87 protein-coding genes, 1 other RNA gene and 1 other annotated feature (2 of these 89 only partly in view) are annotated in these 115,343 nt (G+C 53.4%); of the genes, 38 read left to right on the top strand and 50 right to left on the bottom strand.

Going from position 1 to position 115,343, the window contains the following annotated elements; all coding sequences use genetic code 11:
* The 5 genes from sfmF to fimA all read right to left on the bottom strand — a co-directional run.
* Nucleotides 1–364, bottom strand: the 5' portion of a protein-coding gene (sfmF, locus tag G434_RS03325) for a fimbria assembly protein (protein WP_001309313.1). The gene continues 152 nt to the left of window position 1, outside the view; only the first 364 of its 516 coding nucleotides appear in the window; it begins with the start codon at nucleotides 362–364; its stop codon lies beyond the left edge, outside the window.
* Between the two features lie 10 nt (nucleotides 365–374).
* Nucleotides 375–1,382, bottom strand: coding sequence for a type 1 fimbria D-mannose specific adhesin FimH (gene fimH / locus G434_RS03330; protein WP_000691065.1), 1,008 nt, complete (start codon nucleotides 1,380–1,382; stop codon nucleotides 375–377).
* Between the two features lie 12 nt (nucleotides 1,383–1,394).
* A complete protein-coding gene (locus G434_RS03335) occupies nucleotides 1,395–4,004 on the bottom strand; it encodes a fimbrial biogenesis usher protein (protein WP_001309312.1) in 2,610 nt (869 codons plus the stop codon).
* A 30-nt stretch (nucleotides 4,005–4,034) separates the two neighbouring features.
* The gene (gene fimC / locus G434_RS03340; protein WP_000988368.1) at nucleotides 4,035–4,727 is read right to left on the bottom strand and encodes a type 1 fimbria chaperone FimC; all 693 of its coding nucleotides are present in this window, start codon (nucleotides 4,725–4,727) and stop codon (nucleotides 4,035–4,037) included.
* A gap of 219 nt (nucleotides 4,728–4,946) precedes the next feature.
* A complete protein-coding gene (gene fimA / locus G434_RS03345; RefSeq protein WP_000776555.1) occupies nucleotides 4,947–5,489 on the bottom strand; it encodes a type 1 fimbrial major subunit FimA in 543 nt (180 codons plus the stop codon).
* Between the two features lie 470 nt (nucleotides 5,490–5,959).
* On the opposite strand from fimA, the gene folD reads away from it, so the two are divergent.
* The 3 genes from folD to G434_RS03360 all read left to right on the top strand — a co-directional run bounded on the left by folD (nucleotide 5,960) and on the right by G434_RS03360 (nucleotide 7,669).
* Nucleotides 5,960–6,826 (top strand): bifunctional methylenetetrahydrofolate dehydrogenase/methenyltetrahydrofolate cyclohydrolase FolD, encoded by an 867-nt coding sequence (folD, locus tag G434_RS03350; RefSeq protein ID WP_000729161.1) that lies wholly within the window; start codon nucleotides 5,960–5,962, stop codon nucleotides 6,824–6,826.
* Nucleotide 6,827: 1 nt separating this feature from the next.
* Nucleotides 6,828–7,040 carry a ribosome-associated protein YbcJ gene (gene ybcJ, locus G434_RS03355; RefSeq protein WP_000190288.1) on the top strand — a complete coding sequence of 71 codons (213 nt, stop codon included), beginning with the start codon at nucleotides 6,828–6,830 and terminating at the stop codon, nucleotides 7,038–7,040.
* A 107-nt stretch (nucleotides 7,041–7,147) separates the two neighbouring features.
* On the top strand, nucleotides 7,148–7,669 hold the full coding sequence (locus G434_RS03360; RefSeq protein ID WP_001143546.1) for a metal-dependent hydrolase: 522 nt from the start codon (nucleotides 7,148–7,150) through the stop codon (nucleotides 7,667–7,669).
* Nucleotides 7,670–7,704: 35 nt separating this feature from the next.
* Here the strand turns inward: G434_RS03360 and cysS are convergent, their stop codons facing one another.
* Nucleotides 7,705–9,090, bottom strand: a complete 1,386-nt coding sequence (gene cysS, locus G434_RS03365) for a cysteine--tRNA ligase (protein ID WP_000912355.1) — start codon at nucleotides 9,088–9,090, stop codon at nucleotides 7,705–7,707.
* 173 nt (nucleotides 9,091–9,263) lie between these two features.
* Here cysS and ppiB point away from each other — a divergent pair, with 173 nt between their 5' ends.
* From ppiB to purK, 4 genes are all read left to right on the top strand, one after another.
* Complete coding sequence (gene ppiB, locus G434_RS03370; protein ID WP_000256002.1) at nucleotides 9,264–9,758, top strand: peptidylprolyl isomerase B; 495 nt, start codon at nucleotides 9,264–9,266, stop codon at nucleotides 9,756–9,758.
* A 2-nt stretch (nucleotides 9,759–9,760) separates the two neighbouring features.
* Nucleotides 9,761–10,483 (top strand): UDP-2,3-diacylglucosamine diphosphatase, encoded by a 723-nt coding sequence (gene lpxH / locus G434_RS03375; protein ID WP_000212237.1) that lies wholly within the window; start codon nucleotides 9,761–9,763, stop codon nucleotides 10,481–10,483.
* A 117-nt stretch (nucleotides 10,484–10,600) separates the two neighbouring features.
* Nucleotides 10,601–11,110 carry a 5-(carboxyamino)imidazole ribonucleotide mutase gene (purE, locus tag G434_RS03380; protein WP_001295318.1) on the top strand — a complete coding sequence of 170 codons (510 nt, stop codon included), beginning with the start codon at nucleotides 10,601–10,603 and terminating at the stop codon, nucleotides 11,108–11,110.
* Nucleotides 11,107–12,174 carry a 5-(carboxyamino)imidazole ribonucleotide synthase gene (gene purK, locus G434_RS03385; protein ID WP_000815527.1) on the top strand — a complete coding sequence of 356 codons (1,068 nt, stop codon included), beginning with the start codon at nucleotides 11,107–11,109 and terminating at the stop codon, nucleotides 12,172–12,174. The genes purE and purK overlap by 4 nt, the downstream gene beginning before the upstream one ends.
* 126 nt (nucleotides 12,175–12,300) lie before the next feature.
* On the opposite strand, the gene G434_RS03390 is transcribed toward purK, so the two are convergent.
* The 4 genes from G434_RS03390 to G434_RS03405 are packed head-to-tail and all read right to left on the bottom strand — an operon-like array spanning nucleotide 12,301 to nucleotide 16,953.
* Nucleotides 12,301–13,194, bottom strand: a complete 894-nt coding sequence (locus tag G434_RS03390; RefSeq protein ID WP_000855391.1) for a carbamate kinase — start codon at nucleotides 13,192–13,194, stop codon at nucleotides 12,301–12,303.
* A complete protein-coding gene (locus G434_RS03395) occupies nucleotides 13,191–14,006 on the bottom strand; it encodes an oxamate carbamoyltransferase subunit AllH family protein (protein WP_001305526.1) in 816 nt (271 codons plus the stop codon). The genes G434_RS03390 and G434_RS03395 overlap by 4 nt, the downstream gene beginning before the upstream one ends.
* Before the next feature lie 10 nt (nucleotides 14,007–14,016).
* Nucleotides 14,017–15,276 (bottom strand): YlbE family protein, encoded by a 1,260-nt coding sequence (locus tag G434_RS03400; RefSeq protein WP_000495356.1) that lies wholly within the window; start codon nucleotides 15,274–15,276, stop codon nucleotides 14,017–14,019.
* 9 nt (nucleotides 15,277–15,285) lie between these two features.
* Nucleotides 15,286–16,953 carry an acyl-CoA synthetase FdrA gene (locus tag G434_RS03405; RefSeq protein ID WP_000580842.1) on the bottom strand — a complete coding sequence of 556 codons (1,668 nt, stop codon included), beginning with the start codon at nucleotides 16,951–16,953 and terminating at the stop codon, nucleotides 15,286–15,288.
* A 316-nt stretch (nucleotides 16,954–17,269) separates the two neighbouring features.
* Here G434_RS03405 and allD point away from each other — a divergent pair, with 316 nt between their 5' ends.
* From allD to allE, 3 genes are read left to right on the top strand one after another with little or no spacing between them, the layout of a single operon-like run.
* Nucleotides 17,270–18,319, top strand: coding sequence for an ureidoglycolate dehydrogenase (allD, locus tag G434_RS03410; RefSeq protein ID WP_000703947.1), 1,050 nt, complete (start codon nucleotides 17,270–17,272; stop codon nucleotides 18,317–18,319).
* Nucleotides 18,320–18,340: 21 nt separating this feature from the next.
* Complete coding sequence (gene allC / locus G434_RS03415) at nucleotides 18,341–19,576, top strand: allantoate deiminase (RefSeq protein ID WP_001314542.1); 1,236 nt, start codon at nucleotides 18,341–18,343, stop codon at nucleotides 19,574–19,576.
* A gap of 10 nt (nucleotides 19,577–19,586) precedes the next feature.
* Nucleotides 19,587–20,372, top strand: coding sequence for a (S)-ureidoglycine aminohydrolase (gene allE / locus G434_RS03420; RefSeq protein WP_000540946.1), 786 nt, complete (start codon nucleotides 19,587–19,589; stop codon nucleotides 20,370–20,372).
* 129 nt (nucleotides 20,373–20,501) lie between these two features.
* On the opposite strand, the gene glxK is transcribed toward allE, so the two are convergent.
* The 9 genes from glxK to allA form a co-directional block, all read right to left on the bottom strand.
* Nucleotides 20,502–21,647, bottom strand: coding sequence for a glycerate 3-kinase (gene glxK / locus G434_RS03425; RefSeq protein ID WP_001309311.1), 1,146 nt, complete (start codon nucleotides 21,645–21,647; stop codon nucleotides 20,502–20,504).
* Between the two features lie 21 nt (nucleotides 21,648–21,668).
* Nucleotides 21,669–22,970 (bottom strand): uracil/xanthine transporter, encoded by a 1,302-nt coding sequence (locus G434_RS03430; RefSeq protein WP_001302767.1) that lies wholly within the window; start codon nucleotides 22,968–22,970, stop codon nucleotides 21,669–21,671.
* Nucleotides 22,971–23,026: 56 nt separating this feature from the next.
* Nucleotides 23,027–24,388 carry an allantoinase AllB gene (gene allB, locus G434_RS03435; RefSeq protein WP_000006892.1) on the bottom strand — a complete coding sequence of 454 codons (1,362 nt, stop codon included), beginning with the start codon at nucleotides 24,386–24,388 and terminating at the stop codon, nucleotides 23,027–23,029.
* 59 nt (nucleotides 24,389–24,447) lie between these two features.
* Entirely contained in the window at nucleotides 24,448–25,902 is a 1,455-nt protein-coding gene (locus G434_RS03440) for an allantoin transporter (protein WP_000401139.1), read from the bottom strand.
* Between the two features lie 169 nt (nucleotides 25,903–26,071).
* Nucleotides 26,072–26,950, bottom strand: coding sequence for a 2-hydroxy-3-oxopropionate reductase (glxR, locus tag G434_RS03445; RefSeq protein ID WP_000765839.1), 879 nt, complete (start codon nucleotides 26,948–26,950; stop codon nucleotides 26,072–26,074).
* 99 nt (nucleotides 26,951–27,049) lie between these two features.
* Nucleotides 27,050–27,826, bottom strand: a complete 777-nt coding sequence (gene hyi, locus G434_RS03450) for a hydroxypyruvate isomerase (RefSeq protein ID WP_000943556.1) — start codon at nucleotides 27,824–27,826, stop codon at nucleotides 27,050–27,052.
* A gap of 12 nt (nucleotides 27,827–27,838) precedes the next feature.
* Entirely contained in the window at nucleotides 27,839–29,620 is a 1,782-nt protein-coding gene (gene gcl, locus G434_RS03455) for a glyoxylate carboligase (RefSeq protein ID WP_001309310.1), read from the bottom strand.
* Nucleotides 29,621–29,709: 89 nt separating this feature from the next.
* Entirely contained in the window at nucleotides 29,710–30,525 is an 816-nt protein-coding gene (gene allR, locus G434_RS03460; RefSeq protein ID WP_000141277.1) for an HTH-type transcriptional repressor AllR, read from the bottom strand.
* A 77-nt stretch (nucleotides 30,526–30,602) separates the two neighbouring features.
* Nucleotides 30,603–31,085, bottom strand: coding sequence for an ureidoglycolate lyase (allA, locus tag G434_RS03465; RefSeq protein ID WP_000776372.1), 483 nt, complete (start codon nucleotides 31,083–31,085; stop codon nucleotides 30,603–30,605).
* Between the two features lie 229 nt (nucleotides 31,086–31,314).
* Between allA and allS the strand changes: the two genes are divergently transcribed.
* From allS to dinQ, 3 genes are all read left to right on the top strand, one after another.
* Nucleotides 31,315–32,241: an HTH-type transcriptional activator AllS gene (allS, locus tag G434_RS03470; RefSeq protein WP_000460155.1), complete on the top strand. Its 927-nt coding sequence runs from the start codon at nucleotides 31,315–31,317 to the stop codon at nucleotides 32,239–32,241.
* Nucleotides 32,242–32,309: 68 nt separating this feature from the next.
* Nucleotides 32,310–33,404 carry a tRNA 2-selenouridine(34) synthase MnmH gene (mnmH, locus tag G434_RS03475; RefSeq protein WP_001157973.1) on the top strand — a complete coding sequence of 365 codons (1,095 nt, stop codon included), beginning with the start codon at nucleotides 32,310–32,312 and terminating at the stop codon, nucleotides 33,402–33,404.
* A gap of 309 nt (nucleotides 33,405–33,713) precedes the next feature.
* Entirely contained in the window at nucleotides 33,714–33,791 is a 78-nt protein-coding gene (gene dinQ, locus G434_RS31135; RefSeq protein WP_349809132.1) for a damage-inducible type I toxin DinQ, read from the top strand.
* Nucleotides 33,792–34,008: 217 nt separating this feature from the next.
* Here the strand turns inward: dinQ and ybbP are convergent, their stop codons facing one another.
* Together ybbP and ybbA are read right to left on the bottom strand one after the other, a co-directional pair.
* Complete coding sequence (gene ybbP, locus G434_RS03480) at nucleotides 34,009–36,423, bottom strand: putative ABC transporter permease subunit YbbP (RefSeq protein ID WP_000561883.1); 2,415 nt, start codon at nucleotides 36,421–36,423, stop codon at nucleotides 34,009–34,011.
* On the bottom strand, nucleotides 36,420–37,106 hold the full coding sequence (gene ybbA, locus G434_RS03485) for a putative ABC transporter ATP-binding protein YbbA (protein ID WP_001110573.1): 687 nt from the start codon (nucleotides 37,104–37,106) through the stop codon (nucleotides 36,420–36,422). The genes ybbP and ybbA overlap by 4 nt, the downstream gene beginning before the upstream one ends.
* Here ybbA and tesA point away from each other — a divergent pair.
* Genes tesA through cnoX form a run of 3 tightly spaced genes read left to right on the top strand, consistent with a single transcriptional unit; the run spans nucleotide 37,077 to nucleotide 39,414 of the window.
* The gene (tesA, locus tag G434_RS03490) at nucleotides 37,077–37,700 is read left to right on the top strand and encodes a multifunctional acyl-CoA thioesterase I/protease I/lysophospholipase L1 (RefSeq protein ID WP_001314539.1); all 624 of its coding nucleotides are present in this window, start codon (nucleotides 37,077–37,079) and stop codon (nucleotides 37,698–37,700) included. The genes ybbA and tesA overlap by 30 nt on opposite strands.
* Nucleotides 37,690–38,499 (top strand): NADP(+)-dependent aldehyde reductase, encoded by an 810-nt coding sequence (ybbO, locus tag G434_RS03495; RefSeq protein WP_000148961.1) that lies wholly within the window; start codon nucleotides 37,690–37,692, stop codon nucleotides 38,497–38,499. Before tesA ends, ybbO begins: the two co-directional genes overlap by 11 nt.
* 60 nt (nucleotides 38,500–38,559) lie before the next feature.
* Nucleotides 38,560–39,414 carry a chaperedoxin gene (cnoX, locus tag G434_RS03500; protein WP_001295322.1) on the top strand — a complete coding sequence of 285 codons (855 nt, stop codon included), beginning with the start codon at nucleotides 38,560–38,562 and terminating at the stop codon, nucleotides 39,412–39,414.
* Nucleotides 39,415–39,476: 62 nt separating this feature from the next.
* Here the strand turns inward: cnoX and fetB are convergent, their stop codons facing one another.
* Both fetB and fetA read right to left on the bottom strand, forming a co-directional pair.
* Nucleotides 39,477–40,256 carry an iron efflux ABC transporter permease subunit FetB gene (gene fetB / locus G434_RS03505; RefSeq protein ID WP_001295323.1) on the bottom strand — a complete coding sequence of 260 codons (780 nt, stop codon included), beginning with the start codon at nucleotides 40,254–40,256 and terminating at the stop codon, nucleotides 39,477–39,479.
* Nucleotides 40,243–40,920 (bottom strand): iron efflux ABC transporter ATP-binding subunit FetA, encoded by a 678-nt coding sequence (fetA, locus tag G434_RS03510; protein WP_001157535.1) that lies wholly within the window; start codon nucleotides 40,918–40,920, stop codon nucleotides 40,243–40,245. Before fetA ends, fetB begins: the two co-directional genes overlap by 14 nt.
* A 145-nt stretch (nucleotides 40,921–41,065) precedes the next feature.
* On the opposite strand from fetA, the gene G434_RS03515 reads away from it, so the two are divergent.
* Nucleotides 41,066–41,983 carry an SPFH domain-containing protein gene (locus tag G434_RS03515; RefSeq protein ID WP_000904502.1) on the top strand — a complete coding sequence of 306 codons (918 nt, stop codon included), beginning with the start codon at nucleotides 41,066–41,068 and terminating at the stop codon, nucleotides 41,981–41,983.
* Nucleotides 41,980–42,438 carry an NfeD family protein gene (locus tag G434_RS03520; RefSeq protein ID WP_000970331.1) on the top strand — a complete coding sequence of 153 codons (459 nt, stop codon included), beginning with the start codon at nucleotides 41,980–41,982 and terminating at the stop codon, nucleotides 42,436–42,438. The genes G434_RS03515 and G434_RS03520 overlap by 4 nt, the downstream gene beginning before the upstream one ends.
* 184 nt (nucleotides 42,439–42,622) lie before the next feature.
* On the opposite strand, the gene G434_RS03525 is transcribed toward G434_RS03520, so the two are convergent.
* Entirely contained in the window at nucleotides 42,623–42,985 is a 363-nt protein-coding gene (locus tag G434_RS03525) for a hypothetical protein (RefSeq protein WP_001001643.1), read from the bottom strand.
* Between the two features lie 1,101 nt (nucleotides 42,986–44,086).
* Between G434_RS03525 and G434_RS30840 the strand changes: the two genes are divergently transcribed.
* The 3 genes from G434_RS30840 to G434_RS03540 are packed head-to-tail and all read left to right on the top strand — an operon-like array spanning nucleotide 44,087 to nucleotide 45,812.
* A complete protein-coding gene (locus G434_RS30840) occupies nucleotides 44,087–45,136 on the top strand; it encodes a YadA-like family protein (RefSeq protein WP_032336817.1) in 1,050 nt (349 codons plus the stop codon).
* Nucleotides 45,137–45,189: 53 nt separating this feature from the next.
* Nucleotides 45,190–45,612, top strand: coding sequence for a hypothetical protein (locus G434_RS03535; RefSeq protein ID WP_001309306.1), 423 nt, complete (start codon nucleotides 45,190–45,192; stop codon nucleotides 45,610–45,612).
* A complete protein-coding gene (locus G434_RS03540; RefSeq protein WP_000664216.1) occupies nucleotides 45,609–45,812 on the top strand; it encodes a hypothetical protein in 204 nt (67 codons plus the stop codon). Before G434_RS03535 ends, G434_RS03540 begins: the two co-directional genes overlap by 4 nt.
* 3 nt (nucleotides 45,813–45,815) lie before the next feature.
* On the opposite strand, the gene cueR is transcribed toward G434_RS03540, so the two are convergent.
* The 7 genes from cueR to glsA form a co-directional block, all read right to left on the bottom strand.
* Complete coding sequence (gene cueR, locus G434_RS03545; RefSeq protein WP_001026752.1) at nucleotides 45,816–46,223, bottom strand: Cu(I)-responsive transcriptional regulator; 408 nt, start codon at nucleotides 46,221–46,223, stop codon at nucleotides 45,816–45,818.
* On the bottom strand, nucleotides 46,220–47,395 hold the full coding sequence (locus G434_RS03550) for an HlyD family type I secretion periplasmic adaptor subunit (protein ID WP_001014327.1): 1,176 nt from the start codon (nucleotides 47,393–47,395) through the stop codon (nucleotides 46,220–46,222). The genes cueR and G434_RS03550 overlap by 4 nt, the downstream gene beginning before the upstream one ends.
* Entirely contained in the window at nucleotides 47,392–49,554 is a 2,163-nt protein-coding gene (locus tag G434_RS03555) for a type I secretion system permease/ATPase (protein WP_000739071.1), read from the bottom strand. The genes G434_RS03550 and G434_RS03555 overlap by 4 nt, the downstream gene beginning before the upstream one ends.
* A 3-nt stretch (nucleotides 49,555–49,557) precedes the next feature.
* Nucleotides 49,558–70,335, bottom strand: coding sequence for a BapA-related adhesin SiiEA (gene siiEA, locus G434_RS03560; protein ID WP_000052484.1), 20,778 nt, complete (start codon nucleotides 70,333–70,335; stop codon nucleotides 49,558–49,560).
* 108 nt (nucleotides 70,336–70,443) lie between these two features.
* Nucleotides 70,444–71,799: a TolC family outer membrane protein gene (locus tag G434_RS03565; protein ID WP_000090505.1), complete on the bottom strand. Its 1,356-nt coding sequence runs from the start codon at nucleotides 71,797–71,799 to the stop codon at nucleotides 70,444–70,446.
* A 337-nt stretch (nucleotides 71,800–72,136) separates the two neighbouring features.
* Nucleotides 72,137–73,429 (bottom strand): APC family permease, encoded by a 1,293-nt coding sequence (locus tag G434_RS03570; RefSeq protein ID WP_000982170.1) that lies wholly within the window; start codon nucleotides 73,427–73,429, stop codon nucleotides 72,137–72,139.
* Between the two features lie 2 nt (nucleotides 73,430–73,431).
* On the bottom strand, nucleotides 73,432–74,364 hold the full coding sequence (glsA, locus tag G434_RS03575; RefSeq protein ID WP_000883024.1) for a glutaminase A: 933 nt from the start codon (nucleotides 74,362–74,364) through the stop codon (nucleotides 73,432–73,434).
* 262 nt (nucleotides 74,365–74,626) lie between these two features.
* On the opposite strand from glsA, the gene copA reads away from it, so the two are divergent.
* From copA to ybaK, 3 genes are all read left to right on the top strand, one after another.
* Nucleotides 74,627–77,131: a copper-exporting P-type ATPase CopA gene (gene copA, locus G434_RS03580; protein ID WP_000083993.1), complete on the top strand. Its 2,505-nt coding sequence runs from the start codon at nucleotides 74,627–74,629 to the stop codon at nucleotides 77,129–77,131.
* 171 nt (nucleotides 77,132–77,302) lie between these two features.
* A complete protein-coding gene (locus G434_RS03585; RefSeq protein ID WP_000365154.1) occupies nucleotides 77,303–78,097 on the top strand; it encodes a TraB/GumN family protein in 795 nt (264 codons plus the stop codon).
* A gap of 203 nt (nucleotides 78,098–78,300) precedes the next feature.
* Nucleotides 78,301–78,780, top strand: a complete 480-nt coding sequence (gene ybaK, locus G434_RS03590; protein WP_000186631.1) for a Cys-tRNA(Pro)/Cys-tRNA(Cys) deacylase YbaK — start codon at nucleotides 78,301–78,303, stop codon at nucleotides 78,778–78,780.
* 36 nt (nucleotides 78,781–78,816) lie between these two features.
* Here ybaK and ushA read toward each other — a convergent pair whose 3' ends face one another.
* Nucleotides 78,817–80,469 carry a bifunctional UDP-sugar hydrolase/5'-nucleotidase gene (ushA, locus tag G434_RS03595; protein ID WP_000771722.1) on the bottom strand — a complete coding sequence of 551 codons (1,653 nt, stop codon included), beginning with the start codon at nucleotides 80,467–80,469 and terminating at the stop codon, nucleotides 78,817–78,819.
* Between the two features lie 217 nt (nucleotides 80,470–80,686).
* Here ushA and fsr point away from each other — a divergent pair, with 217 nt between their 5' ends.
* A complete protein-coding gene (gene fsr / locus G434_RS03600) occupies nucleotides 80,687–81,907 on the top strand; it encodes a fosmidomycin MFS transporter (RefSeq protein ID WP_001251634.1) in 1,221 nt (406 codons plus the stop codon).
* Nucleotides 81,908–82,144: 237 nt separating this feature from the next.
* Nucleotides 82,145–83,821 (top strand): YbaL family putative K(+) efflux transporter, encoded by a 1,677-nt coding sequence (gene ybaL / locus G434_RS03605; RefSeq protein WP_000546224.1) that lies wholly within the window; start codon nucleotides 82,145–82,147, stop codon nucleotides 83,819–83,821.
* Nucleotides 83,822–83,950: 129 nt separating this feature from the next.
* Here ybaL and gsk read toward each other — a convergent pair whose 3' ends face one another.
* A complete protein-coding gene (gene gsk / locus G434_RS03610) occupies nucleotides 83,951–85,255 on the bottom strand; it encodes an inosine/guanosine kinase (protein WP_000671574.1) in 1,305 nt (434 codons plus the stop codon).
* Between the two features lie 151 nt (nucleotides 85,256–85,406).
* Between gsk and aes the strand changes: the two genes are divergently transcribed.
* Complete coding sequence (gene aes, locus G434_RS03615) at nucleotides 85,407–86,366, top strand: acetyl esterase (RefSeq protein WP_000801694.1); 960 nt, start codon at nucleotides 85,407–85,409, stop codon at nucleotides 86,364–86,366.
* Here aes and hemH read toward each other — a convergent pair.
* The 8 genes from hemH to G434_RS03655 all read right to left on the bottom strand — a co-directional run bounded on the left by hemH (nucleotide 86,363) and on the right by G434_RS03655 (nucleotide 94,394).
* On the bottom strand, nucleotides 86,363–87,325 hold the full coding sequence (gene hemH, locus G434_RS03620; RefSeq protein ID WP_001250117.1) for a ferrochelatase: 963 nt from the start codon (nucleotides 87,323–87,325) through the stop codon (nucleotides 86,363–86,365). The genes aes and hemH overlap by 4 nt on opposite strands.
* 131 nt (nucleotides 87,326–87,456) lie before the next feature.
* On the bottom strand, nucleotides 87,457–88,101 hold the full coding sequence (adk, locus tag G434_RS03625) for an adenylate kinase (protein WP_001220233.1): 645 nt from the start codon (nucleotides 88,099–88,101) through the stop codon (nucleotides 87,457–87,459).
* 180 nt (nucleotides 88,102–88,281) lie between these two features.
* Nucleotides 88,282–90,156 carry a molecular chaperone HtpG gene (htpG, locus tag G434_RS03630; RefSeq protein WP_000678201.1) on the bottom strand — a complete coding sequence of 625 codons (1,875 nt, stop codon included), beginning with the start codon at nucleotides 90,154–90,156 and terminating at the stop codon, nucleotides 88,282–88,284.
* A gap of 109 nt (nucleotides 90,157–90,265) precedes the next feature.
* Entirely contained in the window at nucleotides 90,266–90,871 is a 606-nt protein-coding gene (gene recR, locus G434_RS03635; RefSeq protein ID WP_001195026.1) for a recombination mediator RecR, read from the bottom strand.
* The gene (locus G434_RS03640; protein ID WP_000467098.1) at nucleotides 90,871–91,200 is read right to left on the bottom strand and encodes a YbaB/EbfC family nucleoid-associated protein; all 330 of its coding nucleotides are present in this window, start codon (nucleotides 91,198–91,200) and stop codon (nucleotides 90,871–90,873) included. Before G434_RS03640 ends, recR begins: the two co-directional genes overlap by 1 nt.
* Nucleotides 91,201–91,252: 52 nt before the next feature.
* Entirely contained in the window at nucleotides 91,253–93,184 is a 1,932-nt protein-coding gene (gene dnaX / locus G434_RS03645) for a DNA polymerase III subunit gamma/tau (protein WP_000121995.1), read from the bottom strand.
* Nucleotides 91,856–91,920 (bottom strand) — a sequence feature (DnaX frameshifting element). It overlaps the preceding gene by 65 nt.
* 128 nt (nucleotides 93,185–93,312) lie before the next feature.
* Complete coding sequence (gene apt, locus G434_RS03650) at nucleotides 93,313–93,864, bottom strand: adenine phosphoribosyltransferase (protein ID WP_000127356.1); 552 nt, start codon at nucleotides 93,862–93,864, stop codon at nucleotides 93,313–93,315.
* A gap of 152 nt (nucleotides 93,865–94,016) precedes the next feature.
* Complete coding sequence (locus G434_RS03655; protein WP_001188905.1) at nucleotides 94,017–94,394, bottom strand: DUF454 family protein; 378 nt, start codon at nucleotides 94,392–94,394, stop codon at nucleotides 94,017–94,019.
* Nucleotides 94,395–94,463: 69 nt separating this feature from the next.
* Here G434_RS03655 and priC point away from each other — a divergent pair, with 69 nt between their 5' ends.
* Nucleotides 94,464–94,991 carry a primosomal replication protein N'' gene (gene priC / locus G434_RS03660; protein WP_000844858.1) on the top strand — a complete coding sequence of 176 codons (528 nt, stop codon included), beginning with the start codon at nucleotides 94,464–94,466 and terminating at the stop codon, nucleotides 94,989–94,991.
* Between the two features lie 13 nt (nucleotides 94,992–95,004).
* On the top strand, nucleotides 95,005–95,169 hold the full coding sequence (rsmS, locus tag G434_RS03665; protein ID WP_000051143.1) for a pleiotropic regulatory protein RsmS: 165 nt from the start codon (nucleotides 95,005–95,007) through the stop codon (nucleotides 95,167–95,169).
* Between the two features lie 38 nt (nucleotides 95,170–95,207).
* Here rsmS and mscK read toward each other — a convergent pair whose 3' ends face one another.
* Entirely contained in the window at nucleotides 95,208–98,570 is a 3,363-nt protein-coding gene (mscK, locus tag G434_RS03670; protein ID WP_000177746.1) for a mechanosensitive channel MscK, read from the bottom strand.
* Between the two features lie 127 nt (nucleotides 98,571–98,697).
* Nucleotides 98,698–99,345, bottom strand: coding sequence for a multidrug efflux transporter transcriptional repressor AcrR (gene acrR, locus G434_RS03675; RefSeq protein WP_000101736.1), 648 nt, complete (start codon nucleotides 99,343–99,345; stop codon nucleotides 98,698–98,700).
* Between the two features lie 141 nt (nucleotides 99,346–99,486).
* On the opposite strand from acrR, the gene acrA reads away from it, so the two are divergent.
* From acrA to pdeB, 7 genes are all read left to right on the top strand, one after another.
* Nucleotides 99,487–100,680, top strand: coding sequence for a multidrug efflux RND transporter periplasmic adaptor subunit AcrA (gene acrA / locus G434_RS03680; RefSeq protein ID WP_001295833.1), 1,194 nt, complete (start codon nucleotides 99,487–99,489; stop codon nucleotides 100,678–100,680).
* 22 nt (nucleotides 100,681–100,702) lie between these two features.
* On the top strand, nucleotides 100,703–103,852 hold the full coding sequence (acrB, locus tag G434_RS03685; protein ID WP_001132480.1) for an efflux RND transporter permease AcrB: 3,150 nt from the start codon (nucleotides 100,703–100,705) through the stop codon (nucleotides 103,850–103,852).
* A gap of 545 nt (nucleotides 103,853–104,397) precedes the next feature.
* Nucleotides 104,398–104,772 carry an Hha toxicity modulator TomB gene (gene tomB, locus G434_RS03690; protein ID WP_000344800.1) on the top strand — a complete coding sequence of 125 codons (375 nt, stop codon included), beginning with the start codon at nucleotides 104,398–104,400 and terminating at the stop codon, nucleotides 104,770–104,772.
* Between the two features lie 25 nt (nucleotides 104,773–104,797).
* A complete protein-coding gene (locus tag G434_RS03695; RefSeq protein ID WP_001291435.1) occupies nucleotides 104,798–105,016 on the top strand; it encodes an HHA domain-containing protein in 219 nt (72 codons plus the stop codon).
* A 171-nt stretch (nucleotides 105,017–105,187) separates the two neighbouring features.
* Nucleotides 105,188–105,739, top strand: a complete 552-nt coding sequence (maa, locus tag G434_RS03700) for a maltose O-acetyltransferase (RefSeq protein WP_000102559.1) — start codon at nucleotides 105,188–105,190, stop codon at nucleotides 105,737–105,739.
* A gap of 115 nt (nucleotides 105,740–105,854) precedes the next feature.
* A complete protein-coding gene (locus tag G434_RS03705; protein ID WP_000136192.1) occupies nucleotides 105,855–106,325 on the top strand; it encodes a YlaC family protein in 471 nt (156 codons plus the stop codon).
* 163 nt (nucleotides 106,326–106,488) lie between these two features.
* Nucleotides 106,489–108,039, top strand: a complete 1,551-nt coding sequence (pdeB, locus tag G434_RS03710; protein ID WP_001389864.1) for a cyclic-guanylate-specific phosphodiesterase PdeB — start codon at nucleotides 106,489–106,491, stop codon at nucleotides 108,037–108,039.
* Between the two features lie 41 nt (nucleotides 108,040–108,080).
* Here the strand turns inward: pdeB and G434_RS03715 are convergent, their stop codons facing one another.
* Both G434_RS03715 and ffs read right to left on the bottom strand, forming a co-directional pair.
* The gene (locus tag G434_RS03715) at nucleotides 108,081–108,434 is read right to left on the bottom strand and encodes a DUF1428 domain-containing protein (protein WP_000878140.1); all 354 of its coding nucleotides are present in this window, start codon (nucleotides 108,432–108,434) and stop codon (nucleotides 108,081–108,083) included.
* Nucleotides 108,435–108,553: 119 nt separating this feature from the next.
* Nucleotides 108,554–108,650, bottom strand: an RNA gene (gene ffs, locus G434_RS28480) — signal recognition particle sRNA small type.
* Between the two features lie 162 nt (nucleotides 108,651–108,812).
* Here ffs and G434_RS03720 point away from each other — a divergent pair.
* Complete coding sequence (locus G434_RS03720) at nucleotides 108,813–109,124, top strand: MGMT family protein (RefSeq protein WP_000409911.1); 312 nt, start codon at nucleotides 108,813–108,815, stop codon at nucleotides 109,122–109,124.
* A gap of 30 nt (nucleotides 109,125–109,154) precedes the next feature.
* On the opposite strand, the gene G434_RS03725 is transcribed toward G434_RS03720, so the two are convergent.
* Nucleotides 109,155–109,727 (bottom strand): YbaY family lipoprotein, encoded by a 573-nt coding sequence (locus G434_RS03725; protein WP_000779826.1) that lies wholly within the window; start codon nucleotides 109,725–109,727, stop codon nucleotides 109,155–109,157.
* 217 nt (nucleotides 109,728–109,944) lie between these two features.
* On the opposite strand from G434_RS03725, the gene tesB reads away from it, so the two are divergent.
* Nucleotides 109,945–110,805 carry an acyl-CoA thioesterase II gene (gene tesB, locus G434_RS03730; RefSeq protein ID WP_000075876.1) on the top strand — a complete coding sequence of 287 codons (861 nt, stop codon included), beginning with the start codon at nucleotides 109,945–109,947 and terminating at the stop codon, nucleotides 110,803–110,805.
* Nucleotides 110,806–110,853: 48 nt separating this feature from the next.
* Here the strand turns inward: tesB and amtB are convergent, their stop codons facing one another.
* From amtB to G434_RS03750, 4 genes are all read right to left on the bottom strand, one after another.
* Nucleotides 110,854–112,140 carry an ammonium transporter AmtB gene (amtB, locus tag G434_RS03735; RefSeq protein ID WP_000685029.1) on the bottom strand — a complete coding sequence of 429 codons (1,287 nt, stop codon included), beginning with the start codon at nucleotides 112,138–112,140 and terminating at the stop codon, nucleotides 110,854–110,856.
* 29 nt (nucleotides 112,141–112,169) lie between these two features.
* Nucleotides 112,170–112,508, bottom strand: coding sequence for a P-II family nitrogen regulator (gene glnK, locus G434_RS03740; protein ID WP_000780338.1), 339 nt, complete (start codon nucleotides 112,506–112,508; stop codon nucleotides 112,170–112,172).
* Nucleotides 112,509–112,688: 180 nt separating this feature from the next.
* Nucleotides 112,689–114,470: a SmdB family multidrug efflux ABC transporter permease/ATP-binding protein gene (locus G434_RS03745; RefSeq protein WP_001256201.1), complete on the bottom strand. Its 1,782-nt coding sequence runs from the start codon at nucleotides 114,468–114,470 to the stop codon at nucleotides 112,689–112,691.
* Nucleotides 114,463–115,343, bottom strand: partial view of a SmdA family multidrug ABC transporter permease/ATP-binding protein gene (locus G434_RS03750; protein ID WP_001235623.1) — the 3' portion only. It continues 892 nt past the right edge of the window; 881 of the gene's 1,773 nt are visible here — the last part of the coding sequence; its start codon lies beyond the right edge, outside the window; it ends in the stop codon at nucleotides 114,463–114,465. Before G434_RS03750 ends, G434_RS03745 begins: the two co-directional genes overlap by 8 nt.

The following is a 115,343-nucleotide window of genomic DNA, read 5'->3' as shown; positions in this document are numbered from 1 at the left end:
GGGAGCGATCGCTATTACGTAATTCGATGGCGACGGTTTGTGCCATTGCGGGATCATCCAGAGCCAGCAGATTGGTATCGGATGCCGGCGTTCCCGTAAATAAAATCGCGACTGAACCCGGAGGACATCCCTCCAGCCGCAGGCTAAAAGGGACGAGTGCCGTGGTATCGCCAGCGGTCAGTAGTTGTGTCGTAGGCCATCTGCCTAAATCTACCGTCTTATCAATATCCGCTGTGTTTACGGTACAGGAGAAATCAACAACGTTACCGTGCAAATTGATATTAATCGTTCCTAAAGGGTCAACTGCCCATCCACTGGAACTCCACAGTAGCCCGCAGAAACAGCTAAAGAGCACTCTTCTCATTCTCCGTACCTCATTGATAATCGACGCGTAAATACCCCAGCGCGCTAAACGGCCCTTCGGTCGGTTTTTGACCGGTAATACTGATAGGCCAGGCGCGAAGTGTGACATTGGCTGCCGCAGCTGCATCCAGACGGAAAGGAATAACGCTATTGAGATCGTTAGGCGTGATCGGCGTATCGTTCTGATCGGCCACAATAAAACCTAAATCCTGATTGTCCGACACCATCGCCTGACCAGAAACGGCACTGGCTTCCAGACGCATTGTTAAATAAGCCTGCGCAGCAACATTCGTACATTTGATCGCAATGCTCTTGGTTTGCGGCATGACACCAGCTGGTCGATTCCCCGGCCCTGCCGCACTAAATAACGATGCGCCGATATCACCAAAATCAAATTCAACAATTTGCCCGGCATTTAATTCGCAGTTTTGCGGTACTTCAACCCGGCCACCAAAACTAATGGTATAAACAGGTGTAACCAACGGATCGTTAGGCGTTGATGTCACATACACGGTAAACATCACCTGTCTGGGGATCTCCACCATGTTAATAAAGGGACGAATAACCTTTAAACGAAATATCAAACGAGAATCCATCACCCCGAACGGAAGGTTTTGCGAAACGTTAGGATCTGTTCCCATACGAATATAATTTTGCGGAGGGAATTGAATATCCATCACGCTATCAACCAGACTCATCGCACCTAATAGATAATCATTTAATTGCATATATTTATAATTATCGATAGTTTCCTGAACAATAAAGTTAGTGACATAACTACGGTATGTATAATTCACCAGCGTGCCGGGTGGACAAATTGCTGACACACCTACCCAGCCGGATTTTTCCGGTAAAACAACAATCTGGCCTGGCTGGTTATTGGTGCTATTAAAGACATTTGAGAGATCATAGTGTTCATCTTCTGCTACGCCAGTACTATTTGCACAAACAGTAGCCCAGGATATGTTTGCCAGACACAAACATGCCATTGCCAATAATAATCTGCAGATTATCTTCATTGATAATTTCCTTTATGAGCCAGGATGTGTGCAAACTGCCGAAATAACAGTGACGGCTTGCTGTAAGCTTTGCTTCGGCAATACATAGTGCGCAATGCAGCGTGAGTTTGCACCGTCTCCCCACTGAACCAGTAATTCACCAGACAATGGCGCACCGCTTAAATAAACTTGCCCGTCATCACCCACCATACTGGTTATTCCGGTACTGTTTTCCCGTACCAGTGATCCAAACGGCACCGGTTTTCCGCCCTGGGTAACGGTAATGAGCGCCCGCACGCCTATGCGGGTATCAAAATTGGCACGAACCAACGCGCCTTGCGTCGGCACAACGCTGCTAATATTTTTTTCAACATCGATGGAATTCCCCATCGTATTGGTATCAAGCGCGATACGGTTATACCGATAAACCGTGGCATACGGCATCACCGCATAGCCGCGCCAGTCGGTTAAAATGCCAGTTTGATTTTCAATGCGTACACCGCCTGCGCCAGGCGCTTTAATCAAAACATTGGTATCCCCTAAAGGCTGGCTCAGCGTTATACCATTTTCATGCCCGACCACACCGCCAGACAGCTGCCAGTTAACGTCATGTTGATCGCGGTCGTAGTTATACCCGACCCCCAGCGTACCGTAAGTGGCCTGCCAGTTTGCCGTAGCGCTACCCGTATACCCATTATTCGAGGTATCGCCCTGGCTTACGTGATAACTCAGGTTGTGGCCTTCCAGTAAGGTCCCACCTACACCTGCCAGCCAGCTATTTTGCCCGTTGCTGTTACGGTTGGCGTTAAAGGAGGCATAAGCGCGGTCGAGCGCATTTTCCCGGGTGTAGCGACGTTTGGTCAAAACATTGAAAGGCACTGAAACATTAAGTCCGACAATACGTTCGTTATCGGGAATCCCTACAGATTCATTCCACGAAAATGAGAGCGAATAACTGATGCCAACCCAGCTGCTGGTATACCCCACCTGATACCACGTATCTGAATCCGAAGTATTCCAGTATTTTTGATGGGTACCAGAAATATAAAGCGAGCCAAAGTCATTAAGTGATTGTGAAATATTTAACTGCAAACGGTCTTTACGGCTAAAGCGTAAATTGTGGTAATTCACGATTATCGGTTCATCGCGATGCTCACCGTCATAATCGTAATCATATTCGTACCCCTCCATTCGACGATACGCAACATCATCAAGGGTATAAAAACCTTGTGTCGAATAGCGGTAACCCATTAACTGAAAATTGGTGCCGAAAGTGTTCATTGATTTCGCATAGAGGAAGCGAATGGAATCCCCCTCATGACGACTGTCGTCGGCTAACTGACTGCGCGCATGCGTTACATCCAGCGACACTGCGCCCCAGTTCCCGAGGTTGCGCCCCAACCCTAACAAAAAGGCGGTGTAATTTGCAGATAATTGCGTCCCGCCGTAGGCAGTAAATTCCTGTGGTAAACCGCCGAGTGCCGTACCCTGAAAAAAGAAAGGCGATGATTGCTGACTATTACCGCTACGAAAATCGCCCGCCGTCAGGTCAAATTTGAAACGCCCTTCGCGTTGTAAAATCGGCACTGTTGAATACGGAATTGTATAATTCTGCTGATTGCCATCGCGCTCGTCGATGGTGACATCCAGATCGCCATTTGAAGATGTCGGGTGCAAATCTGTAATTTCAAAAGCGCCGGGGGAAACATAGCTTTGATAGATAATAAAACCATTTTGCCGAATCGTTAGCTGGGCCGCCGTACGGGCAATCCCACGTACCGTTGGGGCAAACCCTTGCTGGCTATCAGGATACATATTATCGGAAGAATAAAGCCGTACACCACGAAATCCAACGCCATCGAAAATATCACTTCCTGTATTGCCGTCTCCCATTACCAGTTCACTTTTCAGCGGAATAATGGCGCGCTGTACCCAGGTGCCAATATTATTCCACTGTTCTGAATGATATCCATTTCCGCGAAAATAGTTCCAGGAACCATTGTTGCGTAAACGCCACGGGCCAATATTAATCCCGCTGAGCTCACTAAAAAAATAGCTATCGTTACCATTACCTCTGTTACCGGTGAAATTATAATTCAGGAGTAAAGCAGGAATACCTTCATCCCACTCTTCAGGCGGAATGTAACCGTGAGCGCTACTCAACAACGCTATCTGAGGAATAGTGATGTTCAGGCGCATCGCTGCAAAATCAAAGTTAATTGTGGCATCAGGTACAGCTTTCAGTAAATTAATGCATTTATTATTTTGCTGCTGGGCTAACTCGGGGAATGCACTGCTATTAAGGCCAATTCGTTCAAGGAGTGCCTGATTAAAACAAGGCATTAACCCACCTGATTTATCACCTGTATTTACTGTCGTCGATTCAAATACGATATCCTGTGAACCAATGAACTCATCATTACGCCAGAGATCCACCCGATACACGCCCGCAGGTTGATGATTACCTCTCTCAAAGCGCGATAAATCAGCAACGGATGTGCCATTCTCTAATAAAAATGCCGGGTTGAAATAACTTTCCGCATAGCTTAAAAAGGAGGGTAAAATGGCAAGAGATGAATAACAAATTCCGGCCAGACACCAGGTATACCTCTGCGGAATATCCGTAGTAGTGGGTATTTTCATAATTAGCTCTGATATTGTCAGATGATTCGGTTAGTTTAAGTTCACTTCTCTGACCGGGGTTACTGAACCATAATCATTAACGGTCTGAAATTTCAGCTTTCCCTGCACTCCTGAGGGTAAGGGAATTTGTGAATTAACTCTGGGTGCAGCCATAGCATTCCCCAGTTTTTGGCTGCCCACTTGCAAGTTAACCAGGGTGACATAAAAAGGTGATGGATTATGAACATTGATATAGTTACCGGATCGCGAAAACTTGAGTGTGTACGGCGCTTCTGCGGGTAATTCTTGTAATTGAATTGGACGGAGAAATAATTTCATGCGCGATAAAATCGCCAGTTGCAAAACATTCCTGCCGTTCAATGCATTTTTATCTACCGAAGGGATCGTCTTAACATTCATCCAGAACAGAGACTCACGATCTGCCGCCAGCGGTGGACCGGTGTAAATAATACGCAAAGTATTTTCGCTTTTGGGTTCACTAACAAACAGTGGCGGTGTAATGATGAATGACTTTTCTTTTACACCGCTGCTGTTTTCAATCCATGAATTGACCAGAAAGCGCTCATTGGTATGGCTATTTCTAATCCATACCGCAGTCTGTTTAGCATCAGCGGGATAAATAATACGCGTGGCACCTAATGCGATCCCTCCGGCAGCATGAGCGCTGGCCGAAATGATTAAATAAAATATAATGAGCATCAATAACTTTATTTTAGTCATCATAGTTAATACGCCTTGTGTATTCCTGACGGCAAAAATAAGAAATATAAAGAAATGATTGCTTTGGTTTCTTACAACACATCATTCCCTTTTCATTTAATAAAGCGGCATGATACAAAGTGAATATGATTTCGATTTACATTGCCACCATACCGCTTCAGACAACCGGTACATTACTTTGTTATAAGACGTGATATATAATTCAAAACAACGTGGTTTTGATTATTCGTATCTCATAATAAAAGTCGCGTCAGCATTTGCTTGCCCTGCTGATGCACTTGTACCGGTGCCTTTATAACGTGCAGAAAAATGAAGAACGTTGGTCCCGGGGATCAAGTTCTGGTTGGTTGAGAAGCTATTCCCATCAGGTTTGAGAATTGCGGATGTATTATCAAGTATTTCAATACCGACACCCGTTGCTGTTGTTGTATTAGTACTGGATGCAATGGCCAATAAATTATCATTGATTGCATCCGCCTGACCAGAAAATGCAACGGCAGCATTAGCGGCAACGACAGGATCGCAGTCGTTCAACTGTATAGTGAATGGAATTAATGCAGAGGTATTACCAACAGCATTGAAAATATCGGTACGATATTGACCGAGTGTGACAACCTGGTCTGCCGAGTCAGTATTCACTGAACAGGCAGCATTCACCAGTTCGCCTTCAAAGTGAATTGTACCGCCATCTACAACGGCAGCATAACTACCCGTAGCGGCGAATAGTGCGGCGGCCAGCGCAGACGAAATAAATCTTAATTTCATATATATTCCTTCAATCTCATTTATCGACTCCACATCCGTATATAACCGATTACTTTATTTAAGACACTGATAGTAGTAAATTCCTTTTTATCCTCTAAGAATGTCTTAATTGAAAATATGCACTCTATTCTAAAAAATAGAGAGCCCCGTTAGATGAATACTTCCGCGCAAAATATATTCAACACAAATATAGACCTGAAGCGGTAAATTACCAGGCCGAAAATTCTTTTTATATTGTCAGGTATTTCTTAAATTATCTTAATCCTTTGACAAGGAAATAAGTCAGTTCCAGATTTACAACGCCATCATGGACGAAAAATGAAGCTTTCAATCTCAGCGACAGTGCGCCTCACCTTCGCACGAGGTCGCTTCACGCGATAAATCTGAAACGAAACCTGACAGCGCGCCCCGCTTCTGACAAAATAGGCGCATCCCCTTCGACCTACGTAACAGATGGAATCCTCTCTCTGATGGCAGCAAAGATTATTGACGGTAAAACGATTGCGCAGCAGGTGCGCTCTGAAGTTGCTCAAAAAGTTCAGGCGCGTATTGCAGCCGGACTGCGGGCACCAGGACTGGCCGTTGTGCTGGTGGGTAGTAACCCTGCATCGCAAATTTATGTCGCAAGCAAACGCAAGGCTTGTGAAGAAGTCGGGTTCGTCTCCCGCTCTTACGACCTCCCGGAAACCACCAGCGAAGCGGAGCTGCTGGAGCTTATCGATACGCTGAATGCCGACAACACCATCGATGGCATTCTGGTTCAACTGCCGTTACCGGCGGGTATTGATAACGTCAAAGTGCTGGAACGAATTCACCCGGACAAAGACGTAGACGGTTTCCATCCTTATAACGTCGGTCGCCTGTGCCAGCGCGCGCCGCGTCTGCGTCCCTGCACCCCGCGCGGTATTGTCACGCTGCTTGAGCGTTACAACATTGATACCTTCGGCCTCAACGCCGTGGTGATTGGCGCATCGAATATCGTTGGCCGCCCGATGAGCATGGAACTGCTACTGGCAGGTTGCACCACCACCGTGACTCACCGTTTCACTAAAAATCTGCGTCACCACGTAGAAAATGCCGATCTATTGATCGTTGCCGTCGGTAAGCCAGGCTTTATTCCCGGTGACTGGATCAAAGAAGGCGCAATTGTGATTGATGTCGGCATCAACCGTCTGGAAAATGGCAAAGTTGTGGGCGACGTCGTGTTTGAAGACGCGGCTAAACGCGCCTCATACATTACGCCTGTTCCCGGCGGCGTTGGCCCGATGACGGTTGCCACGCTGATTGAAAACACGCTACAGGCGTGCGTTGAATATCATGATCCACAGGGTGAGTAACATGGCGACATTTTCTTTAGGTAAACATCCGCACGTTGAGCTGTGCGACTTGCTGAAACTGGAAGGCTGGAGCGAAAGCGGCGCGCAGGCGAAAATCGCGATTGCCGAAGGCCAGGTAAAAGTCGACGGTGCGGTTGAAACGCGCAAACGCTGCAAAATCGTCGCCGGTCAGACAGTGAGTTTTGCCGGTCACAGCGTACAGGTTGTTGCCTGATCCCTTCCCCGGCCTGTATCAACAGGCCGGTTCTCTTTTCAGACTTTTGCCCTCTACGCCCCGTTCATCCATGCTGATAGCATCGACATTTTGCCGAAGGGACCATCATGCCAACCGTTATTACGCACGCCGCCGTTCCCCTTTGCATTGGTTTAGGGTTGGGTTCGAAAGTCATCCCTCCGCGCCTGTTATTTGCCGGAATCATCCTGGCGATGCTGCCCGATGCCGACGTCTTGTCGTTTAAATTTGGCGTTGCTTACGGCAATGTTTTTGGTCATCGCGGGTTTACCCATTCGCTGGTGTTTGCGTTTGTTGTCCCGCTGTTATGTGTGCTGATTGGACGCCGATGGTTCAGGGCTGGGCTGATTCGCTGCTGGCTGTTTTTAACCGTCTCGTTGCTATCGCACAGCTTGCTGGATTCGGTAACCACTGGCGGTAAAGGGGTTGGCTGGCTGTGGCCGTGGTCAGATGAACGCTTTTTCGCTCCCTGGCAGGTGATTAAAGTCGCGCCGTTTGCATTGTCTCGTTACAGCACACCGTACGGGCATCAGGTGATTATTTCTGAATTGATGTGGGTGTGGTTGCCGGGGATGCTACTGATGGGAATGTTGTGGTGGCGCAGACGATAACCGGATGCGAAAACTCGCATCCGGCAATAGCGCAATTACTTACGACGCCAGGTGGTCCCTTGCGGGCCATCTTCCAGCACGATCCCCATCTCGTTAAGACGGTCACGCGCCGCATCTGCCGCCGCCCAGTCTTTCGCTTTACGGGCATCCAGACGCTGTTGAATTAACGCTTCAATCTCAGCCACTTCGCTGTCGTCTGCCTGCGCGCCGCTTTGCAGGAACGCTTCCGGTTCTTGCTCCAGCAGGCCCAATACGGAGGAAAGTTTACGCAGATGAGACGCCATCGCGTTTGCCGCTGCCATATCTTCTGCTTTCAGACGGTTTACTTCACGCGCCATATCAAACAGCACGGAATAGGCTTCCGGGGTGTTGAAATCGTCGTCCATCGCTTCAATAAAGCGCGCTTCAAACGCTTCGCCACCCGCAGGCGCAACGGTTTTATCGGTGCCGCGCAGCGCAGTGTAGAGACGCTCCAGCGCCGCACGCGCCTGCTTCAGGTTCTCTTCGCTGTAGTTCAGCTGGCTGCGATAGTGGCCCGACATCAGGAAGTAACGCACGGTTTCGGCATCGTAGTATTTCAGCACATCGCGCACGGTGAAGAAGTTACCCAGCGATTTGGACATCTTCTCGCGGTCAACCATTACCATCCCGGAGTGCATCCAGTAGTTCACATACTGACCATCATGCGCACAGGTGGACTGAGCGATTTCGTTTTCGTGGTGTGGGAACATCAGGTCAGAACCGCCGCCGTGGATATCAAAGTGGTTCCCCAGCTGCTTGCAGTTCATTGCCGAACATTCAATGTGCCAGCCTGGACGGCCCGGGCCCCACGGCGACGGCCAGCTCGGTTCGCCCTCTTTCGACATCTTCCACAGAACGAAATCCATCGGGTTGCGTTTGTCGTCGACCACGTCAACGCGCGCGCCTGCCTGCAGCTGGTCGAGATCCTGACGCGACAGCACGCCATATGTCGGATCGGTCGGTACGTCAAACATCACGTCGCCGTTGTCCGCCACATAAGCGTGACCTTTGGCGATCAGTTGTTCAGTGAGTTCAATAATTTCTGCGATATGGTGCGTCGCGCGCGGCTCCATATCCGGGCGCAGAATGTTCAAAGCATCAAAATCTTTGTGCATTTCGGCGATCATGCGATCCACCAGCGCCACAAAGCTTTCGCCATTTTCATTGGCGCGTTTGATGATTTTGTCGTCGATATCAGTAATGTTGCGCACATACTTCAGCTTATAGCCGAGGAAACGCAGATAGCGCGCAACCACGTCAAAGGCAACAAAGGTACGCCCGTGACCGATATGACAGAGATCGTAAACGGTGATTCCACACACGTACATGCCGACTTCCCCGGCGTGAATAGGCTTAAATTCCTCTTTTTGGCGTGTCAGAGTATTGAAGATTTTTAGCATCGAAGATTCCGTTTAGACATGTGTGGGTAATTGAGTTGCGTATAATACCCATATTTCCCGCGCGAATCAGCATACATTGCGTGATGATCCGATCGTGCGGTTATGCTATAACACCACCCTATATATGACCCGAACCGGGTTGAAGCACCAATCAAACGGAACAGGATGCAAAAATGGTTACTTTCCACACCAATCACGGCGATATTGTCATCAAAACTTTTGACGATAAAGCACCTGAAACAGTTAAAAACTTCCTGGACTACTGCCGCGAAGGTTTTTACAACAACACCATTTTCCACCGTGTTATCAACGGCTTTATGATTCAGGGCGGCGGTTTTGAACCGGGTATGAAACAAAAAGCCACCAAAGAACCGATCAAAAACGAAGCCAACAACGGTCTGAAAAATACCCGTGGTACGCTGGCAATGGCCCGTACTCAGGCACCGCACTCTGCAACTGCACAGTTCTTCATCAACGTGGTTGATAACGACTTCCTGAACTTCTCTGGCGAAAGCCTGCAAGGTTGGGGCTACTGCGTGTTTGCTGAAGTGGTTGAAGGCATGGACGTGGTAGACAAAATCAAAGGTGTTGCAACCGGTCGTAGCGGTATGCACCAGGACGTGCCAAAAGAAGACGTTATCATTGAAAGCGTGACCGTTAGCGAGTAATCGTGGCGACACTCTTTATTGCAGATCTTCATCTCTGCGCGGAAGAACCGGCGATCACCGCCGGTTTTCTGCGTTTTTTAGCGGGGGAAGCCCGCAAGGCCGACGCGCTGTATATTCTTGGCGATCTGTTTGAAGCGTGGATTGGCGACGACGATCCCAACCCACTCCATCGCCAGATGGCGGCAGCGATCAAAGCGGTGTCCGATTCCGGTGTTCCCTGTTATTTCATTCATGGCAACCGTGATTTTCTGCTCGGCAAACGCTTTGCCCGTGAAAGCGGCATGACGTTATTGCCGGAAGAAAAGGTGCTCGAACTGTATGGTCGCCGGGTATTGATTATGCATGGCGACACGCTGTGCACCGATGACGCCGGTTATCAGGCTTTTCGCGCCAAAGTCCACAAACCCTGGCTGCAAACGCTATTCCTCGCCCTGCCGTTGTTTGTGCGCAAACGCATTGCCGCGCGAATGCGAGCGAACAGCAAAGAAGCCAACAGCAGTAAATCGCTGGCGATCATGGACGTTAACCAAAACGCGGTAGTCAGTGCGATGGAAAAACATCAGGTGCAATGGCTGATTCACGGGCATACCCATCGCCCGGCAGTACATGAACTTATCGCCAATCAGCAACCTGCTTTCCGCGTCGTGCTGGGAGCCTGGCATACTGAAGGTTCAATGGTGAAAGTCACGGCGGATGACGTTGAGCTGATTCATTTTCCGTTTTAAAAAACCCGCAACTTTGCTGATTTCACAGCCACGCAACCGTTTTCCTTGCTCTCTTTCCGTGCTATTCTCTGTGCCCTCTAAAGCCGAGAGTTGTGCACCACAGGAGTTTTAAGACGCATGTCTTCCCGCAATAATCCGGCGCGTGTCGCCATCGTGATGGGGTCCAAAAGCGACTGGGCTACCATGCAGTTCGCCGCCGAAATCTTCGAAATCCTGAATGTCCCGCACCACGTTGAAGTGGTTTCTGCTCACCGCACCCCCGATAAACTGTTCAGCTTCGCCGAAAGCGCCGAAGAGAACGGTTATCAGGTGATTATTGCGGGCGCAGGCGGCGCAGCGCACCTGCCAGGTATGATTGCCGCCAAAACGCTGGTGCCGGTGCTGGGCGTGCCAGTACAGAGCGCCGCACTGAGCGGTGTCGATAGCCTCTACTCCATCGTACAAATGCCACGCGGCATTCCGGTGGGTACGCTGGCGATTGGTAAAGCTGGCGCGGCAAACGCGGCATTACTGGCAGCACAAATTCTTGCGACTCATGATAAAGAACTGCACCAGCGTCTGAATGACTGGCGCAAAGCACAAACTGATGAAGTGCTGGAAAACCCGGACCCGCGAGGTGCGGCATGAAACAGGTTTGCGTCCTCGGTAACGGGCAGTTAGGCCGTATGCTGCGTCAGGCAGGCGAACCGTTAGGCATTGCTGTCTGGCCGGTCGGACTGGACGCTGAACCGGCGGCGGTGCCTTTTCAACAAAGCGTGATTACCGCTGAGATCGAACGCTGGCCGGAAACCGCATTAACCCGCGAACTGGCGCGCCATCCGGCCTTTGTGAACCGCGATGTGTTCCCGATTATTGCCGACCGTCTGACTCAGAAACAGCTTTTCGATAAGCTCCACCTGCCGACCGCACCGTGGCAGTTACTTGCCGATCGCAGCGAGTGGCCTGCGGTGTTTGATCGTTTAGGTGAGCTGGCGATTGTTAAGCGTCGCACTGGTGGCTATGACGGTCGCGGTCAATGGCGTTTACGTGCCGATGAAACCGAACAGTTACCGGCAGAGTGTTACGGCGAATGTATTGTCGAGCAGGGCATTAACTTCTCTGGCGAAGTGTCGCTGGTTGGCGCGCGCGGCTTTGATGGTAGCACCGTGTTTTATCCGCTGACGCATAACCTGCATCAGGACGGTATTTTGCGTACCAGCGTCGCTTTCCCGCAGGCCAATGCGCAGCAGCAAGCGCAAGCCGAAGAGATGCTGTCGGCGATTATGCAGGAGCTGGGCTATGTGGGCGTGATGGCGATGGAGTGTTTTGTCACCCCGCAAGGTCTGCTGATCAACGAACTGGCTCCGCGTGTGCATAACAGCGGTCACTGGACACAAAACGGTGCCAGCATCAGCCAGTTTGAGCTGCATCTGCGGGCGATTACCGATCTGCCGTTACCGCAACCGGTAGTGAATAGTCCGTCGGTGATGATCAACCTGATTGGTAGCGATGTGAATTATGACTGGCTGAAATTGCCGCTGGTGCATCTGCACTGGTACGACAAAGAAGTCCGTCCGGGCCGTAAAGTGGGGCATCTGAATTTGACCGACAGCGACACATCGCGTCTGACCGCGACGCTGGAAGCCTTAATCCCGCTGCTGCCGCCAGAGTATGCCAGCGGCGTGATTTGGGCGCAGAGTAAGTTCAGTTAACCTGGTGCACATATTCTTACCGGATTCGGCGTGAACGCCTTATCCGGCTTAACGCTCCGGTACCCATTGTAGGCCTGATAAGACGCGTCAAGCGTCGCATCAGGCACAAATGTCTAATGCCTACGACTACAGCGAAATACAGGTCCCCGCTTCGCCCGCCAGCGTCTCTTCAATCCGCGATAACGCCCCAATCCACGCAGGTTTGCCACGGCTTCTGACATAGCCACTCACCGCCGTTACCTTCGGCCCCATCGAACCATCGGCTTTGGCAAATGGCGCTAACTCATCCGGTGTGGCACGGCGAATGGCGCGTTGCTGCGGCGTTCCCCAGTTTTCATAAACCGCGTCAGCATCGGTGAGGATCACCAGCCCATCGGCGTTAATCTGCTCGGCGAGCAACGCAGCGGCGAGATCTTTATCAATCACTGCTTCGCTCCCTGCTCCGTCGTCCGTCACAGGCACACCGCCACCACCACTGCAAATCACCACATGCCCCTCTTTGAGCAACAACTCGATGGCTTCGCTGTCGAGAATTTTACGCGGTTGCGGAGACGCCACCACCCGGCGCAAGTATTTACCATCACGTTTCATCTGCCAGCCGTAAGCCGCTTCCAGTGCCTTTTGTTCTTCTGGCTGATAAACCGGACCGATAAACTTCTCTGGCTGTAAAAATGCCGGATCATCAGGCGAAACTTCAATGCGCGTCAGCACCGTCGTGACAGGCGGCATCTGCGGCTGTGCGCTCAAGCTCTGCGCCAGCATATAGCCAATCATCCCCTGGCTTTCCGCCACCAGCACATCCAGCGGATACGGTTCCACTTCTTTCCACGCCAGATTCTGCAATGCCAGCAGCCCCACCTGCGGCCCGTTGCCGTGAACAATCGCCAGCCGATAAGAACGGGCCAGGCGTGCCAGCGCGGGTACAGCACTGGCGATATTGCGATATTGATTTTCCGCCGTCAGCGCCTCACCGCGCTGGAGTAAGGCGTTGCCCCCAAGAGCCACAACCAGTGTTTTCATGGTTTTCCTTGTAATAATTGTTGACCAAGCCAGAACCCCAGCAGCGTATCTGCCCCTGACGTATGCCCCAGCGCCAGCAGCGAATCAATCGCAACAGCGGTACGTTTCGGGCAACTCAGAGCATGGACAAAGTGCAGGAGTGGCGAGGCGAAATATCCTTGCGCGGCATAACGTAAATAACTGACGCTCACCGCTGTGGTAACGAGTTGAAGATTGTCGGAACAGGCAAAAAACTGGCGACCGGAGCGCGTATCTAAAGCGCCATAATACCAGGCCGCCAGCAGCATTCCGCTCAGCGTGTCATCATGACTCGGCGTTAATCCCGGACCTTTGCCCAGCCAGTGCCGCCAGTCGGTCTTCACGCCATTGAGCGCGGCCTGAAAACAGTGGCGAAACTGGCGTAATTCAGCAGGAAGCGGATCGCCTGCCGCCAACGCCAGTGGCCCGAAAAGCCCGGTTTCCTCCGCGCGTTGCATCCATGCAGCTGCAAGCGGTTGAGGATGCGCAGGCGGCGTAATACGCAGCAAACAATAACGCTGTGGCTGTTTAACCGTGAAACGTCCGAGGCGAATCCCTTGTGCCACAACCTGCGGTTGTTCATTGCCGCATAATCCACCGCATAACGCATCGAATTGCGCGCGGCGAAGCACCCATCCTCCGGGGCCGAAACCACTACCCTGACGATGCAGTGTTAACAATTCACCGCTTTCCGTCATCAGGTTAATCGCCCGCCGCCACACGCCCGCTAACCGCCAGGACTGGCGATAATTCGGTGCACTACGGCTGGCAAGCAGAGGATGGATGATCGTCATTGTGCGTTCCTCAACCAATCCCCATGCTTTCAGCCAGTGCTTCCAGCGCCTGTTCAAAGCACGCCAGCGGTGCCCGCACAGTGCCTGCGCCAATCTGCCCGATCCCCGCCTCTTTATGGGCGATACCGGTATTGATGAGTGGCGTAATGCCGGTTTCTACCACGCGACGAATATCCAGCCCCAGGCACGCGCCCTGAAAATCCCAGCCGGGGATCTGCAACTGCATATTGCGTTCAAGGAAGATTTCCGCCATCTCTTCAGATACCGCTCTGGCCGCTTCCATGCCACCCGCACCGACAAAGCGCGTTACGCCAGGCGCTGCGATCATCGCCGCTCCGCCAATACCAAAGGTTTCGGTAATTGCGCTATCGCCCATATCCGGGTTCGCCTGCTCCTGCGAGAAACCGGTGAAAAACAGACCTTGGGGAGTGTTTACAGGCGCAGTAAACCAGCGTTCGCCCAGCCCGCTGACCCGAATCCCGAACATATTGCCGTTGCGGGTCATAGCCGTGACGATGCTGCCTGAGCGGATCATCGCGCCAGCATCCATCGCCGCCTTGCAGTAGGCCATCGCGAGGTTGAGGAAGAACTGATCGGTCACGCTGAGGAAATCCATCACTTCCGCAATGTGCTGTTTATCATGATCGAGGCGAGCAATTTGTGGGGCCAGCGTACGCATTAACAGTGCTGAGGAAGCAATATTGCGTTGATGGAACTCATCGCCCATGGTAATGCCCTGCGCCATCATCGCGGTGAGATCGATACCGCGCTCCATGCGCCCCAGCGCCGCGCTTAATACTGGCATTAACACATCGCGCATCCAGCGATGGCGAGTCAGGACATCTTCGCCGTAAGCGCCAAAACGCATCACTTTGCCGATACCTTCGTTGAGGTTGCAGTACGCCCGGTTGCCGTCGGTCACGTTCTCGACCACCAGCATCGGCATACTGGCAGAAGTAATGCCGCCCATTGGCCCGACGGCATTCACATGGTGACAAGGAATGAAGTTCACTTCCCCCTGATCCAGCATTGCCAGCGCCTGCGCTTCATCTTTCGCCCAGCCTTCAAACAGACATGCGCCCACACATGCCCCTTTCATGGGTCCGGTCATCTCCTGCCAGCACATTGGCGGCCCGGCGTGAAGCAGTGTTTTGCCCTCGTTTAGTTCGCTGATAAGTGAAGAAGCCGGTTGCACATCCAGCCAGTGTGGACGAGCACGACGAATTTGTTCGATAACCGCAGCATTGGCTTGCGCCACTGATGTAAACATGGGAACCCCTTATTGCAAACGTTCTAATAAACGAGCCAGTTTTTTATTGCCGCCGGCGACTGGCGACCATTGGTAATGCACAACCGGTTTGCTGGCGCTTTGTAGCGCCAGCGCAAAGCTGCGTAATCCGATGTTAATCACGGCGACGTTTTCCAGTAATGACGGTGTGTGTTGCTGTGTGGCAGGCGAGAGCGGATGAATTAACGCTGCCGCCAGCAAGGTGGCTTCCGGCAGCGAACTCACGACCGCGATCCCCGCATCTTCCAGCGTGGCGATTTGTTGCGAGCGGCATTGCGGGTCACGTTCGGTGCCTGTCACCGTGGCAATGGCATACAGTGGTTGATTGTCTGGACGCGCGGCACAGGCTTTTTGCCAGGCGCTCACCAGCGAGGCGGCAGGATCGGCAGTCGCACCGAAGCCAATCACGACATCAAGCAGCAACACGCGCACTTGCGGTTTAGCGCCGAGATCGGCAATTAACAGGTTGCGTAAGGTCGGGTCGATCATCGGATGGGGACGCCCGACGGTGTAAAAATCATCGCCCAGGTCGAGGATCTGATGTCCGTCGGCGTCGAGCATCATGCCATGTTGATGGGTATCGTCGGCTTCCACGCCAAGGTGTCCGGCAAGTAATCCCGCCGCTTCAGCAGCCAGCGTACCGCCGGTATACAAACCGCAAATAAATCCGCTGCTGACAGGTGCTATTGCGTTACGTCGCGCCGTGACGCGTGAAAGCAGGCAAGCCAGGCGTGCGGCCTCATCAAGCGAGGAGGCAAACCAGACATTCTCGTCGCGGGCCACCGCCGGGGTATAACCTAAAAACAGCGCCACCGTCGGTTTGCCGGTTGCTTTCATGGCATTAACAATTTTCAGACGCACAGCTTCGGCAGGTGGTTTTGAAACAAATGCCAGCACTTCGCTTTTCGCGTCGGCGCTTAACATTTCCAGCGCCGTTAGCGCACTGATGCCGCCCACTTCACGGCTGAGGTCGCGCCCGCCAAGACCAATCGCGTGGGTAATTCCCTCACCTGCCAGCGCAATCTGCGAACACAGCTCCTGAATCCCGGTACCGGAAGCGCCAATGACGCCAATATTGCCTTCCGGCATCACGTTAGCAAAAGCCAGCGGCGTGGCGGCAATCATCGACGTACCGCAGTCCGGCCCCATCACCAGCAAGCCTTTATCGCGTGCGCGGGTTTTGAGCTGGATTTCATCTTCCAGCGTGACGTTATCGGAGAACATCATCACGTTGAGGTTGCGATCCAGCGCCTGATTAGCCAGCTCCGCCGCATACTCGCCAGCCACTGAAATCAGCGCCAGACTGGCATCGGGTAATTTCTGACAGGCACTGTCCCAGCGACGCACCTGCGTCAACGCCTGGCTGCTGCCTGAACCCTGCGCCAGTTGTTTTAGCGCCTCTTCAAGCTGTTGCATAATCGCCTGCGCGATCCCCGCATCCGCCGCTTCGCTACGAATTGCCACGCAAATATCGTTCGGCGTGGCGTTATTAAAATCGTCATGCCAGAAACCTGTGGTATCTAATAACGCTTTATTGGCGGGCGTACCCATCATTACGGAAACATCATCAACATTTTCTGATTCGCTGAGTTTTCGTGAAATAATCATTAAACTGACAGAATCCTGAAAACACCCTTTTTTAATAAAGGCGTGGATCATAACAACTCCTTAAAAATTGCACCCATGGCAATTGCACGAGCAGTGTTAATGTGGCGATTACGGTATCGATGAGAACGGGAAAATAAGGTGATGAATATCACACAGGGATTATTAACAAAAGAATTCAAATAACCGCCATGCTATTACGTGTTATTTTTTAATAAGCGTGGTTGTTTTAAAAACCAGGTTAAAAGCGAGCGGATTATCAAATAAATTCTAACTATATTTTTTTGCCTGTCTGGATCACATAATCCAGATATTTTCCCTGTATGTTAATTGCAGTCATGCTTCACACCGTCGTTAAAAAGGAAGACAGATGAAAATCAGTCGGGAAACACTCCGCCAGCTAATCGAGAATAAACTCTGCCAGGCTGGGTTAAAACGTGAGCACGCTGCAACCGTGGCTGAAGTATTGGTTTACGCCGATGCCAGAGGGATCCACTCTCATGGCGCGGTGCGCGTGGAATACTACGCGGAACGCATTTCAAAAGGCGGCACCAACCGTGAACCGGAATTTCGTCTTGAAGAAACCGGGCCGTGTTCGGCAATTTTACATGCCGACAATGCTGCCGGACAGGTCGCGGCGAAAATGGGTATGGAACATGCCATCAAAACCGCCCAGCAAAATGGCGTTGCGGTGGTCGGTATCAGCCGGATGGGTCACAGCGGCGCAATCTCTTATTTTGTGCAGCAGGCAGCCCGCGCAGGATTAATTGGCATTTCGATGTGCCAGTCCGATCCAATGGTGGTGCCGTTTGGCGGCGCGGAAATTTACTACGGTACTAACCCACTGGCCTTTGCCGCGCCGGGAGAAGGCGACGAGATCCTTACCTTTGATATGGCGACTACCGTACAGGCATGGGGAAAAGTGCTCGACGCCCGCTCGCGTAATATGTCTATCCCGGATACCTGGGCGGTCGATAAAAACGGAGCACCAACAACCGATCCATTTGCAGTTAACGCCCTGCTCCCTGCCGCCGGACCGAAAGGGTATGGCCTGATGATGATGATTGACGTCCTCTCAGGCGTCTTACTCGGCTTACCGTTCGGGCGACAGGTTAGTTCGATGTATGACGATTTACACGCCGGGCGTAATTTGGGGCAATTACATATCGTTATTAACCCGAACTTTTTCTCCTCCAGCGAACTATTCCGTCAACATCTTAGCCAGACCATGCGCGAATTAAATGCCATAACCCCCGCGCCCGGTTTTAACCAGGTTTATTATCCCGGACAGGATCAGGATATTAAACAACGCAAAGCCGCCGTCGAAGGCATCGAAATTGTTGATGATATTTACCAGTATTTAATTTCTGACGCGCTTTATAACACGTCATACGAAACGAAAAATCCCTTTGCGCAATAATTATTGAGACAGGACTTTCTTATGATTACACATTTCCGTCAAGCCATAGAAGAAACGCTGCCCTGGCTTTCCTCTTTTGGCGCTGACCCAACGGGTGGGATGACCCGTTTACTTTATTCGCCGGAATGGCTGGAAACTCAGCAGCAATTTAAAAAAAGAATGGCAGCAAGCGGGCTGGAAACACGTTTCGATGAAGTGGGGAATTTATATGGTCGCCTGAGTGGCACCGAATATCCACAAGAAGTGGTTCTGAGCGGTTCGCATATCGATACCGTGGTTAACGGCGGTAACCTCGACGGGCAATTCGGCGCGCTGGCGGCGTGGCTGGCAATTGACTGGCTGAAAACGCAATACGGCGCGCCGTTACGTACGGTCGAAGTGGTGGCGATGGCAGAAGAAGAAGGCAGCCGCTTCCCGTATGTCTTCTGGGGCAGTAAAAATATCTTTGGGCTGGCGAATCCTGACGACGTGCGGAATATCTGTGATGCCAAAGGAAATAGTTTTGTCGATGCGATGAAGGCTTGCGGATTTACTCTGCCGAACGCCCCACTAACTCCGCGTCAGGATATTAAAGCCTTTGTCGAACTGCATATCGAACAGGGCTGTGTGCTGGAAAGTAATGGTCAATCAATTGGCGTGGTGAATGCAATTGTCGGGCAGCGTCGCTATACGGTGACGCTGAACGGCGAATCAAACCATGCAGGCACCACGCCGATGGGTTATCGTCGTGATACGGTTTACGCTTTCAGTCGCATTTGCCATCAGTCTGTCGAAAAAGCGAAAAAGATGGGCGACCCGCTGGTGCTGACCTTTGGTAAGGTGGAGCCGCGCCCGAATACGGTGAATGTGGTGCCGGGTAAAACCACGTTCACCATTGATTGTCGCCATACCGATGCTGCCGTGCTGCGCGATTTCACCCAACAGTTAGAAAACGACATGCGGGCGATTTGCGATGAAATGGACATTGGTATTGATATCGATTTATGGATGGACGAAGAACCCGTGCCGATGAACAAGGAACTGGTCGCCACCCTGACAGAATTGTGTGAAAGTGAAAAACTGAATTACCGGGTGATGCACAGTGGTGCCGGGCACGACGCGCAAATTTTCGCGCCTCGCGTACCAACCTGCATGATTTTTATCCCCAGCATCAACGGGATCAGCCATAACCCGGCGGAACGCACCAATATTACCGACCTTGCCGAAGGGGTCAAAACGTTGGCACTCATGCTTTATCAACTTGCCTGGCAGAAATAAGGAGTCATAAATGGGATATTTAAATAACGTCACCGGTTACCGCGATGATTTACTGGCTAACCGTGCGATTGTTAAACACGGTAATTTCGCACTTTTAACCCCGGATGGTCTGGTAAAAAATATTATTCCGGGCTTTGAAAATTGTGACGCGACAATCCTCTCCACGCCAAAGCTGGGTGCCTCTTTTGTTGATTATCTGGTCACACTGCATCAAAACGGTGGCAACCAACAGGGCTTCGGTGGCGAAGGCATTGAAACGTTCCTGTATGTGATCTCTGGAAATATCACTGCCAAAGCTGAAGGCAAAACATTTGCCTTAAGCGAAGGTGGCTATCTTTATTGCCCACCAGGCTCCTTAATGACGTTTGTTAACGCCCAGGCCGAAGACAGCCAAATCTTTTTATATAAGCGCCGCTATGTTCCGGTAGAAGGCCATGCACCGTGGCTGGTTTCTGGCAATGCCAGCGAACTCGAACGCATTCATTATGAAGGCATGGACGATGTTATTCTGCTAGATTTTCTGCCCAAAGAGTTAGGTTTTGATATGAACATGCATATCCTCTCTTTTGCGCCAGGTGCCAGCCACGGTTATATCGAAACTCACGTCCAGGAACACGGTGCCTATATTCTTTCCGGTCAGGGGGTTTATAACCTCGACAATAACTGGATCCCGGTGAAAAAAGGCGATTACATCTTCATGGGCGCTTATTCCTTACAGGCCGGTTATGGCGTAGGGCGTGGTGAAGCGTTTAGTTATATTTACTCGAAAGATTGCAACCGCGACGTAGAGATTTAAGTCATACCACTCGCCTGATTATTTTTAGCTATGTTGGATTTTGCCACGGTTTATACCGTGGCTTTTTTTGCGGTAAATTCAGGTAAAAAACGGATGCGGGATAAAATGCATCCGCTCTAATGGCAAGAGTCAGTTTTTAATTCCCTGACCTATTTTAATGGCGCAGGCAATATTTCGTGCGCTGTTGAAGAGATTGGTTTCACCGCTGGCGAGCACTTCGGCTAAAGGTGCCAGACGTGGCAAAATGCTGAACACCGCGTCAATGCCGTACTGGTGCACCACTTCCACGCCATCACCCAATACGCCAGCAATCCCAATCACCGGGACATTAAACTGCTTCGCCACCGACGCCACGCCCAGCGGTGCTTTACCGCCTGCCGTTTGCGAGTCGATGCGCCCTTCCCCGGTGATCACCAGCGCTGCGCCCTGCACCGCCTGCTCCAGGTTGACCGCCCGCAGTACAATCTCAATACCCGGTTTAATATCCGCATTGAGGAATACCGCCGCCGCAATGCCCATCCCGCCCGCCGCGCCGCCGCCCGCCATCTGGCAGACGTTGATTTCAGTTTGCTGTTGTAAAACACGGGCGTAATTTTGCAGTCCCTGCTCCAGCTCTTCGACCATTTCCGGCGTTGCCCCTTTTTGCGGACCAAACACCGCCGCCGCACCGCGTGGCCCCACCAGCGGGTTATCAACATCACATGCTACTTCAATATGGCAGTTCGCCAGACGCGGATCGCATTCATCCATCTCAATACTTGCCACGCGTGCTAAATTGCCGCCGTTAGCCGCCAGCACCTGACCGTCGGCATCAAGGAAACGCACACCAAGCGCCTGCGCCATGCCCATACCACCGTCGACCGTCGCACTGCCGCCTATGCCGAGAATAATATGGCGAATGCCGTTATCCAGCGCATGACGAATTAACTCCCCCGTACCAAAACTGGAGGCCAGCAACGGATTACGCTTTTCAGGCGCGACCAGCATCAGACCACTTGCTGCCGCCATCTCAATCACCGCTGTTTTCCCGTCGCCGGTAAGGCCATAAAAAGCATTCACTTTTTCGCCCATCGGCCCGCAGACTTCAAGCGTCACGATGTTGCCGCCCGTCGCGGCGACCATCGCATCCACCGTCCCTTCGCCGCCATCCGCTATCGGCAAACAGATATAGTTCGCATCGGGAAAGAGGGTCGAAAACCCGGCTTTAATTGCCTGACAACATTTTTCTGCACTTAAGCTCTCTTTAAACGAGTCTGGCGCAATGACAATCTTCATTATCAATCCTTTTTCAACAAATTATTCGATGCGTTCCCACGGAATAAGATTATCCATAAGAACAGCCAGTAAAATCCCGACCAGTAAGCCGTTACTGAGCAGAGGACGAAGCGTTAATGGAAGGTCTTGCAGATACACAGGCGGTAATGCCATTAAAAATATGCCGACAAATAACGGCAATGCGAGTCGATAAATATTGCGAGCGGTAAACGTGATTTGCTGGCTAAACACCAGCGCGGAAAAGAGTAAAGGCAGATAAGAAACCAGCATAACCGCGCTACTCACGGGTAAAGGGATACTGCAAAACAGTCGAGTGAGTGCCGGAACCAGTGCAACCAGCAGGCAAATAACGCTGCCATAAATAAACGAACGCCGCGTGTAATCGCCAGTCTGGGTTAATAAACCAATGGATGAAACAAACGGTGAAAATGGAATTACCGCCAGCGGTACGGTTATCAGCGTCATAAATCCGGTCGCCACAAAGCTACGACGATAACGCGTATTCCCCGCGCCCTGCTGCGGATAAAAAACATCCGTGCCCCGAATCGCACCGTAGGTATTGCTGATATTAACCAGACCTGTAATCACCGCCGTCAGAATAATCCCCGGCGACAAAGCACCTCCACTGCCGAGCGGGAACCACTGCCAGTGCAACTCACCGGAGAGCGAATGCGAAGAAGGAAAGCAAAAGTACCACAACAACCAGCCGGTTATCGTGCCGACCAGCAGGCCGTAACGGGCAAAACGTTGCGGCAGGAAAATAATCATCGCCAGTACCAGGCACATCACCGCCACCGAGAGCGCGAACGGCGGTAACTGAATTTTAAAATTCGGGTCGGCTATGCCAAACGGCAGCCCGAGCATACCTTTGAAAAAGATAGTGGTCAGCTGTGCGCCCAGCATCAACATAAACAGGACCATCACCGACGGCGTAAATAATCGCGCCAGGCGATGACCTAATCCGCTAAAACCAATCAACATCGTCAGCACGCCGGAGAGCGCAATCCCCACCGCCAGACTGGTAGCGATATCGTTGATCGGTGTCCCGCGCGATGCTTCGCCAAGGGTGATAGTAAGGATGGTTCCCCACCACAGGCCACCCGGCCCTTCCATAATAGCGCGACGATGACCGCAGAACGCCTGAGCGAAGCAGGCCAGTGCGGTAGCAAGAAAAGCATATTGCGTGAGCGTAAGCAGGCTGCTTTGCGGCAACTGAAAAGCAGAAAGTAGCGTAGGAGGAACCACAACAGTGTTGCAAAAAATAAAGAAAAACCACTGAAATCCTGATAACAGGCTTTCGCGGCTGACTGCAAAATTGAACATAAACACACCTTAACCGGAGAATGCCCGCCGCAAGGACGGGCATTGCAGGGGCCAGATTACTGCTGATGTTTAAGGATAAATTGACCTTTCGGCGCAACAGGGAAGCCCTGTTCAATGTCGTAAATCACATCACCACGTAAGATGGTTTTCGTGATACGCGCGCCAATGGTACGGCCAACATACGGGCTGACTTTGTGGCGATATTCCAGATCGTCATTGGTAAGAACATAGCTGCTATTCGGCTGAATGAAGACGAAGTCGGCATCTTTTCCTGGGGCGATACGGCCTTTTTGCTGCAGACCGAAAATATCTGCTGCGTTAGTCGCCATTAATTTGCCGAACATTGGCAGAGACATTCCGCGTTTCTGTACCGCTTCATCGAACATCACGTCCATACAGTTTTGCAGACCGGCAATACCGCCCCATGCTTCCATGATGTTGCCGGCTTTCATTTCCGGAGGGCATGGTGAGTGGTCGGAAACCAGGCAGTCGATTTCACCGTTAAATAGTTTTTCCCACATGCCTTTCTGGTTTTCCAGATCGCGGATCGGCGGTGAACACTTCGCCAGAGTACCGATTTCTTCGAACTGTTCGGTATCCAGTACAAAGTAATGCGGGCAGGATTCACAGGTAACATCCTGACCTTCCTGACGTGCACGAGTCACTTCCTCAACGCCTTCCGGGCTGCTGATATGGCAAATGTGCAGACGGCAACCGGCAACTTTCGCCAGGTACAGTACGCGGCGAATCGCTTCCACTTCGGTAAATACCGGACGCGAAGCCACATAGTCATGGGCAGTTACGCGACCTTCACTTTTCGCTTCTTCGCCCAGTGCATCACAGATCAGTGCGTTTTCGCAGTGCACCAGCACCGGCTGCCCCAGTTCGCCCAGCTTCTGCGCACCTTTGAAGAACTGCCAGTCATTGACGTCACGGAAGTCGTTGTCGATACCGCGATCGCCACAGGTCGCAACGAAGCATTTGAAGCCGACAACGCCCACTTCATCCAGCTCATGCAGACGGTCGATGTTGTAAGACACCAGGCCACCGAGTTGTGCCGCATCGATAGTCAGCTTGCCTTTAGCGGCATCGAACTTCAGTTCAATTGAAGCGCGGTCAACCGTTGCAGGCAGCTGGTTGAGCGGCATTTCGATCATGGTGGTGATACCACCTTTTGCCGCTGCGCGAGTACCAGTTTCATAACCTTCCCAGTGGCTACGACCCGGTTCAGAAATATGGGTGTGCGCATCAACCATGCCTGGCGAAACCACCAGACCAGACGCATCCATAACTTCTTTTGCATCGCCCAGATCCTGACCGATAGCAGCAATTTTTCCGCCTTTAACGGCGATATCTACAACGCGAGCTTCGTTTTCTAAAATAACGGTGCCGTTTTTAATGATTAAATCAAAAGACATAACAAACTCCTTGTAAAATACAGATTGGTTTTTAACTCAATGTTCAATATCGGGATTAATTAACCTATGGTTTTTTGCTCTCCTGTTTTTTCTGCTGTTGTACGTTTCTTTAATAAGGCGTAGGCCGCAAAGGCGACGATGACGCCGACAAACCATGAAACACGAGATAACGGTTCCATAAAGGGAATAAACTTACCGCCAAGAGATAAAATAACGGCCACCAGAGTTACTGAAAACGCAGTGAGGTTAAAACCGTTATCGTAATATTTATAATCGCCAGGTGCGGTGTACAGTTCATCAAGATTAATTTGCCCACGCATCACCACAAAATAATGCGCCATCATGACACCAATTACCGGACCCAGCATTCCGCCGATAATATCGAGGAACAGATAAATACTGTCCTGATTTTCCATTAATTTCCACGGGCAGATCAGCAGGCTGATAATACTGGCAATCAGTACGCCGTTTTTATAGGTCAGTTTCGTCGGTGCAATAGCGGCAATCTGATAACCAGCAGGAATAATATTACCGGTGGCGTTAGTGGAGATAGTCGTCATCAGAATAACCAGTACCGCAAAGAACGAGGCAAACAGGCTATCCCAACGCTGAACAATATCCAGCACGTTCCAGGTGTCAGCGCCGTAGTGAATACTGGCTCCGGCAATAATACATACCCCGGCGACCGCAAACAGAATATAGGCCACAACTAAACCGAGCGTTTGCCCCAGCGCCTGCTCACGAAACGAGTGGGCGTTTTGCGTAAAGTCGGATGCGCTCACCGCCGGTGCCGCCCAGACCGCAACTACCGCGTTAATCACCACCAGGAACAGGAAGCCACTGTTTTCTGCTTTCTGAATACCGCTCGGAATGTAGTCAAAGATTGGACCGAGCCCGACCAGCGAAATCGCCCAAATCGCCATACCGCCGAAAACGATATAGATGCACGGGTTAAGAATGGCAGTGAATTTATTTAAAACTTTGCCACCACCGAAACCGATTCCGACGTTCACCAGCCAGAAGAGTAAGAAAGTGATTAAGCCCGGTAGAGAAAGCCCTAACAGGGTAAAATCACCACCGAGAGTTAAAAATCCCGGCCAGATTTTGCCAATCAGAATCAAGCAGGCCAGCGATCCAGCGTAACATTGCAGGCCAAACCACATAATGGCAGCAATCCCGCCTCTTAATAATCCGGGAAACAGTGCACCACGTACGCCGTAAGAAGCACGCAGGATCATGGCAAAAGGCACACCGTATTTACTGCCCGCAGCACCGTTTAATACCATTACCGCGGCAATGAAAAAGGCGCTGAGGATAATTGCCAGCATAATACTAAAGGTAGACAAGCCGAGAATAAAAAAGCCGCCGACCATCACATAATTGGGAACGTTATGAACCGAACCCATCCATAAGGTAAAATAGTTAAATGTTTTCCAGGTCCGCTGGCTTTGCGTTTTCGGCAATAGATCTTCGCTATAGCCGCGTTGCTGGAATAGTTTTCTCTGATGTTCCATAAATCCCTCTTAATTTCACGTATCGAATAACGCTGTTTTAATCTAGCTATGAGGAACAAATAAAATAAAAATATTATTTTTAATACTGAAGCAACATCTTTGGCTGCTTTCTTTTTTTAATATTGCTGGCCGATTCATTTTCTGATATCGGCCATTTTTATTGCGGGTATCAGGCCAGTTTATGGTTAGCCATTAATTCCAGCGCCTGCACTAACGCAGAGTGATCCAACTGGCTGCCACCGTTTGCCGCACAGGTATTAAATAACTCCTGGCAGGTCGCAGTGTTTGGCAGGTTCAGCGCAAGTGCTTTCGCACTTTGCAGTGCCAGGTTGAGATCTTTCTGGTGCAGCGCAATTTTAAAACCTGGATTAAAGGTGCGTTTAATCATGCGCTCACCGTGAACTTCCAGAATACGTGAGGAAGCAAAGCCGCCCATCAGCGCCTGGCGCACACGTACCGGATCTGCACCGGCTTTTGAAGCAAACAGCAGGGCTTCAGAAACCGCTTCAATATTGAGCGCCACGATAATCTGATTTGCCACTTTGCAGGTTTGACCGTCGCCGTTACCGCCCACGAGGGTGATATTTTTACCGAGCAGTTCAAACAGCGGTTTAACACGTTCAAATACCGCTTCGTCACCGCCAACCATAATCGACAACGTCCCTTCACGCGCGCCGATTTCACCGCCGGAGACGGGCGCATCGAGATAATCGCCGCCCAGTTCATTCACCTGACGAGCGAAACGCTTAGTTTCAATCGGGGAAATGGAGCTCATATCAACAATGGTTTTGCCCTTCAGCGAGGCTTTGGTACAACCATTTTCACCAAACAGAACTTCTTCAACCTGTGGCGTATCCGGCACCATAATAAAAATGATGTCCGATGCTTCCGTTACCTGGCGCGCAGTTTCAACACTGACGGCACCCAGTGACAGTAATTCATCAGCAACCGGACCAATGGTTGTGACATGCAGTTGATGACCGGCTCGCGCCAGATTAATGGCCATCGGTGTACCCATAATGCCTAAGCCAATAAATCCCAGTTTCATAATTAACCTCTTTTAAATTTCGCTTTTCCTGAATTCAGACAACACGATCCCCTGCCAACTTAGCGGCCTAAAAAAGCATTGTCTGAATAGCGTTACGTTTTAACGGTACGGATCCATCCAGCGTAAACCGGCTTCCGTGGTGGTTTGGGGTTTATATTCACACCCAACCCAACCGTTGTAGTCAGAATTTTCGATTACCTTAAAGAGATAATCATAATTAATTTCTCCGGTCCCCGGTTCGCCGCGATGCGGATTATCAGCAATTTGCAGGTGACCAATTTTATCGGCCCATTGCGTCATAGTGTTGGTTAATTCACCTTCCATCCGCTGCATGTGATAAATGTCATACTGTATTTTCAAATTGCAGCAACCAACATCATCAATCAGTTTCAGTGCCTGCCGAGTTCCGGTGAGATGGAAACCAGGAATATCAAAATGGTTAATAGGTTCAATCAGTAATAAAATATCTTCTTTCATCAGCATATTCGCGGCATAACGCAGGTTTTCTACAAGCGTTGCGTGAATCTGTTCACTGCTGAAACCAGCCGGCGTTTTACCGACCAGACAGTTAATTTTTTTATTACCCAGCGCACGGGCATAACGAATCGCTGCTGCTACGCCATCCCGAAACTCTTCTTCACGGCCAGGAATACAGGCAATACCCCGCTCGCCCGCCGCCCAGTCACCTGCCGGTAAATTGTGCAGCGTATGTTCGAGTTTATTACTCGCCAGCACCTGTTTTAATTCTTCAATGTCGTAGTCATAAGGGAACATAAATTCAACGCCGCGAAAACCACACTGCGCAGCTTTCTCAAAACGGGCGAGAAAATCATATTCACCAAATAACATCGATAAATTAGCAGAGAAACGTAACATTATTTATCTCCCTTATTCATAGTGCATGAAGCAGGTTTCAGTCGGTGCATCCACTGCGTTATCGGCGATATCTTCAAATTCCATGACATTATCCAGTTCGCTGCCCATCGAAATATTGGTCACACGCTCGAGAATAACTTCCACGACTACCGGTACCCGATATTGCGCCATTAAGGCTTTCGCCTGTTCAAAGGCTGGTGCTATATCTTCCGGTTTGAAAACGCGAATCGCTTTACAACCTAAACCTTCCGCTACTTTTACGTGGTCGACGCCGTAACCGTTCACTTCGCTGGAGTTAATATTTTCGAACGCGAGCTGTACGCAGTAATCCATATCAAACGCGCGCTGCGACTGGCGAATCAGACCCAGATAGGCGTTATTGACCAGTACATGGATGTACGGAATGTTGAACTGTGCGCCAACGGCTAATTCTTCAATCAGAAACTGGAAGTCGAAGTCACCGGAAATCGCCACCACATTGCGCTCTGGATCAGCGGCACACACGCCCAGCGCCGCCGGAATGGTCCAGCCCAACGGGCCTGCCTGCCCACAGTTGATCCAGTGGCGGTCTTTAAAGACATGTAGCATTTGTGCCGCAGCGATTTGTGACAAACCAATGGTGGTGACATAACAAACATCGCGACCAAAGGCTTTGTTCATCTCTTCATACACGCGCTGCGGTTTCACCGGCACATTGTCGAAGTGGGTTTTGCGCAGCAAAGTGCGTTTGCGCTGCTGGCAGTCGGCGACCCATTCTTTACGACACGGCAGACGACCCGCTTTTTGCATCTCCTGCGCCACTTCAACCAGCAGCGTCAGCGCCGCTTTAGCATCAGAGACAATGCCCAGATCCGGACACAGCACGCGGCCAATTTGCGTCGGCTCAATATCGATATGAACGATTTTGCGCCCTTCGGTGTATTTCTCTACCGAACCGGTATGACGGTTAGCAAAACGGTTACCGATACCAAACACCATGTCGGACGCCAGTAGCGTTGCGTTACCGTAACGATGCGCAGTTTGCAGACCCACCATCCCGGCCATCAGTTCGTGGTCATCCGGGATACAGCCCCAGCCCATCAGCGTTGGGATCACCGGAACGCTGGTCAGTTCAGCAAACTGTTGTAACAGTGCAGCTGCGTCAGCATTGATTACCCCGCCCCCGGCAACAATCACCGGACGTTCGGCCTGAATTAACATTTCTACCGCTTTTTCGATCTGCATACGGCTGGCTGCAGGTTTGTAGACCGGCAGCGGTTCGTACATGTCAGGATCAAACTCGATTTCCGCAACCTGTACGTCAAACGGTAAATCCACCAGTACCGGCCCCGGACGACCAGAACGCATCAGGTGAAATGCCTGTTGCAGCACACGAGGCACCAGCGCCGCTTCACGAACTGTAACCGCCATTTTGCTGACCGGTTTAGCAATTGCTTCAATATCTACGGCCTGAAAATCTTCTTTATGCAGACGGGCGCGCGGTGCCTGACCGGTAATACACAGAATAGGAATGGAATCAGCAGAAGCGGAATAGAGCGCGGTGATCATGTCAGTGCCTGCTGGTCCCGAGGTTCCCAGACATACGCCGATATTCCCTGCCGTTGCGCGGGTATAACCTTCCGCCATGTGCGAAGCACCTTCCACATGACGCGCCAGAATGTGACGAATACCGCCGTGCTTACGCATCGCTGAGTAGAACGGATTGATTGCAGCTCCCGGAACGCCGAAGGCGGTGGTGATACCTTCTTTCTCCAGCACATACATTGCCGCGTCAACGGCTCTCATTTTTGCCATTTTATTCCTACCTCTATTAATTGGAAAAATTTTCCAACTTTCAAATTTTGTCAAAAAAACCCGCTCCGCAGAGCGGGATGCGACAGACACTATGGATGTGCTTTCAGTCCCAACGCCGTGCTGATATCGCGGGCGGTGTCTCTGACCAGCTCACCCTGACTGACAAAACGATCTTCTGTCAGTCTTGATGAAGGCCCGGAGATGGAGATAGCGGCAACAACGCTACCTACATCATCGTAAATTGCTGAAGCTATACAATTCAGGCCGACAACATGCTCTTCTTTATCTACGGTATAGCTCAGTTCACGCGCTTGTTCCAGGTCCTTCAGCAAGGTGGGCATATCCACAAGCGTAGTTGGCGTAAACTGCTGCAAACCGGTTTGCAGAATGATGCTCATCAACTCCTCTTCCGCCAGCGGATAAAGCAGCGCTTTGCCCGCACCGGAAGCATGCAGCGGCAGACGACTGCCCAGTGGCGCGCACATCCTGACCATCGATTTACACTCTAACTGACCAATTAATACCGCTTCATTACCGTTACGGATCGCGACATTGACCGTTTCGCCGGAAAGTAACATCAGGCGGCGCATAAACGGCCCGGCGACGGAGAGGACATCGCGGTTATGGATGTACGCCGCACCGACGTTAAAGACACCTAATCCTATATGCCACCAGCCTAACTGACTGTCCTGATAGACAAAATCCGCTGCCTGTAAAACCTTCAGCAAGCGAAAGGTCGTGGAGAGCGGCAAATCCAGATTGAGAGAGATATCGCTAACCGACGAACTTCCCCCACTTTTTTCCAGATATTGCAGAATCGCAATTCCCCGCTCTAACGCCTGTGCGCCCTTCTGTGCCACAGGCTCCGCCTGTCCTGGCCTGCCGCGCCGTCTAACTTCCGTCATACCTACGTTAACTCCGACCTACAAGTGAGCATAAACAATGAACAATTAGTTTATCTTATGCAAGTCGGTTGCAGGCGTCACGCAAAACAGAGTTCCTGTTCAGGAATACTTTCAACATCACAGTTGTCACTGCCGCCGCGATCGATGGTCAGAAAATCGGTGACGCGCTGCCAGGCGAAAAGTGGATGATGCCAGACGTTACGATGGTAATTCACCCCCTGTTCGCCGTTGGTAATAAACGCCCGCAGCGTTGACAGGTCTGGTTTGTCGTCACCTAACGCCACGACCACCACAAACACTTCACCTTTCATCGGGATAAAGGCCTGAGTACCCAGCGGATGACGTTCGAGTTCGTGAATGGTCAGCGGCAGATTCGCCGGTTGCGCGCGGTTAATGCTGATAAGCGTACGGTCTTGCTCAAGAATCTCAACCAGCGCCAAATCGTGGTAACGCTCCACCAGTCCATTGTTAATATGGAAAAAATCCCGTTTCTGCGTTTCGATTACGTCGCCATAAGCACTAAAGGCTTCCTGACTTAACGGTAATACCTGAAGTTTCATCTTTTTGTCCTTATAACATAATTCCGTTCAACCACCGCCGACCGGTCAGCTTGGTTTCAATAACAGGCAATCTAAAACCTTAAGAGAACAACATCAACACAAAAGTTGGAATATTTTTCCAAAACTAGATTTAGTCCACAAATTGAACAGGGTTATCATGTAAAAATACTGATAAATCAGAGGATAAGAAAATCACGCAACTTGCGGATTTAAAAGGGGATACCTGAAGATGTTCGATCCAGAAACCTTGCGGACTTTCATTGCGGTTGCTGAAACAGGAAGTTTTTCAAAAGCGGCAGAACGATTGTGTAAAACCACGGCGACGATCAGTTATCGCATTAAACTTCTGGAAGAGAATACCGGAGTGGCGCTGTTTTTCCGCACGACTCGCAGCGTGACGTTGACAGCGGCTGGCGAGCATCTACTTTCCCAGGCCAGAGACTGGCTGAGCTGGCTGGAAAGTATGCCCAGCGAGCTGCAACAGGTGAATGATGGCGTGGAACGCCAGGTGAATATTGTCATCAACAACCTGCTCTACACCCCCCAGGCCGTCGCCCAGCTGCTGGCGTGGCTGAATGAACGTTACCCGTTTACCCAGTTTCACATCTCCCGACAAATCTATATGGGCGTCTGGGACTCGCTATTGTACGAAGGTTTTTCACTGGCTATCGGCGTCACGGGAACCGAGGCGCTGGCAAATACCTTTAGTCTTGATCCCTTAGGATCGGTGCAATGGCGCTTTGTCATGGCGGCGGATCATCCGCTGGCGAACGTTGAAGAGCCGCTAACAGAAGCACAGTTGCGGCGCTTTCCGGCGGTCAATATTGAAGACAGCGCCCGAACACTAACCAAACGCGTCGCCTGGCGATTGCCGGGGCAAAAAGAGATTATTGTTCCCGATATGGAAACGAAAATCGCCGCCCATCTGGCGGGCGTTGGCATTGGTTTTTTGCCAAAATCACTTTGCCAGTCAATGATCGATAATCAACAACTGGTCAGCCGGGTAATCCCAACGATGCGCCCTCCTTCGCCATTGAGTCTGGCATGGCGCAAATTTGGCAGCGGCAAAGCGGTAGAAGATATTGTGACCTTGTTTACCCAGCGCAGGCCGGAAATCAGCGGATTTTTAGAAATTTTCGGCAACCCACGCAGTTAAAAATCAAGTTTCCTTGCGCGTTGGCGCGTAAAATAGCGCGCAAGCTGATTTGAGGTTCACTTTTAACTATGCAAGAGAGACACACGGAACAGGACTATCGTGCCCTGCTGATTGCTGATACGCCCATTATTGATGTTCGCGCCCCTATCGAGTTTGAGCAAGGCGCAATGCCCGCCGCTATCAACCTGCCGTTAATGAATAACGATGAACGTGCCGCCGTTGGCACCTGCTATAAACAGCAAGGCTCAGACGCGGCGCTGGCGCTGGGGCATAAACTGGTGGCGGGTGAAATTCGTCAGCAGCGCATGGACGCCTGGCGGGCAGCGTGCCTGCAAAATCCGCAAGGTATTCTCTGCTGCGCCCGCGGCGGTCAACGTTCACATATTGTGCAACGCTGGTTGCATGAAGCGGGGATTGATTATCCGCTGGTAGACGGCGGTTATAAGGCACTGCGCCAGACCGCGATTCAGGCGACCATTGAACTGTCACAAAAACCGATAGTGCTGATTGGCGGTTGTACTGGCAGCGGTAAAACGCTGTTAGTGCAGCAACAGCCGAACGGTGTTGATCTGGAAGGGCTGGCGCGCCATCGCGGTTCGGCGTTTGGTCGCACGTTGCAACCGCAACTTAGCCAGGCGAGTTTTGAAAATCTGCTGGCTGCCGAAATGCTAAAAACCGACGCCCGTCAGGAGCTGCGCCTGTGGGTGCTGGAAGATGAAAGCCGGATGATCGGTTCAAATCACCTGCCGGAATGTCTGCGCGAGCGAATGACTCAGGCGGCGATTGCGGTGGTAGAAGATCCGTTTGAGATCCGTCTTGAACGCCTGAACGAAGAGTATTTCTTGCGTATGCATCATGATTTTACCCACGCGTACGGCGACGAACAGGGCTGGCAGGAGTATTGCGAATACCTGCATCACGGACTTTCGGCGATTAAGCGTCGGCTGGGGTTACAGCGCTATAACGAACTCGCTGCCCAGCTGGATACGGCGCTGACAACGCAACTCACCACCGGCAGCACCGACGGTCATCTGGCCTGGCTGGTGCCGTTACTTGAAGAATATTACGACCCGATGTATCGCTATCAGCTTGAGAAAAAAGCTGAAAAAGTTGTCTTTCGCGGTGAGTGGGCGGAAGTGGCGGAATGGGTTAAGGCGCAGTGATGGGCGGTATTCTGAAACGGCGATTGTCGTGAGAACAGAATGGTTGCACCAGAATACAGATATAAAAAAACCGACATGACAGTCGGTTTTTTTATTTTTTCCGCCCAAGACTTGGTGGTTCCGGGCAGAAATGAAACAGTCCTCATCTAGCAAATGAATTATAAGTCAGGATGCCTACATATTCAAACAGCTATGTTGGCGATACAATCCCGACGCTAGTAGTGATACTGCCTCAAGGGATTACCGCAGTGCGGAAAAGTACTTTTAAGTCCTGGTCAGGATACAGGTGGTGCTGATTCTGGTGCTCTAATTTGGAGAGAGGCAGTTCTCATCGTTCTTAAGGCGCTAATCGCGCTGCTGGAACTGATCCGTCAGTTTATTGAATAACTGAGGAAACGTAGCTAAGGCCGAAGGTTTACCACCTTCGGCCTTTAAAAAAACCGACATGACAGTTGGTTTCATATTTATTGCCAAAATGCACACTGTTCATGCCAGATGCGGCGTAAACGCCTTATCCGGCCTACACAATCTTGCAAAATCAATATATTGCACGATCCTCGTAGGCCTGATAAGCGTAGCGCATCAGGCAATCTAACGCCTGTCATCATCCCACAAACTGCCTGAATAGCGCCTTACCCTTAACCAGTCGCGCACCCAGCCAGCCGCCGCAAAGCGACAGCAGCAGCGCACCGCTGCACGGCAGAACAATCCACAATCGCCAGTCTGGCTCCCACGGGAAATCAAACACTTTCGATTGCAGTACCGCCAGTGCCGTTTCCGCACCAATTGCGGCCACCAGGCCGGATACAAACCCGAGCATGGCGAACTCACACCACAATGTCGTGCGCAGCAGTTTTTTGCCCGCACCGAGTGTGCGCCACACCACCAGCTCCTGATGACGCTGACGCATTCCCACCTGCACCTGTGCCAGCAACAGCAACATACCGCAGGCGGTGACCAGCACCACCATCACTTCCAGCGCCCGACTTACCTGCTCCAGCACCTGACCGACCTGTTTTAAAATCGCGCCAATGTCTAACAGGCTAATGGTAGGGAACTGGCGGTTGAGTTGCGTCAACATGCCGTTGCCATTCTCCCAGCGGAAACTGGTAAGCCAACTCTGCGGTTGTCCGTCTAATGCCCCTTCAGGGAAAATAAAATAGAAATTAGGCCGCAGACTTTCCCAGTCCACTTTGCGCAGGCTGGTCACTTTAGCGCGGAACTCCTGGGTATCGCCCATAAAAGTCACGGTATCGCCGAGGGCAACGTTTAAGCGTTTCGCCAGCCCCTCTTCCATTGACACTTCATCGGCTTTTGGCGGCCAGTTACCGGCGACAATCGGATTATGATCGGGCCGCGTATTTTGCCAGGTAAGATTGAGTTCGCGGTTAAGCGCCTCATCTTCATTGCCTTCTGTCGGCTTGTCGTTAATCGCCGTCAGTCGCGCCCGCACCACCGGATAAAATGATTCCGGGACTATCTGATGTTCCGCGAGGAACGCTTTTAGCGGTTCTACCTGTTCTGTGGCGATGTTGATTAAAAAGTAGTTCGGGCTTTCTGGCGGTAGCTGCTGTTGCCAGCGGTCGAGCAGATCGCCACGCAATACCAGCAACAGCGCCAGCAGCATAAAGGAGAGCGAAAATGCCGAAAGCTGGCTTAACGTTGACCACGGCTGACGTAACAGGCGGCTAACCGCCAGGCGCAGAGGTAGCGATTTCAGCGTCATGCGGCGAAGTACATTCAGCAGCATCCAGCCCAGCACACCGCACAGCAAAGCCAGTACTACCGCGCCCGCCAGCACCGCCCAGAGCAGCATACTGCCGCCCATTAATCCGGCGAGCAGCAGCACAACCACCACACTGACAATCGGCAGATAAAACTTGAGCGGCCAGACGTTCGCGACCACATCATTACGCAATACGCGTAAAGGCTGGGTTGCCAGCAACAAGCGGTACGGTCGTAGCCCCACCAGCAGCGAGATGACCGTCATGGTGCCCAGCGCCCACAACCACGGCCAGAGGCTGGCTGGCGGTAGTGCAGCAGGCAAAACGGGCTTGAGCAGCACCATCAACACGTTTTCGAACAACAGGCCTATCGCCCCGCCGGTAACGGCTGAAAGCGTCAGCACCATCAACCACTGACCGACGATTAGCTTACGCAGTTGCGCTCGCCCTGCCCCCAGCGTTTTGAGGATCGCCACAAGATCGTAGCGACTGCGACAGTAATGATTCATCGCCACCGCCACCGCTGCCACTGCCAGCAGCAAGGTCAGAAGCGCCGAAAGCAGCAGGAACTGTTGCGAGCGTTCCATCGAGCGCCCCAGCGCGCCTTCGTCCTGTTCCAGACCGTACCAGCGTTGTTCGGGTTTAAGCTGAGGTAACAACCATTTCTCATAGCTGTCGAGCTGGTTCTCGTTGCCGCCGAATTTATAGCGCCAGGTGACCCGACTCCCCGGCTGCACGGCTCCGGTTTTATCGACATCCGCCAGATTCATCATCAGACGCGGAGCCATCTGGAAGGGGTTAAAACCGGAATCCGGTTCCTGAATCACTTCTCCGGCAATCCGCAAGGTGGCATCGCCCACGTCAATGGTGTCGCCCGTTTTTAGGTTAAGCAGTGCCATCAGGCGTGGGGCCAGCAATACGCTGCCCGCCTGCGGTTTCAGGCCAGGGGGATTGGTTTGCAGATCGCCATACATCGGGTAGATATCATCCACCGCTTTAACGTTCGCCAGCTGCGGTGTGTCGCCTGCAAATGTCATGGTGGCGAAAGTCAGCTGCTTGCCGACTTTCAGGCCGCGCTTTTGCGCTTCCTCCAGCCATGCTTGCGGCACTTCGCGCGAACTGCGCAACGCCCGATCGCCCGCCATAAACTCCCGGCTTTGTTGGCTTAAGCCCTTCTCCATGCGATCGCTGATATTGCCCAGCGCCAGCACGCAGGCCACCGCCAGGCTTAGCGCCAGCCAGACAATTAATAGCGACGGCGAACGCCATTCGCGCCAGAACCAACGTGCAATCATGCTTCCTCCTGCAACTGCCCGTTCACCAGCCGTAAGCAGCGGTCGCAGCGTGCCGCCAGTTGCAGGTCGTGGGTCACCATAATCAACGTGGTGCCATGTTCACGGTTGAGGGAAAACAGCAGGTCGGCAATTTTATCGCCGGTCTGGCGGTCAAGGTTGCCGGTGGGTTCGTCGGCAAACAGCACATCAGGTCGACCGTTAAAGGCTCGTGCCAGCGCCACTCGTTGCTGTTCACCGCCGGAAAGCTGTGCCGGAAGATGATCCAGACGTTTACCCAGCCCTAACTGTTCGAGCAACGCTTTCGCTCCGTTACGACTTTCCGCGCTACTCTCACCGCGCAGCAGCGCCGGAAGCTCGACGTTTTCCAGCGCGTTAAGGGTAGGAATTAACATAAATGACTGAAAAACAAAGCCGACGTGCTTCGCGCGCAACTTTGCCCGCGCTTCTTCGTCCATATTATGTAGCGGTTGTCCCACCAGACTCACTTCGCCACTGCTGCCGTCATCCAGCCCGGCGAGGATCGCCAGCAAGGTTGACTTACCCGATCCCGACTCGCCCACCAGTGCGATGGTCTCGCCACGTTTGACAACCAGCTCAACTCCGGTGAGGATGGAGAGTTCATGCTCCCCCTGACCGACGGACTTCTTAAGATGATGAACTTCAACAATGTTTTCCGCTGGCATTTGCCCTTCCTGTTCCTGGTCCTGTTAACCTTCCGTGCCGCCGCAGCGGACACGTTATTGATTCTGGGTGATAGCCTGAGCGCCGGGTATCGAATGTCTGCCAGCGCGGCCTGGCCTGCCTTGTTGAATGATAAGTGGCAGAATAAAACGTCGGTAGTCAATGCCAGCATCAGCGGCGACACCTCGCAACAAGGGCTGGCGCGCCTTCCGGCTCTGCTGAAACAGCATCAGCCGCGCTGGGTGCTGGTAGAACTGGGCGGCAATGACGGTTTGCGTGGTTTTCAGCCACAACAAACCGAGCAGACGCTGCGCCAGATTTTGCAGGATGTCAAAGCCGCCAACGCTGAACCATTGTTAATGCAAATACGTCTGCCTGCAAACTATGGTCGCCGTTATAATGAAGCCTTTAGCGCCATTTACCCCAAACTCGCCAAAGAGTTTGATGTTCCGCTGCTGCCCTTTTTTATGGAAGAGGTCTACCTCAAGCCACAATGGATGCAGGATGACGGTATTCATCCCAACCGCGACGCCCAGCCGTTTATTGCCGACTGGATGGCGAAGCAGTTGCAGCCTTTAGTAAATCATGACTCATAAAGCAACGGAGATCCTGACAGGTAAAGTTATGCAAAAATCGGTCTTAATTACCGGATGTTCCAGTGGAATTGGCCTGGAAAGCGCGCTCGAATTAAAACGCCAGGGTTTTCATGTGCTGGCAGGTTGCCGGAAACCGGATGATGTTGAGCGCATGAACAGCATGGGATTTACCGGCGTGTTGATCGATCTGGATTCACCAGAAAGTGTTGATCGCGCAGCCGACGAAGTGATCGCCCTGACCGATAATTGTCTGTATGGGATCTTTAACAATGCCGGATTCGGCATGTATGGCCCCCTTTCCACCATCAGCCGTGCGCAGATGGAACAGCAGTTTTCTGCCAACTTTTTCGGCGCTCACCAGCTCACCATGCGCCTGTTACCCGCGATGTTACCGCACGGTGAAGGGCGTATTGTGATGACCTCATCGGTGATGGGATTAATCTCCACGCCGGGTCGCGGCGCTTACGCAGCCAGTAAATATGCGCTGGAGGCGTGGTCGGATGCGCTGCGCATGGAGCTGCGCCACAGCGGAGTTAAAGTTAGCCTGATCGAACCCGGTCCCATTCGTACTCGCTTCACCGACAACGTCAACCAGACGCAAAGTGATAAACCAGTCGAAAATCCTGGCATCGCCGCCCGCTTTACGTTGGGACCGGAAGCGGTGGTCGACAAAGTACGCCATGCTTTTATTAGCGAGAAACCGAAGATGCGCTATCCGGTAACGCTGGTGACCTGGGCAGTAATGGTGCTTAAGCGCCTGCTGCCGGGGCGCGTGATGGACAAAATATTGCAGGGGTGAGTTGAAGCGCGCGCTTAAGCCCCCATGTCAAAGAAAATATCGACAACAGAGAGCGACTCCATGTCCGTAGAAAATATTGTCAACATTAACGAATCTAACCTGCAACAGGTTCTTGAACAGTCGATGACCACTCCGGTGCTGTTCTATTTTTGGTCTGAACGTAGCCAGCACTGTTTGCAGTTAACCCCAATTCTGGAAAGCCTCGCGGCGCAGTACAACGGGCAATTTATTCTGGCGAAGCTGGACTGCGACGCGGAGCAGATGATTGCCGCCCAGTTTGGTCTGCGCGCGATTCCGACCGTGTATCTGTTCCAGAACGGGCAACCGGTAGACGGCTTCCAGGGGCCGCAACCGGAAGAGGCGATCCGCGCCCTGCTGGATAAAGTGCTGCCGCGCGAAGAAGAACTGAAAGCACAGCAGGCGATGCAACTGATGCAAGAAGGCAATTACACCGACGCCCTGCCATTGCTGAAAGACGCCTGGCAGTTGTCGAATCAGAACGGGGAGATCGGCCTGCTGCTGGCAGAAACGCTGATTGCGCTGAACCGTTCTGAAGATGCTGAAGCCGTGCTGAAAACCATTCCGTTACAGGATCAGGACACCCGCTACCAGGGGCTGGTGGCGCAAATCGAACTGCTGAAGCAGGCGGCTGATACGCCGGAAATTCAACAGTTGCAACAGCAGGTGGCGGAAAATCCAGAAGATGCCGCACTGGCGACGCAACTGGCGCTGCAACTGCATCAGGTTGGGCGCAATGAAGAGGCGCTGGAGTTGCTGTTCGGGCATCTGCGTAAAGATCTCACCGCCGCAGACGGTCAGACGCGTAAAACGTTCCAGGAGATCCTCGCTGCGCTGGGTACGGGTGATGCGCTGGCGTCGAAGTATCGCCGCCAGTTATATGCGTTGTTGTATTGAGTTTCCGTTGATCGGCACATGAACCACAACGCCGGATGCGATGCTGCGCATCCGGCATTGCATCATTTCTTCTTCAATTGCGTCACCACCAACTGGTGGCGCGAATTGTAAAACTTACGATAGGTTAAATAGCAGGCAATAATGGTCGACAGGCTGGCGGTTGAGAGCAGCATAAAGGTCACCATAATCTGATATTTAATCGCCTTCACCGGATCAATCCCGGCAAATATCAGCCCGGACATCATTCCTGGTAAACTCACTAAGCCTACCGTTTTTGCTGAATCGACCGTCGGAATTAAAGCAGCGCGAATACTGTCGCGAATCAATATCGCTGAAGCCTGTTTCGGCGTCGCGCCAAGACTCAGTTTCTCCTGAATCTGTTGCTGTTCGCTAATCACCCGTTGCCCTAAATTGTTGTAACACAACCCCACCGCTACCATGGCGTTACCGGCTATCATCCCGGCGATAGGGATCACCTGCATCGGGATAAATTCAATCGACCCTGAGAGAATCAGCACCGCCAGGGTAATTCCCGCCCCGACCGTAATGGCAATAAACGATGAGATAAAAGCTTTAGCAATATATTTACTGCGTTTTTGCGCGTTCCACGCCGCATTAAAGCAGATAAATAACACCATCAATAATGTCAGGCTGGCATCATCCACGCTGAAAATATACTTCAGCACATAGCCGACAATAATCAGCTGAATTATCGCGCGCCCGACGCTCCAGAGAATATCTTTCTCCAGCGCCAGTTTTTCTTTATGGCTAATTAAGATTGCCACCACCACCAGCATTAATGCCAGTGCCAATGATTCGTTAGTAATATTATGCGAGTTCATAGCGTGCTTCCTGCATTTCTCCGGCATGCGGTTGCAGTGTAATCACTTTATCCGCATGATTAATTTCGTCTTTATCGTGTGTCACCCACAGCACGGCAATATTTTGCTCGCGCACATAGCGATGGATCATCTCATTAACGTTATGTTTATTACTTTCATCCAGCGCACTGGTGATTTCATCCAGCAATAAAACCTTCGGCATAAATTGCAGGTTACGAATCAATGAGATGCGTTGTTTTTCACCACCAGATAGCTCGGCGATATTCTTCGTCAAAATGCTGTCCGGCAAAGCGAAACGTTCAAGAAAATCGAGAAAAATGGCCGGGTCAGGCTGCTGGTTACGGATCTGCCAGGGAAAGATCAGATTATCGTATACCGTATCGCCAAACAGCGTCGGCGTCTGGGCGCAGTAAGACACTTGCTGGCGGTAGATTTCTGGCTTTAGTGTGCTGACATCCTCACCTTCAAACAGTAACGTTCCGCTGGTTGGGCTGATCAATGAAGCAACTATTTTTAGCAGCGTACTTTTGCCACAACCAGAAGGACCGGTAATTAACTTAAATTCGCCAGCACGCAGCGAAAAATTGATGTTATTAAGAATCTTCGCATCACCCGCCAGATATCCTACGTTTTGTAGCTGAAGCAAAGGACTATTTTCCTGCATCGCTGTTCCCTTTTTCTGATTTTTACTAAAAACAGTTTATCCTTCGCAGGAATAAGGGGGAACTCTCTTTCAGTAATCAGGTATAATTTGTTTAATCAAGCAGCAATTTTGCTGATTATGGACGGTACAACAGGAGGTTTTTCCGATGCTTATCTTTATCCCGATTCTCATTTTTGTCGCGCTGGTCATTGTCGGCGCGGGCGTCAAAATCGTGCCGCAGGGCTATCAGTGGACAGTAGAACGTTTTGGTCGCTATACCAAAACGTTACAGCCGGGGCTCAGTCTGGTGGTGCCGTTTATGGATCGCATTGGTCGCAAGATCAATATGATGGAGCAAGTGCTCGATATCCCTTCCCAGGAAGTTATCTCGAAAGATAACGCCAACGTTACCATCGACGCCGTGTGCTTTATTCAGGTGATTGACGCGCCACGCGCTGCCTATGAAGTCAGCAATCTGGAGCTGGCGATCATCAACCTGACCATGACTAACATCCGTACCGTGTTGGGTTCAATGGAACTTGACGAAATGCTCTCTCAGCGCGACAGCATCAACTCACGCCTGCTGCGTATTGTCGATGAAGCCACCAACCCGTGGGGGATTAAAGTCACCCGTATTGAAATTCGCGACGTGCGCCCACCGGCAGAGCTTATCTCTTCAATGAACGCGCAGATGAAAGCGGAACGTACCAAACGCGCTTACATCCTCGAAGCGGAAGGGATCCGTCAGGCGGAAATCCTCAAAGCCGAAGGTGAAAAACAGTCGCAAATCCTGAAAGCGGAAGGCGAACGTCAGTCGGCGTTTTTACAGGCTGAAGCTCGTGAACGTTCCGCTGAAGCAGAAGCCCGCGCCACCAAAATGGTGTCTGAAGCCATCGCCTCCGGTGATATTCAGGCGGTGAACTACTTCGTAGCGCAGAAATACACCGAAGCGTTACAGCAGATCGGTTCCTCCAGTAACAGCAAAGTAGTGATGATGCCATTAGAGGCCAGCAGCCTGATGGGGTCGATTGCCGGGATTGCCGAGCTGGTGAAAGACAGCGCCAACAAACGGACTCAGCCATGATGGAGTTAATGGTCGTTCATCCACATATTTTCTGGCTCAGTCTCGGCGGGTTGCTGCTGGCAGCCGAGATGCTGGGCGGAAATGGTTATTTGTTGTGGAGCGGCGTGGCAGCGGTGATTACCGGTCTGGTGGTCTGGCTGGTGCCGCTGGGTTGGGAGTGGCAAGGGGTGATGTTTGCCGTCCTGACGCTGCTCGCCGCCTGGCTGTGGTGGAAATGGTTGTCGCGGCGGGTGCGCGAACAAAAGCACAGCGACAGTCATTTAAACCAGCGCGGGCAGCAGCTTATTGGCCGACGTTTTGTGCTGGAATCTCCGCTGGTCAACGGGCGAGGTCATATGCGCGTCGGTGACAGTTCATGGCCTGTCAGCGCCAGCGAGGATCTCGGTGCAGGTACGCATGTTGAAGTCATTGCGATAGAAGGGATAACGCTGATCATCCGTGCGGTCATCGCCTGATGCGACGCTGACGCGTCTTTTCATGCCTACAAAATATGCCCGAATTGTAGGCCGGATAAGGCGTTTACGCCGCATCCGGCGGTTATGCGCTGATGCCTGATGCGGCGCGGGCGCGTCTTATCATGCCTGGAAGTCTGCGCCCGAATCGTAGGCCGCCTCCGCTATATTAACTGGCATTGGCAAATTACTCGTCACTACCTTTATTCATGTTTTTTTGGTCTTCATCCGGATAATGTTTTTTTAGATATTCCAGGACGTTTTTATTGACCTTGTGTTGCGTATACACCCACCCTTTCCAGTAATCAGGCTGGTCCAGGTAAACTTCTGGCGGAATGGTGAAATCAGAAAGCGTTAACCATTCGGCTAACAGATCGGGGTTTCGTTTCTGGATTAACTGCAACAGCATAATCAGTGACATAGCTGAGGCAGGAGCCGTACTATCGCCACTTAAATATTTCCACACTGTTGACCGGTTCGAACGAAAAAGGATCGGTAGCAATGCCCGGTCCAGATTCATTTCATTAAAAATCTTCTCAAATTCATTCATTTAAATTTTCCTGCCTGGCGTAAACCTCTTAAAAATTGAGATTTATCAAAGAAACGCATTTTAGCACACATCAGGAACCGCTTCACGTTTAGTCCAGAAACAGAATTTATTTCGCTTATCAAAACAAGTCTTTACTCTTTTTTACATTGAAAGAGCACAAAATGATTTTCGATTTTATTTATATAAGAAACATTTTTTGTTTCTTATTGGTGATGTTTACGCTTACACCAGACAAAAATGCGCTTTACATCACACAAATGGCGGCGTAGATTTCGATCAAATTGCAACGCAGATTAATTCTTATAACAACGTTTTACGTTGCTTATAGAAACAAATATGTGACTTACTTTGAAAGAGAAAAAATGCATGAAAACTGTAAAGCTGTCTTTACTGGCTGTCGTTGTTGCTACCGCGGTAAGTCCATCTGCGTTTGCGGGTGATACTGTTGAGGCGGCAACGACAGAATTAACGGCAATCCAGCCAGGAATGTCGCAATCGGAAATTGATCAGAAAATTGGTCGATTTTTAGAAAGGACAGGGAATAGTGCAGCCGCACAAAATTATCTGATTGCGCATGATTACCGGACAACGACACCTCAGGAAAATACAGCTGCCTCTCCCGTACAGCCCGCCAATACGCTGAACCCGATAACCAATCAAGCGCAGACCGACCGCGACAACGGGCAGGATACCGCCATTCAGGACGCACAACATGCCGCCAACTGGGCTTCACTGAAAGCTGATGACGCGCAGCACGCCATCACGGTGGCGCAGACGGATATTGATGCCAACAAAGCCGCCATCACCGACACCCGTAATGATGTCTCCGCAGTGCAGTCAGACGTCACCAACATAAAAGGCGATGTCGCACATGCCCAGTCAACGGCTGACCATGCCAACGCTAACGCCAACACCGCTCTGATGAACGGCGTCAAACTTTCCGGTGCTGTGACAGAAAACAAAAACAACATCGAACAGAACCGCAGCGATATTGCCGACCAGCAGAAACTGTTGGCATCAAACGAGCAAAAACAGATCGTCCGCGACAACGGGCAGGATACCGCCATTCAGGACGCACAACATGCCGCCAACTGGGCTTCAATGAAAGCTGATGACGCGCAGCACGCCATTATGGTGGCGCAGACGGATATTGATGCCAATAAAGCCGCCATCGCCGACACCCGTAATGATGTCTCCGCAGTGCAGTCAGACGTCACCAACATAAAAGGCGATGTCGCACATGCCCAGTCAACGGCTGACCATGCCAACGCTAACGCCAACACCGCTCTGATGAACGGCGTCAAACTTTCCGGTGCTGTGACAGAAAACAAAAATAATATCGAACAGAACCGCAGCGATATTGCTGACCAGCAGCAACAACTCGACGAAACCCGGAAAACCGTTGCCGCCACCGGGGATGTGCAGACTGCCGCCCGATATCAGAGCATGATTGACGCCAGACAGACAGCCGCTGCCAATGCGCAACAGGCACAAGCTGACACCCAGCAGCAACAAATGGACGATCAGCAGAAACAAATCGACGCGACGCAAAAAACGGTTTCCGCACTTGGCGATGCCCAGACCAACGCACATTATCAAGAGATGGTTAACGCCGGACTGAGAGCACAAAATGATGCGAATGCGCGTACTGCAGCAGAACAAAAACAAAAAATAGATACTCTGGCGACTAACCAGGCAACGCAACAGCATATCGATAGTGTGCAGTACGGGGAACAAATTCAGCGTCTGGCGCAAGACTCAACACAAACGCATGAACAAATTGACAGCCTGACACAAGACGTAACCCAAACGCATCAGCAGTTAAGCAACACGCAAAAACGAGTAGCGGATAATAGCCAGCAGATTACTACGCTCAATAACCATTTCGATTCTCTGAAAAACGAAGTTGAGGACAATCGTAAAGAAGCCAATGCGGGAACTGCATCTGCCATCGCTATCGCCTCACAACCACAGGTGAAAACCGGTGACTTGATGATGGTGTCAGCGGGAGCGGGAACGTACAACGGTGAATCTGCGGTGTCTGTAGGAACATCTTTTAATGCCGGAACGCATACGGTACTTAAAGCAGGTATTTCTGCGGATACACAATCTGATTTCGGTGCGGGTGTCGGCGTGGGATATTCGTTCTAATTTTAACAGCAATTTCTTATTCGCAATTTTCCGTACATTATTTAAGGTTAACAATGATGAATAGCTCCATTAAATCGTTTTCCCTGCTGGCGGTTATATTACTGGCTGGCTGTAGTTCACCCACTTCCCGCATCGCAGATTGCCAGGCGCAGGGCGTCAGCCATGACACCTGTTATCTCGCAGAACAACAGCGTCAGGCGGCTATTTTAAGTGCATCAGAAGCGCAGGCATTTAAAAATGCAGAAGCCGCACAACATGCCCAGGCCGCTAAAAAATCTATTTATAAAGGATTTGGCATGACCTTTAGAATGAGCAGTAAGAACTTTGCTTATCTCAATGATTCATTATGTGCAATTGATGAAGACAATAAAGATGCCACTGTTTATCAGTCAGGTCTTTATAACGTCATTGTTTATCACCACACGGGAAAAGTCGCCTTAATGAAGGAAGGTCAGTTTGTGGGTTATTTAAAATGAAAGAGCAAAGGAAAATCCCCCTGACGCATATTATGATTATCGGTGCGTTTATTTTTGCCTTCTTGCAAGTGGTGTTATTAGCCTCCCTGGTTCACGCTGTGAATGTTAACAACGAAATCCAGGAAGGCTTATTTCAGTCGGGGCGCATTATGGTAGAAAGTTTGCAGCATATTCTTTCGGTGCAAACGGGGATTAACTGATTTTCACCCCGCCCGATGATGACAGCAGCCGGAGAGATTTTCGATAATCGGGCAGTCGGCGCTGTCATCGCCAGGGCAGGCATTCGCCAGCGCCAACAGCTGGTTGCGCATGGATTGCAGTTCTTCGATATGTCGCTCGATCTCCGCCACTTTCTCCAGGGTGCGACGTTTGACGTCGGCACTGTGACGCTGCGGATCGTTAAACAGATTCACCAGTTCGCCGCTCTCTTCCAGGTTAAAGCCCACCTGGCGCGCCTGGCGCAGTAAGGTCAGTTCGTTGAGATGCTGCTGCGTGTAGGTTCGATAACCATTTTCGCTGCGCATCGGCGGCGTCACCAGCCCCTTCTCTTCATAGAAGCGAATGGCTTTGCTGGTCAGGCCGGTAATTTTTGCTACATCGCTAATGTTCATCGTTCGCGCAACGCCTCCTGTGCTTTGTTAAAGGGTTTCAACAGATAATCCAGCACGCTTTTTTTGCCGGTGCGGATATCGACCGTCGCCACCATACCGGGGAATATCGGAAACTGCTGTTTGCTTTTATTTTCCAGATGGTTGCTGAAAGTGCGAATGTACACCCGATAGTAATAAACATCGCGCCGTACTTCATCCTGCACGGTGTCTGGTGATATCACCGCCACTTCTCCCGGCAGGCCGCCGTAGATGGAGTAATCGTAGGCGGTTATTTTCACCAGCGATTTTTGCCCCGGATGGATAAACGCCACATCGCGCGGGGAGATTTTTGCCTCGATCAGCAGTTGCTCATCCAGCGGCACGATGGTCATCAGTTTACCACCGGGGGCAATAACGCCGCCAACCGTGGTGACGTCAATGTCCTGAACAATGCCACGTACCGGCGCGGTAAAGTTGAGCCGGGTGAGGGAGTCTTCCCGTCCACGGATCACCGAACGCTGGGTTTCCACTTCCGCATTGGCTTTTGCTAACTCTTCGCGCGCCTGAACGTAGTATTGCGTGCGCACGTCGCTGAGTTTGTTTTCCAGTTCATTGGCCTGGCGTTGCAGGCGCAGCACTTCAACGCTGCTCGCCGCCCCCTGTTTTACCAGCGGCTGGGTCATCGCCAGTTCGCGGTTGACCAGGCTAATCCCCTGCGTCAGCCCGGTGGTGGCTTTGTTCAGCCCATCGCGGCGAGTGTTGTACAACGCCGTTTCCGACTCGATAAGTTCGGGGAATTTATTCAGTTCGTCAGGGAAGACCAGCGGTTTATTACTCACTTCCGCCCGCAGCCGCGCCGAGGTTGCCAGCGCCGCGTACAGCCGCGACATTGCTTCCTGGACGTCGGATTCCGTTTTGGTGCGGTTAAGCTGCGCCAGTGGCTGGCCCTGTTCAACAATATCGCCAACCTTGACGTCGAGATGATACAGAATTCCGCCTTCCAGCGACTGCACCACCTGTTCGCGCCCGGAGGGTTCTACCGTGCCGCTGCCGGTGGTGACTTCATCAAGCTGGAAGTACCACGCCCAGCCGAGAAAACAGAGCAGCATCACAGCGGTAACGCGTACCGCCAGCGCCGAACGCGGCAAGCGGGGTTCAGTCAGGCCACGGTTGTATTGCAGTTGTCCGTTCATGCGGCAGACCCCTTATTCTTCTCCTGCAACACCACCCGTCGCGCCGTGGGTTCGCTCTGTTCACGCAAAATGGCCTCTTTCGCGCCATCCATCACAATCCGCCCCTGATCCATCACGATAATGCGGTCCACCAGTTGCAGCATCGCCGTGCGGTGAGTGGCGATAATCAGCGTGCGATGGCCAATCCACTGTTTCAGTTGTTCGATTAAATGCGCTTCCGCCATTTCGTCCAGCGAGGCGCTGGGTTCATCGAGCAGCACGATATTGGGTTGAGAGATGAGCAGCCGCGCCAGCAGCAGCGTTTGCCGCTGACCACCAGAGAGGCCAAATCCCCCTTCCTGAATCATGTAGTTGAGGCCGTTTTTCTGCTTCTGCACAAACGGCAGCGCCCCGCTGAGGGTTAACGCGCGTTCGATATCTTCATCGCTGGCTTCCGGCATCCCCATCGTCAGGTTTTCCCGCAGCGAACCGAAAAAGAGTCTCCCGGTCTGGCTCAGCAGCCCCATGTCGCGGCGCAGATCCGCCGGATCAAGCTGACCGATGCTGATGTTATCCAGCAGCACCTGCCCCTGCTGGGCGATACGCATTCCGGCGAGCATTTGCAGTAGCGTTGATTTACCCGCGCCGTTGCGCCCAAGAATGGCGATTTTCTCTCCGGCCTGAATGTTGAGTTTGCCAATCGCCACATCGGCAATTTTCTCTTCTTCATCGTAATAAAAGATAGCGTTGCTGAACTGATAATTGCCGTGTAGCACCGCTTTATGCACCAGTTTGCCGTGTTCCGGCTGATCCACCGGGCGCTTCATCAGTTCATCAAGTCCGTTGCGCGCCACTTTCGCCTGCTGCCAGCGCGAGAGCACGCCGGATATCTGCGACAGCGGCGCGATGGTGCGCGAAGCCAGGATCGTCGTCCCGACCAGCGCGCCGGTGGTCATGTCACCGTTCATTACCATAAAGCAGCCCACCAACAGCACCACGACGTAAACGATGGACTGCACTTCCTGGGTCCAGGTGAGCAGTAGCCCGGTGAGAAAACGTTGCTTCATGCTGATGGACGAGGCCACGTCGTTGGTGTGGTTCCACTGATTCTGAAAACGCTGTTCGGCGCGCAGCAGCTTAATATCTTCAATCGACTGCACGGCTTCCACCAGCGTAGCGTTACGCACCGCCGACTCGCGCATCCCTTCGTTCGCCAGCCGCGCCAGCGGGCGTTGCACCAGCAGGCCGGGGATCACCAATAACGGCAGCGCCAGCAAAACCACCAGCACCAGCCAGCCGCCGATCATCCATAAAATAAAGACAAACAGCAGGAAGAACGGCAGATCCGCCACCGCGCCGATGGTGGTGGAAGTAATCAGCTCCCGCACCGATTCCAGCTCGCGGATCTGCGAGATAAACGATCCGGTGGATTTCGATCGCACGTTATTTTTCAGCCGTAATGCGTGACCAAAAACGCGATCCGAAATGCGCAGATCCGCCCGCTTGCCGATCACATCCGAAAGATGTGTGCGCACCATGCGCATACAGAACTCAAACAGGATCGCCATCATCACCCCGGCGAACAGCACCCATAGCGTCGGGTACGATTGCGCCGGAACCACCCGGTCGTAAACCTGCATCGAGAAAATCATCGCCGCCAGCGCCAGCACGTTCGCCACCAGCGAGGCCAGCATAATATCGCCGTAGCGCCGCCAGTCTTTTAGCGAAAGGCTCCAGAACCAGTTCGCCTGATACGGGCGAATATAGTCATCTACCCGCGCGTCAGGGATGGCGCTGAGCGGGCGCAGTAGCGCCAGTTCAACGATTTTATCCTCAACATCCGCGACGTTAAGCGTAGTTTCCAGCCCTTCGTCACCGCTAAACTGAATGCTGATATTGTCGTGATTGTCACGGCGGGTGATCACGCCAATTTGTTGATTATCAAAAACGGCGATCAACGGCAGCCGCCACGGGTTGAGCGAGTCGGTGGAGAACTCCACCAGCCGAAGCCCCATCCCCAACTGCCGCGCCATGTCGGTGAGTAACTCCTCCCGCTTACTGTCGCGCTCCCAGTTGACGGTCGCGCGCACATTCTCCTGAGAAAAATCAAGGCGGTAATAACGCGCCACGGCGATCATCGCCTCCAGCCAGGCTTCCACGGACTGGGCATTTTTTTTCATTCTCTACACCACCATCAACTGATGATTCGCCAGCAAAGTGGCGAGGTCGGTATGCACGCCCGTCAGCGTGACCACGTTAGTTGCCGCAAAAGTGCCGCCCGTGCCGTCGCGGTCGATCTGCACGATGGTGTCGCTGCCGCTCTGGGTGACTTTGACAAAATCACCGATGTTTCCAGCCTGCGCATCCAGCGTTGCCACGCCGTTGACGTAGCTGGCTTTGCCGTTGCCGGTGTAGCCGCTGCCCTGTAACAACTCGCGGATATCAATGCGATCGGTGTCGGCGGTGCCTTCCCATGTCCCTACCGTAAAGCCATTCACCACGTCTGAGCCGTTGCCGCCGGTAGCGTCACTGGCGTTGAGCAATTTATAGAGCAAGGTATCGTGACCGCCGTTTCCGATGTTAAGGGTGTCGTTGCCGCCGCGCCCTTCCAGTTGGTTATCGCCGCTGCTGCCGGTCAGAGTGTCGTTAAAATTCGAGCCGGAAATGCCTTCGATATTGGTAAATGTCGAGGTGTTAAAGCCGGTGGCCTGTGCGGCGGTGCTGCTTAAGTTCGCGGTCACGCCCACCGTCGAGAGGCGGAAATCAACCACGTCCATGCCGCCGTTTGCCAGCCACGTTCCGGTGCCGGAGCTGTACACCCAGCCGCCGGAGCCGTCGTAAGTGTCAGTACCTGCGGTGGCAAAGAAGGTGTCGTTATAGCCCGTGCCGACGAACTTGCCATTGTTGCTCGCGGTGCCTGCTTCGGCGCTGAGGTCGTAAGCGTGAGTGGCATCGGTGGCCTGTAAGCCGCCCCAGCTGGTGTTGACCGTCTGGTCGATATTGCTGGCGGTGGTGCCAGTGGATTTGATCAGCACCGCGTTGTAGGTTTCTCCGGCATTCAGCCCGTAGAAGTTGACCAGCGCCGAGGTGTCGTTAACCCCCATCCCCGACTGCGGGTTAATGATTTGCGTGGCGACCAGCACCCCCGCCGAGTTATACAGTTTTACGGTATTACCGTAATAGACGTTAATGCCGTTGGGATCGGTGATGCGCAGGTGTAGCGAAGTGCCGTAGCTCACCGTGTTGGTGTTGCGGATCAGGAACACGCTGCCCGACTGTTTGGTCACCAGTACATCCACCGCGCCGTCCCAGTCGTAGTCCATTGCCGCCACGCCGCTGGTGGTACCGCTCTGGCTGCCGCCGAGGGCCGATTGTGTCCAGTTGCTGGCACCACCAACGTTGGTGTAAAGATACGATTGTCCGGTCTGGGCGATACGGGCGATATCCATCAGGCCGTCGTGGTTCCAGTCCACCGCCACGCTAAACTGGCTGGCGTAGGTGGTTGCCGTTGCGCCCACCGCCACCGGACTGCCCAGCACGCCGTTGGTGTTGAATAACAGCGAGCCGTAGTTAGCTCTTCCCTGGCTGGCAGGCAGGAAGAGGTCCATATCGCCGTCGCCATCGAAATCGGCCCAGGTCATAGAAACGCTGCTGCTCATAGCGCCACTACCCGCCCCGCTCAGGAAGGTATTGGTGGTGTTCTGCCCCCAGACAAACGTGCCATTCCCCTGGTTGATGAGCGAAGATAGCGTGTAATAGTTGTTCAGGTTGTAGGTGTGCTGAACCAGGTCGATCCTGCCGTCATTGTTCAGATCGACGCCAGAACCTTCGTTGAGCGAAAGATACCCCGTCACCGCCCCGCCCACCGTGGCGCTACCGCCGCTGTTCGACGTAGTGGAGTTACCTACCAGCGTACCTGCGTTGTTCCACAGGAAGGTGTTGGAGTCCGGCCCGCCCGCGTCGCCAATCCAGAAGTCGAGATAGCCGTCGCCCTCTTTATCAAATGCCACAATCGAGCCGTACCACGTCAGGGTGCCGACGGTGACCTGAATAGCGCTGGAAAAGGTGCCGTCGCCGTTATTGGTAAAGCCGTTGATATAGCCTGTACCGTAGTCATCACGGGTGATAAACAGATCGCCCGTGCCGTTACGGTCGTAATCGGCGATGGAGCTGGTGGCGTAGTTGTTGCCGCTCTGATACAGCGTCAGCGCGGTCTTCGACCAGGTGAGTGGGTCAGTCGATTGCATTACCTGCTGGTTTGCCAGCACCGTCCACATTCCGTGCGTGTCGAGGCCGTAGGTCAGCCCCCAGGCGGTGGTTTTGCTGGCGGTGGTCCAGGTCGGTGTGTAATCAATCGCCGCGTTAACCGTCACCGTGCCGTTGCTAATATTGGCGTTATTGCCGTTGCCCGCCGAGCTTTTTACCTGCGCGGTGACGTTATAGGCGGTCGCAGAAGCCGCCAGCGCGTCGGTATCCGGCAACTGTACATACCAGGTGTTGTGCGCCGGATCGACCACCACCGCACCGCCCGGTTCAGAGGTGTAGGTTTTGCCGTTGATCACCACTTCAACATACTGCCCGCTGGCAAGCGCGGCGGTGATCACCCCGCTGATAATCGGCGTAGTATCGCGCGTGGTCTGGCTGGTAATTTGCGCCAGCGTGGTCGGAATAGAGGTATCGACCATCAGGACAAAATCACTGGAGGAGGTGATATTCCCCGCCAGATCCACCACTCGCGCGCTGTAGGTGTAGGCACCGCTCACCAGCCCGCTGTCGCTGTAGGTCCAGTTCAGTGCGCCTACCATCGTTACCGCGCCTAACAGCAGGCCGTTACGGTAGAGGTAAACCACTTCACCGCTGGCAAGCGGGCCGGAGAGCACGCCGTTCAGCAACGGCGTAGTGTCGTCGGTGGCCTGCGAACTGCTTAATGTCCCCTGCCGCTGCCCGACGTCATCAGTGTACGACACAATGGTCGGCGTCGCGGTGGGGTTAATCGTATCGACCACCACCGTTTTCGACACCACCGGGCCAGTATTCCCCGCCAGATCCAGCACCCGCACCTGGTAAACGTAGCTGCCGTCGGTCAGCGTGCGGCTGTCAGTGTAGGTCCACTGCGTGCCGTTGGTGGTGAGCGTGATCCAGGTCGCGCCGCCGTCGAGGCTAATCTGCGCCACTTCGCCGCTGGCAAGCCCCGCCCCCAGCGAACCGGTCAGCGTGAGCGAGGTATCGCTGGTGATAAAGTCAGTTGCCGAACTCCCCGTGTCGGTGCTGATGCTGGCGATGGTGAGTACCTGCGCCGGGTTCACGGTGTCAATCTGCGCCGACTGGCTGCCGGTTGCGCCAACGTTGCCCGCCAGATCCACCACCCGCACCTGCCAGGTGGTGGTGCCGTTGGTGAGCGTGCGTCCGTCAACGTAACTCCAGTTAAGGCCGTCTGCGGCGACGGTCACGTTCACCCAGGTTGCGCCGTTGTCGGTACTGATTTGCGCGAATTCGTTAGCGCCGAGCGCCGCCCCCAATACGCCGCGCACGGTAAGCGAGGTGTCGCTGGTAATAAAATCGCTGCTGCTGGCTCCGGTGTCATCGCTGATACCGGTAATGGTGATACTTTTCGCCGCTTCCGGGCTGGTGGTGTCGACCACCACGTTTTGCGTTGCGGTCTGCCCAACGTTCCCCGCCAGATCCACCACCCGCACCGTGTAGTTCCAGGTGCCGTCGGTCAGTGTGCGACCATCGGCATAGCTCCAGCTGGTGCCGATAACGGTTAACGTGGTCCAGGTGACACCGCCGTCGAGGCTGATTTGCGCCCGTTCGTCTGCCGCCAGCGCCGCGCCGAGCGTGCCGCGCACAGTAAGCGTAGTGTCGCGAGTAACAAAATCGCTGCTGCTTAACCCGGTGTCATCGCTAATGCCCGCAATGGCGATGGTTTTGCTCGCCAGCGGCGCGGTGGTATCCACGGTGACTATCTGGCTGGCAGTCGCGCCGATATTTCCGGCGGTGTCGATCACCCGTACCTGATAGTTGTAGTTGCCGTCAGTCAGCGTACGCCCGTCAAGATATGTCCAGGTCAAACCGCTTACCGAAAGATTCTGCCAGGTGGTGCCGCCATCAATGCTGATTTGCGCGAACTCACCGGCAGAAAGCGCCGCCCCCAGCGTGCCGCTCACCGCAAGCGTCGTGTCGCTGGTGACAAAATCGTTAGTAATCAATCCAGTATCGGTGGTGATCGCGCTGATGGCGATGGTTTTTACTGCTGGATCTGGCGCGATGGTGTCGATCACCACATTCTGGCTGTCAGTGGCACCGACGTTGCCCGCTGCGTCAATCACCCGTACCTGATAGAGATAGTTACCATCGGTCAGCGTGCGGCTGTCGTTATAGCGCCAGGTCGTGCCGGTAACGGTAAGCGTGGTCCAGGTTACGCCGCCGTCGATACTGATTTGCGCCGTCTCGTTACTGGCAAGCGCGGCGGTGAGCGAGCCGTTGACCACCACCGGGCTGACGCTGGTGATAAAGTCGCTGGAGCTAAGGCCAGTGTCGGCTTGCAGGGAATCGATATTAATGCCCATCGCCGGGGCGCTGAGGTCGACGGTAATGGTGTGATTGCTGCTGCCGGTGTTGCCAATGGCGTTGCTCACCGAGGCGTTAATCACGTAGGCATTGCCGTCCGCCAGCGCGGTGACATCGGCGCTGCCGAGGGTGTAGCTCCAGCTACCGCCGGTCTGTACCGTGGTAGTGTAGGTTTTGCCGTTTAAGGTCAGGGTCAGCGTCTGCCCGACTGGGGCGGTGGTGGTGCCGCTGATCACCAGCGACGAGCCGTGCTCCGCCGCATTCACCACATCATCGCCCGCAAAGGTGTTGATGGTGACGGAGGGGACGTCGCCGTTCAATGTCACGCCACGGCTGGCGCTACCAGGGTTTCCGGCCTGATCGCTAACCGTCGCGCTAATGGTGTAGCTGCCGTCGCTTAATCCGGCAAACTGCTGCGCCGGAATAAACACCGACCAGCTTCCGCCGCTGCCGACCGTTGCAGTCCAGCTCTGACCGTTAAAGGTGACGGTCACCGTCTGGCCCACTTCAGCGGTGGTGGTGCCGCTGATGGTTTGCCCAGCGAGCTGTTCGGCGTTGTTGATAATATCGTCACCCGCCACCGTGGCGATGGTGACCGTTGGCGCAACGGTATCGACGGTCAGGGCGTGCGTGGTTTGACCGGGGTTACCGGCGCGATCGTTCACGCTGGCGGTAATGGTCTGTGCGCCCTGCCCGAGCGCGGCCAGATCTGCCGCAGGCACGTTCAGCGCCCAGGTGCCATTGGCGGCCACCGTGGCGGTATAAGTTTTGCCGCCAAAGGTGACGGTTACCGTCTGCCCTACTTCCGCGCTGGTCGAGCCGTTAAGGGTTAACGGCTGCTGCTGTTCGGCGGCGTTGAGTCGGTCGTCCGTTGAAACCGTGTTTATGCTGATAACCGGCGCGGTGAGATCCACCGCCACACTGCGCGAGGCCGTGGCGCTGTTTCCGGCGCTATCCTGGGCGGAGGCGCTAACCGTGTAGCTGGTGCCATCCGCCAGTGCCGCGACGTCTGCCGCCGGCACGTTCACACTCCAGCTCCCGTTGTTCTGAATGGTAGCGCTGTAGCCTTTGCCGTTAAGCAACACGGTCACCACTGTACCTGCGGCAAAGTTCGTTCCGGTGCCGCTCAGGGTCAGCGCACTGCCCGCTTCGGCGGCGTTAATAATATTATCGCCGCTGATGGTGCTGACCGAGAGCGACACTGCCGCCGTGTTTACCTGTACGTTGTGCGTCTGGGTGCTGCTGTTGCCTGCGCTATCGGTGATAGTGGCGCTGATAGTCACTGTGCCATCTGCAAGGCCGGAAATCACGCTGGCAGGCACGCCGACGCTCCAGTTGCCGCTGGCATCGGTGCTGGTGACATACTGCTGCCCGGCGATGGTCACCACCAGACGGTCGCCCGCCACCGCGCCCGTGGCGGTGCCGCTGATAATCTGCGCCTGAGTGTGTTCAACTCTGTTAATCACATCGTCGCCCGCCACGGTGTTAAAGCTGATGACGGGCGCGGTGGTATCGACGGTCACACCTTTGCTGGCGCTGCCAGGGTTACCCGCCAAATCGCTGACCGTGGCGGTCAGGGTGTAGCCGTTATTGGCAAGTGCGGTTAAGTCGCTGGCGGGCAGCGTTAAGCTCCAGCTGCCGTCTGCCTGCACCGTGGTCTGGTAGTTAGTGCCATTAAGCGTGACGGTGAGCGTCTGCCCGGTTTGCGCCGTGCTGGTGCCGGACACCGTTACGCCCGCCGCCGCTTCGCTGGCATTGATGATGTTATCGCTGGCAATGGTGTTGATGGTGACCGTTGGCGCGGCGCTATCGACGCTGTATTCATGCGTTGCCGTGGCGCTGTTGCCGTTGACGTTAGTCACCCGCACCTGGGCGCTGGCATCGCCGTCACGCAGGGCCGCCATATCCGCCGCCGGAACGGTGGTGCTCCAGCTACCGTTTGCCGCCACCGTGGTGGTGTAGGTTTTACCGCCAAAAGTAATGGTAACGGTTTGCCCCGCTTCGACGCCGGACGTGCTGCCGGAGAGCGTTAGCGCCGCGCCTTTTTCGGCGGCGTTAATCACATCATCGCTGGTGATGCTGTTTATGCTGACGGCGACGGTGGTGAGATCAACGGTCAGCGGATGGGTAATGCTGGTTTGCGTTCCGGCACTGTTCGCGCCGCTAACGGTAATATTCAGCGTTCCCGCAGGCCAGTTACTGACATCCGTCGCAGGAACGCCGACGCTCCAGCTGCCGTTCGCCAGCACCGTGGCGGCGTAAGTTTGATTATTTATCACTACGTTCAGCGCCGTGCCCACCGCAAAGCCGGAGCTGCTACCGGTGATCACCTGCGCCTGACTGTGTTCGATGATATTGACCACATCATCACCCGCGACGGTATCCACCCGCAGGCCAGGCAGACTGGCATCGATGGTGATATCGCGCGTGCCGCTACCGGTGTTGCCAACGGCGTTGGTCACCGAGGCATTAACCGTTAACTCACCGTTACCCAGCGCCTGCCAGTCGGCGGCAGGTACGCTCACACTCCAACTTAAATCAGCCTGGACCGTGGCGGTGTAAGTTTTGCCGCCCAGTTCAACGGTGACGGTGCTGCCCGCCGCCGCACCGGTTACCTGGCCGCTGATGGTTTGCGCACTGCCTGCTTCAGCGGCGTTGATAATATCGTCCGTCGCCACCGGATTAATGGTGACGCCCGGCAGCGCGGTATTGACCTGCACGTTATGGCTGGCGGTGCTGCTGTTACCCTGAGCATTGGTGACGCTCGCCGTCACGCTGTAGGTGGCTTCGCCCAGCGCACTGACAGCAGAGGCAGGCACGGTAACGCTCCAGTTGCCGGAGGCGTCGGTGGTGGCGCTGTAGTTTTGTCCGTTCAGCGTAACGGTGATCGCCGTACCCGCAGGCTGATCGCTGGTGCCGGAAAGCGTCAGATCAGATCCTTTTTCCGTCGCGTTGATCACATCATCGCCCGCGATGGTGTTGATGCTAATCACTGGCGCGCTGAGGCTGACGGTCACGGTGCGGCTGGCGTCATCGCTGTTACCCGCCCGATCGCTGACGCTGGCGGTGATGGTCTGTGCGCCGCTACCCAGCGCCGTAACATCCGCCGCCGGAACGCCAACGCTCCAGTTGCCGGAGGCATCCAGGGTGGAGGTGTAGGTTTTGCCGTTGAGCACAACGCTCACCACATCGCCCGCTTCCCCGCCGCTGCTGGTGCCGGAAATCACCAGCGCCTGGGCGTGTTCAGCATCGTTGATGATGTCATCGCCTGCCACGGTGTTAATGGTGAGAACCGGCGCGGTGGTGTCTACCGCCAGATTATGGCTGGTGCTGCCGGGGTTGCCCGCTTTGTCGTTGACCGTGGCGCTGACGGTGTAATTGCTTGCGGTCAGCGCGCCTAAGGCTGAAGGGGGAACGCTGACGCTCCAGCTACCGTCTGCCTGCACATTACCGCTGTAGGTTGCGCCGTTAAGGGTTACGGTGACCGTCTGCCCGGTTTCGGCGGTGCTGGTGCCGCTGATGGTGAGCGGGCTTCCCGCCTCCGTGGCGTTAAGAATATCGTCGCTGGCAATGGTGTTAATGGTGAGCGTCGGTGCGCTGGCGTCAACGCTGTACGCATGGGTCGCCGAGGCACTGTTACCGCTCGCGCTGCTGACACTGGCCTGCACGTTCGCCGCGCCGTCTGGCAGAGTTGCCAGATCTGCCGCTGGAACGTTCACACTCCAGCTACCGTTGGCGGCGACGCTTGCAGTGTAGGTTTTACCGCCAAAAGTGACGGTAACGGTTTGCCCGCTTTCAATTCCGCTGGTGCTGCCAGAAAGGGTCAGGTCGGTGCCTTTTTCGGCGGCGTTAATTACGTCGTCGCTGGCAACGGTGTTGATGCTGATTGCCACCGCCGTTAAATCGACGGTGAACGGATGGCTGACGCTGACCGGATTTCCGGCGCTGCTCTGGCCTGCCACGTCAACGGTTAACGCCCCCGCAGGCCATGCGCTGACGTTTGTCGCCGGAATGCCGACGCTCCAGCTCCCGTCTGCCTGTACCGTGGCGGAATAAGCCGTGCCGTTAATCGTGATCGTCAATGGCACGCCTGCATTCAGGCCGCTACTGCCGCCAGTGATCACCAGCGCCTGCCCGTGTTCAATGCTGTTGACGATATCATCGCCCGCTACCGTATCCACGCGCAGCCCTGGCAGGTTAGCGTCAATGGTGATATCCCGCGTACCGCTGCCCGTATTGCCATTCGCGTTGGTGACCGAAGCGTTAATGGTCAAATCGCCATTGCCCAACGCCTGGAGATCGGCTGCCGGAACGCTGATACTCCAGCTTAAGTTGCCCTGTACCGTGGTGGTGTAAGTGTTGCCGCCCAGCGTGACGGTAACCGTATCGCCAGCGGCGGCACGAGTGACCACCCCGCTGATGGTTTGATCGGCCCCGGCTTCGGCGGCGTTGATAATATCATCGCCCGCCACGGTGTTGATGGTGACGCCCGGCAGGCCGCTATCGACCAGTAAATTCGCCTGGCTGCTGGCGATGTTGCCTGCCGCACTGGTGGCGCTGGCGCTGACGATATAGTTGGCCTGGCCTAAAGCCGCCAGATCGCTCACCGGCACGGTTAACGTCCAGTTGCCCGCCGCGTCGGTGGTAGCGCTGTAGTTATGACCGTTGAGTGTGACGGTAACCTGTGCGCCGGTCGCCAACCCCGTACTGCTACCGCTAATGGTCAACGGCTGGCCTTTTTCATCGGCGTTCAGGACGTTATCGCCGCTGATGGCGTTAAAGGTAATTGACGGAAGGCCAGTATTGACCGTCACCAGATGCGTAGCGCTGCCGCTGTTTCCGGCGGCATCGGTGACGCTGGCGTTAATGGTCACCGTGCCGTTCGCCAGCGCCGAGACGACGCTTGCCGGAACGCCGACGCTCCAGTTACCGCTGGCATCCAGTACGGTGGTAAAGGTGTTTGTGCCGATAGTCACCGTCACGGCGCTGCCGGTTGCCGCACCCGTGGCGGAGCCGCTGATAATCTGCGCCTGGGCGTGTTCCGTCGCGTTGATCACATCATCGCCTGCCACCGTGTTGATGGTGACGACCGGAACAGACGTATCCACCGTCAGGTTGTGATTAACCGAGGCCGGGTTTCCGACTTTGTCGCTCACCGCCGCGCTAACGGTGTAGTTGCTGGCGGTCAGGGCGCTTAAGTCGGCTGGCGGTACGCTGATGCTCCAGCTGCCGTCCGTCTGTACGGTGCCAGTATAGTTTGCACCATTGAGGGTGACGGTCACCGTCTGCCCCGCTTCCGCCGTGCTGCTGCCAGTGATGGTCAGCGCCGCTCCGGCTTCGGCGGCGTTAAGAATGTCGTCGCCCGCAATGGTGTTAATGGTCACCGTTGGCGCGGTAGCATCGACGCTGTAAGCGTGGGTAGTGGTGGCGCTGTTGCCGTTAACATTGCTGACGTTGGCCTGCGCGCTGGCATCGCCATCACGCAGGGCTGCCATATCTGTCGCCGGAACCGTGGTACTCCAGGAACCATTCGCCGCGACGCTTGCAGTGTAGGTTTTGCCGCCAAAGGTGACGGTGACCGTTTGCCCGGCTTCGACACCAGAAGTGCTGCCAGAGAGCGTTAACGCCGCGCCTTTTTCGGCAGCGTTAATCACGTCATCGGCAGTAATGGCGTTGATGCTGACCGCCACCGCAGTGAGATCGACAGTCACCGGATGCGTAACGCTCACCGGGTTTCCGGCGGTGGTGTTGCCGCTGGCTGTAATCGTGACCGTCCCCGCAGGCCAGGCGCTGACATCCACCGCCGGAACGCCGACGCTCCATGAGCCATCCGCCAGTACCGCCGCAACATAGGTTTGCCCGTTAATGGTCAGCGTGACGTTGCTGCCCGCTGCCAGATCGGAGCTGCTGCCGGTAATCACCAGCGCCTGCCCGTGCTCGATAATGTTGACCACATCATCGCCCGCCACGGTGTCAATCCGCAGACCGGGGAGATTCGCGTCGATGGTGATTTCGCGCGTGCCGTTGCCGGTATTGCCTACGCTGTTCGTTACCGAAGCCGAAATGGTCAGTTCACCGTTGCCCAACGCCTGTAGCGCGGAGGCCGGAACATCGACGCTCCAGCTTAAATTCGCCTGCACCGTGGCAGTGTAAGTCGCCTCGCCGAGCGTGACGGTTACCGTGTCGCCCGCTGCCGCGCCCGTCACCTGCCCGCTGATGCTCTGGCCCGCGCCCGCTTCGGCAGCGTTAATAATATCGTCGCTCGCGACAACGTTAATGGTGACGCCCGGCAGCGCGGTATTAACCTGCACGTTATGGCTGGCGGAACCGCTGTTGCCATCGGCGTCAGTGGCGGCGGCAGTCACCGTGTAAGTGGCTTCACCGAGGGTGCTCACCCGTGACGCCGGAACGGTCACGCTCCAGTTACCGGATGCATCGGCAGTGGTGGTGTAATTTTGCCCGTTGAGCGTAACGGTTATCTGCGTACCCGCAGGCTGGTTGCTGCTTCCGGAAATCGCCAGATCCGCGCCTTTCTCCGTGGCATTAATGATGTCATCAACGGCGATGGTGTTAATACTCAGTATCGGCGCGCCGAGCGCCACGCTGACAGTGTGCGAGGCCGTGCCGCTGTTGCCTGCGGAGTCGGTGACCGTGGCGGTAATGGTCACATTCCCCTGCGCCAGTGCGGAAATCACGCTGGCAGGCACGCCGATGCTCCAGTTGCCGTTGGCGTCCAGCACGGTGGTGTAAGTGGTCGTGCCAATCGTCACGGACACCGTGTTACCGGTCGTCGCGCCCGTTGCCGAGCCGCTGATAATCTGCGCCTGTCCGTGTTCTGTGGCGTTAATGATGTCATCGCCCGCTACCGTGTTAATGGTAACGACCGGCGCAACAAGATCCACCGTCAGGTTATGCGTCGCCGAGGCCGGATTTCCGGCTTTGTCGCTGACCGCTGCGCTCACCGTATAGGGGCTGGCAGTGAGGTTAGCTAAATCGCCGGTCGGGACGCTGACGCTCCAGCTCCCGTCTGCCTGCACGTTGCCGCTGTAATTGACGCCGTTTAGCGTCACGGTCACCGTCTGCCCGGCTTCCGCCGTGCTGGTGCCGCTGATGGTCAGCGCCGATCCCGCTTCGTCGGCGTTAAGAATATCGTCCGTGGCGATGGTGTTGATGGTAACGGAAGGCGCGGTGGCATCGACGCTGTAAGCATGCGTTGCCTGGGCGCTGTTACCTGCGACGTTGCTGACGCTGGCCTGGACGTTTGCTGCGCCGTCAGGCAAGGTTGCGAGATCGGCTGCTGGGATTGTCAGCCCCCAGGTGCCGCCCGCGGCAACCGTGGTGGTGTAGCTTTTGCCGCCGAAGATAACGGTGATGGTTTGCCCCGCTTCCACATCGGAGGTGGTGCCGGAGAGCTGCAAATCGCTGCCTTTTTCGGCGGCATTAATCACATCGTCAGTGGAAAGGGTGTTAATGGTAATCGCCACGGCCGCGAGATCGACCGTGACCGGATGGCTAATGCTGGTTGTGGTTCCGGCGGTATTGGTGCCAGAAACGGCAATATTGACCGTTCCCGCAGGCCAGTTTGTGACATCTGCCGCCGGAACACCGACGCTCCAGCTGCCATCGGCGAGTACCGTTGCGCCGTAGGTGACGCTATTGATAACCACCGTCAACGCCGCGCCCGCCGCCAGTCCGCTACTGCTACCGGTGATCACCAACGCCTGAGTGTGCTCGATGCTGTTAATCACATCATCGCCTGCCACGGTATCGACGCGCAGACCTGGCAGGTTGGCATCTATCACGATATCGTGCGTCGCGGTGCTGGTATTATTTGCGGAATTGGTCACCGAGGCGCTGATGGTCAGTTCACCGTTACCCAGCGCCTGCAAAACGTTCGCCGGTACGCTGACGCTCCAGCTTAAATCTGACTGCACGGTGGCGTTATATTGATTGCCGCCAATGGTGACAATCACCGTATTCCCGGCAACCGCCGTTCCCGTGACCTGACCGCTGATGGTCTGCGCCACAACGATTTCAGCGGCGTTGATAATGTCATCGCCCGCCACGGTATTAATGATCACCCCAGGCAGGAGCGATTCGACATTCACCGTATGGGTGGTACTGCCGCTGTTGCCCGCGCTGTCGGTGGCGCTGGCGCTAATCGAATAGACCGCCTCGCCCAGGGCACCGACCGCCGAAGCAGGCACGGTAACGCTCCAGTTGCCGGAACTATCGGTGGTGGCGCTGTACGCCAGGCCGTTCAACATCACGGTGACCGTGGTGCCGGTCGCCAGACCGCTGGAGCCGCCGCTGATGGTCAGATCCTGAGTTTTCTCCGCATTATTGATGATGTCGTCGCCGGAGACGGTACTGATGGTCAGCGTCGGGCCGCTAAGATCAACGGTGACATTATGGGTAGCGCTGTCGCTGTTGCCCGCGCGATCGCTCAGGCTGGCAGTAATGGTCTGGCTTCCGGTTGCCAGCGCCGTCACATCTGCCGCCGGGATACCGACGCTCCAGTTACCAGAGGCATCCAGCGTGGTGGTGTAGTTTTTGCCGTTGAGCGAGACGGTCACCACATCGCCTGCCGCCGCGCCCGTGCTGGTGCCGCTCACCACCAGCGCCTGCCCGTGTTCGATAGCGTTGATGATGTCATCGCCCGCGACGGTGTTAATGGTGAGATCCGGAGCGGTAACGTCCACCGCCAGCGCATGATCGGCGCTTGCCGGGTTGCTCGCTTTGTCGCTCACCGTCGCAGTCACGGTATAACTGCTGGCGGTTAATCCGCTTAAATCCGTTGCCGGAACGTTCACGCTCCAGGTGCCATCCGCGAGAATGGTGGTCTGGTACGTGTTGTTATTGAGCGTGACGGTCAGCGTCTGCCCGGCCTGCGCCGTGGTGGTGCCGCTGATGGTGATCCCCGCGCCCGCTTCGCTCACGTTAAGAGTATCGTCGCTGGCGATGGTGTTGATAGTAATAAGCGGCGCGGTGGCATCGACGCTATACGCGCGATCGGCCTGGGCGCTGTTGCCGTTAATATTGCTGACGCTCGCCTGCACGTTGCCCGCGCCGTCCGGTAGCGCAGCGAGATCGGCAGGCGGCACATTCACCGTCCAGCTGCCGTTGGCTTCCACAGTGGTGGTGTAATTTTTACCGCCAAAGGTGACGGTCACCGTCTGCCCAGCTTCCACACCGCTGGTGCTGCCGCTTACGACCAGCGTTTCGCCTTTCTCCACGGCGTTGATCACATCATCGCCGGAAAGGGTGTTAATGGTGATGGCGACCGCCGCCAGATCGACGGTAACCGGATGGGTAATGGTAGAGGTTGTTCCGGCGCTGTTGGTGCCGCTTACCGTAATATCCACCGTACCCGCAGGCCAGTTGCTGACGTCTGCCGCCGGAATACCGAGGCTCCACGTGCCGTCGGCTAATACCGTCGCGCCATAAGTAACGTTGTTAATCTCGACCGTTAACGCCGTTCCCGCCGTTAACCCGGTGCTGCTACCTGTTATCACCAGCGCCTGATTGTGCTCAATGCTGTTAATAACATCATCGCCCGCCACGGTATCGACCCGCAAGCCAGGCAGATTGGCATCGATCGTGATATCGCGCGAGCCGCTGCCGGTGTTGCCCACGCCATTAGTGACCGAGGCGTTTACTGTGAGATTACCATTGCCGATGGCCTGAATATCCGCCGCCGGCACGCTAACGCTCCAGCTTAAATTAGCCTGCACCGTGGCGGTGTAGGTGTTGCCACCCAGCGTAACGGTAACTGTGTCGCCCGCCGCGGCACCCGTCACCTGCCCACTGATGGTTTGCGCATTGCCCGCTTCGGCAGCGTTAATAATGTCATCGGCCGCCACCGCGTTAATGGTGACGGCAGGTAACGCGCTGTTGACCAGCACGTTATGGCTGGCGGAATTGCTGTTGCCTGCGCTGTCGGTGACGTTCGCGGTTACCGTGTAGTTGGCCTCACCCAATGCACTGACCGCTGACGCTGGCACCGTGGCGCTCCAGTTGCCGGAAGCATCTGTTATGGCGGTGTAATTTTGCCCGTTCAGCGTCACCGTTATTGTGGTGCCTGCGGGCTGATTACTGGTGCCGGTAATTTGCAGATCCGCGCCTTTTTCCGTAGCGTTAATCACGTCATCGTCGGCAATAGTATTAATGCCAATGGTTGGCGCGGTCAGATTCACGGTGACCGTGCGGCTGGCATCATCGCTGTTGCCTGCCGCGTCGGTAATGGTAGCTGTGATGGTTTGCGGGCCGCTGCCAAGGGCAGTAACGTCTGACAGCGGAACGCCGACGCTCCAGTTGCCGGAAGCGTCCAGCGTGGTGGTGTAGGTTTTACTGTTTAACGTGACGGTGATGACATCGCCCGCTTCCCCGCCAGTGCTGGAGCCGGAGATCACCAGCGCCTGTCCGTGTTCGGCAGCGTTAATAATGTCATCGCCGGAGACGGTGTTGATGGTTAATACGGGAACGGTGAGATCCACCGCCAGCCCATGAGTGGCGGTTGCCGGGTTACCCGCTTTATCGCTTACCGAGGCGCTGACCGTGTACTGGCTGGCGGTCAGATTGCTGAGATCCGCCGTCGGCACGCTGACGCTCCAGCTGCCATCCGCCTGGACGGTGCCGGTGTAAGTCACGCCATTAAGCGTGACGGTTACCGTCTGCCCCGCTTCGGCGGTGCTACTGCCGCTGATGGTTAGCGGATTGCCCGCCTCGGCGGCGTTCAGAATATCGTCGGTGGCGATGGTGTTAATGGCAAACGTCGGTGCCGTGGCATCGACGCTGTAGGCGTGGGTCGCCGAAGCCGTGTTGCCGTTAATATTGCTGACGCTGGCCTGTACCGTGGCGTCGCCGTCGCGTAATGCGGCGAGATCGGCAGCAGGTACACTGGTTGTCCAGCTGCCATCGCCCGCTACGGTGGCGGTGTAGGTTTTGCCGCCAAAGGTAACGGTGACCGTTTGCCCCAGCTCCACGCCGGAGGTGCTGCCGGAAAGGGTTAAATCTGCCCCTTTTTCGGCGGCGTTAATCACATCGTCGCCGGAAACGGTGTTAATGGAGATCGCCACCGCCGCCAGATCGACGGTGACCGGATGGGTGATAGTGACCGGGTTTCCTGCGCTAGTGGCACCTGAAACCGTGATATTCACCGTACCCGCAGGCCAGTTGCCCACATCTGCCGCCGGAACGCCAAGGCTCCATGTGCCATCGGCTAATACTGTCGCAGCGTAAGTGACCGTGTTAATCACCACCGTCAGCGCCGCGCCCGCCGCCAGCCCGCTGCTGCTACCAGTTATCACCAGTGCCTGACTGTGCTCGATGCTGTTGACCACATCATCGCCCGCCACGGTATCGACGCGCAGGCCAGGCAAATTAGCGTCGATAGTAATATCTCGCGAACCGCTGCCGGTATTACCAACGCCGTTGGTCACCGAGGCATTAACTGTCAGGTCGCCATTGCCGATGGCCTGAATATCCGCCGCCGGAACGTCCACGCTCCAGCTTAAATTCCCCTGCACGGTAGCGGTGTAAGTTTTCCCGCCAAGCGTTACGGTAACCGTATCGCCCGCCGCCGCGCCCGTCACCTGCCCGCTGATGGTCTGCGCCACGCCCGATTCGGCAGCGTTAATAATGTCGTCGCTCGCCACCGGATTAAGGGTGACGCCAGGCAGCGCGGTATTGACCTGCACGTTATGACTGGCGGAATTGCTGTTGCCCGCGCTGTCGGTGACGTTCGCCGTCACCGTGTAGCTGGCTTCGCCCAGCGCACCGACTGCGGAAGCTGGCACCGTGGTGCTCCAGTTGCCTGCGGCGTCCGTCGTCGCAGTGTAATTTTGCCCGTTCAGCGTCAGCGTAATTGTGGTGCCTGCTGGCTGATTACTGGTGCCGGAAATTTGCAGATCCGCGCCTTTTTCGGTGGCGTTAATCACGTCATCGGTAGCAATGGTGTTAATGCCAATGGTCGGCGCAGCAAGGTTAACGGTAACCGTGTGCGTCTCGTTATCGCTATTACCCGCCGCATCAGTCACCGTGGCGGTAACAGTTTGCGGGCCGCTGCCCAGTGCCGTGACATCCGCCGCCGGAACGCCGACGCTCCAGTTGCCGGAAGCATCCAGCGTCGTGGTGTAGGTTTTACTGTTTAGCGTGACGGTGACGACATCCCCCGCTTCTCCGCCAGTGCTGGAACCGGAAATCACCAGCGCCTGCCCGTGTTCGGCGGCGTTAATAATATCGTCGCCCGCAATGGTGTTGATGGTAAGTACCGGAACGGTGAGATCCACCGCCAGATTATGCGTGGTGCTCGCCGGGTTGCCCGCTTTGTCATTGACCGTGGCGGTCAGGGTGTGGCTGCCATCGGTCAATGCCTCAAGATCTGCCGCCGGAATATTGATGCTCCAGCTGCCGTCCGCCTGCACCGTTGCCTGATAGGTCTGCACGGTCGGGCTATTGAGCGTAACCGTAACAATCTGCCCCGCTTCAGCGGTGGTGCTGCCGCTCACCGTCACACCCGCATCGGCTTCGCTGGCGTTGACGATATTGTCGCTGGCGACGGTATTGATAATGATGGTCGGGGCACTGCTATCGATGCTGTAGTTATGCACCGCCGAGGCGCTATTGCCGTTGATATTGCTGACGCTGGCCTGTGCGGAGGCGCTGCCCTCGGGTAATGACGCCAGATCGGCGGCGGGTACGGTGGCAGTCCAGCTACCATCGCTCGCTACGCTGGCAGTGTAATTTTTCCCGCCAAAGGTGACGGTGACGGTTTGACCGGGTTCTACGTTAGTGGTGGTGCCGGAAAGCGTTAAATCAGCGCCTTTTTCTGCGGCGTTAATCACGTCGTCCGTGGCGATGGTGTTGATGGTAATCGCCGCCGGCGTGAGATCGACCATAACCGGATGCGTAATGCTCACCGGATTTTCGGCGCTACTTTCCCCGGATACGGCAATATTAACCGTCCCCGCAGGCCAGGCGCTAACCTGCGCCGCCGTGACGCCCACGCTCCAGCTACCATCGGCCTGCACCGCAGTGATGTATTCCACATTGTTAATCGTAACGGTAAGCGGCGTGCCTTCAGCCAGCCCCGAGCTGCTGCCGGTAATCACCAGCGCCTGCCCATGCTCAATAATATTGACCACATCATCGCCCGCCACCGTATCGACCCGCAGACCGGGTAGATTGGCGTCGATGGTGATATCCCGCGTGCCGCTGCCGGTGTTGCCGTTTTGATTGGTGACCGAGGCGCTCACCGTTAAATCGCCATTGCCCAGCGCCTGAATATCTGCCGCAGGAACGCTCACGCTCCAGGTGAGATTGCTGCCCACCGTCGCCGTATAAGTATTACCGCCCAACGTAATAGTTATCGTGTCGCCATCTTCCGCGCCAGTAACCTGCCCGCTAATGGTTTGCGCAACGCCCGCTTCGGCGGCGTTAATAATATCGTCGGTTGCCACCAGGTTAATGGTCACGCCGGGCAGCGCGCTGTCGACCAGCACGTTATGGCTGGCGGTGTTGCTGTTGCCGATACTATTGGTCACCGCCGCTGTTACCGTGTAGTTGGCCTGACCCAGTGCGGTTACCGCCAATGCCGGAACCGTCACGCTCCAGTTGCCGGAGGCGTCGGTCGTGGTGGTGTAATTTTGCCCGTTCAGCGTTACGGTGATGGCGGTATTAACAGGCTGATCGCTGGTGCCGGTAATTTGAACATCGGCCCCTTTTTCGCTGGCGTTAATCACATCATCGCCCGCAATAGTGTTAATACCAATCATCGGAGCGGCGGTATCGACCGTGACGGTTAGCGACTGGCTGCCCGTGTTTCCGGCTTTGTCGGTTACCGAGACGCTGACAGGATAACTGCCATCCACCAGTCCGCTGACAACGGAAGCCGGAACACCCAGACTCCAGTTGCCGGAACCATCCACCACCGTGGTGTAATCGGAATTATTTAACGTAACGGTGACAATATCGCCCGCCTGCGCGCCAGTAACCGTGCCACTGATGATTTGCGCCTGGGTGTGTTCCGGCGTGTTGATGACGTTATCGGTCGCCACCGGATTAATGGTCACCACCGGAGGCGTGGCATCCACCAGCGCCACGCGTGAAACGCTGGTCGGGTTACCGGCGACATCGTTCACGCTGGCGGTGACCGTGGCGTTGCCGTCAGCCAGTGCGTCAACATTGGCGGCGGGAACGGTCACGCTCCAGGTGCCGTCGGACTGCACGACGCCCTGATAGGTCTGCCCGTTCAGCGTGACGGTCACCGTCTGCCCTGGCTGAGCGTCGGTGGTGCCGGTGATGGGCAGATCCTGCCCACTTTCGGCGGCGTTGATGATGTTATCGGCAGTCAGCGAGTCGATGCTCAACGCCGGGGCCTGGCTGTCGACGGTAATGGTGCGGGAGGTGTTGCCGGTATTGCCGCTGAGATCCGTCACAGAAGCGGTAATCGCCACCGCGCCGTCAGGCAGATTTCCCATCGCGGCGGCAGGTACCGTCAGACTCCAGGAGCCATCGGCCTGCACGGTAGTGGTAAAACTCTGTCCAGCCAGGGTTACTGTGACGGTTTGTCCTGTCTCGGCCTGTTGAGTGCTACCGGTAAGGGTCAGTGGCGCACCTTTTTCTGCGCCACTGATAATGTCATCGCCAGAGACGGTGTTAATGGTGATCAACGGAGAAACACCGACCAGCGTGATTGCTCGAGACGCCGCGCCAGTATTTCCTGCAGCATCTGTTACGGTGACGAAAATCGTATTGGCTCCGCGATCCAGCGTGCGGGTTACCGCCGGGTCCAGCGCCACATTCCAGCTGCCATCCGCCAGCACGATGCCCGTCAGGACATGAGTGCCCAATTTCACCGTTACCGTATCGCCTGGAGAAGCACCGCTGACTTGTCCGGAGATGATCTGCGCGACGGCCTGCTCGGCATTATTAAGAATATCGTCGCCCGCCACGGTGTTAACGCTGACCACGGGTGCTGAGGTGTCTACCGTGAAATTCGCGCTGTTGCTGGTGGTGTTTCCTGCCCGATCGCTGACACTGGCATTGACAGCGTAGTTCCCCTCCGCCAGTGCCTGGACCTCCGTGGCAGGCAGCGTCACTTGCCAGGTTCCGTCGCTACCGACGGTTGCTGTATGGCTTTTCCCGTTGACGGTCAGGGTTACGGTTTGCCCCGCTTCTGCATTCGACGTGCCGCTCAGTACCAGCGCGGCGTTATGTTCCGCAGCACTGACGATGTTGTCCTGAGCGATAGTGTTGATGGCAAGCGTTGGCGGTTGGGTATCGACCGTTAAAAGCTGCGCGCCGGTGACCGTATTGCCTGTGGCGTCTTTCCCGCTGACCAGCACTGCCTGATTCCCTTCGCCTAACGCCTGTGCATCGGCGGTCGGCACCTGCACGCTCCAGGCACCGTTAGCGCCTACGCTGGTGGTGTAGGTTTTGCCGTTTAGCGTAACGGTGAGTTCTGTTCCCTGCGCCAGATGGCTACTGGTACCAGAAAGCGTAAACCCGGCGGCCTGTTCGCTGGCGTTAATAATGTTATCGCCTGCGGTGGTGGCAACCTGCACGCTGGCCTGACTATTGTCGATGGTTAACGTTATCGAACCGGCGTCAGTGATGGTACTGCCGACAATTTGCACCACTGACCAGGTATGTTCACCTGCACTTTGCGTGGGTAACGAGACACTCCAGTGACCGTTGTTGTCTACCTGAGTACTGGCAATAGTATTGCCGTTACTGTCTTTAATCTGAATAGTCGCCCCCGCCTGCCCGCTGCCGCTAAAGGTTGGCGTGGTATCATCGGTGATGTCATTGGTGGCGAGAATGCCGCGCTGATCGCCCTGATTATCGGTAACTAAAAATGATGGAGTGGCGTTGCCAGGCTCAGCGGGTGGCGTAGGGTTATTAATCACTTCCGTTTTCGAGTCGCCATCGCCACCGCTTGCCAGCAGTGCACCAAGCGCGCCACCGCCTACCGCCGCCCCCGCCAGCCATCCCCACGGGAAGGTGCTGGTCTGAGCAACGGTATCAAGAAATGGCGCAATGCTTTCAATCGCGGTGGTCTGGGCAGTCAGTTCTACGGGGGCTAATCCACCCGCAGCAGTATCGGCAAAGGTGACGTGGGTGAGCTGTTGTCCATCGGCAAACACCAGTTCCGATTGTTCAGCGGTATTCGCCGCTTGCAGGAAATAACCGTTGCAGCGGATCACCGTGCCGTCCTGCATATAGATCAGCAGGTCATTTCCTTCACGGACGTAACGCGCAACGGCAGAGGCCTGAGCATGAACCTGCACCACGGAAGGCTCATAAATAACAACCGTGACGTCGCCAGGATTAATCAGCGTTTGTTTGACGGATGTTTTACGCGAAATAACATCAATAATCAGGCTCATAATGGCATTCCTGATAAATGGCGCACATCCTTAGCGAGTCCATTTATCTAAATAAGACAAAGGTAATCACTTAACAACGAGGCATACCTGATATTAATAATGGCAGGATTATTTCAAGTCGGGTAAGTCGTTGTATAAGCCCTGTTTAATTCCCGCTAATGGAATAAGGTTATTCACCGCAGCGGCATAATTTACGGCGGCGACCCAGCCATCATAATTGGCATTTATTTCAGCCGATTGCGCCTGAAAGACATCTTGCTCGACGGTTAATAGATCATTCAGACTGCGTTTGCCCAATTTATATTCATTTTGGTACACATCTCGCGTTTTGTGCGCACTTTCGGATTGTGCTAAACCGGCTTCTTCGCGACCCCGTGCGCCTGTCCAGTTGGCATATGCCACAGACGCTCGTTGCAGCACATCCAGTTTTGCCTGTTCGACCTGCGAGGCAGAGATTTTTTGTTGCCCTTCGGCCTGTTGCACCTGGGCAGAAACCGCGCCGCCCTGATACAGCGGCGCGTTAACGTTCAGTTGTAGCTGATCATCCCAATACGAGCGGTCGCTGGTCTGGTAGCGCGTTTTGCCCCCCTGAATACTCAGCGTTGGCCAGTATTGCGCTTTCGTTTTTTCCACGCCGTACTGTGCTGACTGGCGTAAGTTTTCTGCCGCCAGCACCAGCGGGATGGACTGGTAATCAATATTTTTCAGCGACACCGGCTGCTCGGCTAATTCAGCAGGTGGCGCGGCTATCGCCTCCGGCTGTACGCCAGTGAGCACCGCCAGTTGCGCTTTGGCGCTCGCCATCTGCGCCTGATATTGCTCCAGCGTTGAGCGCATTCCGGCAATACGCGTCTGGGCTTGTAATTCATCCGACGATGAGTTCAGGCCAGCGTTAGCGCGCAATGCCGCCATGTTGTAGACGTTTTCCAGCGAGTGAATATTGCGTTGAGCCGCATCGCACAAAGCCTGATAACGACTGACTTCCATATAGGCAGTCGCCGTTTTCTCTGCAACATCGGTTAAGGTTGCCATCAATTTAAAGCGGTAGCTGTCACGGGCGGCAGTTTGCAGATTGATATCGTTGTTTGTTTTACCAAAGTCATACACCAGCTGTGTCAGGGTTATGCCATACGAAACGTTGTTATCAAGCCTGCCGCTGGAGTCCGTTTGTCGGGACGGCCCCGCGTTGCCGGTTAATCCAACGTGCGGATACCAGGCACTTTTGGCTTCATCAATTTGCGCTTCGCCAATGCCTATCTGCGCCGCCTGTTGAGTGACGTCGGGATTTCGCGCAAAGGCGCGTAATATACTTTCCTGTAAAGATAATCGGGCAACTGGCGTTACCGCTGGGGCGTTCGCCCATTGTGGCAGCGGTGCAGCAATTGTAGCTTCTCCCATCACCATAAAACTTATTAAAAAAATAAACCCATTATTTTTACGGCTTTTAAACTGGAATCGCGCCATAGATAAGTCACTTCCTTCCAGGTCATTATTTTAACTGGTTTTTATAACCAGTCTCATTTTATTAAGAAGGGTAATAACTTGTGCATCTCTTTTGTCGACCATTGATATTGGCAAAGAAATGCAGCTAAAAAGCTTATACGTTATTTATTTAGAATACACTACGACTTTTAGATTACCATCATACACATTAAGAATAATCCACGGTAATAAGTGATTAGCATCACAGATTTATCGCGTATATATCATTTTTTTGTGACTTATTTATTAAAGGAATAAGAAAGGAAATTTGAATTAAAGACAAAGGCGCAGTACAGGAAGTACTGCGCACAGAGAGGTGTTATACGGTTTTATTGCGCTTCATGACCATTGCCACAATAAGGCTGAGTAAGATTGCGCCAATAATCCATATCAACGCACGGCTGCCCTGGGACCACAGGCTGTAGATAAAGCCAACGATCACCAGCAACATAACCAACGTACCAACAATAAGAATCGGCAACGAGGCGTGAATATCATGACGCAGGCGGATCGCCACCACAAACACCGCCAGATAGCAGATCAAAAAGGTGGCGCTGGCAACGCTGGCGAGTGAGCCTAAATTCAGCGCCGCCGTCATCAGCATAATCAACACCACGACAATGATGTTGCCCCAGGTACTCTGCCGCCACAGGGATTTATTCATTAGCTTCGGCAGTTCGCGTTCGCTGCCCATGTTGTCCATGATGTTAAACACGGCGAACAGGTTCGCGTTGATGGCTGAAGCCGTCGCCAGTAAAGCGCCGATGACGACGATCACATAACCCACATGCCCGAGCAGCGGAGAAGCTGCCTGCGCTACGGCAGTATCGGCATATTTTTCTAACTCTAATGCCGATACATCGCTAAGCAAAACCAGCGCCAGCGAGATATAAAGCAACGTGGTAACGCCAATCGCCACCAGAAACGCCCGTGGCATAATGACCTGCGGATCTTTCACTTTATCCGCCGCGTTCGCCATCATGCCAAAGCCCGCATAGGCAAGGAAGGTTATCCCGATACAGGAGAAGAACGCACCGGAGCTGGGGGGCGCAGAGACGGAAATATGCGCCGGTTGCAGCGACCAGACACCTGCAATGATCAGCAATAACAGGATCATCATTTTAATGCCGACGAGGATCACTTCCAGCCGCCCTACCGCATGGTTGCTTAAGGAGTTGAAAAGCGTCATCACCGCAATGATCCCCAACGCGTAGAGCAAAATAAGGTGCTCCTCCTGGCTGCCTTCATGCAAAAACTGCACGGCATAAGCGCCAAAAGCACGGGCGACCATGGCGATGCTCACCGCCAGCGTCAACAGGTACAGTAACGAGAGCGCCAGCGAAAAGACACCGTTGCCTAATCCGCGACGAAAGAAGTCGATAATGCCGCCATTGCTGGGATAGCTCGCCCCCAGACGCGCATAGGCATAACCGGAAAACATCGCCACAATACCGCCAAAAGCAAAGGCGACCCAGGTCGAGGCTTCCATTAGCAACGCAGCCTGCCCCAGCAGCGCGAAGATCCCCGCCCCCACCATTGCCCCAATGCCGATGGAAACGACATTCCATAGACCGAGGGGTTTGTTACCGTTATTACCTTCCGTGTTCATCATGATCAGCCCTTAAACACGTTATAGCCGAGTTGCTTAGCGACCGATGCCACCATTTTTTGACCGCGAACACTGTTGCCTTCTTCGTCCAGCGGTGGTGAGAACGCGGCAATTCCCATCACGCCAGGGACGACCGCCAGAATACCGCCACCTACACCGCTTTTGCCCGGTAAACCAACGCGATACGCCCAGTCACCGGAGCGACCATACAGCCCTTCCATCATCATTTCAGCCAGAATGTACGGCACGTTGTCGGCCTGAAGAACGCGTTTATGCGTCAGCGGATTCACACCACCCGCCGCCAGCGTCGCGCCAAGCGTTGCCAGTTCAACAGTATTGATGAGCGTGGAGCACTGACGGGTGTACACGTCACAGGCTTCCATTGCATCACAATAGAGATATCCGGCGGAGTACAGCAGCCAGGCAATGGCCCGGTTATGGAAGTTGGTTGTTTGTTCCGACTGGTTTACTTCGTCAGAGAGCGCTACCTGCTCACCAGCCAGTTGTTGTTGGATATGTAAAATTCGCTGCCAGCGTTGTTCGGCATTTTCAGCGTTAATCAGGCTGGTGGTGGCAATAGCGCCAGCATTTACCAGTGGCGACAGCGGTTTGCCGCCATGCAACTCTAAGGCGATAACTGAGTTAAAGGGCAATCCGGTCGGGTCAGCGCCAACTTTGTCCTGTACCGCCTGCGGGCCGACATCTTCTAACGCAAGGGCTAACGTACAGACTTTCGAGATGGATTCCAGCGCAAAGCGGTAATCACTATCACCCGCGCGATAGATGTTGCCATCGCAGGTCACAATAGCCACTGCTGCCAGTTGACCAGGTACATTCGCCAGAAAGGGAATGTAGTCGGCATTTTGTCCGCCGTTAAGTGAGTGAAATTGGGTGTAAGCCTGATCCACTGCCTGCTGTAATTTGTTTGCATCTAACATCTTTTGTTAACTCCTTTTTATAGATGCGGGAGGTAATTCCTCACCCCGGTGCCGATTTTCAGGCATCCTGATTTAACTTAGCACCCGCAACTTAACTACAGGAAAACAAAGAGATAAATGTCTAATCCTGATGCAAATCGAGCCGATTTTTTAATCTTTACGGACTTTTACCCGCCTGGTTTATTAATTTCTTGACCTTCCCCTTGCTGGAAGGTTTAACCTTTATCACAGCCAGTCAAAACTGTCTTAAAAGGAGTGTTTTATGTCACAAACTATCGACCTGACCCTGGACGGCCTGTCCTGCGGTCACTGCGTTAAACGCGTGAAAGAAAGTCTCGAACAGCGCCCGGATGTTGAGCAGGCGGATGTGTCTGTCACTGAAGCGCACGTTACCGGGACTGCCAGTGCAGAACAGCTGATCGAAACCATCAAACAAGCGGGTTATGACGCATCTGTAAGCCACCCAAAGGCTAAACCGCTGGCGGAGTCATCAATCCCGTCGGAAGCACTGACAGCGGTTTCTGAGGCGCTTCCGGCAGCGACCGCCGATGACGATGACAGCCAGCAGTTGCTGCTGAGCGGCATGAGCTGCGCCAGCTGTGTCACCCGCGTACAAAATGCGCTGCAAAGCGTACCGGGCGTCACTCAGGCACGGGTAAACCTGGCGGAGCGTACTGCGCTGGTGATGGGCAGTGCCTCCCCACAAGATTTAGTGCAGGCGGTGGAAAAAGCGGGCTACGGCGCGGAAGCGATTGAAGATGACGCTAAACGCCGCGAGCGCCAGCAAGAAACCGCCGTCGCTACGATGAAGCGCTTCCGCTGGCAGGCGATTGTCGCACTGGCGGTGGGTATCCCGGTGATGGTCTGGGGGATGATCGGCGATAACATGATGGTCACCGCTGACAACCGCAGCCTGTGGTTGGTTATCGGCCTGATAACCCTGGCGGTAATGGTTTTTGCCGGCGGCCATTTTTACCGCAGCGCATGGAAAAGCCTGCTAAACGGTGCGGCAACGATGGATACGCTGGTAGCGCTGGGTACTGGCGTAGCGTGGCTCTATTCGATGAGCGTCAACCTGTGGCCGCAGTGGTTCCCGATGGAAGCGCGACATCTTTATTACGAAGCCAGCGCGATGATTATCGGTCTGATCAATCTCGGCCATATGCTGGAAGCGCGCGCGCGTCAGCGTTCTTCTAAGGCGCTGGAGAAATTACTCGATTTAACCCCACCGACGGCGCGCCTGGTCACCGACGAAGGTGAAAAAAACGTGCCGCTGGCAGATGTTCAGCCAGGTATGTTACTGCGCCTGACGACCGGCGACCGTGTGCCGGTAGATGGTGAGATTACCCAGGGCGAAGCGTGGCTGGATGAAGCGATGCTGACGGGCGAACCTATCCCGCAGCAAAAAGGCGAAGGCGATAGCGTCCATGCCGGGACAGTGGTACAGGACGGCAGTGTGCTGTTTCGTGCCAGTGCGGTTGGCAGCCATACCACGCTGTCGCGGATTATTCGTATGGTGCGCCAGGCCCAGAGCAGCAAGCCTGAAATCGGCCAACTGGCGGATAAAATCTCCGCTGTGTTTGTGCCGGTGGTGGTAGTCATTGCGCTGGTCAGTGCGGCAATCTGGTATTTCTTTGGCCCGGCACCGCAAATTGTTTATACCCTGGTGATTGCCACCACGGTGCTGATTATCGCCTGTCCGTGTGCGCTGGGACTGGCGACGCCGATGTCGATTATTTCGGGCGTCGGGCGGGCGGCTGAGTTTGGTGTGCTGGTGCGGGACGCCGACGCGCTGCAACGCGCCAGTACGCTCGATACCGTAGTGTTCGATAAAACCGGGACGCTGACCGAAGGGAAGCCGCAGGTTGTCGCAGTGAAAACATTTGCTGATGTTGACGAAGCGCAGGCGCTGCGTCTGGCGGCGGCGCTGGAGCAAGGTTCCAGCCATCCGCTGGCACGAGCGATCCTCGATAAAGCAGGTGATATGCAGCTGCCGCAGGTCAACGGTTTCCGCACATTGCGCGGGCTGGGCGTGAGCGGTGAAGCTGAAGGTCATGCGGTATTGCTGGGCAATCAGGCGCTGTTAAATGACCAGCAAGTTGATACTAAAGCGATTGAGGCAGATATTTCAGCTCAGGCATCGCAAGGGGCAACGCCTGTGCTGCTGGCGGTTGACGGGAAAGCGGTAGCCCTGCTGGCTGTACGCGATCCATTGCGTAGTGATAGCGTGGCGGCGCTGCAACGCCTGCATAAAGCGGGATATCGTCTGGTGATGTTGACCGGGGATAACCCAACCACCGCCAATGCGATCGCCAAAGAAGCAGGGATTGATGAGGTGATCGCCGGGGTGCTGCCAGACGGTAAAGCCGAAGCGATCAAACATCTGCAAAGTGAAGGACGTCAGGTGGCAATGGTGGGCGACGGCATTAACGACGCGCCAGCGCTGGCCCAGGCGGATGTCGGCATTGCGATGGGGGGCGGCAGTGATGTTGCCATTGAAACCGCGGCGATTACCCTGATGCGCCATAGCCTGATGGGCGTTGCGGATGCGCTCGCTATTTCCCGCGCAACGCTGCGCAATATGAAGCAGAACCTGCTCGGCGCGTTTATCTACAACAGTATCGGTATTCCGGTCGCCGCCGGTATTTTGTGGCCGTTCACCGGTACGCTGCTTAACCCGGTGGTCGCCGGAGCGGCAATGGCGCTCTCATCGATTACCGTAGTGAGTAACGCCAACCGGTTGCTGCGGTTTAAACCGAAGGAATAAGTACATCATTGCGGATGCGCTGCTTTAGGGTGGCGCATCCGTTATAGGGAAATTATTCTACGCGACCTTTTTTGCACGCATACAAACACATCAAACAAGTCCCCAACTCCATTTGCGATTTGCGCCATCCCTCCCCGCGCGCTAGCATGATATTTCACAAAGGGAGGTCGTATGGATCTGTTGTACCGGGTAAAAACGCTTTGGGCCGCGCTGCGCGGTAATCATTACACCTGGCCTGCTATCGATATCTCTCTTCCCGGCAATCGCCATTTTCATCTGATTGGCAGTATTCATATGGGCAGCCACGATATGGCTCCCCTGCCCACCCGTTTGCTCAAAAAGCTCAAAAACGCCGATGCGCTGATCGTCGAGGCGGATGTTTCCACCAGCGATACGCCTTTTGCTAATTTGCCTGCCTGCGAGGCGCTGGAAGAGCGCATTAGCGAGGAGCAACTCCAAAATCTGCAGCACATTAGCCAGGAGATGGGCATTTCTCCCTCACTCTTTTCTACCCAACCGCTGTGGCAAATCGCGATGGTTCTTCAGGCGACACAGGCACAAAAACTGGGGCTGCGGGCAGAATACGGTATCGATTACCAGCTATTGCAGGCGGCGAAGCAACAACATAAACCCGTGATTGAACTGGAAGGGGCTGAAAACCAGATTGCCATGTTGCTCCAGCTCCCTGACAACGGACTGGCACTGCTGGACGATACGCTGACCCACTGGCACACCAATGCACGGTTGCTGCAACAAATGATGAGCTGGTGGCTGAATGCGCCGCCGCAAAATAATGAAATAACGCTGCCTAATACGTTCAGTCAGTCGCTGTACGATGTGCTGATGCATCAGCGAAATCTCGCCTGGCGGGACAAATTATGCGCCATGCCGCCGGGGCGCTATGTGGTCGCAGTCGGTGCACTACACCTGTATGGAGAAGGGAATTTGCCGCAGATGTTGCGTTAAAAAAATGGCCAATATCGCTATTGGCCCGTCAAAGAGGAATTTCATATTTTTATTATTATGCCGTCACTTTAAGCGACGGTGTAACTCGATTGTCGCTCAATCTCACCATCCTGCCAATACTCTTAGGCAAGATGACTCTTTTTTTTGGACCGCCATCAGGCGTATGCTTGCTTCGTTTTTTTGTTTAAGGCAGGAAAATTACCATGACACCCGCAGTTAAATTACTCGAAAAAAACAAGATTTCGTTTCAAATCCATACCTACGAGCACGATCCGGCTGAAACCAATTTTGGCGATGAAGTCGTCAAAAAATTAGGTTTGAATCCGGATCAGGTCTACAAAACGCTGCTGGTCGCAGTGAACGGTGATATGAAACACCTTGCCGTGGCCGTTACGCCGGTCGCAGGTCAACTGGATCTTAAAAAAGTAGCAAAAGCGCTGGGTGCCAAGAAAGTTGAGATGGCCGATCCGATGGTTGCGCAGCGTTCGACGGGATATCTGGTTGGGGGGATTAGCCCACTGGGGCAGAAAAAACGTCTGCCAACGATTATCGACGCCCCCGCACAAGAATTTGCCACTATTTATGTTTCCGGCGGCAAGCGCGGGCTGGATATCGAACTGGCGGCAGGCGATCTGGCGAAGATCCTCGATGCCAAATTTGCTGATATCGCCCGCCGCGATTAAGCATTGTGCCGGATGCGAACATCCGGCACTTTCGGATTACTGCCAGCTCACCTCACCCTTCGGTTCATAAACACTCACATCCAGCGGCGAGCTTTTCTGGATATACGCTTTCAGCACTTCGGCATCAATAAAGCCGGTATTCACATAGCCCGGTTTGTTATCAAGGCGCGGATAGCCATCACCGCCGGTGGCATTGAAGTTTAATGTCGCCATGCGGTAAGTTTTCGCCGGATCGACCGGTTCGCCGTTGATTTTCAGGTCGTTGAGTTTGCCGTCTTTCGCCACAAAGCTAACGTTGGCAAATTGCGGGTAGGCACCTGAATCTGGCTTCATTTGTGCGACGGCGGTCAGGTAATCAATCACCTCTTTCCCGGTCATGTCGGCATACACCACCACATTGCCGAATGGCTGCACTTTCAGCACGTTTTTATAGCTGATATCGCCTGCTTCGATAGAATCACGAATTCCGCCTCCGCTCATCACCGCAAAGTCAGCACCAGTGCGATCCATTTGGGCTGCCAGAATTAACCGCCCCATATTGGTCTGTACAAAACGCACTTTGTCACGATCGCCTTCCAGACGACCATTGGTTTCGCCTATTTTCACGTCCAGCTGCGCTTTGCCTTTGTTCTGGAACGGCGATAACAGCGAGATCATTTGCTGGTTTTCAGCGATTTCAGGGGTGTACAGCACGCGCTCGCTTTTCCCGTCTTCCCAGGTCACTTTCTTCTTCAGGTTCACCGGAATCAGCTGGTAGTTAACCATTTTCATTTCGCCATTACGAAACTCAAAATCAGCCCGTCCCACGTATTTGCCCCACTCATGCGCCTGCACAATCCAGATGCCGTTTTGTTGATCCGGTTTGCATGGCGTACCCGGCACGTAATCGACCTGTTTTTTGTTTTCTGCCGCCATGCAGACCGGATCTTGCGAGTGACCACCGACGATCATCGCCAGCGATCCGGCAGGCAGCGCGCGCGCCATCTCCACATCGCCCGGTGCGTTAGAGCCGTGCTCACCATTGTCGTAATGCCCCATATGGGTCGCCGCGATAATAATGTCTGGCTTTTCTGTCTGTTGCAGCTCCTGAATCACCAGCTTCGCTTCATCGGCGGGCTTACGGAACTCAATATCGGTGAAGTTTTCTGGGTTGCCTAACTTCGCTGTGTCATCCGTCGTCAGGCCAATAACGGCAATTTTCAGATCCTGACGCTTAAACAGCGCCCATGGTTTAAACAGGCGCTCGCCGGTACTTTTCTGGTAGATATTGGCAGAAAGTAACGGGAACTTTGCCCACTTTTCCTGCTGGCGTAATACGGTGAGCGGGTTATCAAATTCATGATTACCGATTGCCATCGCATCGTAACCCACCAGATTCATGCCGCGAAAATCAGGTTCGGCATCCTGTAAGTCAGACTCGGGCACGCCAGTGTTAATGTCGCCACCGGAAAGTAGCAGCACGCTACCGCCTTCAGCCGCAACCTCTTTGCGGATACCATCCACCAGCGTTTTTTGCGCCGCCAGACCATATTCGCCATATTCATTGCGCCAAAAATGCCCATGATGATCATTGGTATGCAGAACTGTAATTTTGTAGGTTTTATCCTGCTCATACGCCAGAGCAGCTTCACTCGCCAGTGTAAATGTGGTTAACAGTGCTAACGCCACGCCCCGCTGCAATAATTTCATACTTCTCTCCCTGACCTGATTTCAACGTGTTGAAAAATAGTATGACGCGACATCATAGACAAGTCTGCGTCCGGTGAAGATAAATCTGCATCCAGATTAGAAATTCTGTATTCAGCGTTGAGACTTCCTTCAGGCGACGCATACAGGTATGTTAGTCGGGTAATAATCACAAATAAGATCATTCTTTACATCGCAACCCTGAAAAAGTGACTTTCCTATGGCAATGAGTGAACAAACCCAGCCTGTGGCGGGCGCGGCTGCGTCAACGACCAAGGCCCGAACATCGTTTGGTATTTTAGGTGCTATCAGCCTCTCACATCTGCTGAACGACATGATCCAATCGCTGATTCTGGCGATTTATCCGCTGCTTCAGTCAGAGTTTTCTCTGACATTTATGCAGATTGGCATGATAACCCTCACCTTCCAGCTCGCCTCTTCGCTACTGCAACCGGTGGTCGGTTACTGGACCGATAAATATCCGATGCCGTGGTCGTTGCCAATTGGCATGTGCTTTACCTTAAGTGGTCTGGTGCTGCTGGCGCTAGCGGGCAGTTTTGGCGCAGTTCTGCTGGCGGCGGCGCTGGTCGGTACCGGTTCATCGGTCTTTCATCCGGAATCTTCTCGCGTAGCCCGTATGGCTTCCGGCGGGCGGCATGGCCTGGCGCAATCTATCTTTCAGGTCGGCGGCAACTTTGGCAGTTCCCTGGGGCCCTTGCTGGCAGCGGTAATTATCGCGCCTTATGGCAAAGGCAACGTAGCCTGGTTTGTGCTTGCGGCACTGCTGGCGATCGTGGTGTTGGCGCAAATCAGCCGTTGGTACTCGGCACAGCACCGAATGAATAAAGGAAAACCAAAAGCGACGATTATCAATCCACTGCCGCGCAACAAAGTGGTACTGGCGGTCAGCATTCTGTTAATCCTCATTTTCTCGAAATATTTCTATATGGCGAGCATCAGCAGCTATTACACCTTTTATCTGATGCAAAAATTCGGATTATCTATCCAGAATGCCCAGCTTCATCTGTTTGCCTTCCTGTTTGCCGTTGCGGCTGGTACGGTGATCGGCGGGCCTGTAGGGGATAAAATTGGACGGAAATATGTGATTTGGGGCTCTATCCTCGGCGTTGCGCCGTTTACGCTGATTTTACCCTACGCCAGCCTGCACTGGACGGGGGTTTTAACAGTGATTATTGGATTTATCCTCGCTTCGGCATTCTCTGCCATTCTGGTCTACGCTCAGGAGCTGCTTCCGGGACGTATCGGTATGGTTTCTGGACTCTTTTTCGGTTTTGCTTTCGGCATGGGAGGTCTGGGAGCGGCAGTTCTGGGGCTTATCGCCGACCACACCAGCATCGAGTTAGTCTATAAAATCTGTGCTTTCCTGCCACTATTGGGGATGTTGACCATATTCCTGCCTGATAACCGGCATAAAGACTGATTTCATTGCAGCCAAAGGCAAACTTTGGCTGCATCGTTTTACAGTCGCCATAAGCCTTTCCTCTGTTAAATCGCCTTCTGTTTTCCGATCCGTGCTTTTTTTGCAGCTAATTCCATTTTTCTGCAAAATTCAACAATTATTCATAAACATCATCAATGAAATTGTCATAAACTATTACCTGTAATTTTGGTTTTCCCGGCCAAAAATGGACAATAACCACCAGGAAAAGGAGACGGAATGCATCACGCCACCCCGCTTATCACCACCATTGTTGGCGGCCTTGTGCTCGCCTTTATCCTCGGCATGCTGGCCAATAAACTACGTATTTCTCCTCTGGTGGGTTATCTGTTAGCGGGTGTGCTGGCAGGACCATTCACTCCGGGCTTTGTTGCCGATACCAAGCTTGCGCCGGAACTGGCTGAACTGGGCGTCATTCTGTTGATGTTTGGCGTGGGTCTGCACTTTTCGCTCAAGGATTTGATGGCGGTAAAGGCCATCGCCATTCCCGGTGCGATCGCCCAGATAGCCGTGGCGACGCTGCTGGGTATGGCGCTCTCCGCCGTGCTGGGCTGGTCGTTAATGACCGGTATCGTGTTCGGCTTATGCCTTTCCACCGCCAGTACCGTGGTGTTACTGCGCGCACTTGAAGAACGGCAATTAATAGACAGTCAGCGTGGGCAAATCGCCATCGGTTGGTTGATTGTGGAAGACCTGGTAATGGTTCTGACGCTGGTGTTGCTGCCCGCAGTGGCAGGAATGATGGAACAAGGCGATGTGGGCTTTGCCACTCTTGCTGTCGATATGGGGATCACCATCGGCAAGGTGATCGCATTTATCGCCATTATGATGCTGGTAGGTCGCCGTCTGGTGCCGTGGATTATGGCACGCAGCGCAGCAACCGGTTCCCGTGAGCTGTTTACCCTGTCGGTGCTGGCGCTGGCGTTAGGGATTGCCTTTGGTGCGGTGGAGCTGTTTGATGTCTCCTTTGCACTCGGTGCGTTCTTTGCCGGGATGGTACTGAACGAGTCTGAACTGAGTCACCGTGCCGCCCACGATACGCTGCCATTGCGCGACGCGTTTGCGGTGCTGTTTTTTGTCTCCGTCGGGATGTTGTTTGATCCGTTAATTCTGATTCAACAACCGCTGGCAGTGCTGGCGACGCTGGCGATTATTCTGTTTGGTAAGTCGTTAGCCGCGTTTTTCCTGGTGCGACTGTTTGGTCACTCCCAACGTACGGCATTAACTATCGCCGCCAGCCTGGCGCAAATTGGTGAGTTCGCGTTTATCCTGGCGGGACTGGGCATGGCGCTGGATCTGTTGCCGCAAGCCGGGCAGAACCTGGTACTGGCAGGGGCGATTTTGTCGATTATGCTCAATCCGGTCCTGTTTGCGCTGCTGGAGAAATATCTGGCGAAGACCGAAACGCTGGAAGAGCAGACGCTGGAAGAGGCTATCGAAGAAGAGAAGCAGATCCCAGTGGATATTTGCAACCATGCGCTACTGGTAGGTTACGGTCGTGTAGGCAGCCTGCTGGGGGAGAAATTGCTCGCCTCTGATATTCCGCTGGTGGTGATTGAGACGTCACGAACCCGTGTTGATGAACTGCGAGAGCGCGGGGTCCGCGCAGTATTGGGCAATGCGGCGAACGAAGAAATTATGCAACTAGCGCATCTGGAATGTGCAAAATGGCTGATCCTGACGATTCCCAACGGTTATGAAGCGGGTGAGATTGTGGCATCTGCCCGCGCGAAAAATCCGGATATTGAGATTATTGCCCGCGCCCATTATGACGATGAAGTGGCGTATATCACCGAACGTGGTGCAAATCAGGTAGTGATGGGTGAGCGGGAAATCGCCCGTACTATGCTGGAACTGCTTGAAACGCCACCGGCGGGTGAGGTGGTGACGGGGTAAACGGTGGTTGCCGGATAATAGGCGCGGATATGTAGGCCTGATAAGACGCGCCAGCGTCGCATCAGGCATTGAGAGCAAAATGCCAGATGCGGCGTGAACGCCTTATCTGGCCTACGAACCGACGATAACTTAACGATCCCAGTAAGACTCTTCCAGGCTGTCTTCACGCTCCGGCAAGCCGCGCGTTAAACGAGGTGAATGCTGGTTCAGTACCTGATAGCTCACACGGTTAGCATATTTACACACCTGCGCTAACGATGAATAAGTTAACCAGGTGAATTTATGTTTGCTGGAGTTTGGTACGTTGCTACGGTGGTAGCTGTTGGCGGTAATGTCATGCAGCAACGCTGCCAGTGCGCCATCCCCCGCTCCATTAGTGTTCATGATTTTTTCCGGACCGCCCATATACGGCGCAATGTGCGAATAGACACGCAGCGGATTCTGGCAATCCTTGTGGCGCATGGCACGGCTAAACTCATACTGGTTAAATTCCGCTATAGCGCCCGGCAGCAGCGGATGCTGGGTTTTACGTTTCGCTTCGTCTTCAGTAAAGCCCGCCATATACAAGCCGATTGGCCCGGCGGTGCACAGCACCAGATCAACCCAGTCCAGCGCCTTGTCAGATGCTAACAACGGATCGCTTTCTCCGGTCAACGCTTCGGCTTCATCTTCGTTCATCGCAAGGATAGAAACGTGGTCTTTGAGGAATTGCTGCCACCACTGCGGATTCTCGGCAATGACAAACTTGGTGCCCAGCGTCAGCACCACCGGTACGTTATATTTCTTCGCGTACTCAATGGCTTTCATGGTTGCTTCCGGCATGGGTTCACCCGGCTTGCAACGCACCAGATAAGAAGTGAGAACCAGTGCCGAGGCTCCGGCAATCACATCTTCCGGAATACTTTCAGCCCGCAGCTGGTTCATGTGGCCAGGGCTGATAGCAAAGGTACGTTCCCCGGACTCGCCAATCAGCGTAAAGCAACGACCAATCGGGCCATCCACGCCTTGTAGATAGTTAAGATCGGTACGGCTGGAGGTGTTACACAGGTAACGATAGGCATAGCTGCCAATTTCAATATTGCTGCACATGACGCCCAGCAGCACCGAACGGTCGTCCGCGAGCACCGAGTAGTTGTGCATGGTGTTACCAATAGTGCCACCCGCAAATTGATGGGTAATCAGGTTTTTCTGTTTTAGTTCCTGATAAAGCGCTTCGGCTACGTCATCCTCAATCACCAGTGAATGCCCGGCGCTTAATCCATAACGCTCAATGAATTCGTCATCCACTTTCGCTTCAATATCGACCAGCGTTTGATCGATACCCACTACCCAGGCGGCGCTGGTTTCGTTTTCTGGCTGGAATTGCTGAAGCAGCGGATCGCGTGCATTTACAGGGAAGTAATGTTTGGATTTACGTTTACCGGGAAATTTCATGGTTGTTTTTACGGGTGGTTAACTGAGCGGCGAATGTTAACACAATCTGACGGGAGCGCGCGAGACGCAGCCAGTTTCAATATCAGCAGGCGGGATCGCATTTTCATGGCAGTGGTTCCTTACAATGACGTAATTTGAAAGGAGTTTTTGTATGAAGCCGGAAAAAAAATTACCTGTTCTGGACCTTATTTCTGCTGAAATGAAGACTGTTGTGAATACTCTTCAGCCGGATTTACCGCCCTGGCCCGCAACGGGAACGATTGCTGAGCAACGACAGTATTACACGCTTGAGCGCCGATTCTGGAATGCGGGCGCTCCAGAAATGGCAACCAGAGCTTACATGGTTCCAACAAAATATGGGCAGGTGGAAACACGTCTCTTTTGTCCGCAGCCAGATAGCCCGGCGACGCTATTTTATTTGCATGGAGGCGGTTTTATTCTCGGCAATCTCGATACCCACGATCGCATCATGCGCCTGCTGGCAAGCTACAGCCAATGTACGGTGATTGGTATTGATTACACCCTTTCACCTGAAGCGCGTTTTCCGCAAGCGATAGAGGAAATTGTGGCTGCCTGTTGTTATTTCCACCAGCAGGCGGAGGATTATCAAATCAATATGTCCCGCATTGGCTTTGCCGGTGATTCCGCAGGTGCCATGCTGGCGCTCGCCAGTGCGTTGTGGTTGCGTGATAAACAGATCGATTGCGGTAAAGTTGCGGGCGTTTTGCTGTGGTATGGGCTTTACGGATTACGGGATTCCGTGACTCGTCGTCTGTTGGGCGGTGTCTGGGATGGCTTAACGCAACAGGATTTACAGATGTATGAAGAGGCGTATTTAAGCAACGACGCGGACCGCGAGTCGCCGTATTACTGCCTGTTTAATAATGATCTCACTCGCGAAGTTCCGCCCTGTTTTATTGCCGGGGCGGAGTTCGATCCGCTGCTGGATGACAGCCGTCTGCTTTACCAGACGTTAGCGGCGCATCAGCAGCCCTGTGAGTTCAAACTCTACCCAGGCACGCTGCACGCCTTTTTGCATTATTCACGGATGATGAAAACCGCCGACGAGGCTCTTCGCGACGGCGCTCAGTTCTTTACCGCTCAGCTTTAGCGATACGCGGCAACAAGATTAGCCATCATCTCGATATGTTCCGGCGTGGCATTAAGCGCCGGAATATATTCATATTTTTTCCCGCCCGCACCGAGGAAGACCTCACGGTTTTGCTCGGCAATCTCTTCCAGCGTCTCCAGACAATCCGCAGCAAAGCCCGGGCACATCACCTGAATATGACCTACGCCTTTTTCTCCGAGCATTTTCAGCGTTTCGTCGGTATAAGGCATCAGCCAGGGTTCCCGCCCAAAGCGCGACTGAAAGGTCATCATCACTTTTTCCGGTGCCATCCCCAGTGCGGAAGCCAGTTCGCGAGTCGTTGTGCGGCAACGTTGCGGATAATCATCGCCTTCATCTGCATAACGCTGGGGAATGCCATGATAAGAGAGCAGCAGCAGATCCGGTTCGCCATGTTTAGCGAAAGAAGCACGTACGCTGTTCGCCAGTGCATTAATGTAATCGTGGTTATCGGCGTAATCACGAATAAACGATATCCCCGGAATGCTACGTTTGCGCGCCAGAATGCGTGCCAGTTCATCCCATACCGCACCGACCGTTGAACAGGAGTATTGCGGATAAAGCGGCAGCACCACAATATGATCTACATGCTCTGCCAGGAGTTCATCTACGGCGCTTTCCAGTGATGGCGAGCCGTAGCTCATTCCCAGCGCTACGGGCGTCTCCGGTAAACGTTGTGCCAGCGCCTGCTGTTGCTGGCGGCTGTAAACCATCAGCGGCGAGCCACCTTCCATCCAGACAGAAGCATACAGCTTCGCCACACGCGGCGAGCGCAGTGGCAAAATCACGCCGCGTAGCAATGGCCACCATAACAACCGTGAGGTATCAACCACACGTCTGTCGCTTAAAAATTGTTTCAGATAGCGTTTTACCGCTTCAGGTGTGGGGGCATCGGGCGTACCCAGGTTTGCCAGCAGGATACCGGTTTTAGTCTGACGCATTACCGCCTCTTATCGATTCAACTTGTTGATAATTGTAGCGGAAAAGAGAAGAAGAAGAACTAATTGCTGTGAGAGGTATTGCCTGAGGAGGATGAGCAGACCTGCCCGAAAGCAGATCTGCTGCGGCTTGATTAGCCGAGGATTTTTTCCAGATCAGCGCGAACTTCAGCAACTGGCTTGGTGCCGTCAACTTTCGCGTATTTGGTGTTACCCGCTTCCGCTTCTTTGGAGTAGTAGCCGATCAGCGGTGCAGTCATCTGATGGTATTCAACCAGACGTTTACGCACGGTTTCTTCCTGATCGTCTTTACGGGTAGTCAGTTCTTCACCGGTAACGTCGTCTTTGCCTTCTACTTTAGGCGGATTGAATTTAACGTGATAAACACGACCAGACGGCGCATGAACGCGGCGACCGACGATACGATCAACGATCAGTTCGTCCGGTACGTCGAATTCCAGAACGTAATCAACATTGATGCCCGCTTCTTTCATCGCGTCTGCCTGCGGAATGGTACGCGGGAAGCCGTCCAACAGGAAACCATTACGGCAGTCTTCCTGAGCAATGCGCTCTTTAACCAGCGCGATCACCAGTTCGTCGGTAACCAGTTTGCCAGCATCCATAATGTCTTTTGCTTGTTTACCCAGCTCGGAGCCAGATTTGACCGCAGCACGCAGCATATCGCCAGTGGAGATTTGCGGAATACCATATTTCTCCATGATGAACTGAGCCTGAGTCCCTTTCCCCGCGCCCGGAGCGCCAAGCAGAATGATACGCATTGCGAAAATCCCCTTAAAATGTGTCGATTTTTTTGAAAAAGCGATAAACGATACCACCAACAGGCGATTGCCTCAAGAAAGGCACCTGAGGCTGAAACGGTTAATGGCGAGATAATTTGCGGAAAGTGCAGATGATGAAAAGAAAAATGCCGGATGACACGAAGGTCATCCGGCATTACATCAGGAAACCAGCAGCTGGTTCATACGACGAATAAACAGGTTCGGATCTTCCAGCGTGCCGCGTTCTGCCAGCAGCGCCTGATCCAGCAGCAGTTCTACCCACTCGCTGAACTTCGCTTCATCTTCAGTATCTGCCGCACGTTTCACCAGTACGTGATCCGGGTTCAGTTCGAAGATGTATTTCACTTCTGGCACTTTCTGGCCCGCCGCAGCGAACAGTTTCGCCATCTGAGTGCTCATTTCGTCCGCGTCGGTCGAAACGATCGCTGGCGTATCGGTCAGACGGTGAGTCAGACGGACATCTTTCACGCGCTCGCCGAGCAGGGCTTTCACACGGTCGATGAACGGAGTCAGTGCTTTCTCCGCTTCTTTCGCGCTCTCATCAACTTCGTCAGCCAGTTTTTCCAGCGACTCGTCAACTTTAGACACCGACTGGAACGGTTTACCGTCGAACTCAGTCAGATAGTTCATCATCCACTCATCGATGCGGTCGGAAAGCAGCAGAACTTCGATGCCTTTCTTACGCAGCAGTTCCAGGTGCGGGCTGCTCTTCGCTGCCGCATAGCTGTCTGCGGTGATGTAGTAGATTTTCTCCTGCCCTTCTTTCATGCGGGAAACGTAGTCTTCCAGAGACACGGTCTGCGCAGAAGAATCGGTATGGGTAGAAGCAAAACGCAGCAGTTTGGCGATCGCTTCCTGGTTAGCGAAATCTTCCGCCGGACCTTCTTTCAGTACCAGGCCAAACTGTTGCCAGAAGGTCTGGTATTTTTCCGCGTCGTCTTTCGCCAGTTTTTCCAGCATTTGCAGCACACGCTTGGTCAGCGCATTGCGCAGGTTACGCGTTACCGTGCTGTCCTGGAGGATTTCACGGGAAACGTTCAGCGGCAGATCGCTGGAGTCAATCAGACCACGCACGAAGCGCAGATAGTTCGGCATGAACTGTTCTGCGTCGTCCATGATGAACACACGCTGGACGTACAGTTTCAGGCCATGTTTATGATCGCGGTTCCACATATCCCACGGAGCCTGGGACGGAATGTACAGCAGGCTGGTGTACTCCTGCTTACCTTCAACACGGTTGTGGCTCCAGGTCAGCGGATCGTTAAAGTCGTGGGCGATGTGTTTGTAGAACTCTTTGTACTCTTCATCGGTGATTTCCGACTTGTTACGAGTCCACAGCGCCTGCGCTTTGTTGATTTTTTCCCAGGAGATAACGGTTTCGCCATCTTTCTCTTCACGTTTTTCGATCTCTACCGGCAGCGCGATATGGTCGGAGTATTTGCTGATGATGGAACGCACGCGCCAGTCATCGAGGAACTCGTCTTCGCCTTCACGCAGATGCAGGGTGATTTCAGTACCACGATCTTCTTTGGTGATGTCGGCAACGGTGTATTCACCTTCACCAGCCGATTCCCAGAAAACACCGTTTTCTGGTTTTTCGCCTGCCGCGCGAGTACGCACGGTCACTTTGTCAGCCACGATAAAAGCAGAGTAGAAACCAACACCAAACTGACCGATCAGCTGGCTGTCTTTCGCCTGGTCAGAACCCAGGGATTCGAGGAATGATTTGGTGCCGGATTTAGCGATAGTCCCCAGATGGTCAATCACTTCGTCGCGGGTCATCCCCACGCCGTTATCGGAGATGGTCAGCGTACGCTTGTCTTTATCGAAAGAGACACGAACGCGCAGTTCGCCATCACCTTCGTACAGGTCAGGGTTAGATAGCGCGCGGAAACGCAGCTTGTCCGCCGCATCGGAGGCGTTAGAGATAAGCTCACGCAGGAAGATTTCTTTATTGGAATAGAGAGAATGGATCATCAGGTGCAGAAGCTGCTTCACTTCTGACTGAAAACCACGAGTTTCTTGTCCTTTCATGTAGGTCTACCTCAATAATGCCATTTTAAGGTTAAAAACAGGATGAGGGAGAGATGGGGACAAGGGGGAATAATTTCAAGCGAGAGCAGGTGATCCTGCTCTCGTTTGCTTAAAAACGAATCTTATGACGCCCGGCAAGGGAGTGTGACAGCGTGGTGCCATCGACCATTTCCAGTTCGCCGCCAACCGGTACGCCATGAGCGATTCGGCTGGCTTCCACGCCATATTGCGCGCAAAGCTCGGCAATGTAGTTAGCGGTAGCTTCACCTTCAACCGTGGGGTTGGTGGCGAGGATCACTTCAGTGATTTTTTCCTCTGCCAGACGCTGTTCCAGACGATCAAGCCCGATATCATCCGGACCGATGCCGTCCAGCGGTGACAGGTGCCCCATCAACACAAAATAACGGCCTGAAAACTGCCCCGTCTGCTCAATGGCGTAGATGTCCGCCGGACTCTCCACCACGCAGATTTGACCGTTTTCCTGACGACGCGGATTCGAACAGATGTTACAGACTTCCTGTTCGGTGAAAGTGCGGCAATCGGCGCAGTGGCCGATTTCCGACATCGCCCGGGTGAGCGCCTGCGCCAGACGCATCCCGCCGCTACGATCGCGCTGAAGCAGCGTGAACGCCATACGCTGCGCCGACTTCGGGCCAACGCCCGGTAGACAGCGCAGTGCTTCCATAAGCTGTGTTAACAGCGGGCTGGTTTGCATCAGAACGGCATCTTAAAGCCAGGCGGCAGCTGCATTCCGGAGGATACAGAAGCCATTTTTTCTTTCTGCGTTTCTTCGATACGACGTGCTGCGTCGTTGAATGCTGCAGCCACCAGGTCTTCCAGCATCTCTTTGTCGTCTTCCAGCAGGCTCGGGTCGATCTCTACGCGACGGCAGTTGTGTGCACCGTTGATGGTCACTTTTACCAGACCTGCGCCAGATTCGCCGGTCACTTCCAGCTGCGCGATCTCTTCCTGCATTTTCTGCATTTTTTCTTGCATCTGCTGGGCTTGCTTCATCAGGTTACCCAGGCCGCCTTTACCAAACATAGGTTTCTCTCTCAATCACGTTAAGGATGACGAACGTAAGCTGTGCTTACGATCAAATGGGGCGGATACTTTCTTCATCCAGCTCCGCATCGAAGAATCGACGCAGGGTCTGAATATTATTATCCGCAATAATGGACTCGCGCGCCTGCGCAAGTTTTTCTTCGTATATCGCCTGACGCCATTCCAGCGGCGTACGCACCGCGGGATTATCATCTTCAACGATAGTCAGTTCAACCGTTGAACCTTTTAACGTGCTCAACGCTTCAGCCAGTTTTTGCTGTGCACCGCGGTTGTTCAAATGCCGCTGAGAGGAGCGCAAATGCAGACATACTGCGTTGTCGCTCTCCTCTTTCCAGGCATTTAACGCCACCTGTTCGACCAGTTTTGGTAGCGAAAGTTGGCTCACCTGTGCCGCCCACGGGTCGCGCTCAATGGCTTCTGCCGCCAGCTTCGCCGCCAGTTCCGGCGTTTTTTCATGTTCCAGCGCTTTTTTTAGCGCCTTCGGCGTGGCGACCACTTCTTTTTGCTGCATCACTGGAGTGGTGGCCTTCCAGCGATACGCTTCTTTTTTGGCTGGCGCTTTTTCCAGCGCCGATGGCACCGGACGCGCCTGAACGCGATCGGTGACCGAAGCCAGTCTTTCCAGCGCAGCGTTATTCACCGGCCGCGCGCGGGTAGCGGCTGCCGGTTCACTCTTTTTTGCTTTGGTTGCTCCCTGCACGCGCTGCAACTGCTGGCGCGCCGCCAGCACCTGGCTGGTGGTTTCCGGGAGCGGTACAGTCGGTGCCTGCTGCGGCGCTGATTGCGGTTGCGGCGGCACCTGGGTTGGCATGATTACTGCCGTTGGCGCGACGGGCGCAAAGGACTGGCGTGGCACTTCTGGCTCAGGCAGCGGCATACGCGGATGGAACGCCAGCGCGCGAAGCAGCGTCATCTCAACGCCCATACGGCGGTCTGGCGCATACGGTAATTCTTTGCGACCAATCAACAGCGTCTGATAGTAAAGCTGAATATCCGTCGGCGGTATGGTGCGCGCCAGTTCACGCATCCGCAGCTCGATGGCGGCCATGTCGTTGCCAAGTGCAGCAGGCGAAAGTTGTACCATCGCAATACGATGCAACAGGCCGAGCATTTCCACCAGCAACGCTTCCCACTCGATACCACGGGCAGCGGCTTCATTAATCAGCGCCATTACGCGCTCGCCGTTGGCCTCGACCATCGCTTCAACCAGCGACAGCGCCTGATCGTCGTCAAGCGTACCCAGCATCGCACTGACCGCCTGAGTTGAAACCTGGCCGTCACCGCTGGCAATCGCCTGGTCGGTCAGACTTAAGGCATCTCGCAGGCTGCCTTCAGCGGCGCGTGCCAACAATTGCAGCGCCCGCGGCTCGTGAGCGATATGTTCTTCGTTGAGGATGTGCTCAAGCTGGTGGCGAATTTGCTCGACATCCAGCGCCTTGAGATGGAATTGCAGACAGCGCGACAAAATCGTCACCGGCAATTTCTGCGGATCGGTCGTCGCCAGCAGAAACTTAACGTGCTCCGGCGGCTCTTCAAGGGTTTTTAACAGTGCGTTAAAGCTGTGGCGCGACAGCATATGCACTTCGTCGATCAGATAAACTTTGAAACGACCACGCGCCGGAGCGTACTGGACGTTATCCAGCAGGTCGCGGGTATCTTCAACTTTGGTGCGCGAGGCGGCGTCGATTTCAATCAGATCGACAAAGCGCCCCTGCTCGATTTCACGACAGTTATCGCACACGCCGCACGGCGTCGCGGTAATGCCGGTTTCGCAGTTTAGTCCCTTCGCCAGCAGTCGGGCGATAGAGGTTTTTCCGACGCCACGGGTACCGGAAAAAAGATAAGCATGATGAATACGCCCTAACGACAAGCCGTTCGCCAGTGCGGTCAGCACATGTTCCTGGCCGACGACGTCAGCAAAGGTTTGTGGGCGCCATTTTCGGGCTAAGACCTGATAACTCATTGGCAGGCTCTGAAACGCTGGAAGGTGGATTCACGAAGGGGTAATGCTAACACAGCCCCGTCAGAACGGCGAGGCTGAATGCACATCTTGTGCTGTCCGTAGCGTGGGCAGCACAAGACTGGCGATGATTAATGGCCCGGGAACGGAACAAGGCTGTAGCTGGTAATGCCCTGTTTTTCGAGACGCTGTTCGCCGCCGAGATCGAACAGATTGATAATGAACGCAGCGTCAGCCACTTCACCACCCAGACGACGGATCAGTTTAACGGTCGCTTCGATAGTGCCGCCGGTTGCCAGCAGATCGTCCACCACCAGAACTTTGTCGCCCGGTTTGATGGCATCAACGTGGATTTCCAGCTGATCGGTGCCGTACTCCAGGTCGTAAGTTTCACTGATGGTCTCACGCGGCAGTTTGCCCGGTTTACGGACCGGTACAAAGCCAACGCCCAGACCCAGAGCTACCGGAGCGCCAAACAAGAAGCCACGCGCTTCGGTGCCGACAACTTTGGTAATGCCCGCATTTTTGTAACGCTCAACCAGCAAGTCGATGCTGAGAGCGTAAGCTTTCGGGTCTTCCAGTAAGCTGGTGACATCACGGAAAAGAATGCCGGGTTTTGGGTAGTCCTGAATGCTTTTGATGCTATTTTTGAGATACTCAAGCTGCTGTGCAGTCGCGGTCATAAGTGTATGCCTGCTTGTTACGGTGGTACTCACGGCGCGTTTTAAACGTATCAAAAGTAACAGTTGTTTAACCTTTGACCGCCTGCGCCTGTGCTCGAAAACGCCAGAATGTACTGGCTGTACGCAATAATTGCAACTGCGATTGTTGTGCTTCAGTGCTTTTCTTGCTTTTCATCAATCACCGGAATTCGCCACATATAAAAAAGCAAACAGGCGAGAATTACCAGCAACATGATGCGCACCCATGGCATCTGGACGAACCACAGAGAAATGGCAAACGTGAGCAAAATAAGCAAAATCGCCCGCGGTTTGACGCCGCGCGGCATCGCATGATGTTTCTGCCAGAAACGTAGATAGCTGCCAAACCATGAGCGGTACAGCAACCAGGCGTGAAAGCGCGGGGAAGAACGGGCAAAGCACCAGGCCGCCAGCAGGATAAACGGCGTCGTCGGTAATACCGGTAATACCACGCCCAGCGTACCCAGCACTACCGCCAGCCAGCCAATGATGATTAAAATGATTCGTTGCATATTGAGTGTTGTCAGCTTACAGAGTGGCTACTTTAGCATAACAATTATCATTTTCATTGAGGTCTTATCGTGAAAACCGCCCTGCTGCTGGAAAAACTGGAAGGACAGCTCGCTACGCTGCGCCAGCGTTGTGCCCCGGTAGCGCAATTTGCCACGCTAAGCGCCCGTTTTGACAGGCACCTTTTTCAGACTCGTGCGACAACACTGCAGGCTTGTCTCGATGAGGCAGGCGATAACCTGGCTGCGCTTCGTCATGCCGTTGAGCAACAGCAACTGCCGCAAGTCGCCTGGCTGGCGGAACATCTGGCGGCGCAACTGGAGGCTATAGCGCGTGAAGCCACAGCCTGGTCGCTACGCGAGTGGGACAGTGCGCCACCGAAAATTGCCCGCTGGCAGCGTAAACGTATTCAGCATCAGGATTTTGAGCGGCGGCTAAGTGAGATGGTTGCTGAACGTCGAGCCCGCCTGGCGCGGGTGACCGATCTCGTGGAACAGCAAACGCTGCATCGTGAAGTGGAAGCCTATGAAGCGCGCCTGGCACGCTGCCGCCATGCGCTGGAAAAAATCGAAAACAGGCTAGCGCGCTTAACCCGCTAGCAATGGAGAGAGTATGTCACTGGAAAATGCCCCTGACGATGTCAAACTGGCTGTCGATTTGATTGTGCTGCTGGAAGAAAATCAGATCCCAGCCCGCACCGTGCTGCGCGCGCTGGATATTGTGAAGCGTGATTATGAAAAGAAGTTACAGAGCGATGAGGCTTCGCAAAGCGAGTAAAAAATAAAGGGCGGCATCACTGTCGCCCTTTATTGTCCTTACCCTACCGCTGGTGTCGGATCGTCGCCTTTGTAGTCGCGTTTTACTTCCGTCACCTCATCGCCCTTCTCGTTGTGCAGATGCACTTCAAGCTGGTTAAAGGCAATATTGATGTCATTTTCACGGCACAGCTGATCGATAGTACGGTTCAGCTCATCGACAGTACGGCTACGGTCACGCAGTTCACGCACATACAGACGCAGCTCATGATCCAACGTGCTGGCACCAAACGCCGTAAAGAAGACTTCCGGCATTGGTTCGTGCATCACCCTTGGGTGCTCAGTCGCCGCCTTCAGTAACACTTTACGCACTTTTTCCAGATCGGAGCCATAGGCCACGCCGAGACGGATCACCAGACGCGTAGTAGTGTCAGTCAACGACCAGTTGATCAGACGCTCGGTAACAAACGCTTTGTTCGGGATGATCACTTCTTTGCGATCGAAATCGGTAATCGTTGTCGCACGAATACGGATCTTACTTACCGTCCCCGAGAAGCTACCAATGGTTACCGTATCGCCAATGCGCACCGGACGTTCGAACAGAATGATCAAACCGGAGACGAAGTTACCGAAAATTTCTTGTAAACCAAAACCAAGACCTACGGATAATGCTGCTGCCAGCCACTGGAGTTTATCCCAAGAGACGCCCAGCGACCCGAACACCGTCATCGCACCAACGGCAATAATGATGTAGTTAAGGATGGTAGTAATGGCATACGACGCGCCCTGGCGCATATTCAGTCGCGAGAGCACCAGCACTTCCAGCAAACCAGGCAGGTTGCGAATCAACGCCCAGGCCACCATTGAGGCGATAATCGCAAACAACAGACTGCCCATGGTGACGTTTTTCACCACCGCAGCACCAGCTTCAGTACCGTTGTAATGCCAGAGCGTAATGCTGTCCAGATAGCTGAACACGGTGATCAAATCGGACCAAATTGCCCAGAACATGACACCAAACAGCGCAAACATCAGCAACATGGTAATACGCAGCGTCTGCTGGTTAACCTGCTCCAGTGCAATGGTGGGTTCTTCCGGCGGTTCAGCACCTTCTGCGCCCTCTTTCACCAGATTCTGCCGACGCGCCAGCGCACGACGCCAGGCGATACGCCGCGCCGCCACGCTTAAGCCACGCAGTACTGTCTGGTACAGCAGGTTCCAGATGATCACCAAATAAACGGTTTCAATCCAACGCCCGGAGAGGCGCAGCGTGGTGTAGAAATAACCCGTGGCGGTCAGCACCATCAACGCAATCGGGATAATCGACAGTACGGTAATGGTGACCAGTCGCATGGTGTGCGACTCTTTATCACGCCAGCTTTCGCGGCACATCGGCCATACCAGGAAGGCAATCAGCAGCAGGTTGAAGAAAATCATAGCCTGCCCCAGCACATCATCCATCAGATGCAGCGGGGAAAGTTCTGCCACCACAGACCAGAAATGGATAGGCAGCAATGCGAGACTGATGCGGACAATTTGCCGACGCCAGTGGCTGGTCTGCTGTTCCGGCATACCAAAGTGACGCACGGCAACGCCGTTTTTCTCCAGTACCTTCCAGCACAGGCCAAACACCAGCCAGAAAATCGCCAGTTTTTTACTGAACGACCATAGCAGTTCGCTGATGTTGAGCTGCATGGTCAACAGAATCAGGCCAACCGCGAGAATAATCAGGCACACCGGCAGCGCACGGATCAGGTCGATAAGGATCGCTTTTGGTGTGTTGAGCTGGCTGTCGTTACGCAGGGAACCCACAGCGGAAGCCAGTTTTTGTTGATACGCTTTCAGCCAGCCCAGACGCCAGTGGATCAGCCCGGCAATCAACAGCAGCGGCAAACCGGCGAGGAAAGCGATAAAAACGGCAGGCCAGGCTTTTTCCCAGTTCACCGTGATTTTCATCGACTTAAATTCATCTTTCAGGCTTTGCGGGAACGCTTTGATCCAGTCCCAGTCCATTGGACGGTTACTGTTCACCCAAAAGATTTGCTGAGTCAGGATGGATTTCAGGTTTTTCGACACACTCATTAACTGCTGCTGGTTGATTTGCAGGTTAATGGCCATCATCAGCTGGTTACCCAACTGTTTGTTAAGCTGATCCAGCAATTCGCGACGCATATCAACTACTTGCAATAACGCATCGTGAACTTCGCTGTTGACTTCGTTGGTGTGACCTTCTTCCAGTTTGTTGACGAACGCATCGCTCTGGAAGAGTGCATCACGCTGCTGGTTAACTTCAAACTGTTCGAGACGCAAATCCGCGATGCGGTTGGTCATGTTTTCCAGTTCATCCGCCGAGGGCAGCGTTTGTTGTTGCTGGTAAAGGATACGAGACAACAGCAGGCTGCCCTTCAGGACGGCAATCTGCTCTTTAATATTGCGTTCCGATTGAAGCGCCCGCTCCAGCCAGTTTTTGACTTTAATGTTTTGCTGCATCAACTGATTACCGTTTTCAGTCGCTGTAATCAGACGCTGACTTAACTGCTGGTTAATTTCCAGTTCCTGCTTCACCAGCGGATTAGCCTGAATACGCGCGGCTTCATCCGGGGAGACGGCTTCCTGCGCCGTTTTTTCGGTTAAAGTCAGGCGCTTGCTGTTTACTGCTTCTTGCAACAGCTGCAACTGGTGCTCCAGACGGGCGCTGTTCGCCGTCACGTAATCCCGTTGCTTTTGCAAGGTATCCTGCAAGACGGTGTTCCCTTCCAGGCTTTTACGCTGCTGGTCAATCTCCGCATTCAGCAACGCCTGCTGGGCCTGCATTAACACTTTCTGGCTGGGACGTAAGGCAGTCTCGCCGACATCAGTCCCATCCAGACGACTGCGAATTTGTTGCAGCTGCTGCGAAGCGTTATACATCGCATTTTGCACGCGTTCGGGCTGCGTCTGTAACGAAACCAGCTGGCTGTTATAAGACGCCAGATCGTTTTGTGCGTTTTGCAAATCGTCCAGCGCCTGGGCAACGCGAGTTTCCAGCTGGCGCAACGAAAGTGTGCTCAGAATTTTGCGCGTTTCTTCGTCATTATCGACATCGCTAAGTGCAGTTAACGCCGCGGTCGCCTGGCGCATTTTTTCCGGCGCTTCAGCGACTTTTTGCCGTAGCTGAACTGTCTCTTCTTTTACGCGATCGATTTTATCGAGGGTAGCTAATGTATCTGTCAGATCCTGCTGCACCAGTTTGTCCTGAGCAGAAAGATCTTTTTGTTTATTCAGTGAGTCAAGTTGTGCCTGCAGGTCCGCTTTTGTCGGCAGATCACCATTCGATGACGCCCGCGCAAACGCCGTGTTCTGGCATAACAAGACAAAAACAAAAGCAATAAATGCTGAAAAAACAAAATGCCGTGATCGTTTGTAATACTGGAACATAGTCATGATGAATGAAGGTTTCTGAACCTGAAGAACGACCTGAAAAAGTCAAACCGCAAGAATATCACGACGCAGTGAACCAGAATAGCAACGACGAAAATGTCCAGGAAAAATCCTGGAGTCAGATTCAGGGTTATTCGGTAATGGCAGGGTTACGAAGCGTGGGACACAGGAGATACATCTCCAGTAAGATGGCGACGTAATCGCGGGCTTCTTTTTTAAGATCAAAAGATTGCGGGGCAAAGAGCCAGTTTTCCATCAGGCCGGAAATATAGCCGCGCATAATAATTGCTGCCCGACGCGTCATTAAATCCGCAGGCAACATTTTCGCTTCAATACAATGTTTTAACGTTTGTTCTATACGGTCATAACTTTCCAGACAGAGATTACGTTGTGCCTGTTGCACAACAGCCATTTCTCCGACAAATTCGCATTTGTGGAATATAATCTCCATCAATAATCGACGCCGTTCTTCTGTCACCGTGGATTCAAGAACATGAATTAATATCTCTCTTAATACTGAGAGTGGATCGCCAGGGAATTTTGCCTGATACTCAAGCTCTAGTTCACCAATATTGGATTCTGACAGTTCCCAGATCTCACTGAACAAATCCGACTTGTCTTTAAAATGCCAGTAGATTGCACCGCGCGTAACGCCAGCTGCTTTTGCAATCTCGCCCAGCGAGGTGGATGATACCCCCTGCTGTGAGAAAAGACGTAGAGCCACATCGAGGATGTGTTGGCGCGTTTCTTGCGCTTCTTGTTTGGTTTTTCGTGCCATATGTTCGTGAATTTACAGGCGTTAGATTTACATACATTTGTGAATGTATGTACCATAGCACGACGATAATATAAACGCAGCAATGGGTTTATTAACTTTTGACCATTGACCAATTTGAAATCGGACACTCGAGGTTTACATATGAACAAAAACAGAGGGTTTACGCCTCTGGCGGTCGTTCTGATGCTCTCAGGCAGCTTAGCCCTAACAGGATGTGACGACAAACAGGCCCAACAAGGTGGCCAGCAGATGCCCGCCGTTGGCGTAGTAACAGTCAAAACTGAACCTCTGCAGATCACAACCGAGCTTCCGGGTCGCACCAGTGCCTACCGGATCGCAGAAGTTCGTCCTCAAGTTAGCGGGATTATCCTGAAGCGTAATTTCAAAGAAGGTAGCGACATCGAAGCAGGTGTCTCTCTCTATCAGATTGATCCTGCGACCTATCAGGCGGCATACGACAGCGCGAAAGGCGATCTGGCGAAAGCCCAGGCTGCAGCCAATATCGCGCAATTGACGGTGAATCGTTATCAGAAATTGCTCGGTACTCAGTACATCAGTAAGCAAGAGTACGATCAGGCTCTGGCTGATGCGCAACAGGCAAATGCTGCGGTAACTGCGGCGAAAGCTGCCGTTGAAACTGCGCGGATCAATCTGGCTTACACCAAAGTTACCTCTCCGATTAGCGGTCGCATTGGTAAGTCGAACGTGACGGAAGGCGCATTGGTACAGAACGGTCAGGCGACTGCGCTGGCAACCGTGCAGCAACTTGATCCGATCTACGTTGATGTGACCCAGTCCAGCAACGACTTCCTGCGCCTGAAACAGGAACTGGCAAATGGCACGCTGAAACAAGAGAACGGCAAAGCCAAAGTGTCGCTGATCACCAGTGACGGCATTAAGTTCCCGCAGGACGGTACGCTGGAATTCTCTGACGTTACCGTTGATCAGACCACCGGGTCTATCACCCTACGCGCTATCTTCCCGAACCCGGATCACACTCTGCTGCCGGGTATGTTCGTACGTGCACGTCTGGAAGAAGGGCTTAATCCAAACGCTATTTTAGTCCCGCAACAGGGCGTAACCCGTACGCCGCGTGGCGATGCCACCGTACTGGTGGTTGGCGCGGATGACAAAGTGGAAACCCGTCCGATCGTTGCAAGCCAGGCTATTGGCGATAAGTGGCTGGTGACAGAAGGTCTGAAAGCAGGCGATCGCGTAGTAATAAGTGGGCTGCAGAAAGTGCGTCCTGGTGTCCAGGTAAAAGCACAAGAAGTTACCGCTGATAATAACCAGCAAGCCGCAAGCGGTGCTCAGCCTGAACAGTCCAAGTCTTAACTTAAACAGGAGCCGTTAAGACATGCCTAATTTCTTTATCGATCGCCCGATTTTTGCGTGGGTGATCGCCATTATCATCATGTTGGCAGGGGGGCTGGCGATCCTCAAACTGCCGGTGGCGCAATATCCTACGATTGCACCGCCGGCAGTAACGATCTCCGCCTCCTACCCCGGCGCTGATGCGAAAACAGTGCAGGACACGGTGACACAGGTTATCGAACAGAATATGAACGGTATCGATAACCTGATGTACATGTCCTCTAACAGTGACTCCACGGGTACCGTGCAGATCACCCTGACCTTTGAGTCTGGTACTGATGCGGATATCGCGCAGGTTCAGGTGCAGAACAAACTGCAGCTGGCGATGCCGTTGCTGCCGCAAGAAGTTCAGCAGCAAGGGGTGAGCGTTGAGAAATCATCCAGCAGCTTCCTGATGGTTGTCGGCGTTATCAACACCGATGGCACCATGACGCAGGAGGATATCTCTGACTACGTAGCGGCAAATATGAAAGATGCCATCAGCCGTACGTCGGGCGTGGGTGACGTTCAGTTGTTCGGTTCACAGTACGCGATGCGTATCTGGATGAACCCGAATGAACTAAACAAATTCCAGCTAACACCGGTTGATGTCATTACCGCCATCAAAGCGCAGAACGCCCAGGTTGCAGCTGGTCAGCTCGGTGGTACGCCGCCGGTGAAAGGCCAACAGCTTAACGCCTCTATTATTGCTCAGACGCGTCTGACCTCTACTGAAGAGTTTGGCAAAATCCTGCTGAAAGTGAATCAGGATGGTTCCCGCGTGCTGCTGCGTGATGTGGCGAAAATTGAGCTGGGTGGTGAGAACTACGACATCATCGCAGAGTTTAACGGCCAACCGGCTTCCGGTCTGGGGATCAAGCTGGCGACCGGTGCAAACGCGCTGGATACCGCTGCGGCAATCCGTGCTGAACTGGCGAAGATGGAACCGTTCTTCCCGTCGGGTCTGAAAATTGTTTACCCGTACGACACCACGCCGTTCGTGAAAATCTCTATTCACGAAGTGGTTAAAACGCTGGTCGAAGCGATCATCCTCGTGTTCCTGGTTATGTATCTGTTCCTGCAGAACTTCCGCGCGACGTTGATTCCGACCATTGCCGTACCGGTGGTATTGCTGGGGACCTTTGCCGTCCTTGCCGCCTTTGGCTTCTCGATAAACACGCTAACAATGTTCGGGATGGTGCTCGCCATCGGCCTGTTGGTGGATGACGCCATCGTTGTGGTAGAAAACGTTGAGCGTGTTATGGCGGAAGAAGGTTTGCCGCCAAAAGAAGCCACCCGTAAGTCGATGGGGCAGATTCAGGGCGCTCTGGTCGGTATCGCGATGGTACTGTCGGCGGTATTCGTACCGATGGCCTTCTTTGGCGGTTCTACTGGTGCTATCTATCGTCAGTTCTCTATTACCATTGTTTCAGCAATGGCGCTGTCGGTACTGGTGGCGTTGATTCTGACCCCGGCTCTTTGTGCCACCATGCTGAAACCGATTGCCAAAGGCGATCACGGGGAAGGTAAAAAAGGCTTCTTCGGCTGGTTTAACCGCATGTTCGAGAAGAGCACGCACCACTACACCGACAGCGTAGGCGGTATTCTGCGCAGTACAGGGCGTTACCTGGTGCTGTATCTGATCATCGTGGTCGGCATGGCCTATCTGTTCGTGCGTCTGCCAAGCTCCTTCTTGCCAGATGAAGACCAGGGCGTATTTATGACCATGGTTCAGCTGCCAGCAGGTGCAACGCAGGAACGTACGCAGAAAGTGCTCAATGAGGTAACGAATTACTATCTGACCAAAGAAAAGAACAACGTTGAGTCGGTGTTCGCCGTTAACGGCTTCGGCTTTGCGGGACGTGGTCAGAATACCGGTATTGCGTTCGTTTCCTTGAAGGACTGGGCCGATCGTCCGGGTGAAGAAAACAAAGTTGAAGCGATTACCATGCGTGCAACACGCGCTTTCTCGCAAATCAAAGATGCGATGGTTTTCGCCTTTAACCTGCCCGCAATCGTGGAACTGGGTACTGCAACCGGCTTTGACTTTGAGCTGATTGACCAGGCTGGCCTTGGTCACGAAAAACTGACTCAGGCGCGTAACCAGCTGCTTGCAGAAGCAGCGAAGCACCCTGATATGTTGACCAGCGTACGTCCAAACGGTCTGGAAGATACCCCGCAGTTTAAGATTGATATCGACCAGGAAAAAGCGCAGGCGCTGGGTGTTTCTATCAACGACATTAACACCACTCTGGGCGCTGCATGGGGCGGTAGCTATGTGAACGACTTTATCGACCGCGGTCGTGTGAAGAAAGTTTACGTCATGTCAGAAGCGAAATACCGTATGCTGCCGGATGATATCGGCGACTGGTATGTTCGTGCTGCTGATGGTCAGATGGTGCCGTTCTCGGCGTTCTCCTCTTCTCGTTGGGAGTACGGTTCGCCGCGTCTGGAACGTTACAACGGCCTGCCATCCATGGAAATCTTAGGCCAGGCGGCACCGGGTAAAAGTACCGGTGAAGCAATGGAGCTGATGGAACAACTGGCGAGCAAACTGCCTACCGGTGTTGGCTATGACTGGACGGGGATGTCCTATCAGGAACGTCTCTCCGGCAACCAGGCACCTTCACTGTACGCGATTTCGTTGATTGTCGTGTTCCTGTGTCTGGCGGCGCTGTATGAAAGCTGGTCGATTCCGTTCTCCGTTATGCTGGTCGTTCCGCTGGGGGTTATCGGTGCGTTGCTGGCTGCCACCTTCCGTGGCCTGACCAATGACGTTTACTTCCAGGTAGGCCTGCTCACAACCATTGGGTTGTCGGCGAAGAACGCGATACTTATCGTCGAATTCGCCAAAGACTTGATGGATAAAGAAGGTAAAGGTCTGATTGAAGCGACGCTTGATGCGGTGCGGATGCGTTTACGTCCGATCCTGATGACCTCGCTGGCGTTTATCCTCGGCGTTATGCCGCTGGTTATCAGTACTGGTGCTGGTTCCGGCGCGCAGAACGCAGTAGGTACCGGTGTAATGGGCGGGATGGTGACCGCAACGGTACTGGCAATCTTCTTCGTTCCGGTATTCTTTGTGGTGGTTCGCCGCCGCTTTAGCCGCAAGAATGAAGATATCGAGCACAGCCATACTGTCGATCATCATTGATACAACGTGTAATCACTAAGGCCGCGCAAGCGGCCTTTTTTATGCATAACCGACGAACATTAAGGAGTCATTGAACCACCAACTCAGGATCTCATACGAAAACCAGTATTAAACACGTATAAAATTCATAAAAAATACTGATTGTTAGTTAATTTATATTAAGTAGCGCTAATAGATTTAATAATCCATAATCATTTAGAGGCTATTCTTAATTATTTGCGGTAATTCTTTATTCATTCCTCGGTTATTACGTCATATTCAGAGCAATCCTGGTATTAGTGTTACCAATTTCATCTGGCGATAATCCTGAAATGTTATGAACAGTTCGAGCAAACTGCTTTTACCTGCTGCGGGTTAGTGCTAGTATGAAAAAGTAAGTCCTGTCCCGCTTCCTTCCTAATTGTAATTTTTCGTAATAATGCGATGAAAACCTGCAAAGAGTGGCTTATAGTTAAGCTAACAAACGAGAGGGCAAGTCCAGGTCAGTAAGTTTTTTCCATCCCGAAAGGTGTCCGTTAGTTCAACCACTAAGAAGGGGACGCGTTATGGATGAATACTCACCCAAAAGACATGATATCGCACAGCTTAAGTTTCTCTGTGAAACCCTGTATCATGACTGTCTTGCAAACCTTGAAGAAAGCAATCATGGCTGGGTTAACGACCCAACCTCGGCGATCAACCTCCAGTTGAATGAACTGATTGAGCATATTGCGACCTTCGCACTTAATTACAAAATTAAGTATAATGAAGACAATAAGCTCATTGAGCAGATCGACGAATATCTGGATGACACCTTTATGTTGTTCAGCAGTTATGGTATTAATATGCAGGATCTTCAGAAATGGCGGAAGTCAGGTAATCGACTATTCCGTTGTTTTGTCAATGCGACGAAAGAGAATCCTGCGAGTTTATCTTGTTAGAATTATTACAACCATGGGTAGAAGTATGTCCGAAAAACCTTTAACAAAAACCGATTATTTAATGCGTTTACGTCGTTGCCAGACAATTGACACGCTGGAGCGTGTTATCGAGAAAAATAAATACGAATTATCAGATAATGAACTGGCGGTATTTTACTCAGCCGCAGATCACCGCCTCGCCGAATTGACCATGAATAAACTGTACGACAAGATCCCTTCCTCAGTATGGAAATTTATTCGCTAATAAATAATTCGCTTTCGGAGCTATAACCGGCTGTTTATTAAGAATTTTATACTTTTTCGCCATGAAGACGTACCCTATGTGATCTTTATCACACAGATGTAATGGGAACGTTCTCTTCACTGACTTTTCGTCTTACTGTGTTGCCGCATTTTCAGCAACCGGAGGTCAGTAATGAGCACAGAAAAAGAAAAGATGATTGCTGGTGAGTTGTATCGCTCGGCAGATGAGACGTTATCTCGCGATCGCCTGCGCGCTCGTCAGCTTATTCACCGATACAATCATTCCCTGGCGGAAGAGCACACATTACGCCAGCAAATTCTCGCTGATTTATTCGGTCAGGTGACAGAGGCTTATATTGAGCCAACGTTTCGCTGTGATTATGGCTATAATATTTTTCTCGGCAATAATTTTTTCGCCAACTTCGATTGCGTGATGCTTGATGTCTGCCCTATTCGCATCGGTGATAACTGTATGTTGGCACCAGGCGTTCATATCTACACGGCAACACATCCCATCGACCCTGTAGCACGTAATAGCGGTGCTGAACTGGGGATACCCGTCACCATCGGTAATAACGTCTGGATTGGCGGACGCGCGGTCATTAACCCTGGTGTGACCATTGGTGATAACGTCGTGGTAGCCTCAGGTGCAGTTGTCACAAAAGATGTCCCGGACAACGTTGTCGTGGGCGGTAATCCAGCCAGAATAATTAAAAAATTGTAATATGTTTTTCGCAACTGTTATGCAAAATTGTGGTAAATCTGTTACTTCCCCTCTACTATTCCCACGTTAAAATAGGGTGTTCCCTGGAAAGTTGCAGATACCACGAAGGCAAACGATGACCGAAATACAACGCCTGCTGACCGAAACAATTGAGTCTCTAAATACCCGCGAAAAACGCGACAACAAACCCCGCTTTAGTATCAGTTTTATCCGTAAACATCCGGGGCTGTTTATCGGTATGTACGTTGCTTTTTTTGCCACCCTGGCAGTGATGTTGCAGTCCGAAACGCTGTCAGGCTCTGTCTGGCTACTGGTTGTATTATTTATCCTGCTTAATGGTTTCTTCTTTTTCGATGTCTACCCACGCTACCGCTATGAAGATATCGACGTGCTGGATTTCCGCGTTTGCTATAACGGCGAATGGTACAACACGCGCTTTGTACCTGCCGCGCTGGTTGAAGCCATCTTGAACTCTCCGCGTGTCGCGGATGTTCATAAAGAACAACTGCAAAAAATGATCGTCCGTAAAGGTGAACTGTCTTTTTACGATATTTTTACCCTCGCTCGCGCCGAATCAACATCTTAAGTTAGGGTTACATACCAGGCGTAAAGCTCTGCGCCTGGTCAAATGACAACGTTCGTTTCCACCCATCCCTTCATGAAATCCCGGCTCTACCTCCTTATCTCCTGCCAGCCTTTTTCCACAATCAGATATACTTTCCCTACACTGTGTTAATAAGGATATGCTGGTGAGAACACGACATCTGGTCGGCCTTATTTCGGGAGTACTGATTCTTTCAGTATTGCTGCCTGTCGGCTTAAGCATCTGGCTGGCCCATCAGCAGGTAGAAACATCATTTATTGAAGAGCTGAATACGTATTCCTCCCGCGTCGCTATTCGGGCCAATAAGGTGGCGACACAAGGGAAAGATGCGCTGCAAGAGCTGGAAAGATGGCAAGGCGCTACCTGTAGCGAAGCCCATCTCATGGAAATGCGTCGGGTATCTTACAGTTATCGCTATATTCAGGAAGTGGTTTATATCGATAACAACGTTCCCCAGTGTTCGTCTCTGGAGCATGAAAGCCCGCCCGATACCTTCCCCGAGCCAGGTAAAATTTCGAAAGATGGTTATCGTGTCTGGTTAACATCGCATAACGATTTAGGCATTATCCGTTACATGGTTGCCATGGGAACGGCACATTATGTCGTCATGATCGACCCCGCTTCCTTTATTGATGTCATTCCCTATAGCTCATGGCAAATTGATGCCGCCATTATTGGCAATGCCCATAACGTTGTGATAACCAGCAGCGATGAAATTGCTCAGGGAATTATTACCAGACTACAAAAAACACCCGGTGAGCATATCGAAAATAATGGAATCATTTACGATATCCTGCCCTTCCCGGAAATGAATATTTCGATCATCACCTGGGCTTCAACGAAAATGTTGCAGAAAGGCTGGCATCGGCAAGTCTTTATTTGGTTACCGCTCGGGTTGGTGATTGGCCTGCTGGCAGCGATGTTTGTGCTGCGTATTTTGCGCCGTATCCAGTCACCGCATCATCGGCTGCAGGATGCTATCGAAAATCGTGATATTTGCGTGCACTATCAGCCGATTGTCTCCTTAGCCAATGGCAAAATTGTCGGTGCTGAGGCACTGGCGCGCTGGCCGCAGACAGACGGTAGTTGGTTGTCACCAGATAGTTTTATTCCACTGGCACAGCAAACGGGCCTTTCTGAGCCGTTGACGCTACTGATTATAAGAAGCGTCTTCGAAGATATGGGCGACTGGCTGCGTCAGCATCCGCAGCAGCATATTTCGATCAATCTTGAATCCACCGTGCTCACCTCGGAAAAAATCCCGCAATTGCTGCGTGAAATGATCAATCACTATCAGGTTAATCCCAGACAGATCGCGCTTGAACTCACTGAACGCGAGTTTGCCGATCCGAAAACCAGCGCCCCGATAATTTCTCGCTACCGGGAGGCGGGCCATGAAATTTATCTCGATGATTTTGGTACGGGGTATTCAAGTTTAAGTTATTTACAGGATCTGGATGTCGACATTCTGAAGATCGATAAATCTTTCGTTGATGCGCTGGAATATAAAAATGTCACGCCGCATATCATCGAAATGGCAAAAACACTGAAACTGAAAATGGTAGCGGAGGGAATCGAAACCAGTAAACAAGAAGAGTGGTTACGCCAGCATGGCGTGCACTACGGTCAGGGCTGGCTCTACAGCAAGGCATTACCGAAAGAAGATTTCTTACGCTGGGCCGAGCAACATTTGTGAATTGTAGGGCTGACGGCACGCCGCACAGCCCGTCACGCTACCTATTCGTCGATGATTGACTCGAATCCGCCATAGATCATTCGCTTACCATCAAACGGCATGGACTCGCCGAACTCTTTCATCCGTGGGTCCGACATCATCTTTTGATTAGCAGCGTCGCGGACCTCTTTTGAAGGGTATTCAATCCAGCTAAAGACAACCTCTTCATTCTCTTCAGCTTTTACCGCCATACGAAAATCGGTCACTTTGCCATCCGGTACATCGCTGGCCCAGCATTCGACAATACGAAGCGCGCCAAACTCTTTAAACAATGGCGCAGCCTTAGCAGCCATTTCCCGATAGGCATCCTTTTTATCGGCAGGAACGGCAACCACAAAACCATCAACATACTTCATCAGACATACCTCCGAAGCGTACTGCGCAGCCAGACAATTCTTGCGACGTCAGTTGTGGTTAAAGTTTAGCCATATTGGGATTTTTTGACGAAACGGGGGGAGGCAGAAATGGGTGGGGGCCCTGCCAGCTACATCCCGGCACACGCGTCATCTGCCTTGGCTGCTTCCTTCCGGACCTGACCTGGTAAACAGAGTAGCGTTGCGGGAGAACCAACAGAGCCCCCATTGAGAGCGTTGAGAACCAACGCGCAGGCGCATTATCACTGCTGCCCCGGCTAATTGCAACCCATTGCGTACCGGATGCTGGTTTCTTGCGCAATGCGACTTCACTCGGGCGTTTTTCCAGATTATGCTGAAAAATTACCTCAGGAAGAAAAGATGGAAAAAGAAGATTCATTTCCCCAACGCGTCTGGCAAATCGTCGCCGCTATTCCCGAAGGCTATGTCACCACTTACGGTGATGTGGCGAAACTGGCAGGATCGCCCCGCGCCGCGCGCCAGGTGGGCGGTGTGTTAAAGCGTCTCCCTGAAGGCAGCACCTTGCCCTGGCATCGGGTGGTTAATCGCCACGGCACAATTTCGCTAACCGGACCGGATTTACAGCGTCAACGACAGGCATTACTGGCAGAAGGTGTGATGGTATCGGGAAGCGGGCAAATCGACTTGCAGCGTTATCGCTGGAACTACTAACCCTCTCCGGGCGGAGAGGGTTAACTGCGCTTAATATTGCGTAGGAGCTGGAACTGCCGAAGACGGATTCACCTGAGTTGGTGAAGTCGAAGGTACAGTAGTCGTTGCGCCACCGCTGGCCTGAACCGGCACGGCGGTTTGCTGCACCGGCACCAATGTCAGGTCGGCTTTAGTTCCGCCCTTGTTGATCACCGGCTGAACGGTATCGGTAATAAATACCAGTTTGTCATTCACGGTAATCGCCGCACTCAACAGAATACGCGCATTCGGCTGAACATCTGCCGGGTTAAATGGCAGAACAAAGCTGAATGGTGACTGTTTGCCTTCGGTACGCACCGCTTTCTGCGCCAGTACTTTTGACGGTGCATCGGCTAACGACGCGTCAGAAAGTGTCACGGTCAGCACAGCATCAGGCGGCAGTGCGACTTTCTGACGGATCCAGACGGTACCGGAGACATTCGGTTGCTGGATAGCAGGTTGTTGTGTTGCTGAAATAGACGTATTTGCAGCCGGTGCTGGCGTCTGAATATCCGCGCTTTTATCTGCGCAAGCCGCCAACGCAATCGCAACCGCTAAACCACTGGCCATGTGCACGAGTTTCATTCACTTCTCCTTATTATCAATGCACCAGCGGGCTAACTTTCCTCGCCGGAAGAGTGGTTAACAAAATAGTAACGTCAACAAGTGTGGCACACATCACGCATTTCTGCCTGTAATTAGCCCGTAATTCAGACCATTGCACCCATCGGACCAGTGGCAAATTTGCGTTATACTCAACTCACTTTGGCTTGCTGCGGCAGCTTTGTTACTGGAGAGTTATATGAGTCAGGCGCTAAAAAATTTACTGACATTGTTAAATCTGGAAAAAATTGAGGAAGGACTCTTTCGCGGCCAGAGTGAAGATTTAGGTTTACGCCAGGTGTTTGGCGGCCAGGTCGTGGGTCAGGCCTTGTATGCTGCAAAAGAGACCGTCCCTGAAGAGCGGCTGGTACATTCGTTTCACAGCTACTTTCTTCGCCCAGGCGATAGTAAGAAACCGATTATTTATGATGTCGAAACGCTGCGTGACGGTAACAGCTTCAGCGCCCGCCGGGTTGCTGCTATTCAAAACGGCAAACCGATTTTTTATATGACTGCCTCTTTCCAGGCACCAGAAGCGGGTTTCGAACATCAAAAAACAATGCCGTCCGCGCCAGCGCCTGATGGCCTGCCTTCGGAAACGCAAATCGCCCAATCGCTGGCGCACCTGCTGCCGCCAGTGCTGAAAGATAAATTCATCTGCGATCGTCCGCTTGAAGTCCGTCCGGTGGAGTTTCATAACCCACTGAAAGGGCACGTCGCAGAACCGCATCGTCAGGTGTGGATCCGCGCAAATGGTAGCGTGCCGGATGATCTGCGCGTTCATCAGTATCTGCTCGGTTACGCTTCTGATCTTAACTTCCTGCCGGTAGCTCTACAGCCGCACGGCATCGGTTTTCTCGAACCGGGGATTCAGATTGCCACCATTGACCATTCCATGTGGTTCCATCGCCCGTTTAATTTGAATGAATGGCTGCTGTATAGCGTGGAGAGCACCTCGGCGTCCAGCGCACGCGGCTTTGTGCGCGGTGAGTTTTATACTCAGGACGGCGTGCTGGTTGCCTCGACCGTTCAGGAAGGGGTAATGCGTAATCACAATTAAAAAAATAGCCGGAGGTGAAAACCGTCCGGCTGTTTTTTGCAGTGCTTGTTACGCGTTATAGGCATTCTCGCCGTGGCTGTTGACGTCCAGCCCTTCTCGCTCTTGTTCTTCCGGCACACGCAGACCAACCGTCAGATCCGCCAGTTTGTAGCCAATAAATGCCACCACACCGGACCAGACGATCGTAATGGCGATGCTTTCCAGCTGTACCAGCAACTGATGGCCCATCGTCACACCTTCAGCGAAGCCCACGCCGCCCAGCGAGCTGGCAGCAAAAATCCCGGTCATGATACAGCCGACAATGCCACAAACGCCGTGCACACCGAAGACATCGCAGGGATCATCCACCCGCAGCAAGCGTTTGAGCATGGTAACGCCCCACAAGCCCGCCAGACCAGCTACCACGCCGATAATCAACGCGCCGCCAACCCCAATGTAGCCACAGGCTGGCGTCACGCCGACCAGACCGGCAATCGCGCCTGAACACGCTCCCAGCAGTGAAGGCTTACCACGCAGCGCCCATTCACCGAAGATCCAGCCAAGAATTGCCGCCGCCGTTGCGACCACAGTATTCACAAATGCCAGTGCTGCGATTTCATTCGCCGTGCCCGCTGACCCGGCATTAAAGCCAAACCAACCGATATAGAGAATGGCAGTCCCGGTGAAGACCATCGGCAGGTTGTGCGGTTTAAACGCCTCTTTGCCGAAGCCCACGCGTTTGCCTATCAGATATGCGCCCACCAGACCGGCGATTGCGGCGTTAATGTGCACCACCGTGCCACCCGCGAAATCCAGCGCACCGTGAGAAGCCAGCAAACCACCGCCCCACACCATATGCGCAATCGGAATGTAGGAGAGCGTCAGCCATACCACCACGAAAATCAACACAGCTGAGAAGCGGATTCGTTCCGCCAGCGCCCCAACTATCAAGCCTACGGTAATGCAGGCAAACGATCCCTGAAACGCTACGTGGATATACTGATAAATGCTGCCCATCACCGCCGTCAGTTCGATGTTTTTCAGCATCAGCCAGTTAATGTTGCCGAAGAAGTTGTTGCCCTCACCAAACGCCAGCGAGTAACCGTAAACCACCCAGAGAATACAGACCAGTGCAAACGTCACCGTCACCTGCGTCAGCATCGACAGCACGTTTTTGCCGCGAATCAACCCACCGTAAAACAGGGCAATCCCCGGAATAGTCATAAACAGCACCAGCGCAGTACAGATCATCATAAACGCATTGTCGGCTTTATCGGCCACCGCAGGTGCAGCCATTACCAGTCCCGGCAGCATCGCCAGTGAAGCAAGCCCAGTTTTTATCGTCGCTATCTTCATTTTTCGTTCCTGTTGCTGTGTGCCAGAGATTACAGCGCCGCTTCGTCGGCTTCGCCGGTACGAATACGAATGACGCGTTGCAATTCAGCGACAAAGATTTTGCCGTCGCCAATTTTTCCGGTGTAAGCCGCCTTACTGACGATATCGATCACTTCATCGAGTTGGTCATCAGCAATCGCCACATCAATTTTTACTTTTGGCAGAAAGTTGACGCTGTATTCCGCCCCCCGGTACAGCTCGGCATGCCCTTTCTGACGCCCGAAACCTTTCACTTCGGTGACGGTCAGGCCCTGAATACCAATGGAAGATAACGCTTCACGAACGTCTTCCAGCTTGAATGGTTTGATTATCACGGTCACCAGCTTCATAGATCCCCTCCGGTCAGAATTCGGTAATGGTTCTGCTACACGAAGAAGATATTGCAAGCGGTGTGCCAGAAATGAAAAATGAGAAAGAGAGCAGGAAGTTAAGAAGATTGAAAATGAAAACGCACTATGACAGTGCACAGTGCGTTACATTTTTGCACCAACGATGAAATATTGCGCTATTCAGGCGCTCAATGATTCCTCTTCACGCACGCTGGCTGCCAGCTCTTCGCCCGCAAGTTGCAGTTGATACATCTGCCAGTAGCGTCCCTGGGCCGCCAGCAGTTGCTGGTGAGTGCCCTGCTCCACAGCTTGCCCACGATGAAGCACCAGAATGGTGTCGGCATCAACAATAGTTGATAAGCGGTGAGCAATCACCACCAGCGTGGTATGTTCACGCACTGCCGCCAGAGCATGTTGAATCGCCTGTTCAGTACCGGAGTCAATGCTGGCGGTTGCCTCATCAAGGATCAGGATTTGCGGCGTCTCCACCAACACGCGTGCCAGTGCCAGCAGTTGCTTTTGCCCGACTGAGAGATTATTTCCCTGCTCGCCCAGCGGCGTATAAATCCCGTCGCTCATACTGCGTGCCAGCTCCGCCAGTTGCACGGTTTCCAGCGCCTGCCAGACGCGTTCTTCGGAGATATCACGCCCCAGCGTCACGTTGGCGAGGAAGGTATCCGCCAGCACCACCGGATCTTGCTGCACCATTGCCACGCCCTGGCGCAGCGCGCTGTGACTTAGCGAACTTAATGGACGACCATCAAGGCGAATCTCACCTTCCGTTAGCGGGTAATAGCCCATCAATAAACTGGCGAGGGTACTTTTACCACTGCCGGTATGCCCGACCAGCGCCACAAAATTGCGCGAAGGCACAGAGAGATTAATGTTCTTTAGCACCAGATTGTCATCGCGATAAGCAAATGACACGTTATCGACTTCGATGGTGCCACTCTGTAACGGGCGATCATCATTGCCATATTGCTGGCGCGGTCCGTCCATCAGCTCAAACACGCGCTCACCAGCAACAACAGCCTGTTGCAGCATCGCCTGTTGCGTGGTCAGTTCGATTAAGGGTTCGTTAAGCCGCCCAAGATAGCTGATAAACGCATACAGTACGCCCACTTCAATGGTACCGCTGGCGGAGAAGCCAAACAGCATCAACAATCCACAAAGAATGAGCGATGAAAACAGACTCAGCAGCGGACGCAGCAGAAAACCGTCGAGGCGCAGGGTTTGCATCCTCGCCATATAGTGTGAACGACTGGCCTCACCCATACGTTCGCCAAATCGCGCCTGCTGACGGAACTGCTGGATGACGCTCATGCCATTGATGATTTCGTTAAAGCCGTCGTTAATATCCGCCAGATAGGCGCGCACACGACGGACAATTGGCGTGCTGTAACGCTGGTATATCACCATTACCACCAGCACCACCGGGAAAATCATTATCGCCACCAGCGCCATTCGCCAGTCGAGACTAAACATCGCCACCAGCATCGCACCCACCAGGGCGGCGCTACGCAGGACCGTTGCCACTACGGTAACGTAGAGGTCGCGGATCACTTCAGTATCATTAGTGACGCGGGAAATCACCTGCCCGACAGGTTGGGTATCAAACTCGCTTAATGGCTGGCGTAACGCAGCATCCATCACGTCGGTACGCAACTGTTGCACTACGCCTACTGCCGCCCGATTAAACAGCAGCGACTGCGCGTAATGTAGCCCGGCTGCAAACAGTTGCAGCCCAACATACGCCGCCGCCAGCCCTGCAACCACTTTCAACGGCAGGTTATTTTTCGCTACCATATTGTCGATAAAATAGCTGATAAGCAGCGGCCCACTGACTTCTGCCGCCGCCGCAACCCACATCATCAGGACCGCAATCCCCAACGGTTTACGCCACGGTGAACCGTACGCTAACAGACGCTTGAGAGTCGGCCACAGTTGGCTAAAACTACGCATCAACGGCCTCCTCGCGAATTTCCGGAGCGTCGTCGAGCGCCGCCTCCAGTTGTTGATAGCGATACATATCGCGATACCAGCCGCTTTGTTGCGCCAGCTCATCATGATTGCCACGCTGAGCGATATGTCCGTGCTGCATCACAATAATTTCACTGGCTTCCGTCAGTGCCGAAAGGCGATGGGCACTGATGATTACCGTTCTTCCCTGCCCCCACTGCCGCAGGTTATGCAGGATCTGGTGCTCTGTGCGTCCGTCCACTGCCGAAAGCGCATCATCAAGGATGAGGATTTCCGCGTTGACTAATAACGCACGAGCAATGGAGATACGCTGTTTTTGCCCACCGGAAAGCATCACGCCGCGCTCGCCCACTTCTGTATCGTAACCTTGCGGTAAACGCAAAATATCGTCATGCACGCTGGCTAACCGCGCGACATGCTCAATCTCTTGCTGGGTGGCATTCGGGCAACCCAACGCGATGTTGTTCGCTACGGTGTCAGAAAAAAGGAACGGTGTCTGGCTAACTACCGCCAGGCGGCTACGCCAGCTATCGAGTTGCAACTGCGTCAGAGGAATATCATGAAAGCGAATATTACCCTCGCTGACGTCGAAATGACGCTGGATGAGCGACAACAGGGTACTTTTGCCGGAACCAGTCGGCCCGCAGATACCCAGCATCTGACCGGGTTTCAGGGCGAAATTGACGTTTTCCAGCGCAGGATGGTCAGTCTGCGGATACGTGAACTGGCGAATATTTACATCCAGTTCGCCACGACCTTCCGGCACGGGTTCGCTACCATCATTCACCACCGGCGCTTCCGCCAGCATCGCGCGAATGCGGCTGTACGCAGCACTACCACGTTCCACTATGTTAA

The sequence above is a fragment of the Escherichia sp. KTE172 genome, assembly GCF_000408845.1.
GTDB lineage: Bacteria > Pseudomonadota > Gammaproteobacteria > Enterobacterales > Enterobacteriaceae > Escherichia > Escherichia coli.
This window is presented reverse-complemented; position numbering and strand designations above follow the sequence as displayed.

Coding starts and splice junctions, on each gene's coding strand:
- G434_RS03525 (WP_001001643.1), bottom strand. CDS start 42,985: ATGAATGAATTTGAGAAGATTTTTAATGAAATGAATCTGGACCGGGCA.
- fetA (WP_001157535.1), bottom strand. CDS start 40,920: ATGCAGGAAAATAGTCCTTTGCTTCAGCTACAAAACGTAGGATATCTG.
- allR (WP_000141277.1), bottom strand. CDS start 30,525: ATGACGGAAGTTAGACGGCGCGGCAGGCCAGGACAGGCGGAGCCTGTG.
- cueR (WP_001026752.1), bottom strand. CDS start 46,223: ATGAACATTAGCGATGTAGCAAAAATTACCGGCCTGACCAGCAAAGCC.
- G434_RS03515 (WP_000904502.1), top strand. CDS start 41,066: ATGCTTATCTTTATCCCGATTCTCATTTTTGTCGCGCTGGTCATTGTC.
- acrB (WP_001132480.1), top strand. CDS start 100,703: ATGCCTAATTTCTTTATCGATCGCCCGATTTTTGCGTGGGTGATCGCC.
- gcl (WP_001309310.1), bottom strand. CDS start 29,620: ATGGCAAAAATGAGAGCCGTTGACGCGGCAATGTATGTGCTGGAGAAA.
- purE (WP_001295318.1), top strand. CDS start 10,601: ATGTCTTCCCGCAATAATCCGGCGCGTGTCGCCATCGTGATGGGGTCC.
- G434_RS03400 (WP_000495356.1), bottom strand. CDS start 15,276: ATGTTTACATCAGTGGCGCAAGCCAATGCTGCGGTTATCGAACAAATT.
- G434_RS03535 (WP_001309306.1), top strand. CDS start 45,190: ATGATGAATAGCTCCATTAAATCGTTTTCCCTGCTGGCGGTTATATTA.
- rsmS (WP_000051143.1), top strand. CDS start 95,005: ATGTCACTGGAAAATGCCCCTGACGATGTCAAACTGGCTGTCGATTTG.
- ybcJ (WP_000190288.1), top strand. CDS start 6,828: ATGGCGACATTTTCTTTAGGTAAACATCCGCACGTTGAGCTGTGCGAC.
- amtB (WP_000685029.1), bottom strand. CDS start 112,140: ATGAAGATAGCGACGATAAAAACTGGGCTTGCTTCACTGGCGATGCTG.
- copA (WP_000083993.1), top strand. CDS start 74,627: ATGTCACAAACTATCGACCTGACCCTGGACGGCCTGTCCTGCGGTCAC.
- G434_RS03745 (WP_001256201.1), bottom strand. CDS start 114,470: ATGCGTAGTTTTAGCCAACTGTGGCCGACTCTCAAGCGTCTGTTAGCG.
- glsA (WP_000883024.1), bottom strand. CDS start 74,364: ATGTTAGATGCAAACAAATTACAGCAGGCAGTGGATCAGGCTTACACC.
- mscK (WP_000177746.1), bottom strand. CDS start 98,570: ATGACTATGTTCCAGTATTACAAACGATCACGGCATTTTGTTTTTTCA.
- G434_RS03540 (WP_000664216.1), top strand. CDS start 45,609: ATGAAAGAGCAAAGGAAAATCCCCCTGACGCATATTATGATTATCGGT.
- mnmH (WP_001157973.1), top strand. CDS start 32,310: ATGCAAGAGAGACACACGGAACAGGACTATCGTGCCCTGCTGATTGCT.
- G434_RS03550 (WP_001014327.1), bottom strand. CDS start 47,395: ATGAACGGACAACTGCAATACAACCGTGGCCTGACTGAACCCCGCTTG.
- htpG (WP_000678201.1), bottom strand. CDS start 90,156: ATGAAAGGACAAGAAACTCGTGGTTTTCAGTCAGAAGTGAAGCAGCTT.
- fimC (WP_000988368.1), bottom strand. CDS start 4,727: ATGATGACTAAAATAAAGTTATTGATGCTCATTATATTTTATTTAATC.
- G434_RS03395 (WP_001305526.1), bottom strand. CDS start 14,006: ATGACGATCATCCATCCTCTGCTTGCCAGCCGTAGTGCACCGAATTAT.
- G434_RS03570 (WP_000982170.1), bottom strand. CDS start 73,429: ATGATGAACACGGAAGGTAATAACGGTAACAAACCCCTCGGTCTATGG.
- G434_RS03440 (WP_000401139.1), bottom strand. CDS start 25,902: ATGGAACATCAGAGAAAACTATTCCAGCAACGCGGCTATAGCGAAGAT.
- allA (WP_000776372.1), bottom strand. CDS start 31,085: ATGAAACTTCAGGTATTACCGTTAAGTCAGGAAGCCTTTAGTGCTTAT.
- dnaX (WP_000121995.1), bottom strand. CDS start 93,184: ATGAGTTATCAGGTCTTAGCCCGAAAATGGCGCCCACAAACCTTTGCT.
- acrR (WP_000101736.1), bottom strand. CDS start 99,345: ATGGCACGAAAAACCAAACAAGAAGCGCAAGAAACGCGCCAACACATC.
- G434_RS03585 (WP_000365154.1), top strand. CDS start 77,303: ATGGATCTGTTGTACCGGGTAAAAACGCTTTGGGCCGCGCTGCGCGGT.
- cysS (WP_000912355.1), bottom strand. CDS start 9,090: ATGCTAAAAATCTTCAATACTCTGACACGCCAAAAAGAGGAATTTAAG.
- ybbA (WP_001110573.1), bottom strand. CDS start 37,106: ATGCCAGCGGAAAACATTGTTGAAGTTCATCATCTTAAGAAGTCCGTC.
- hemH (WP_001250117.1), bottom strand. CDS start 87,325: ATGCGTCAGACTAAAACCGGTATCCTGCTGGCAAACCTGGGTACGCCC.
- fetB (WP_001295323.1), bottom strand. CDS start 40,256: ATGAACTCGCATAATATTACTAACGAATCATTGGCACTGGCATTAATG.
- purK (WP_000815527.1), top strand. CDS start 11,107: ATGAAACAGGTTTGCGTCCTCGGTAACGGGCAGTTAGGCCGTATGCTG.
- G434_RS03405 (WP_000580842.1), bottom strand. CDS start 16,953: ATGATCCACGCCTTTATTAAAAAAGGGTGTTTTCAGGATTCTGTCAGT.
- cnoX (WP_001295322.1), top strand. CDS start 38,560: ATGTCCGTAGAAAATATTGTCAACATTAACGAATCTAACCTGCAACAG.
- allC (WP_001314542.1), top strand. CDS start 18,341: ATGATTACACATTTCCGTCAAGCCATAGAAGAAACGCTGCCCTGGCTT.
- gsk (WP_000671574.1), bottom strand. CDS start 85,255: ATGAAATTTCCCGGTAAACGTAAATCCAAACATTACTTCCCTGTAAAT.
- G434_RS03695 (WP_001291435.1), top strand. CDS start 104,798: ATGTCCGAAAAACCTTTAACAAAAACCGATTATTTAATGCGTTTACGT.
- ybbP (WP_000561883.1), bottom strand. CDS start 36,423: ATGATTGCACGTTGGTTCTGGCGCGAATGGCGTTCGCCGTCGCTATTA.
- G434_RS03720 (WP_000409911.1), top strand. CDS start 108,813: ATGGAAAAAGAAGATTCATTTCCCCAACGCGTCTGGCAAATCGTCGCC.
- G434_RS03640 (WP_000467098.1), bottom strand. CDS start 91,200: ATGTTTGGTAAAGGCGGCCTGGGTAACCTGATGAAGCAAGCCCAGCAG.
- siiEA (WP_000052484.1), bottom strand. CDS start 70,335: ATGAGCCTGATTATTGATGTTATTTCGCGTAAAACATCCGTCAAACAA.
- G434_RS03725 (WP_000779826.1), bottom strand. CDS start 109,727: ATGAAACTCGTGCACATGGCCAGTGGTTTAGCGGTTGCGATTGCGTTG.
- G434_RS30840 (WP_032336817.1), top strand. CDS start 44,087: ATGAAAGCTGATGACGCGCAGCACGCCATTATGGTGGCGCAGACGGAT.
- G434_RS03565 (WP_000090505.1), bottom strand. CDS start 71,799: ATGGCGCGATTCCAGTTTAAAAGCCGTAAAAATAATGGGTTTATTTTT.
- G434_RS03555 (WP_000739071.1), bottom strand. CDS start 49,554: ATGAAAAAAAATGCCCAGTCCGTGGAAGCCTGGCTGGAGGCGATGATC.
- G434_RS03430 (WP_001302767.1), bottom strand. CDS start 22,970: ATGTTCAATTTTGCAGTCAGCCGCGAAAGCCTGTTATCAGGATTTCAG.
- adk (WP_001220233.1), bottom strand. CDS start 88,101: ATGCGTATCATTCTGCTTGGCGCTCCGGGCGCGGGGAAAGGGACTCAG.
- fsr (WP_001251634.1), top strand. CDS start 80,687: ATGGCAATGAGTGAACAAACCCAGCCTGTGGCGGGCGCGGCTGCGTCA.
- ybaK (WP_000186631.1), top strand. CDS start 78,301: ATGACACCCGCAGTTAAATTACTCGAAAAAAACAAGATTTCGTTTCAA.
- allS (WP_000460155.1), top strand. CDS start 31,315: ATGTTCGATCCAGAAACCTTGCGGACTTTCATTGCGGTTGCTGAAACA.
- recR (WP_001195026.1), bottom strand. CDS start 90,871: ATGCAAACCAGCCCGCTGTTAACACAGCTTATGGAAGCACTGCGCTGT.
- glnK (WP_000780338.1), bottom strand. CDS start 112,508: ATGAAGCTGGTGACCGTGATAATCAAACCATTCAAGCTGGAAGACGTT.
- allB (WP_000006892.1), bottom strand. CDS start 24,388: ATGTCTTTTGATTTAATCATTAAAAACGGCACCGTTATTTTAGAAAAC.
- G434_RS03705 (WP_000136192.1), top strand. CDS start 105,855: ATGACCGAAATACAACGCCTGCTGACCGAAACAATTGAGTCTCTAAAT.
- allD (WP_000703947.1), top strand. CDS start 17,270: ATGAAAATCAGTCGGGAAACACTCCGCCAGCTAATCGAGAATAAACTC.
- G434_RS03360 (WP_001143546.1), top strand. CDS start 7,148: ATGCCAACCGTTATTACGCACGCCGCCGTTCCCCTTTGCATTGGTTTA.
- ybaL (WP_000546224.1), top strand. CDS start 82,145: ATGCATCACGCCACCCCGCTTATCACCACCATTGTTGGCGGCCTTGTG.
- tomB (WP_000344800.1), top strand. CDS start 104,398: ATGGATGAATACTCACCCAAAAGACATGATATCGCACAGCTTAAGTTT.
- G434_RS03655 (WP_001188905.1), bottom strand. CDS start 94,394: ATGCAACGAATCATTTTAATCATCATTGGCTGGCTGGCGGTAGTGCTG.
- acrA (WP_001295833.1), top strand. CDS start 99,487: ATGAACAAAAACAGAGGGTTTACGCCTCTGGCGGTCGTTCTGATGCTC.
- aes (WP_000801694.1), top strand. CDS start 85,407: ATGAAGCCGGAAAAAAAATTACCTGTTCTGGACCTTATTTCTGCTGAA.
- maa (WP_000102559.1), top strand. CDS start 105,188: ATGAGCACAGAAAAAGAAAAGATGATTGCTGGTGAGTTGTATCGCTCG.
- G434_RS03335 (WP_001309312.1), bottom strand. CDS start 4,004: ATGAAAATACCCACTACTACGGATATTCCGCAGAGGTATACCTGGTGT.
- ybbO (WP_000148961.1), top strand. CDS start 37,690: ATGACTCATAAAGCAACGGAGATCCTGACAGGTAAAGTTATGCAAAAA.
- G434_RS03390 (WP_000855391.1), bottom strand. CDS start 13,194: ATGAAAACACTGGTTGTGGCTCTTGGGGGCAACGCCTTACTCCAGCGC.
- G434_RS03715 (WP_000878140.1), bottom strand. CDS start 108,434: ATGAAGTATGTTGATGGTTTTGTGGTTGCCGTTCCTGCCGATAAAAAG.
- tesB (WP_000075876.1), top strand. CDS start 109,945: ATGAGTCAGGCGCTAAAAAATTTACTGACATTGTTAAATCTGGAAAAA.
- hyi (WP_000943556.1), bottom strand. CDS start 27,826: ATGTTACGTTTCTCTGCTAATTTATCGATGTTATTTGGTGAATATGAT.
- G434_RS03520 (WP_000970331.1), top strand. CDS start 41,980: ATGATGGAGTTAATGGTCGTTCATCCACATATTTTCTGGCTCAGTCTC.
- ppiB (WP_000256002.1), top strand. CDS start 9,264: ATGGTTACTTTCCACACCAATCACGGCGATATTGTCATCAAAACTTTT.
- glxR (WP_000765839.1), bottom strand. CDS start 26,950: ATGAAACTGGGATTTATTGGCTTAGGCATTATGGGTACACCGATGGCC.
- ushA (WP_000771722.1), bottom strand. CDS start 80,469: ATGAAATTATTGCAGCGGGGCGTGGCGTTAGCACTGTTAACCACATTT.
- fimH (WP_000691065.1), bottom strand. CDS start 1,382: ATGAAGATAATCTGCAGATTATTATTGGCAATGGCATGTTTGTGTCTG.
- allE (WP_000540946.1), top strand. CDS start 19,587: ATGGGATATTTAAATAACGTCACCGGTTACCGCGATGATTTACTGGCT.
- fimA (WP_000776555.1), bottom strand. CDS start 5,489: ATGAAATTAAGATTTATTTCGTCTGCGCTGGCCGCCGCACTATTCGCC.
- apt (WP_000127356.1), bottom strand. CDS start 93,864: ATGACCGCGACTGCACAGCAGCTTGAGTATCTCAAAAATAGCATCAAA.
- tesA (WP_001314539.1), top strand. CDS start 37,077: ATGAACTTCAACAATGTTTTCCGCTGGCATTTGCCCTTCCTGTTCCTG.
- folD (WP_000729161.1), top strand. CDS start 5,960: ATGGCAGCAAAGATTATTGACGGTAAAACGATTGCGCAGCAGGTGCGC.
- glxK (WP_001309311.1), bottom strand. CDS start 21,647: ATGAAGATTGTCATTGCGCCAGACTCGTTTAAAGAGAGCTTAAGTGCA.